Below are 96752 nucleotides of genomic sequence, written 5' to 3' on the forward strand. Positions count from 1 at the left end.
CGGATCAACGTGCTGTTCGCGATGCTCCGCGACGGCACCTTCTACGAATCCAGAACCCCACGCCTCGCTTGACCAAAGACATAGAGGCACCCCCCGCTCTCGACCGCCCCGGCTCCGTCGCCGGGGCGTCCCGACAAGGAGTCAGAAGATGATCTGGTACGTCCTGGCCGTGGTGCTGGGGCTGGCGCTGATCGGGGCGGTGACCGCGCTGATCGTCACCGAGCGGCGGCCCCGCCCGCCGAAGCCCGTCGCCGCCTCGGCCGCCGTCGTGGGCCGGGAGGCACTGGACGTGGTCAACGCGGGCCTGCGCCGGCTGACGGGCGAATGCCTGCGCTCCGGCCGGTCGCTGCCCGACCTGTACGCCGTCGTCTACTCCGAGGAGCGGCTCGGACTGCTGCTGGCCAGGGCCGAGGAGGCCGCCCCCGCGCCCTGGAGCGCCGAGGCCGACGGCGAGCGCTGGACGATCTCGCCCGACGATCTGCACCGCCCCGGCCCGGAGGGCGAACCGGCCCTGCCGTACGCGCTGACGGTGACGGTGGGCCTGGACGGCCCCGACCGGGTGCTGGTCGACCTCTCCCGGGCGGCGGGGCCCGTCTCGGTGACGGGTCCGGACGAGGAGGTGCGCAGCCTGGCGCGGGCCGTCGTCGCCGAGGCGCTCGCCGGCCCGGTGGGGGCGCTCGCCGAGGTCACCCTGGTGGGATCCCTGGCCGACGGCGGACTCCTTTCCGGCGACGAGGCACGGACCTCGCGTCTGCACAGCGCGGCCACCCTGGAGGAGGCGTTCGCCAGGGCGGCGTCGGCGGGCACGGGAGCGAAGGAGCCGGGATCGCCCGAAGTCACCCAGATCTTCCGGATGATCGAGGGCAGCAGCCGGATCGCCGTCCAGGGCGAGGCGCCGCATCTGTTCGTCGTGGACACCTCGCAACTCCCGCGACGGGAGGGGGCACTGACCGGCCTGCGGCGCGGGGACGCGCTGCTGGTGCTCGGCGAGGTATCCACGGGGTGGCGCTGGCGTGCCGGTGCGGGCGGATCGCTCGACACCGGGCCGCTCGGCCTGGAGATCACCCGGCACGCGGGACGTCTGGCATGAGTGTCATCCGGTCGCGCGGTCCAGGCCGCCCGCGGACATCCCGCGGCTGCCCAGTGCCTCACGCAGGGCGCGGGCGGCGTAGTACGTCCGGGACTTGACCGTGCCCGGCGGTACGCCGAGGACCTTGGCCGTCTGGTTGACGCTGCGTCCCAGGTAGTGCACGTGCAGCAGGACCTCGCGCTGTGTCGGCCGCAAATCCCGCAACGCCTCGACGAGCACCTGGGAGGTGAGGATGTGGTCCGTGCCGTCGGACACCGGAAGGTGGGCGAGTTCGGGGTCACCGGTCTCCGGTGGTCTGGCCTGGCGGGCCCGGTGGCCGTCGATGACGAGATTGCGCAGCACGGTGAACAGCCAGGGCCGTACCGAATCCGCGGTCGGGTCGAGTTCCCCGGCGTGCCGCCAGGCGCGTATCGCGACTTCCTGGAGGGCGTCCTCGGCGCGGTGCCAGTCGCCCTCCATCCGCCGTGCGGCGAACTGCAGCAACGCGCTGCCGTGGAAGTGGTAGAGCGCTCTGAGGAACTCGTCGGGGTGAGGTTCCGCGGGGCGGGGGCCGGATATCAGGTCGTCGGTCGAAGCGCGGGACGACAAGGGCCTTTCCTCTCCGGTCGTCTGTGGGGGAGACGGGTTCAGCCGGCTGCGGGAGAACCGGCAGACGCCGCCGCGAGCCGCCGTGCGCCCGTGCGGCGCCCGTCAGCCTGCGGCGGCGAGTGAACTCGCCCCGTCAGCGCCGGTCAGCCCGGTTTGCGGGAGGAAAGCGAGCGTACCTCACGGGCCGTCAGCTCCCTGTCGTAGACATGTACGTCGGCGATGCCCCCGTTCCAGTAATCGGCCGCCTTCCCACCGAACTTGCCGCGTCCGATCACCACGGAGCCAGTGGGTTCCACGCTGCTGGAGGCCACCCTGGTTCCCGCGAGCCGGCCGTCCACATAGACCCGCATCCGGTGGTCCTTCTGGCTGTACGCGCCGGTCAGGTGGTACCAGCGGCCGGGCCGCGGCTTCTCGGGCGTCTCCGCGACCGTACGGGCACCGGGGAAACTGAAGGCGAAGTTCCCGTCCTGGCCGGAGTACTGGAGGAAGAACGTGCTGCTCTGACCGCCGTCCTGGGACAGGGCGGTGTGCATGCCGGTCATGTCCTGGGGGGTGAGGCGCACCCGCGCGGCGACCGAGTAGTCCTTGCCCGCGGTGTCGAGCCGGGTGCCGGTGTCCGCGTATCCGCTGGTGCCGTCCAGCTGTAGCGCGCCGCCCTCGGGGCCGTCGGTCCACTGCGTGCCGCCGCTGACCACGGCGTCGTGCTCGCCGGCCTTCGCGGTGCCGGACCGGTGCAGGGGCCACCATCCGAGGCCCTGCAGCGACTCGGCGCCGTTACCCGGGCTCGCCGCGGCCGGTTTCGCCTCGGCCTGCTCCTTCCCGGAGTCCTGGCCGAGCGCCAGATGGACGACGACGAAGGCCAGCGCGGCGGTCAATACGGCGATCGCGGCGATGAGCGACCATCTGCGCGTCATGAATCTCCCCAGGATGTGCGGCGTAAACGTCTCACTGGTGATCACGCGTCCGGTCCGGAAGTGGTTCAGTGCACATGCAAATGGTGACAACCCCGGTTTTCTTGCCGATGAGGCAGATTGGGGTCGGTTCGAGACACCTCGGTGGTCCCGAACGGCGCCATCGCAGCCACCTCAGGTGCCTGTGCCCTCGCCCGCCCACAGGTTCTCCACGGTCTGCGCCGGGCCGCCCACCCCGCGGACCTGATCCATGGCCACCCGGACGAAGGCCCGCAGCAGGGCCGTCTCGTGGCCGGTGGGCCATACGAAGGCGTAATCGATGCCCGGGGCGTCCGTGAACGGTTTGAAGACCAGGCTGGGACGGCTGTAGTAGTGCGCGCCGGCGGCCGCCACCGGTGTCACGCCCTTGCCCGCGAGAACCAGGGAGAGCGCGTCCTCCCAGTGCGTCATGGCCTGCCCGTGCGGGATGGGCCGCGCCGACGGCGTCTGCCGCGGGAAGTGGTGGTCCAGCCAGTACGTCGGCACGTTCCCGCCGACCGTCAGCAGCGTCGCCTCCGCCAGATCCTCCACGCTCACCGAGTCGCGCCGCGCGAACGGGTGCGCGGACGACATCAGCAGCACCCTCGGCTGTGACACCAGCACCGGACCCAGCGTCAGATCCGGCTCGGCCAACGGAGGTTCGGTGACCTGGAGGTCGATGTCCCCCGCGCGCAGCGGACCGTAGGGGTCCGAGATCTGCACCTGCCGTATCTGCACGTCCACGCCCGGGTGCCGGCGCCCGAACACCTCGGCGATGCTGTGCAGCAGATGGCCCGTGAACGCGCCGGAGAAACCGATCCGCAGCGGCGGCCTGGTGCTGCTGGCGGCGTTCCTGCTGGTCGAGCGGCGCCACTCGGAGCCGCTGGTGCCGCTGTCCGTGCTGAACCGGCCGTCCGTGAAGTGGCCGGGGCTGTTCGGTGTCATCACCTTCGGCATGTGTGCCGGCACGACTGTGCTGCTGAGCCTGTACATGCAGGACGTGCTCGGCTTCACCGCCCTGCAGGCCGGTCTCAGCTATCTCGGCGAGGGCGCGGCCGCGACCCTCGGCGGCATGTACGTCGCGAAGCTGCTGGTCCGGTTCGGCGGGGTGAAGGTGCTGGGCGCGGGCCTGGCCATCCAGGGCGTCGGCACGGTGGCCATGTTCGCCCTGCCGGTCCATGCCGACCTGGCCGCCCTGCTGATCACCTCCTCGGTCATGGGCCTCGGCCACGTCTTCAGCGTGGTGTCCTTCATCACCGTGATGACCACGGGTGTCACCGGGGAGGACCAGGGTGTCGTCGGCGGTCTGTCGCAGCTGCCGCAGTACGTGGCCGCGATCGGCGTCTCAGGGCTCAGCGCGATCGCCGCGGCCCGTACCAACGCCCTGGCGTCGGGCGCCGCTCCGTCCCGCGCCGACATCCTGGGCGGGCTGCACGCGGGCATGGTCACGGCCGGTGTCGTCGTCCTCGCCGGTGCCCTGTTCGTCGGCGCCGTACTGCGCAAGCGGACCACGGCGTGGGCCGTCCCGTGTCCGGCATACGGCACCGCCCGCCGACACCGTCCGCGCCGCCCCCCGTGCAGCCACCGACGGTGACAGGCGAGCCACAGTCGCCAGCGACTGAAGCCCAGGTCACAGCCCCCGGACCCAACGGGTTTCCATCCAGGGCTAGCGGTCAGGCAAGATGGGGTGTATCTGCCCACTGCCAGATTTCAAGTTGCCGGACGGTTTCTCTTGGCTGAGTTCATTTACACCATGCGCAAGGCGCGCAAAGCGCACGGCGACAAGGTGATCCTCGACGACGTCACCCTGAGCTTCCTGCCGGGAGCGAAGATCGGTGTCGTCGGCCCGAACGGTGCCGGTAAGTCGACCGTCCTGCAGATCATGGCCGGTCTCCAGCAGCCGTCCAACGGTGACGCCTTCATCTCCCCGGGCTACAGCGTCGGCATCCTGCTCCAGGAGCCGCCGCTCAACGAGGGCAAGACCGTCCTGGAGAACGTCCAGGAGGGTGTTGCCGACGTCAAGGGCAAGCTCGACCGGTTCAACGAGATCGCCGAGCTCATGGCGACCGACTACTCCGACGCGCTGCTCGACGAGATGGGCAAGCTCCAGGAGGAGCTCGACCACGCCAACGCCTGGGACCTCGACGCCCAGCTCGAGCAGGCCATGGACGCCCTGGGCTGCCCGCCCGGCGACTGGCCCGTCACCACCCTCTCCGGTGGCGAGAAGCGCCGCGTCGCGCTCTGCAAGCTCCTCCTCGAGCAGCCCGACCTGCTGCTCCTCGACGAGCCCACCAACCACCTCGACGCCGAGTCCGTGAACTGGCTGGAGCAACACCTGGCCAAGTACCCGGGCACCGTCGTGGCCATCACCCACGACCGGTACTTCCTGGACAACGTGGCCGAGTGGATCCTCGAGCTCGACCGCGGCCGCGCGTACCCGTACGAGGGCAACTACTCCACCTACCTGGAGACCAAGCAGACCCGTCTGAAGGTCGAGGGTGCGAAGGACGCCAAGCGGCAGAAGCGCCTCAAGGAAGAGCTGGAGTGGGTGCGGTCGAACGCCAAGGGGCGCCAGGCCAAGTCCAAGGCCCGTCTCGCTCGCTACGAGGAGATGGCCGCCGAGGCCGAGAAGATGCGGAAGCTGGACTTCGAGGAGATCCAGATCCCGCCGGGCCCGCGCCTGGGCAACGTCGTGGTCGAGGTCGACAAGCTCAACAAGGCCTTCGGCGAGAAGATCCTCGTCGACGGGCTGAGCTTCACCCTCCCGCGTAACGGCATCGTCGGCGTCATCGGCCCGAACGGCGCCGGCAAGACCACGCTGTTCAAGATGATCCAGGGCCTGGAGAACCCGGACTCCGGTGACATCAAGGTCGGCGAGACCGTCAAGATCTCGTACGTCGACCAGTCCCGCGCCAACATCGACCCGAAGAAGACGCTGTGGGAGGTCGTGTCCGACGGACTCGACTACATCAACGTCGGCCAGGTCGAGATGCCGTCCCGCGCCTACGTGTCCGCCTTCGGCTTCAAGGGGCCGGACCAGCAGAAGCCGGCCGGTGTGCTCTCCGGTGGTGAGCGCAACCGCCTCAACCTGGCGCTCACCCTGAAGCAGGGCGGCAACCTGCTGCTCCTCGACGAGCCGACCAACGACCTGGACGTCGAGACCCTCTCCAGCCTGGAGAACGCGCTGCTCGACTTCCCCGGCTGCGCCGTGGTCGTCTCCCACGACCGCTGGTTCCTCGACCGAGTGGCCACGCACATCCTCGCCTACGAGGGTGACTCCAAGTGGTTCTGGTTCGAGGGCAACTTCGAGTCGTACGAGAAGAACAAGATCGAGCGGCTCGGCGCGGACGCCGCCCGTCCGCACCGCGCCACCTACAAGAAGCTGACCCGGGGCTGATCGACTCTTGCGCCACATCTACCGCTGCCCGCTGCGCTGGGCGGACATGGACGCGTACGGCCACGTCAACAACGTGGTGTTCCTGCGCTACCTGGAGGAAGCCCGTATCGACTTCCTCTTCCGCCCGGACAAGGATTTCCAGCAGGGGTCCGTGGTGGCGCGTCATGAGATCGACTACAAGCGGCAGCTCGTCCACCGGCACCACCCGGTGGACATCGAGCTGTGGATCACCGAGATCCGGGCGGCGTCCTTCACCATCACCTACGAGGTGAAGGACGACGAGGTCGTGTACGTACGGGCCTCCACCGTCGTCGTGCCGTTCGACTTCGAGGCGCAGCGGCCGCGCCGGATCACCGCGGAGGAGCGGGAGTTCCTCCAGGAGTACACGGACGACGCCGCCGCCGAAAAGGGCGCCGGCGCCGAGGAGGAGGCCGTCGCCGCATGACGGTGCTGCACCTTGCCGACGAGGGGGAGGCTGCGGACCTCGCGGCCTTCCTCTCCCGGCTGCTCCACTACGACCGTGGAGCGGCGGTGCGCCTCCAGGCGGCGGGCACCGCGCTCGCCGTGTTCGGGCAACCGCCGTCCTTCGAGGTGCTGGCGATCCGCACGGTGCGGCTGGCCAAGCCGTACGAGAACGGGCTCGACATCACCCTCGACGTGACCGTTTCCGCCGGTGAGCTGCTGGAGACCGTGGACGAGGCGGGGGCCACGGCCGTCGTCCCGGCCGCGGTCACCGGGCCGCCGTGGGCGGGCGTGCTGCCGCCGCGCAGCGGCTGGCAGGCGGAACCGGGCCTGCCGGGGCCCAAGGCGCTGCGGGAGCTGGTGGCCGCGGCGGTCACCGAATTCCGTTCCCGCACGCAGGAGTTGACGCCGGAGCAGCGCTCGCGCACCGAGCTCGACCGGATCGGGCGGGACATCTGGTCCCGGACGGTCGGGGAGACCCGGCTGCCGGTGCGGGCCGTGCACGCGGCGCAGTCGCTGGGCTTCCTGCGGCCCGAGGACGCCGGGGACGTCGCACTGTTCTCGTCGGGGTCCTGGCTGAGGCTGCGGACCGCCTACGGGTCGGTCGCCGTCCGGCGTGACGGGCTGAAGACGTTGGGCGTCAGCGTGCGCTGACCGGTGCCTCGCCCGTTCACCGCTCCCCAGCCCACTGTCTGACCCCTCTCACTCCCCTCCAGCCCTACCGCTCCTCGCTGTCGTCCGGCCATACACCGATGTGGTCGGGCTCCAGTTCCAGGGCGACCCGGTCGCGCATGCCCAGGGCCTCGGTGTACTCGGCGGGCAGCTGGAGGCGGCCGGCCCGGTCGAGCATGGCGTACTCGCGGGCCACCACCGTCTCGTGGCCGGTCGCGGCGTCGACCTGGCTGCGGCGCAGCACCTCGGTCGACGTACGGCCGTCGCGGATGGCGACCGTACGGCGGACCTCGCCCGCCACCGCCTGGTCGTGCGTGACGATCACGATGGTGGTGCCCAGCCGCTCGTTCGCCGTACGGAAGGCGTCGAAGACCTGCGCGGCGGTGTGGGAGTCGAGCTCACCGGTGGGCTCGTCGGCCAGCAGGACCGCGGGCGCGTTGGCGAGGGCCACCGCGACGGCGACGCGCTGCTGCTGACCGCCGGACATCTCCTGCGGGCGGCGTCCCCGGCAGTCGGCTACCTCCAGCAACTCCAGTAGTTCCAGGACGCGTTCGGCTTTGGCGCGGCGGCGTGCGCGGGTGCCGGACAGCTGCATGGGGAGGGCGACGTTCTGGGCCGCCGTCAGGTAGGGGAGGAGGTTGCGGGAGGTCTGCTGCCAGGCGAAGCCGACGACCTTGCGGCGGTAGGCGAGGCGGTCCTTGGCGGTCATGGCGAGCAGGTCGCGGCCGGCGACGCGGGCCGCTCCCGCGGTGGGGGTGTCGAGCCCGGCGAGGATGTTCATGAGCGTCGACTTGCCGCTGCCGGAGGCGCCGACCAGAGCCATCAACTCGCCCTCGCGGACCAGCAGGTCGAGCCCCTGGAGCGCCTGGACCTCCACACCGTCGGTGGAGAAGATGCGGACCAGGCGGTCACAGGTGATCAGGGCGTCGTGGCCGTAGGCGGGCCGTTCGCGGGCCTCGGCGACCCGGTCGGCGAGGTCGGCGAGCGTCGTGGGGTTGGTGGTCATCGCGTCTCCCATGTCTCGCGCGTCTGCCGCGTCAGCCGAGGCTCCCTAATCTCCCGCGTCATCGGGCATCCCCCGCCCGGAGCTCCCGCACCGCACTCCGCCGTCCCGTCCACCATGCCTGTATCCCCGCGACGCCCACCGCCACCGCCACCACCGTGAGCGCCGGTACGGTCAGCGACAGGGGGTCCGTATGCAACTCGGCTCTGCCGACCGGTGTTTGGGCCGAGGCCAGGGCGACGGTCGTCAGGTCGACGCCGGGGGAGAGGAGCCGGATGGTGGACCAGCCCGTCAGCGCGCCGCCGGTCGCGGCGAGCAGAGCCTGCGGCAGGGACTCCAGGACGAGGAGGCGGCGGCCCTCGGCCCGGCTCAGCCCCATCGTGCGGAGGCGGGCGAGAAGAGCGGTGCGTTCGGGGGCGGCGCGCAGCAGGGCGAGGAGCAGGGCCAGGACGGCGTAGCCGGCACCGGCGGCCACCGCGGCGGCGTAGACGCGCTCGGCGCCGGACTGGAGCGGCGAGTCGGCGTAGCGCGCCCGTTCCTCGGCCCGTACCCGGACGGCGGCCGAGGCTCCCGCCGCCTTCCGCAGCGCGCCCGCGTCCAGGTGGTCGCCCGTCACCAGGAGCGCCGTCGGACGGGCGGCGGTGGAGCCGAGCCCGGCGCGGTCGACGATCAGGAAGTCGGCGCCGCGCACGGCCGGGGTCCGCTCCCGTACGACGGCGATCCGGACGGTGACCGAGCTGCCGTCCTCCAGACGTACGAGGAAGGGGCGCCGGGTGCCGTACGCCTTCGCGACCGAAGGAGAGGCCAGGGCGGGGAGGGGGGCGTCGCCCGCAGGGCGCTTCAGTCGCCCTTGCGGGAAGGCGCCCAGCCCTGCCGCCCTCGCCGCGGCCTCGTACCCACCCGGCTCCGCGCCCACCAGCGGCACGGAAACCTCGCCATCGTCCGGCTTCGCCTGGTAGGCGATGCCCACAGCGGTCAGCGCCCGCACCCCGGACATGGCGCGGACCTGTGCGGGCAGGCGCGAGGGCAGCGGGGCGTCGGAGTCCACGCGGGCGTCGGCGCCGACGGACAGCAGGGCCGCCCGGTCGCGGGCGTCGTTCACCCCAGCCAGGACCGAACCGCCGAACGCCGCGGTGGTGAGCGCGGTCAGCAGGGCCAGCAGGGGAAGCACCGCGGAGACGGAGGTGCGGCCCGCGCGCGCGAGCGACAGGGGGCCGACCGCTCCACGCATCCGGCCGGCCGGGCGCGCCAGCCGGCGCAGCAGCAGCGGATAGAGGCGCACCAGCACCAGGGCCGCGATCAGCCCCACCAACACGGGGGCGACGGACACCAGTTGGTCCCCGGACGAGCCCGTCGAGGGGCCGGAGGAGTCGGAGGAGCCGGGCGAGCCGGACGCGGCCGCCACGCCCCGCATCCGCAGCGCCCCCACCGCCGCGGCCGCCAGCACGAGCAGCGTCGACTCAGCGACCGTACGGCGTCGGGAGGGACGTACGGACGCCACGTCCTCGCGCGGACCGGTCACCTGTACCGGCCGGTGGGTGAGCACGGCGCGCAGCGGGAGGGCGGCGCAGGCGGTGACGACGACCGCGAGGGCGGCGCCGAAGGCGTACGAGAGGCGGCCCTCGGGGAACGCGAGCAGCGCGATCGTGAGCCCGACGGCACCCGCGGGCACGGCGACGATGGCCGTCTCGGCGCCCAGTCGCCCGGCGAGGCCGCGCAGGGAGGCTCCGCGGGCGCGCAGCAGGGCGAGTTCGGTGCGGCGCCGGTCGGCGGCGAGGCCGGCCGCCATGACGAGGACGACGGCGGCGACCGTGCCGGTGCCGAGGGCGGCCACGGCGACCAGCGGGGTGATGCCCGAGCGCAGCCGGGAGAAGGAGGCGAGGACGTCGTCGAGGTCGGTGTTCACGTCGGCGGCGGGGTCGGTGAGGACCCGGGCGCGTTCCAGGGCCGGGCCGGATTCCAGGGCGGCGACGGCGGACTTCAGGCGGTCGAGGTCGTGGGCGCGGAGGCCGCCGAGGTCGGGGGCCAGGAGCCAGTAGCGCACGGGGACTCCGTTGGTGCCCATGACGGCGGGGGCGGCCTGCCCGGGCAGCAGCAGGGCGCCGAGCCAGTACTCCTGGGGGTCCGGGCCCGGCGCGGGCAGGCGGGCCAGTTCGGGGGTGCGCAGCAGGGGCTGCGTCGACCAGTAGGCACCGGACGGGTGGCGCGGGGTGAGGATGCCGGTGACGCGGACGGCGAGCGGGGCGCGGGCCATGCCGGGGACGTGGATCACCGAGCCCACCTTGATGTGCATGCTTCTGGCCGTGGCGGTGGTGACGGCGGCCTCCACCTCGGCGGTCAGCTCGTCCACATGGCCCGGGGCGCGCGGCAGCCGTCCCTCCCGCACCGCCGCATGGTCGGCGAGACCGCTCTGCGCCACGAGCGAGACACGGGCGGGCAGTCCGCTGGGCCGGGGTATCCAGCGGTCGGGCACCGCGGGGCTGCGGGTGGTGCTCACGCCGTACGCCGACTCGGCGCGGTCCATGACCAGCGGCCGGGGCGCGGTGGTGAGGAGTCGTCCGTACGATCCGCCCAGCTCGTCGGGGCGCATGGCCGCCGCCCGCAGGTCCGGCGGGAGGCCGGGGTCCGGCTGCGGGGCGACGACCTGCACGGTGGTGCGGTCGGGCCGGCCCTGCCGGAGGGTCCGCAGCAGTCCGGCGTCCTCGTATCGGTCGACGGCGCGCGGCAAGGCGGAGGCCAGGCACGCGGTCAGCGCCACCAGCAGGGCGAGCGCGACGCCGGCGAGGGGCGCGGCGCGCAGCCTGGTGCGGACCCAGGGAGCGACGACGGAGCGCGTGCCGCGTACGCGGCCCACGTCACGCGAGGGTCTCCCCTCACCCGAGGTGCCGATCCCGCCCGATGGGTTCACCTCACTCACCTCCCTGGTCCCGTAGCGCGCCGACCGGGTCCGCCCGCCGCAGGGCCAGGGCCGCCGTGACGATCAGCGGCGTCGCCGCGACCGCCGCCAGCAGCAACGCCACGCGCCCGGGCGGGAGTTCGACCAGCAGCTTCGGTACGGGCCGGGTGGCCTCGGCGGTCAGGACGATCAGCGGAAGCACGGCCCGGGTCAGCACGGTGCCCAGGCCGACGCCGACGAGCAGCGCGAGGCCCACCAGAACGCCCTGCTCGGTGGCGATCGTCCGGGCCAGCCGGCGGCGCGGGGCGCCCAGGGCCCGCAGCACCGCGAACTCGGCGCGCCGCTCGCGCAGCGACCCGGCCGCGCTCACCGCGAAGCCGACCGCGGCGAGCGCCGCCGCCACCACGGCCGCCGCGGCGAACGCGGCCTCGGGACCGGCGCCGAAGGGGTCGTCGCGCAGCTCGGCGGCGATCTCGTCCCGCACAACGACCTGCCCAGGACCGACATCGGGCAGCGCCCGCACGGCCGCGGCCACCGCCGACGCGTCGCCCGGTGCAGTGTCCAGCCACCACTCGGTGGGCGTCGCGCTCGCGTCGTACCGCGCCTGGAGCGCACGGTTCACCGCGCGCAGATCCACCAGGACGGCCCCGCCGTCGTCCTCGCCCGCGTCTTCGCCGGATCCGGCCGGGGCCGCGGTGGTGGGCAGCGCCGGTACGGACCGTACGATCCGCACCGGGAGGCTCTCGCCGTCGTACGTCACCTCCACGCGCTGTCCCGTGTGCGCGCCCGCCGAGGCCAGGAAGCGGTCGGTGGCCACGGCGGTGACCTCGGGCGCCGCGGGCTGCACCACCTTCAGCGCGACCGCCACGGACGCGACCGTCCAGACGTCCTTGGCGGGGAGGTATCCCGTGCCGTAGTCGACGGTCAGCGGCCCGGACGTGCTCAACCGCGGCCGGGTCGGGTTCGTGGCCGCGTTGGGAGAGACGGTGCCGCTGGCGCGTGCCGCGGCGGCCCAGGAGACCGGAGCCGCCAGGGATATCCGCCGCACCGTGCCGTCCGCACCGGTGGCGGTCAGCTCCGAGACGGTGAAGCGGTGCCGCTCGGCACGGTACGCGGGCTGGGGCATGTCGAGCTGGAGCCCGGTGAGCAGGGACGGTCCGGGCGGGGAGGCGAGGTCGAGGGTCAGGGCGTGCGGGCGTCCGTCGGTGGGCAGTTGGCCGAGGGACATCTGGTACGGCACCCCGTACTGGTCCTGAAGGGTGACCGTCACGTCGATCGTCGTCCCCGGACCGGTGGAGCTGCGCACGGCCGCCGTCAGCCGCAGCCGGGCGGTACCGGCGGGCACGCGGGCCCCGGCCGGAGACGGGCGGGGCGTGAGCCCGGCCAGCAGCGGCCGCACCGGCGCCAGGTCCGGGCGCATCAGCACCGCGTCCGCCGCGTGCGCGGTGTCCAGCGCCAGCACCGTCGCCGTACGGTCGCCGGACAGGGGCTGCGCGGTGCGTACGGCGGGGACGGCCTCCCGTACGTGCGGGAGGGCGGCGTAGGTCTCGGTGCGGCCGAGTCCGCCGTCCCCGGCGGCCAGCACGCGCACCGGCGCCCCCGCCCGGAAGTCGGCCTGGTCGTCCTGCGAACGGTCCCAGGAGGCGCCCTGCCCGATCGCCAGCATGCCGAGCGCCACGGCCAGGACGAGCAGCAGGACGGGGCCCGCGCCGCGCATCGGGCGACGGCTGAACTGCCAGCCCGCCAGCGCCATCGGCAGCCCCCGACCGGCCGCCGCGCGCCGCTCCGCCAGCCGCGCCACCGGCGGCAGCAGCCGCAGCGTCAGCACCGTCCCGGCGAGCAGCGCCAGCGCGGGGGCCGCGACCAGCAGGGGGTCGATGCCGAGGACGGCGCCGCCCGCGTCGGCGGAGCCGGGGGCCTGGGGGAGACCGGCGCGGACGGCCCCGGAGGTCTGCCGGTTCAACTGCCAGTACGCGACCCCGGCCACCACCAGCAGCCCGACGTCCGCTCCGGCGCGCACGGGGCCGGGGAGGGTGCCGGCCCGGCCGGCCCCGGAGCCGACGGTGAACCGGCCTCGGGGGCGCGCCGGTGGGGAGCCGCGGCCGGATCTCGCCCGGGCCGGCCTGACGCCCGGGCCGTCGGCGGACCGCGTCCGGACCTTCCCGGACCGGTCCCTCCCGGATCGCGCCCTCCCGTCGCCCGCCCCGGCTCCTGCGCCGTCCGTCAACGCCGGCACCGTCACCGCGAGCGCACATCCCAGGGCCACGCCCGCCGCCACCGCCCACACCGTCGTATGCCCGCTCCGCGACACGTCCAGGTGGAGCCCGATCCTGGCCAGGGCTCCCTGCTCGGCCAGCAGGCCGGTGAGCGGTCCGGCCAGCAGGGGTGCGCAGAGTGCCGCGGGCAGGGCGAGCAGCAGGGCCTCTGCGGCGGCGAGGCCCGCGATCCGGGCGCGCGAACCTCCGCGCGCCCGCAACAGCCGCGTCTCGCCCGCGCGTTCGGCGCTCAGCAACCGGGCCACGAGCAGCAGGGCGTACCCGGCGAGCAGCACGAGCTGGAGCGCGATGATCAGGATCGTGGAGCGGGAGACGAGCAGGGCGCGGTCGAGGCGGTCCAGGACGTCGGGCAGGGACGTGGCCGACGTGGTCACGCCGCTCAGGGCGGCCGGCTTGCGCAGCGCCGCGCTTCCCTCCCGTGCCGCCGAGCGCAGGGCGCCGATCCGGCCGGTCGTCACCGTGGCGAAGTCGGCCGACGCCAGCCACGCCGACGCCCCTGCGCTCACCGTGTGGCCGGCGAGGACGGAAGGAGCGGTGAGCAGCGGCCCGTACGTCGTGAAGCCGGACGTCTTGACCCCGCGGCCGAGCAGGTCGTCCAGCTGCCAGTAGGGCGCGGTCGGCGAGGCGGGGCGGTACAACCCGGTGACCCGGATGCGTACCGGCGGGCCGTCGAGCCGGTCGGTCAGGGTGAGCGCGGCGCCCGGCTTCAGCCGGAGTGGCTGGGCGGCGGCCTGGGGCAGCGCCACCTCGACCCCGTGCGCGGTGCGCCGAGGGAGCCGCCCGGAGACCAGCCGTACCTGTGTCGTGTCCAGGGCCGCGAAGTACGTCAGGTCGGGATCCCCGGAGGAGGCGCTCGGACCGTCCCCGGCCGCCCGGCTCTGCCGGGGCAGCGCGTACGGGCCCGAGCGCACCAGTGTCCGTACGGTCACCGGCAGCCTGGGGAAGGTCGCCTCGGCCCCCTTCCGTACGGCGGTGTCGGCGGCCGTGCGCCCGCCGGCGGGCGCCTCGGCCTTGACGATCAGCGCGGTGTCGGCGGCGTTGCGGGGGTCGTTCAGGGAGTGGCGTAACGCCGCGTCCCCGATCGCGCCGGAGTAGGCCGCGAGCGTCGCCAGCACTGCCGTGGTCAGCAGCACCGTGAGCAGCGCGGCGGCGAGCAGCAGGCGATGCGCTCGCGCACGTGCGACGACCAACCCCGTCACCCGACCCCCCCGGTGGAACCCCCGCCACCCGGTCGAAGCCGGGTTGTCCAGACCTCCGGGCGATGCTGTCAGAGGAGACCGGTCACGGGTAAGCGCTCGTGGACCGGACTTGACCGGATCGTGACCGGAATCCGGCGTCCGCGGAACCGGAAGCCGGAACTCAGCAGGCGCTGTTCACGTCGGGCCCGTCAGCCGGGCCGCTCACTCGGGGGTGTTCACCATCGAGGCCGCCGCGTACGTCAGGTAGTTCCACAGCGTGTGCTCGTGCTCGTCGGAGAGGCCGAGCTCCTCGACGGCCACCCGCATGTGCCTCAGCCAGGCGTCGTGCGCCGCCCGGTCGACGGTGAAGGGGGCGTGGCGCATGCGCAGGCGCGGGTGGCCGCGGTTCTCGCTGTACGTCGTCGGGCCGCCCCAGTACTGGATCAGGAACAGGGTCAGCCGCTCCTCGGCCGGGCCCAGGTCCTCCTCCGGGTACATGGGCCGCAGCAGCGGGTCGTCCGCGACGCCCTCGTAGAAACGGTGGACCAGCCGGCGGAAGGTCTCCTCCCCGCCGACCTGCTCGTAAAAGGTCTTCTCCTGAAGCGTGCCGCGCCGAATCTCTCTCACCCGTCCATCGTCTCAGAAGGGATGACCCAGGACTCAAGGCCTAGGACCACGCGACCGGGAATGCGACGCGGGGCACACGACCGGTGCTCGCCTCGGGGCGCCCGGCGCCGCACAGTGGACCCATGGGCGTGCACCCTCCCGACACGGACGACCAGGACCTCGCCGGCCTGGCCGCGCAGGCGCGGGCGGCGCTGGTGCGGCAGATCGACGAGAGCGGGGCCTGGGACGAGGACCCGGTCTGGCGGGAGGCGTTCGCACAGGTACCGCGGCACCTGTTCGTGCCCTTCTACTACGTCGGTGTCCTGGGCGGCTACGAACGGTGCTGGAACCAGAGTCCCGACCCGGCCGAGCGCGAGCGCTGGGTGCGCGGCGCGTACGCCGACGCCCCGCTGGCCACCCGGGTGCGCGACGGAGAGCTGGTCTCCTCCAGCAGCCAGCCCTCGTTGATGGCGACGATGCTCGTCGCGCTCGGCGTGCGCGACGGCGACCGGGTCCTGGAGATCGGCGCGGGCACCGGCTACAACGCGGCCCTGCTCGCGCACCGGCTGGGCGACGACGACCTCGTCACGACCATCGACCTGGAGCCGGAGATCACCGAGGCGGCCCGGCAGCACCTGGCCGCCGCCGGGTACCACCCGGCCGTGGTCACCGGCGACGGCACGCGCGGGGTGCCCGAACGCGCCCCCTTCGACCGGATCATCGCCACCTGCACCCTGCCGTCGGTCCCGCGCGCGTGGCTCGCCCAGTGCCGCCCCGGCGGTCGCATCCTGACGCCGCTGGCCACCGGCCTGGTCGCGCTGACCGTGCGGGACGCCGAGCATGCCGAGGGCCGCTTCCTGCACACTCCGGCCTACTTCGTGCCGCTGCGCGGCGTGCGCCGCCGGGCCGAGGCGGAGGCGGCGCCGCTCGCCGGAGTGCCGCGCCCGGCCCGCGAGCACGAATTGCTTCGCTTCCTGCTGGCCCTGACCCGCGGCAGCCTCGATCCGCAGGAGGCCTACCTGCTCTGGGAGTGCGCGGGCGTGCCGACGCGCGAGCGGTACGGCGTCACGATCGACGGCGAGCACGAACGCGCCTGGCTGGACGACCCGCAGGGGCCGTACTCCTGGCCCCTGCGCTGAAACCCCTGTCGGTCCTAGCCCTTACGGATCGTGATCGTCGTCCAGGCGCCCACGTGGACCCGGTCGCCGTCCTGCAGCGGGATCGGGACGAAGGGCTGGATCGGTTCCTCCGAGCCGTTGACGGTCGTACCGTTCGTCGAGTTCTGGTCGACGACCGCCCAGTCGCCGTTCGGCTGCTTGACCAGCATCGCGTGCTGGTGCGAGACGCCCGGGTCCTCCGGCGGCACCGACAGGTCGATGTGCGGGGTGTCGCCGGTGGAGTGGCGGCGGCGGCCGATGGTCACCTGGTCGCCGGAGAGCGGGCGCTGCTGCTCGGGCGAGTACGCGGGCAGGTTCAGGCCCGCGGCCTCGGGGCCGGAGCGCTGCATCATCGACATGAAGTACACCCGGTCCGGACCGATCGTGGCCGTCCAGGTCGCCGGGGCCTGCGGCGGAGCTGGCGAGAAGACGGGTCCGGGCGGAGCCTGGGTGCCACCGGACGGCCCGGAGCCGAAACCACCCGGGCCCCCGAAACCACCCGGGCCGCCGGCATCCGGGGCGGAGGGAGCGGCGGGGCCGGACGGGTCCGTGGACGACGGCGGGGAGATCACCCAGTCGTCGTCACCGCCGCCGAAGGACGGGCCGCCGGCCGGCGGCCGCCCCGTCTCGCTCGGGAAGGCGGGCGGTGCGGACGCCCCGGACTGCAGGAACCCCGACGGAAGACCGCCGGACGCGCCACCGGGACCGGCGGACGGCGTCGGCCCCGACGAGGACGGCCCGGTCTGCGACGGAACCGACCGCGCCGGATCGCCGCCGAACGGCGTCGGCCCGGACGGCTCGCTGCCGAAGGGCGGCTCGGGGATCGGCTCGGCGGGACGGTTCACCTGCGACGGGCGCGAGCCCTGGTACTCGAACGTGTCACCGCCGCCGCCGTAGGACTGGCCGGGCGGGTGGAAACGGGAGGACGGGTTGGACGGCGCCCGTCCCGTGGTCGGGGGCGGCGACGCGGGCGGGGGCGGCGTGTACGACGTGGCCGTGTTCATGAGGAAGTTCCACCGGCACTCCTCGCAGAAGGGCGCCCCGCCCTCGCGCGGGGTGCGGCACTGCGGGCAGAGCTCCGGGTCCGCTCCGGAGGGCGCGTGCGGGCCTCCGGAGGGGCCGGCGGGACCGCCCGCGGGCGGCGGGAAGCCGTACCCGCCGCCCGGGGGCGGCGGCGGAGGGGGCGGAGGTACGGCACCGGCCATGCGGTGACCGCAGACCTCGCACCAGTCGTCGGAACCCGACTGGTGTCCGTTCGGGCAGGTCGGCATGTCGGCGCTTCACCCTCTCTGTCAGGGTCTACCTGAGGTCGTGCCGGGTCACTTCTTTACGCGAACAGTCTTCGTGGACCGGGTCTCGAGGGTCATCTCGTCGGCCTCCGCGACCTTCGCCTTCAGTCGCACAGTACCCGTCGCGGTGTCGACGACGTCCACCACCTTCGCGAGCAGTTTCGCCGTATCCGCGTTGCCGGAGGCGCCGGCGAGCTGAACCGCCCGGCCGAGCTTGGCCGTTGCGCCGTCGAGATCGCCCGCTTTGCGCAGATCGAGCCCCTGTTGGATGACGTGTGCGAGTTCCGCCTGGCCGGTGTAGTGGGCGACCTGCGGGTTGATCGAGGTGGAGGCGGTCATGTCGTCGGTCCACACGGCCCGTACGAGGCCCTGGGCGCCCAGGTTCCGCGCGCTGCCGTCGGGTTGCGGGACGACCAGGGAGACCCGGGCGGCCAGCATCTCCTGGCCGATGCCCGCCGCGGGGACCTCGACGCAGACGTGGTAGTCACGGGACTCGTCCCCCCAGGAGCCGATGGGGTAGTCCCCGGCGCGCGGACCCGCCTCCGTGCGGCGCTCGGTCAACTCCTCGACCGTCGGCGCCACTTGCTTGACGAACCTGACGGTCGTACCGACCGGTGTCCACAGCCGGAGGGCGACGTCCGCGACCTCCTTGCCCATCGCCGTCTCCATCATCCGCGTGAAGTCGGCGGCCAGGCCCGCCGGATCGGCCACGATGTCGGCGGTGCCGAGCAGGGCCGAGGCGATCCCTGTGACTTCTTTCACTTCCCAGTCGGTGCCCACGCCCCGCGCGTCACAGGTGAAGCGCCCGGCGCACGCGTCGAGCGCCGCGCGCAGCTCCTGCGGCGACTCGTGCTCGTTGCGGCCGTCGGTGAGCAGGATGCCGTGCCGGATGGCGACGTCCGCCGAGGACAGCAACCGGTCGGCGAGCCGCAGCCAGGTCCCGACGGCCGTACCGCCGCCCGCGCCGAGCCTGCGCAGCGCCTGCTTGGCCTGGTCGCGGGTGGTGGCGTCGGCGACGGCGAGCCGGCCGCCGCCGGGGTAGACCTCCGTGGCGACGTGGGTGCCGCCGATCACCGCGAAGTGCACGCCGTCGCGCAGGGTGTCGACGGCGGCGGCCGTGGCGTCGCGGGCGCCCCGCATCTTGGTCGGCGGGTAGTCCATCGAGCCCGAGCAGTCGAGCATGATCGCCACGGCGGCCGAGGGGCTCTGACCGGGGGAGTACAGGTGGGGCGCCGCGACCGCGCTTCCGACGGTGCCGCCGCCGGTCGCCGTCACCGTCACGATCGCGTTGACCTCGCGGCCGCCCTCCGGCAGATACTCGTTCTGGTAGACGTCCACCGAGAACTGGGGCACGTTCGACTTCGAGAAATTGGCCATGGCTGCTCTGCTCCCCCTCTGAGCCCACGGGCTGCCGTGGGTGACGACCGGATGCGGACCGGTCCCCTCCGGCCCGCTGAAGCTTCCCCGTCCGCGGCCGTGCGCGGCCTCAGTCCGATCCTGCCCCCGGGGACGGGACCGGGAACGGCAGGACGGCCACTGTTACGTTGTCGTGGCCCCCGCCGTCCAGGGCGTGCCCGACCAGGACCCGGGCGCTGTGCAGCGGGCGGGCGGCGGCGTCGGAGGGCAGGGCCTCGGACATCTCCTCGGCGCTCTCCGCGTAGTTCCACAGGCCGTCCGTGCACACCACCAGCACACCGGGCCGGTCCGGCTTGAAGGAAGCGGTGTGCGGCTCCAGTTCGTAGGCGTCCGCGCCGAGCCAGCCGGTGATCGCATGGGCGCGCTCGTCGGCGTAGGCCTCCGCCTCGTTCATCAGCCCCGCGGCGACCATCTGCGCGGCCCACGAGTCGTCCTCGGTGAGCCGGGCCGGGGGCGAACCCCGGTCCACCGGCACCCAGTAGACGCGGCTGTCGCCGACCCAGCCGACGGCCAGCAGGCCGGGGGTGACGACCGCGCTGACGATCGTGCACGCCGGGGCGTTCTGGTGCGGGGCGTGCTCGCGGGCCGTGGCGGGCTCCTCCGCCAGCGCGTTGACGGCGTGCGAGGCGGCGACGATCGCCTCGTGCAGGGCCTGCTGCGGGTGGGTGCCGCGCGGCAGGGCCGCGAGCAGTGCCTCGTTCGCCGCCCGCGACGCGGCGAGCGAGGCGTCGTCGGGGCGGGTCGCCGAGGACACGCCGTCGCAGACGACGGCCACGGCCGCGGGCGAGCCGTCGGGCAGCGTGACCCGGCCGATCGCGAAGGCGTCCTCGTTGCGGTGGTGGCGCAGCCCGCGATCGCTGACCGCGGCGATGGGGCCCGACTCCTGCTCCAGGTGGTCGCGTTCGCGCGGCTGGGCGTGCCCGCAGTTCTCGCAGTAGCCGTCGCCGTCGACCCGACCCGCCCGGCACGCCACGCACACCGGCGCGGCCTCGATGCCCTCGGCCGGCGCGACGGGCTCGGCGGTCACCCGCGGGTCCGGCGCCTGCAGCGGGTACTCCTCCGGCTGCGCCGGCCGGTCCAGCCGTACGCCGGAGGCCGGGGACTCGGGGGAGGCCGAGGGCGCGGGCACGGGGGCGCCCGGCGGCGCGTGGAGGGGGGAGCCGTGCGCGTCGATGCCCCGGAGGTCCGACGGCAGGTGCGCCTGCGCCGGTGTGCCGGGGCCGTCCGGTTCGGGGGCGACGGGCCAGGCCACGTCGTCCGCACCGGAGGCGCCCGAACCGTTCACGGCCAGCGTCGGCGGATCCTTCGGCCGTGGCGGCACCACGGACAGGTCGTATCCGCACGCACCGCAGAAACGGTCATCCGACTCGAGCGGCTCCGCGCAGCTCGGGCACTTCGACAGCGCTGCCTGCCGGGGCATCTGCGACATCAACTACACCCACGTCCGGGGGCGGTAACGGTTGGCCCGTTCCACCAGGTCGATCCTCTGCTCGCCGCCGGGCGCGAGCCGGGCCAGCGTGCGGTACGAGCGCTCCAGGCCGAAGCGGAGTCCCCGCTCGTCCAGACCGCTGCCGAGCAGTCTCCGTCCGCCGTCGCCGTCGACGGCCGGCCGGGTGCCCTGGCCCCCGGAGAGTATCCAGTCGAGGGCGCTGCCGAGCACCTCCGCCGCCAACTGCTCGCGGCGTGCCGGATCCAGACCATACGCGTCCAGGGCCTCCACCTGCCCGGCGGCCGCGGTCAGATCGTCCAGGAACGGTACGTCCGCGGCGGTCGCCGTGCGCTGCCGCAGCCTCGCCCGTACGGCGGCCACCCGCGCGGCCGTGAAGTGGATCGAGGACTCCGCAACCGACTCCAGCGTCCGTACGGCACCGCGCCTGTCCCCGGCCGCGAGCTGTACGCGCGCCAGCCCGAACGCGGCGCTCACGAAGCTCGGGTCGGTCGCCCACACCAGGCGGTAGTACTCGGCGGCGTTGTCCAGCTGGCCCAGCACCTCCGCGCACAGGCCGAGCGCCAGCTTGGGCGCGGCCTCGCCGGGGAAGGCGTCGTAGATGGCGTCGAACGCGGCCGCGGCGCCTGCGAAGTCGTCGGTGACCAGCGCGGCCACGCCCCGGTACCACACCACCCGCCAGTCGTCGGGGCGTTCGTCCTCCAGCTCGGCCAGGGACACGAGCGCCGCCTCGGCACAGCCGCTCTCCAGCCGGGCGCGGATCATCCTGAGCCGCGTCTCGACGCTCTGCGCGGGCGCCGCGGCCAGCGCGCTGATCAGCTCGCCCGGCGCGGAGGCCATCAGGCCCGCCAGGAAACCGGCGTTGGGGTCGGCCGGGTCCACATGCGGGACGGGCAGCGCGAGGGCGGCGGCGGGCGCGGCGACGGGCTTGACGATGCCGGGGCTGCCGCCCTGCCCGGCGAGGGCGGGGGCGTGCTGCGCGGGGCTGGCGGGGGAGCCCTGCCCGTGGCCGCCGCTTCCCGGGGCGCCGGAGACCGCGGAGTTCCGCCCCGCGGCGCGCACCGTGCGCGCGCCCAGCCGCGACACGTCGCCGTCCAGCCTCGGGAACAACTCCGTGTCCGTGACCCTCGGTTCGGGACCGAACAGGGTCGACAGGGCCGGGCGCGCGCGGCCCGTCTGCAGGGACACGACCTCCCGCAGCACGCCGGTCAGCTGCTCGGACATCTCCTGCGCGGAGGCGAACCGGCGGGCCGGGTCCGGGTCGGTCGCGCGGACCAGGAGCCGGTAGAAGGACTCGTACCGGCTGAACACCTCGATGTGGTCGGGGTCGGGCAGGGAGTCCGCGAAGACGTTCGTGTAGCCCTGGAAGTCGAAGGTCAGGACGGCCAGCGTCCGGCCGACCGTGTAGAGGTCGCTGGCCACCGACGGGCCGGACTCGGCGACCTCCGGCGCCTGGTAGCCGACCGTGCCGTAGATGGCCGACTCGTCGTCGTCCATCCTGCGTACGGCGCCCATGTCGATCAGCTTGAGCTGGTCCTCGGTCTGGATCGCGTTGTCGACCTTGAAGTCGCAGTAGAGCAGGTTGCGGCTGTGCAGGTGGCCGAGCGCCTCCAGCGCCTCGATGCCGTAGGCGCACGCCTGCTCCACCGGCAGCGGGTCGCGCCTGCCGTCCGCCGCCCGCCGGGCATTGGCGATCTCCTTGAGCGACTTGCCGCCGACGTACTCCATGACGATGTAGCCGTCGAGCGAGCCGGTGCGCTGGTCGAGGTGCTCCACGAAGTTGTAGATCCGCACGATGTTGGCGTGCTCGATCTCCGCGAGGAAGCGCCGCTCGGAGATCGCGGCGGCCATCGCGTCCTGGTCTCCGGTGTCCAGCAGGCCCTTCAGCACGACCCACCGGTCCGACACCGCGCGGTCCACGGCCAGGTAGATCCAGCCCAGGCCGCCGTGCGCCAGGCAGCCCACGACCTCGTACTGGCCGTGCACGATGTCGCCGGCCCGCAGCTTCGGCACGAATGAGTACGGGTGACCGCACTTGGTGCAGAAGCCCTCCGTGCGCCCCGGCCGGTCACCGCGGGCGCGGCCCACCGGCGCCCCGCAGTCGGAGCGCGAGCAGAACCGCTTGCGCTCGGGCACCTCGGCGTGCTCCAGCACCATCGCGCGCGGGTCGGGCCGCGGCACCTGCGGCACCGACACCAGTCCGGCGCCGAGCCGGCCGCGCCCCGACGACCCGGTCGTGGAACCGGCGCTGCGCACCGACACCGAGCGGCCCGAGGACCGCCCCGACAGGGAGCGCGAGAGCCGTCCCGACACCGAGCGCCGCGACTTCGACGACTGCGACGACGTACGCGCACTGCGGCCGCTGGAGCGCGAACCGGCGCCGCCCGCCGAACCCGAGCCTCGGCCCTCGCCCGTGACCCCCGTGGGCGGCGAACCGACCGGCCCGGACGCGGAGACGACCGGCGCCAGACCGCAGGTGTCGCAGTACAGCTCACCGCCGCCCATGTCCTCGTACGCCCCGTCGCAGCCCGGCCGCTGACACGTCTGACCCGTCCGACTCATGGCTGGCTACTCCCCCTTCCGTCCTGAGGACCGCCCTGCTGCGGCACCCGCGGGGTGCCGAGCAGTTCGGCGGCCGCCTGCTGGTAGCGCAGCACGGCCTGTTCGGCGACGCGCAGGTCGCAGGGCGCGCTCCACAGCATGCGGCGCGCCGCGTCGTACCGCTCGACCAGCAACGAGTCCTCCGCGAGACCGTGCCGGGCGACCTTCGCCTTGTACGCGTCGAGGCGGCCGCGCAGCTCCGCGCGGACCGCCAGCGGCGCGGTGACCGCGGTCAACGACTCGCGGGCGCGCAGCAGTTCGTCGTCCGCCTGCCGCTCCAGGGACTCCAGGAGCGGCGAGAGGCGGTGCCACTGGGCCTGTCTGCGGTACTCGGCGGCGGTCGCCAGCCGCTCCTGCAGCACGGTCGGCGGCCCGCCGACCACCGGCACCTCCGTCGCGGCGATCTTCGCGAGCACCTCCCCGCGCGCGGTGCGCGCCTCGGCGAGCGTGCGGTCCGCGCGGGAGAGCACGTCCCGCAGCCTGACCAGCCGCTGCTCGGCGTCCTGGCGGACCGTCAGCACGGCGTCGATCTCCCGGCGTACGTCCTCCAGGGCGCGCGCCTCCCGGTCGTACACCGTGGTGTCCGGCCGGCCGCCGCCCGGAGCCGAACTGCCCGCCGCCGGAACCCAGAAGGCCAGCGGGTCGGAGATCACGCGCTCGCGCAGCCTCGTCAGCGTGTGCGTGATGCGCTCCAGGTCGTCGCCCGCCGGGTGCTCGCCGGGGCGCACGCCGACGGAGTGCGCGAGCTTGCGCGTGCGCTGGAGCTCCGCGGCCAGTAAATCGATGCGGGCGGGCAGGGCCGACCACACCGTGTCGGCGGCGACCACCAGGTCCAGCGAGCCGGCGTACAGCTCGTTCATCCGCTCCACCAGCGCGGCCAGCGTGAACCGCTCGCTGAGCCGGCCCGCGGCGGACAGCAGCGTCGGCGCGTTCGCGGTGGCCGCGGCCGTCGCGCCGCCCGCCACCGTGACGGACTCGCCGCGCAGCAGCTCGGTCAGCTCCACCAGGTCGTCGCGGCTGGACCAGCGGCGTCGGGCGCGGATCTCCCGGGCGGAGCGCAGCGCGCCCGCGTACGCGTCGAAGTACGCCCACAGCAGCGTGATCGACGCCTCCGCGGCCGTCCAGCGCTCCTTGGTGGTGCCGGTGAGTTCGGCGCCTTCGAGGAGTCTGCGGCCCGCGTGGTCCTGCAGGGCGAGGAGCGAGGTCTCGATGGCCTCGTGCTCCGCGCCGAGCCGCGCCAGCGCACGGTCCACCTCGTCCCGGTCCATCACCGGCCCGGCGGGGTCCGTGACGCCCATCGATCACCTCTCGCTGCGTTGTAGGGCTGGGTCGGCCGTGTCGTTCAGCTCTTGCGCAGGTACTGCGGCGGGGGCGGCTCGGACGGCGTCGAGCTCTTGCCCAGCGTTGCCGACAGCCACTTGTCGTACGACGCCTGCCAGCCGTCCGCCCGGTAGTCCACCAGGATGTGATTGACCCGGCGTACCAGATCGCCGGCGTCCTTCTTCATCGCCACGCCGTAGTACTCGGTCGTGAACGCGGCGCCCTTCAGTTCGACCGTCGGGTCCTGGGCGGCCTGGCTCGCGGCGAGCGCCGCGTCGGTCACCACCGCGTCGGCCTGGCCGAGTTGGAGCCGCACCAGGCAGTCGAGCTGGTTGGGCACCGTGCGGGAGATGTCGGCGGAGGCCGCGAGCCGGCCCTCCTTGCGGTCCTCCTCCAGCTTGGTGTACGCCGTCGAACCGGCCGCCGTGCATATCCTCTTGTGCGCCAGCGAGCCGTTGTAGCCCGTGATCGACGACGACTTGGGTGCCAGCACCTGCTGGCCCGTCTTGAAGTACGGGGCGGAGAAGGCGACATCGGCCAGCCGGTCGCAGGTGATGGTCATCGCGCGCACGACCATGTCGACCCGGCCGTCCTTGATCGCCGGGATGCGCCGGCTGGTGGGGATGGCCTTGAACTGGACGGCGTCCGGGTCGCCGAGGATCTCCCGGGCGATCCGGTGGGCCAGGTCGATGTCGAAGCCCTCCAGCTCCGCGCCCTTGGCGTTCGGATTGCGATAGCCCCAGCGGTAGCTGTTCTGGTCGATGCCGACGATCAGCTTCCGCTTCCCGTCCGGGCGGGCCTTGATGGCGTCGATCGTGGACCCGTCCGCGCCCGAGGGCGACAGCGTCTGCTTCTGCGCCTCCGACTCCTTGCAGTGGTCGGCCCGCGCCTGCTCGGCCGTGGCGACGCGTCCGGTGCCCGCTCCCGCGCCGCCCCCGTTCCCGCCGCCGGGCGGCCGGACCGACGGCAGCAGCAGGACGAAGACCAGCGCCACCGCGCAGGCGACCGCCATCGCCCCCACCCCGCCCCAGCCGCGCAGGGAGACCCGCACGCGCCGTACGTTCATCGTCAAGTCCCCTTTCTCCGCTGTGCCGTTCATCGGTACTCCGACAGCCTGCGCCCGATGCCGAGCACGGCGCCCGCCGCGCCGAGGACGGCGAGGACGGCGGCGCCGGCGGTCAGCCCGGTCATCGCGTCCCTGCCGTCGCCCGCCGACCGCCGGAACTCGCTCTGCTCGTGCGCGAGCGCGTGCCTGAGGTTCTCGTCCACGTTGTCGAAGCACTCACCGGTCGCGTCCTTGGCGCCGATCACCTTGTCGAGGGCCTGCTGGTAGTTGCCGTTCTCGTCCTCCGTGCGGGCCGACGCGTGGCGCTTCTTCCACACCGCCATGTTGCCCTCGGCCGCCACCACCGGCCTGCCGCCCGCCGGGTCGTCGGCGAGCTTCCGCGCCTCGGTCAGGCCCTTGCCGAGGACGTCCATGTCCGTGTCGAAGTCGTAGTAGTAGGCGTCGTACGTCGTGTCGCCCACCTTGACCGTGTCGGCGCCGCGGGCCACCAGGCTCAGGTTCTCGTTGCCCCGGGCCTTGAGGGAGGCGATGCGGGCGTCGTGCAGGACGTTCAGCGAGCGGACGCCGTGGTCGTAGGAGCTGTTCAGGTCCGCGCGGGCGACGGTGTGGCCCACGACGAGCCAGAGCAGCACCACCGTGGCGGTGGCCGTGGCGGCGACCAGGCCGTGGTTCAGCACGCGGTTCGTGCGCCGGTACTCGCGGTGCTGGGCCCAGCCGAGCGCGCCGAGGGCGACGACACCGAGCGCGATGGCGGCCCACGGGTACGGCGTCGCGTCGCCGTAGTCCGAGCGCAGCCGCTGGTTCTCCTTCTTGTACAGCTCCTCGGCCGCCGGGAGCATCTGCTTCTGCATCCTGTTGTTGGCGTACCGCAGATAGGCGCCGCCCACCGGATAGCCCTGCCGGTTGTAGGTCCGGGCCCGCTCGATCAGGCCCTTGTACTCCGGGAGCAGCTTGTTCAGCTTCGATATGGCCGCGGCGGAGGGCGAGTTCGGCTCGGAGCTGGCGGCGGCCGTGACGAGTTTGGCGGCCGCCGTACGGATGTCGTTCTCGTACCGGTCGCGGGAGGCGGGCGTCTCCTGCCCGCCCGCCAGAAAGCCGCTGGAGGCGGCCGTGTTGGCGTCGGCGAGGGAGCGGTAGATGTCGGCCGCGTCCGAGCTGAGCGGCTGGCTGCTGTGCAGCACGTCGTCGGCGGCGGCCGCGCGGTCGGTCGTCTGCCAGGCGGTGACGGTGCCGAACGCGACGACCAGGAGGGCGAGTAACGCTCCGATGACGCGCAGCCGGCCCGGTTCGGTGGTCGCGGCGGCACGCAGGCGGTCGACACCCTCGGCGAAGGCGGTCCGCCGCGCCTCGGCCGGCGCCGATGTGCCCGCGGGAGCCACGGTCGCGGGAGTCGCGGAGGCGGGAGTCACGGGCGGCCCGGGCCGCGGCGGGACGGCGGGCATGGTCGGCAGGCCGGCTCCGGACCCCGTCCCCGAGCCGGTGCTTGACCCCGTACCCGGCCCCGCACCCGCCCTCGATCCTGCCCCTGACCCTGATCCCGGCGGTGCCGTGCTGTTCTTCGGCGGGTGTGCCACTGCTGACCTCCCCCATGGTCATCCGTCGCCGCCAAGTATCGCCGCCGGGACTGACATCCGCACCGGCGTTCCACCCCCTGCCCATGAATACGTCGCACGAATCTGTCCGGTTCCCCGGCGTGTGCGACGGTCCTCCGCAAACGCCGAGAGGCGGCACCGGAAGCTCCGGTGCCGCCTCTCGCCGCAGGCCTGTTCTCGTGCCGCTACGGCTGCTTCCCCGCCGTCCGCTGCGGAGCCATCGGAGCCACCGGGGCCGCGGACGCGATCGGCGACGCCTCCCGCGACTCCGGGGACGTGGGGTTGGAGAACGCCGACGGGGCCGCGACGTCCGCCACGGAGGCGGTGTCCAGGTCCGGAGCCACCGTGGACTCGCCCACGATCGGGATGCGGGCCGCGTCGAAGGCACGCTTGACCCGCCAGCGCAGCTCGCGCTCGACGGTCACCGCCTTGCCCGGCATCGTCTTGGCCGCCACGCGGACCGTCATCGAGTCGATCTGGACGCTGTCCAGGCCGAGCACCTCGATCGGACCCCACAGGATCTCGTTCCAGGGCTCTTCCTTGGTCATCTTCTCGGCGACCTCGTCGAGGGTGGTCTTCACCTTGTCCAGGTCCTCCGAGGACCTGACCGTCACGTCGACGTCCGCGGTCGCCCAGCCCTGCGAGAGGTTGCCGATCCGCTTGACCTCGCCGTTGCGGACGTACCAGATCTCGCCGTTCTCGCCGCGCAGCTTGGTCACGCGCAGGCCGACCTCGATGACCTCACCGGAGGCCACGCCCGCGTCGATCTGGTCGCCGACGCCGTACTGGTCCTCGATGATCATGAAGACACCGGAGAGGAAGTCCGTCACCAGGTTGCGGGCGCCGAAACCGATCGCGACACCGGCGACACCGGCGGAGGCAAGCAGCGGAGCCAGGTTGATCTTGAACGCGGACAGCACCATCAGGCCCGCCGTGCCGAGGATCAGGAAGCTCGCCACCGAGCGCAGCACCGAGCCGATCGCCTGCGAGCGCTGGCGGCGGCGCTCGGCGTGGATCAGCAGGCCGCCCAGCGCCGTGTTGTCGACCGCCTGGACAGTGCGGTTCATACGGTCGATCATCTTGGTGATCGCCCGCCGCACCACGATGCGCAGTACCGCCGCGATCACCAGGATCAGTACGATCCGCAGACCGGTCTCCAGCCACGTGGACCAGTTCTGCTCGATCCAGCCGGCGGCGTGCGTCGCGCTCTGCTGGGCGTCCTGGAACGTGGGCACCGCCGGAGTCGACGCCCCGGGGGACGGCGACGGCGACGGCGGCGAACCGGCGGCCGACAGGACGGCGGACAAGGACACGGCAGGTACCTCCAGGTGCTGCGCCGCCCCTCCGGTGTGGTGGGCATGGTAGATGGGCCTCGGTCGGCGTCGACCAAGGTCACGGAAGGGTCACCGGACAGGGGCAGAACCACCACACTAACGGGGCATTGCGCCTGGGGTGTGTGATGTGTTCGGGAGAGACCTCGGTCACGTGGGCTTGAACAGGCCATGCTCCGGGGGATGAATCCCGGTGTGGTCGAAAACACTCTCAGCCCGTTACCGGGACATGGTGGCGCTACCACCAGGCATGAGGGGAAACTGGCTGCAGATCGTCCCGGCGCGAGCCACGCGCCGCCGGCGTACAAGGAGGCATCCGTGCCGCATGTCCTGGTCCTCAACGCGTCGTACGAGCCGCTCGGCGTCGTACCGCTCCGCCGCGCGCTCGTCCTCGTCCTCGAGAACAAGGCAGTCTGCCTCGAGGAATCCGGCGCCTATCTGCACAGCGCAACCGTCACGATCCCCGCACCCAGCGTGGTCCGGCTCAAGCGATTCGTCCGGGTTCCCTATCGGGGGCCCGTTCCTCTGACCCGACGGGCCCTGTTCGCCCGCGACGGGGGCCGGTGCATGTACTGCGGTAGCGTCGCAACCAGCGTCGACCACGTCATCCCGCGCAGCCGCGGGGGTCAGCACGTCTGGGACAACGTGGTGGCGTCCTGCCGCCGCTGCAACCACGTCAAGGCCGACCGCCACCTCTTCGAGATCGGCTGGCGGCTGCGCCACAAACCCGCTCCCCCCACCGGCCTGGCCTGGCGCATCATCGGCACCGGCCATAGGGACCCGCGCTGGCTGCCCTACTTGCAGCCGTACGGCGCGGACGACGCCATGGCCCGGATCGACGGCATATCCGCCTGACGATCCGGGCCTTCGCATTGCGTCGTACGACGGTGTACGGCGCAATGCACGGCGGGTGACAGGGGCGGGCGACGCAACCGGCCGCGCCGGTCGCCCCGGCGCGTCACACGTAGCGCAGCTCCGCCGCGCGCGCCGAGCGGCGCAGCGTGAGCGTGCTTACTCGCTAGATGTACTGAGTGAATAGTCATCGCGGAAAAAATTTTCCGTCCGCGCACCGCAGTTTCCGCAGGCTCTGCGGACGTTTCCGCACGCTCCCCGGAACGTTGTTCCTTGGAGGCACGTCTGCCATCCCATCCACGGGGTAGGCCTCGTGTAACACGCCAGACGCCGTACTCGTCGTACGACGTGCCGCACGTACCGCCAAGGAGACCCCCGTGGCCACACCGGCTCATCTGTCACTCCCGGCCCAGTCCAAACCCGTGCCGGGGCCGTCCGTCGAACCGGAGGAGCCCCACTTCTGCGTGTTCAGCGCGGAGGGCGCCTGCATCGAGGTGCCGCTGACCAGCGAGCCTCCGTTGCCCGAGACCGCCCCCCTGACCAGCGAGCCGCCTCTCGCCGAGGCCGCTCCGCTGACCAGTGAGTCCCTCGCGACCGCGGGTATCTCGGGCCCGGGGTTGTAGGTGGCGGCACCCGGGCCGGCCGACCCCGCCGACGCGGACCTGTCCCGGCTGGCCGAGCTGTACGGCGTCGCCACCTCCTACAGCCCCTCCCCGGACCGTACGGTCGCGGTCCCCGCCGGCGCCGTCGCCGCCGCCCTGGCCGCCCTCGGCGTCGACACGAGCACCCCGCGGGCCGCCCGGGCCGCGCTCGCGGACCGCGAACGGGAGGTGCGCGAGCGACTGCTGCCGCCGACGGTCGTCCACTGGACCGGCTCCCGGGAAAACCCCCTCGCCGCGCTGCCACCCGGCACCCGTCTGCGCATCGAGACCGAGGAGGAGGGGGAGGTTCGCGCGGCCGTCGACGAGCTTCCGGTCGGCGTCCATCGCGTGACCGCCGTCGCCCCCGACGGGCGGACCGCCGAGGCCCGTCTGATCATCGCCCCGGACCGGCTCCCCACGCCCGCCGGGCGCTCGTACGGACTCCTCGTCCAGCTGTACTCCCTCCTGTCCCGGCGCTCCTGGGGCATGGGGGACCTCGGCGACCTCGCCGAGCTCGCCACCTGGGCCGGATGCACCGCGGGCGCCGGTTTCGTGCAGGTCAACCCGCTGCACGCGGCCGTACCCGGCACCGCCGCCGCCCCCACCGACCCCTCCCCGTACCGGCCCTCCTCCCGCCGCTTCCCCGACCCGGTGCACCTGCGGGTGGAGAACATCCCCGAGTTCGTCCACGTCGAGGACCGCGAGCGCCTCCGCGCGCTGCTGGAGCGGGCCGAACGGCTGCGCGCCGCCGTGCTCGACAAGGGCGCCCTGATCGACCGGGACGCGGTGTGGGAACTCAAGCGCGAGGCGCTCGGGCTGGTCTGCGACGTCCCCCTCGGGCCGGGCCGGCAGGCCGCCTACGCCGACTTCCTCGCCGAGGAGGGCCGGGGGCTGGAGGACCATGCCACCTGGTGCGCGCTCGCCGAGGTGCACGGCTCGGACTGGCGCCGCTGGCCCGCGGGGCTCCGCGACCCCCGCTCGCTCGAAACCGCCCGCGCCCGCGCCGAGTTGGCGGACCGCGTCGACTTCCACTCCCGCCTCGCCTGGCTCACCGACGGCCAGCTCGGCGCGGCCCAGCGTGCCGCACACGAGGCGGGGATGCCGGTCGGGATCGTCCACGACCTCGCGGTCGGGGTGCATCCGCAAGGCGCCGACGCCTGGGCGCAGCAGGAGCACTTCGCCGCCGGAATGTCGGTCGGCGCCCCGCCCGACGCCTTCAACGCCCGCGGCCAGGACTGGGGCCTGCCGCCCTGGCGCCCCGACCGCCTGGCCGAGTCCGGCTACACGCCGTACCGCGGCCTGCTCCGCGCCCTGTTCCGCTACGCCGGCGCCCTGCGCATCGACCACGTCATGGGTCTGTTCCGGCTGTGGTGGGTGCCCCAGGGGCAGCCGCCCACCGAAGGCACGTACGTCCACTACGACGCGGAGGCCATGCTCGCCCTCCTCGCCCTGGAGGCCACCCGCGCCGGAGCCGTGGTGATCGGCGAGGACCTGGGGACCGTGGCGCCGGGGGTGCGCGAGGCACTGCAGCGGCGCGGGGTGCTCGGCACCTCGGTGCTGTGGTTCGAACGGGACTGGGCCGGTGACGGCCGCCCGCTCCCGCCGGACCACTGGCGCGCCGACTGCCTGGCCACCGCCACCACCCACGACCTCCCGCCCACCGCCGCCCGCCTCACCGGCGAACACGTCGAACTCCGCGACCGCCTAGGGCTGTTGACCCGGCCGCCGGCGGAGGAACGGGCCGCGGCCGCCGCGGACACGGGGGAGTGGCTGGCCCTGCTGACCCGCCTCGGCCTGCTCCGGGGTACGGCCGGAGGGCGCTCGTCGGCCGCCGAGGAGGAGCAGATCCAGGCCGTCCACCGCTTCCTGCTGCGCACCCCCGCCCGGATGATCGGCGTCTGGCTCCCGGACGGCACCGGCGACCGCCGCCCGCAGAACCTCCCGGGCACCTGGGACCAGTACCCCAACTGGCGGTTGCCCGTCGCCGACGCCGACGGCCGCCCGCTCACCCTGGAGGAACTCGCCGCGTCGCCGCGCCTGCACGCACTGCTCGCGGTGCTGCGGGACGGAACCGGGCGGTGACCGTGCGGCGCGGACGGTGAACACGTCTGTGGACGGTGAACGCGTATGCAGAGCGGGGGTGAACGCGTATACGGCACCCCGGGCGCGCGCCTCGTTCGGGCGTTCGCTACTTTTGCACCGTGGACAAGAAGAACGCCCTGCGCGCCGGCGCCCTGGCTGCCGGTACGACGCTGATGATGCTGCTCATGTCGTCCCCCGCGCTCGCGCTCACCCGCGACGACGGCGACGACCCCGGCCAGAGCTTGAGCGCCATCGAGACGCTGGGCCTCTACGTCGCTCTCCCCCTGGTCCTGTTCGCGGTCATCGCCGGCCTGGTGATGGTCCTCGACAAGTCCAAGATCCGCGTGACCAAGCCCGCCGCGGCCAAGTCCAAGGCCTGAGCGGACCCTGACCTGCGCGCCGAGGGCGCCGGCCTCCCGTTTCGTACGTCTGTCGTACGACGAGGGTGAGGCCGGCGCCCTCGGCGCGTTCGGGCTCGGTTTCCGGGCCGCCCCTCAGGGATTCGGCGCCGTCAGATAACGCTGCACGGTGGGCGCCAACCACGCCACGATCTCCTCGCGGGCCAGCGCCACGACGGACGGCAGCCGCAGCACGTAGCGCGTGAGGGCCAGCCCGAGCATCTGCGAGGCGCAGAGCGCGGCCCGCGCCGGTACCTGCTCGGGGTCCGGGCACGCCTGCCGGGCGACGGGCAGCAACTGATCGCGGAAGATGCCCTGGACGCGCTCGGCGCCCGCCTGGTTGGTGACGCCGACCCGCAGTACGGCAGTCAGCTCCCCGTTCTCCTCCCACAGGTCGAGGAAGTGCGATACGAGGGCCCGGCCGATCTCCTCCCGCGGCAGCGCGGCCAGCTCCGGAAGCCGCAGGTCGACCGCGACGGCCGCCGCGAACAGGCCCTCCTTGCTGCCGTAGTAGCGCATCACCATCGACGGATCGATGCGCGCGTCCTTGGCGATCGCGCGGATGGTGGCCCGCTCGTAGCCGTCGGCGGCGAAGCGCTCGCGGGCTGCGGCGAGGATGGAGTTGCGGGTGGCGTCGGAACGGCGGGCCGAGTTCCCGTTCCCGCTGGTGTGGCCGGTCATGCCAACGAGCGTAGGCCAACCAGCGTGGGCCCACAAGCGTTGGCCCACGTGTGTTGGCCAACAACTGTTGACTCGCGTCCATCCGCGGCGTACGTTTGCCAACGAGCGTTGACCAACGGGCGTTGGCACTCCAGGAGGCCACCATGAACGGCACGGCTCACACCCCGAACGGGACGAACGGCACGTCGGAATCGCCCCGCACCCCGCTCCCCGTGATCGTCGTCGGCTCCGGTCCCACCGGTCTCCTGCTCGCCGGTGACCTGGCCGCCGCCGGTGTCCCGGTCACCCTCGTCGAGAAGCGCCCGCACAAGATCAGCAACCTCTCCCGCGCCTTCGTCCTGCACGCCCGTACCCTCGAACAGCTCGACGCCCGCGCGCTCGCCGACGACGTGGAGGCCGCCGGCCGGCCCATCGAGCGGCTGCGCCTCTTCGGCGGCCTCGTCATCGGGCTCGACGCCCTCCCCTCCCGCTTCAACCACGCCCTCGTCCTCCCGCAGTACGAGGTGGAGAAGGTGCTGGAGCGCCGGGCGGTGGAGGCAGGGGTGGACTTCCGGTACGAGACCGAGGTGACGGGGCTGACCCAGGACGCGGACGGGGTGACGGTCGAGGTCCGCGCCACGGGTGAGAGCTCCGGCAACGGCTACCGCCACGGCGACGGCGACGGCCCCGACAAGGCCCCCGACGGTGTCACCGCCGCTCGCACCGAGCGCCTGCGGGCCGCATACGTCGTCGGCGCCGACGGGATGCGGAGCGCCGTGCGGGAGGCGATCGGGCTGCCGTTCCCCGGGCGTTCCGTCATCCGTTCCGTCGTCCTCGCCGACGTCCTGCTCGCCGAGAAGCCGGAGAACCTGCTCACCGCCGCCGCCGTCGGCGACGCCTTCGCCTTCATCGCCCCCTTCGGCGACGGCTACTACCGCGTCATCGGCTGGCACCGCGGCCGCGACGTCCCCGACAGCGAGCCCCTCGACCTCGAAGAGGTCAGGGAGATCACCCGCCTCGCCCTCGGCCGGGACTTCGGGATGCACGACGCCCGCTGGATGTCCCGCTTCCACAGCGACGAACGGCAGGCGCCCGCCTACCGGGTGGGCCGTGTCTTCCTGGCCGGCGACGCCGCGCACGTCCACAGCCCGGCCGGCGGCCAGGGGATGAACACCGGGATGCAGGACGCGGCCAACCTGAGCTGGAAGCTGGCCGCGGTGGCGAACGGGCACGCGGACGCGTCGCTGCTCGACACCTACCAGGCCGAGCGCCACCCCGTCGGCAAGGCGGTGCTCCGCAGCAGCGGCGCGCTCGTCCGCCTCGCCATGGCCAAGCGCCCCTGGACGCTGGCGCTGCGCACGGCCCTCGCCACCTTCCTCGGCGCCGTCGGGCCGGCCCGCCGCAAGGCGGTCGGCCAGATCACCGGCATCGGCTACAAGTACCCGGCTCCGCGCGGCGCCCACCGCCTCACCGGCACCCGCGTCCCGGACATCGCCCTCGCCGACGGCGCCCGCCTCTACGAGGCCCTGCGCGGCACCCGGTTCGTGCTGATCACTCCGGAGCCGTACGAGGAGCAGGACGCCCGCAAGGACCGGCTGACGGTGACTCACTGGGCAAGCGACCGCCGTACGACCGTGCTGGTACGCCCCGACGGATACGTCGCCTGGGCAGCCGACTCCGCCACCCCGGCGGTGATCGACGCGGCGGTGGCCGCCCACGTGGGCTGATCCGGACAGCGCGAAGGGGCGCCCGGTGCGACACCGGACGCCCCCGTCGACGTACGAACGACTACGCGGCCGCCGCGTCCGCCGCCTGTGCCTTCAGTGCGCGCTCGATGCCCGCGCGCGACTCCGAGACCAGGCGGCGCAGGGCCGCGTTGGGCTCGGCCGAGGTGAGCCAGGTGTCCGTCTTGGTGAGGGTGTCCTGCGACACCTGGAGGGACGGGTAGAGGCCGACCGCGATCTGCTGGGCGATCTCGTGGGAGCGGGAGTCCCAGATGCCCTTGACGACCTCGAAGTACCGGTCCGTGTACGAGGCGAGCAGCTCGCGCTGGTCGGTCTGGACGAAGCCGCCGATCACGGCCTCCTGGACGGCGTTCGGCAGCTTGTCGGACTCGATGACCGACGCCCATGCCTCCGCCTTGGCCTCCGGCGTCGGGCGGGCGGCGCGGGCGGTGGCCGCGTGGCGCTCACCGGCGGCCGTCTTGTCCCGCTCGTACTCGGCCGCGATCTCCGCCTCGTCGAAGCGGCCGACCGCCGCGAGCCGCTCCACGAACGCCCAGCGCAGCTCCGTGTCGACGACCAGGCCCTCGAGCGTCTGGGTGCCGTCCAGCAGGCTGTCCAGGAGGTCCAGCTGCTCCGGCGTACGAGCCGTCGCCGCGAACGCGCGCGCCCAGGCCAGCTGGTGGTCGCTGCCCGGCTCGGCCGTGCGCAGGTGGGCCAGCGTGGCCTCGGTCCAGCGAGTGAGCAGGGCCTCGCGGGCGGCCGGGTCGGCGTACAGGTCGATCGCCAGCTTCACCTGGCGCTGCAGCGACTGCACGACACCGATGTCGGACTCCTTGCCGATGCCGGACAGCACCAGGGACAGGTAGTCGCGGGTGGCAAGTTCGGCGTCGCGGGTCATGTCCCAGGCCGACGCCCAGCACAGGGCGCGCGGAAGAGACGCCTCGAAGTCGCCGAGGTGCTCGGTGACGAAGGCCAGGGACTGCTCGTCCAGGCGGACCTTCGCGTACGACAGGTCGTCGTCGTTGAGGAGGACGACCGCCGGGCGGCGGGTGCCCGCCAGCTGCGGCACGGCCGTCAACTCGCCGTCCACGTCCAGCTCGACGCGCTCCACCCGCACCAGCTTGCCGCTCGCCTCGTCGAGGTCGTACAGGCCGACCGCGATGCGGTGCGGGCGCAGCGTGGCCTCGCCCTTCGCGCCGGCGGGCAGGGCCGGGGCCTCCTGGCGGATCGCGAAGGACGTGATGACGCCGTCGGCGTCGGTGTCGATCTCCGGGCGGAGGATGTTGATGCCCGCCGTCTGCAGCCACTTCTTCGACCAGGTCTTCAGATCGCGGCCGGAGGTCTCCTCCAGGGCGCCCAGCAGGTCGGACAGGCGCGTGTTGCCGTACGCGTGCCGCTTGAAGTACGCCTGCACGCCCTTGAAGAACTCGTCCTCGCCGACGTACGCGACGAGCTGCTTGAGCACGCTCGCGCCCTTGGCGTAGGTGATGCCGTCGAAGTTGACCAGCACGTCGTCGAGGTCGCGGATCTCGGCCATGATCGGGTGCGTGGACGGCAGCTGGTCCTGGCGGTACGCCCACGTCTTCATCGAGTTGGCGAACGTGGTCCAGGCGTGCGGCCAGCGCGAGGCGGGCGCGGAGGCCTGGCAGGCGATGGAGGTGAAGGTGGCGAACGACTCGTTCAGCCACAGGTCGTTCCACCACTCCATGGTGACCAGGTCGCCGAACCACATGTGGGCCAGCTCGTGCAGGATGGTCTCCGCGCGCACCTCGTACGCCGCGTCGGTCACCTTGGATCGGAAGACGTACTGGTCGCGGATGGTCACCGCGCCCGCGTTCTCCATCGCGCCCGCGTTGAACTCCGGCACGAAGAGCTGGTCGTACTTCTTGAACGGGTACGCGTAGTCGAACTTCTCCTGGAGCCAGTCGAAGCCCTGCCGGGTCACCTCGAAGATGGCGTCCGAGTCGAGGAACTCGGCGAGGGACGGGCGGCAGTAGATGCCGAGCGGCACGCTCTGCCCGTCCTTCTCGTACACGCTGTGCACCGAGTGGTACGGGCCCACGATGAGCGCCGTGATGTACGAGGAGATGCGCGGGGTCGGCTCGAAGGCCCAGACGTTGTCCGTGGGCTCCGGAGTCGGCGAGTTGGAGATGACCGTCCAGCCCTCGGGCGCCTTCACGGTGAACCGGAAGGTCGCCTTCAGGTCGGGCTGCTCGAACGAGGCGAAGACCCGGCGGGCGTCCGGGACCTCGAACTGGGTGTAGAGGTAGGCCTGCTCGTCGACCGGGTCGACGAAGCGGTGCAGGCCCTCGCCGGTGTTGGTGTAGGCGCAGTCGGCGACGACCCGCAGGATGTTGCGCCCCTCCAGCAGCCCCGGCAGGGCGATCCGCGAGTCCTTGAAGACCTCGGCGGGGTCGAGCGCGTCCCCGTTGAGCGTCACCTCGTGCACGGTCGGGGCCACCAGGTCGATGAACGACTCGGCCCCTCCCTCGGCGACGTCGAAGCGCACCGTGGTCGCGGACCGGTAGGTGCCGCCCTCCTGCGCGCCGGAGAGGTCGAGATCGATCTCGTACGAGTCGACGGTGAGCAGCTCGGCCCGCGCTTGCGCCTCTTCGCGGGTCAGGTTTGTGCCAGGCACGCGGTCATCTCCTCGGTATGTGTGGGTTGCGCCATCCTTCCACGGAGCTGGGCGGAAGGCGATGTCCGTCTTCCGCCGGTGGGAGGAGCCGTCAGGCACGACTCGGGAGACGCTCTGTCAAATCCCGGCGGACCCGGGAGCGCTGGCGCGCGTCCGATGTCGTGATCTATGCCACCGGCCTGCACCCGGGGGTCCGTCACCGGAACTGGGCGAAGTGTCCGGGTGACGCACATTGTGATCACGGAACTCGCCGGTAGGGCAGCGCGCGGTGCATGACGGTTGATCATGGTCTGAAAATATGTGCGTTTCTCCAAAGTTCTGTGACCAAGCGGAGTGTTAGCGTCCACGGCCTTGAAGTTCCCAAGGAAAGGAAGGGCTTGTGGCACACCTGCATCACTTCGGCGCAGGATGGCTCTCACCTGTCCTCTCGTATGTGATGGCCTCCATCGGCGCGGCGCTCGGACTGCACTGCACCCTGCGGGCCCTGGCGACGGACGGACGCTCCCGGCGCAACTGGCTGGTGACGGCCTCGGTCGCGATCGGCTCGGGCATCTGGACGATGCACTTCATCGCCATGCTCGGCTTCGGAGTCGACGGAACCCCGATCCGCTACGACGTCCCGCTCACGCTTCTCAGCCTGGTGATGGCCGTGGCGGTCGTCGGGGCGGGCATCTTCACCGTCGGCTACGGCACGTCGCGTTGGCGCTCGCTCCTGCTGGGCGGTCTGGGCACCGGCCTCGGTGTCGGCGCCATGCACTACCTCGGCATGGCGGCCCTGCGGCTGTACGGCAACGTTGACTTCGACCTGCCGCTCGTCGTCCTCTCGCTGGTCATCGCCGTCGTCTCGGCGACGGTCGCGCTGTGGGCCTCCGTCACGGTGCGCGGTGCCGCGGGCGTGACGGTCGCGGCCCTCGTCATGGGGTTCGCCGTGTGCAGCATGCACTACACCGGCATGGCCGCCGTGAGCATCGAACTCGCCCCGCACACGGGGGTCCTGGGCGGCGCCACGTCCACCGAGTTCATCTTCCCCCTCGCGGTGCTCCTCGGTTCCTTCCTCTTCCTCGCGTCGGCCTTCGTCGCCCTGTCGCCCACGGCGCGCGAGCGGGCCGAGAGCGCCGACGCCGCGACCGCACTGCTCGACGAGGCATGACGTGATGAACACACTCCCCGTGCCACGGTCGATCCGGGCGAAGATCGTCTGTCTGCTGATGGTCCCGGCCGTCTCCCTGATGGCACTGTGGGCCTTCGCCACCGTCACCACGGCGCGCAGCGTCTCGGGACTGAGCCAGTACAAAGAGGCCAACGCCACCCTCCAGAAACCCCTGGACACGCTCGTCGACGCCGTGCAGTCCGAACGCTCCGCCGCGCTCCGCCGGCTCGCCGCGCCCAGCGCGGAACGGGCCGCGAACGAGGCGGACCGGGAGAAGGCCACCGACGCGGCCGTCGCCGCGCTCCGCACCGGGATCCGGTCGAGCAGCCTGGACGGCGAGTCCGTGGGCGCCGACCTCGCGGGCCGCGCCGACCGGTTGACGACCGGCCTCGACCACCTCGGCACGCTGCGCGCGCGACTGCACGGACGCGACGCCGGATGGCAGGACGCCTACGCCGGCTACGACGACACCCTCGCCCGCGCCTTCGCCCTCCAGGGCTCCCTGGCCGCCCTGCACACCCCCGACACGGCCTCGACGGCACGCGTCGTCCTCGAACTGGCACAGGCCCGGGAGATGATCGCCCGCGAGGACGCGCTGATGGGCGCCGCGCAGGCGTCGGGCCGGATGAGCACGGGCCAGTACCTGGAGTTCACCGGCGCCGCCCACACCGAGCGGCAGCTCCTGTCCGCCTCCGTGGACGATCTGCGGCCCGCCGACGCGGCCGCGTACCGGAAGGTCCTCGCCGGGACCGCGATGCGCGACGTGCGCGGCGTCGAGGACGCCCTGCGCGAGGCCGGCTATGCCGGGCGCGCGGGACAGATCGCCGCCTCCGCCCGCTGGAGCACACCCGCCGAGGACGTCCTTCAGCAGCTCGCCGCGGCGCAGAAGCAGGCGAGCACCGGCGCCGCCGACAGCGCGGACCCGTTCTCGTTCGACACCTACGGCGGCTCGGGCATCGCCGTGCTCCTCGGCCTCGTGGGCGTGGTGCTCTCGCTGGTGATCTCGGTCAGGATCGGCCGCGGCCTCGTCGTCGAGCTCGTCGACCTGCGCAACTCCGCGCTCCGGCTGGCCGGTCGCGAACTGCCGCGGACGATCGCGCGGCTGCACGCGGGAAAGCCCGTCGACCTCGACGCCGTGGCGCCCGTGCGCACCCACCACGACGACGAGATGGGCCAGGTCGGCGCCGCGCTCGACGCCGTCCACCGGGCCGCGATCAAGGCGGCCGCCGACCGTGCCGAGGTCCTGCACGGCGTCTCCGGCGTCTACGTGAACCTGGCGCGCCGCAGCCAGACCCTGCTGCACCGTCAGCTCGCCCTGCTCGACACGATGGAACGCCGCAACGAGGACCCGGTCGAGCTGGAGGACCTGTTCCGGCTCGACCACCTCACCACCCGGATGCGCCGCCACGCGGAGAGCCTCATCATCCTCTCCGGCGCCGCTCCCGGGCGCGGCTGGCGGCATCCCGTACCGCTCATGGACGTCGTCCGGGCGGCCGTGGCCGAGGTCGAGGACTACGACCGGGTGCTGATCGCGGACATCCCGGCCGTCCGGCTGCCCGGCGCGGCGGTCGCGGACCTCACGCACCTGCTCGCCGAACTCGTCGAGAACGCCACGGTGTTCTCCCCTCCGCACACCAAGGTGCGCGTGTCCGCCGAGCGCGTCGGCGCGGGCATCGCCCTGGAGATCGAGGACCGCGGACTGGGCATGGAGGCCTCCGCGCTCGGCGAGGCCAACCGGCGCATCACCGACACCGAAGAGATCGACCTGCTCGACGGCGGCCAGCTCGGCCTGTACGTGGTGAACCGGCTCGCGCACCGCCTGGACCTGCGCGTGGCGCTGCGCCCGTCGGTGTACGGCGGCATCGTCGCCGTGGTCCTGCTGCCCGGCCACGTGGCGGGCGAGCCGATCGAGGACGCCGGTGAGTCGCCGGAGGCCCGGGAGGGGGCCGCGGACGGCGACGCGGCGATCGCCGGGCTGCCCCGCCGCCGGTCTGCAAGGCCGGACGCCGCCGCTCGGACCCAAGCCGGCCGAGGGGAAGCGGCGCCGGCCGCCCCCGCCTCGGTCGTCCCGCTGCCCGTGCGGGGGAGGCCGGCCCGTCCCGCGGCCGTGCCGGCGGAGGAGCCCGTGCTCCCCACGTCTGCGTCCGTTCCGGCCCAGCGACGGTCGCCGACCGCCGCCGAAGACCTCGCGCCGCCCGCGGGCCGGCCCGAACTGCCCCGCCGCGTACGCCAGGCGGGCCCCGCGCCCGAGTCTCCCGCCGAGGCCGCACCGCAGGAGCGGTCACGAAGCCGGTCCGGGAGAACACCCGACCAGGCCCGCGCCACCATGGCGTCCTTCCGGGCGGGCTGGGTCCGCGGCCAGGTGGGCAGCACGACGCCGCGCACCCGGGGCGAGAGCGACCACCACATCGAGAACGGCGAAGGAGAAGGCCGATGAACGGCACCGCCCACCGCTCCAGTGAACTCGACTGGCTTCTGGAGGACCTCGCCACCCGGGTGGAGGAGATCAGACACGCGGTCGTCCTCTCCGGCGACGGACTGCCGATCGGCACGACGCAGAACCTCAGCCGGGACGACGGAGAGCGGTTCGCCGCGATCGCCTCCGGCTTCCACAGCCTCGCCAAGGGCGCCGGACACCACTTCACGGCCGGCGGTGTCGTCCAGACCCTGGTCGAGCTGGAGGACGGGTTCCTGTTCGTCGTCGCCGCGGGCGAGGGCTCCTGCCTGGCGGTGTTCAGCGACGCCGGCGCCGACATCGGCCTGGTCGCCTACGAGATGGCCCAGCTGGTCAAGCGGGTCGGCGCCCACCTCGGCGTTCCGACGCGCGCCGAGGCCGGTGACACCGCCCCGCTCGATGTCTGACTCCGATCAGCGCTGGTACGACGCCGAGGCGGGACCCCTGGTGCGCCTCTATGCCGTGACGGCCGGGCGGGCACGCGTCGCCGGCGAGCAGCAGCTCGACCTGATGACCGTCATCCACGCCGACCCGGACGCGCCCGACGCATCCGAAGCCGGTCACGAACCGCCACTCTCGCCGGAGCAGCAGGCGATCCTCCGCCTGTGCAGCCCACGACCGCACCCGGTGGCCGACATCGCCTCCGACTCCGGGCTGCCGCTGACGGTCGTCCGCGTGCTCCTCGGCGATCTGCTGGCACTGCGGCTGATCCGTGCCACGCCGCCCGTCCCGCCGGCCCAGCTCCCCGACGCACGCATTCTCAGGAGAGTGATCGATGGACTCCGAGCGCTCTGACGCGCCTGCGCCCTTTCTGGCGCTCAAGATCCTCGTGGCCGGGGGCTTCGGGGTCGGCAAGACCACGTTCGTCGGCGCGGTCAGCGAGATCCGTCCGCTCAGCACGGAGGAGCCCCTGACCGAGGCCGGCCGGATGGACGACAGCCTGGACGGGGTCGCCGGCAAGCGCACCACCACCGTGGCCCTGGACTTCGGCCGGATCACCCTCGGCGACGACCTCGCGCTGTATCTGTTCGGCACCCCGGGCCAGGACCGGTTCTGGTTCCTGTGGGACGAGCTCGCCAAGGGCGCGCTGGGCGCGGTGGTCCTCGCGGACACCCGCAGGCTGCGGGACTGCTTCCCGGCCGTCGACTACTTCGAGCGGCGCGGGCTGCCGTTCGTCGTGGCCGTCAACTGCTTCGACGGCGCCCGCGACTACAGCGCGGAGGAAGTGGCGACGGCGCTCGACCTGGACGAGGGGACGCCGGTGGTGCTGTGTGACGCACGGCAGCTGGGATCCGGCAAGGAGGTGCTGATCACCCTGGTCGAGCTGGCGGGCGCGGCCGCCACCGCGGCACAGGCGTGACGGGTGATGGGTGACGCGGGCCCGGGACCCGGACCGGGAGCACCATGTCCGATTCCCGCCGGTGGACGGGGCGGGCGCGCGCGAGCCTGAAGCCATGACGACGCCGTACACCGCACGCCCCATCGAACCGCCCGTCCTGAAGGACCTGCGCACCGCCGACGACGCGGGGCGCCCCATGACCGCGACGACCGACGACGAGGGCGGCTCCCCGCTGCGCTGCTGTCTGCGCCACAGCGAACCGGGAGAGCGCATCGCCCTGGTCGCCTACGCCCCGCTGCGCCGGTGGGCCGTCGAGACGGGCGCGGAGCCGGGGGCCTACGACGAGCAGGGCCCCGTCTTCATCCACGCCCGGCAGTGCCCGGGCCCGGACGGCGACGCCCTTCCCTTCGCCGGCGCCCGCCGGACCTTCCGCCGTTACTCCGCCGACGGGCACATCCTCGGCGGCCGGCTGGTCGAGGCCACCGACAGCTTCGAGACGGCCCTGCGCAACGCGTTCGACGACCCGGCCGTGGCACTCGTCCACGTCCGGGCCGTCGAGTACGGCTGCTTCCTCTACGAGGTGCGCAGGCCTTAAGGCCCGCAGGCGCAGGAGGTGCGCGGGCCTCAGCCGCGCAGCTCCGCCGCGACCAGCTCCGCGATCTGTACGGCGTTCAAGGCCGCGCCCTTGCGGAGGTTGTCGCTGGAGACGAACAGGGACAGGCCGTTGTCCACCGTCTCGTCACCGCGGACACGGCCGACGTACGACGTGTCCTGGCCGGCCGCCTGGAGGGGGGTCGGGATGTCGGTGACGACGACACCCGGGGCGCCGGCCAGCAGCTCCAGCGCGCGCTCCGGGCTGATCGGCCGGGCGAAACGGGCGTTGACCTGGAGGGAGTGGCCGGAGAAGACCGGGACGCGCACGCAGGTGCCGGAGACCTTCAGGCCGGGGATCTCCAGGATCTTGCGGGACTCGTTGCGGAGCTTCTGCTCCTCGTCGGTCTCGTTCAGGCCGTCGTCGACGAGGTTGCCGGCGAAGGGCAGCACGTTGAACGCGATCGGCCGCTTGTAGACCTGCGGCTCGGGGAAGTCGACGGCCTCGCCGTCGTGGGTGAGCTTGTCGGCGTCGGCGATCACCTTCTGCGCCTGTCCGTGCAGCTCCGCGACGCCCGCGAGGCCCGAGCCGGACACCGCCTGGTAAGTGGCGACGACCAGCGCCTCCAGGCCCGCCTCCGCGTGCAGCGGCTTCAGGACCGGCATCGCGGCCATCGTCGTGCAGTTCGGGTTGGCGATGATGCCCTTGGGGCGGTCCGCGATCGCGTGCGGGTTCACCTCGGAGACGACCAGCGGCACGCCGGGGTCCCTGCGCCAGGCCGAGGAGTTGTCGATCACGACCGCGCCCTGCGAGGCGACCTTCTCGGCCAGGGCCTTCGAGGTCGCGCCGCCCGCCGAGAACAGCACGATGTCCAGACCGGTGTAGTCGGCCGTCGCCGCGTCCTCCACGGTCACGCCGTCCAGCACGGTCCCGGCCGAGCGGGCCGAGGCGAACAGGCGCAGCTCGTCCACGGGGAAGTCGCGCTCCGCGAGGATCCTGCGCATGACCGTGCCGACCTGACCGGTGGCTCCGACGATTCCGACCCTCACGGTGACTCCCTCTGTCCGTTGTTCACATGCTGCCTGTTGTTCACGTGCGTCTGCCTGGCCGACAGTTCCATCATGCGGCCGATCCGGGCCCGCCTGTCCAATTCTTTGCCCCGCCGACCCGAGGACTGGGACGACAGGGCGCCGAAACCGGTTGCGGACGTCCGGTGTCCAACCCGCTGAGCTGCAGATATTCATTCTGCGCGGGTCCCGCGCCGCAAGCTCGCCTGCCCGTCGCCCGCCACGGCCACACAGGGTGTGACGTACGCCTCTGGCCGACGCGCCGAGGCTCTAGTGTCCCTCCGGTGCGACAGAAACTGAGGGTGGCGGCCTACGCCGTGTGCGTCCGCGACGGACAGATCCTCCTCGCCCGCTCGCCGGCCCCGGGAGGCGGCCATGAATGGGTGCTGCCCGGCGGCGGCATGGAGCACGGCGAGGACCCCTACGACACCGTCCGCCGCGAGGTGACCGAGGAGACCGGCTACCGCATCGAGGTGATCGGCCTGCTCGGCGTGGACTCCCTGCGCCTGACGCGCCCGCGCCGCCTCGGCCGCGCCGTCGACCACCACGGCGTACGCCTCGTCTACGAGGGCCGTGTCACCGGCGGTGCGCTGCGCCACGAGGTGAACGGTTCCACGGACCTGGCCGCCTGGCAGGACCTGGACGCCGTGCCCGGCCTGATCCGAGTGGGCCTCGTCGACGTCGCCCTGCGGCTGTGGCGTGAGCGACCGGTCGGCGGACGGGTGCAATCCGGAGAAGCCGGGGAATCCGGGGAATCCGTGGAATACGCAGAATCCGGGGAATCGGGAGAATCCGGGTCCTGAACGCTCCGCCTACCCCCGGAGATGAACACCGCGTGACCCCGCTCCGGCGGGTCGGAATCCGTTCCATGAGCGCCCTCCGTACACCATGATCCACGTACGAAGATCGGCGCTGCGCGTTGCTGTTGCGTTCACGCGCAGGTCATCCCCGGTGCCAACGATCCAGAGCGAGCGGGATGTTCGCGACAGCGACCGCCCGCGACCACTGCAGACGCGTTCGCACCCGGGGAGATCGCGCCATGTCGCGCATACGCTCAGTCGCCACCTCCGCGCTGGGGGTCAACCGCCGTACCGTCCTCGCCGCCGCCGGGGCGGTGTCACTCTCCGCGGGCGTCGGATACGCCCTGCGCCCGACCGAGAGCCAGGCCGCCACCGCCGCCACCACGACGACGGCGTCCGAAGCCCCTGTCGCTTCCTCCCGCAAGGCCCCCGCCGCACCCCTCGCCCCCTACACCAAGGGCACGACCCTCGCCTCGGTCGCCGCCCCCCGCAACAGCTCCGGCTACCGCCGCCTCGGCGACGGCCCCGGCTGGCAGCGCGTCGTGCGCGGCGACCTGGCCGCCCCCAAGTCCGGCCGGGCGAGCCGCCGTACGGCACTCGCGTCGTTCGTGCAGTTCACCGACCTGCATCTGATGGACGTCCAGCACCCGCTGCGCCTGGAGTACCTGCGCGCCGCCGACCCGCACGCCTGGCGCCCGCACGAGGCGCTGACCGTGCAGGGCGCCATCTCGCTCGTCGAGCGGGTCAACGCGCTGCGCGGCGCCCCCGTCACCGGGTCCCCACTGCACTTCGTCATGACCACCGGCGACAACACCGACAACAACGCCCACTCCGAGCTGGAGTGGTTCATGAAGGTGATGAGCGGCGGCCGCATCACCCCCAACTCCGGTGACCCGCGGCACTACGAGGGCGTCCAGAGCAGCGGCCTGAAGCTGTACTGGCAGCCCGACTCCGCCCTCCGTGACGGCGACAAAGCGCTCGGATTCCCGCAGCTGGAGGGCTACTTGGCAGCCGCGATCCGCGAGGCCCGCAGCCCCGGCCTCAACCTGCCGTGGTACTCCACCGTCGGCAACCACGATGCCCTCCCGCTCGGCTGCTACGGCTCCCACGGTGACCCCTACCTCACCGAGCTGGCCATCGGCGGCAAGAAGCTGATGACGCTCCCCGAGGCCGAGGCCCACAAGCTCCAGGACGCCATCAAGGCCGGCAGCGACCCCAAGGGCGTCGGCTTCCGCGACCTGCTCAAGGCGCACGCCCGTGACATGCGTTCCGTCACGCCCGACGAGAGGCGCGCCCCCTACACCTCCTCCGACTACCTGAAGGCCCACCTGAACCCGGCCTACCAGGGCCTGGGTCCGGTCGGCCACGGCTACTCGTCGGCCAACCTGGACGCGGGCACGCAGTACTACATGTTCCGCATCGCCGACGACGTGATCGGCATCAGCCTGGACACCACCGACGCGGGCGGTCACTACGAAGGGTCCATCGGCACCGCCCAGTTGAGGTGGCTGGAGAAGACCCTGAGCGACAACAAGGACGCGCACGCCATCGTCTTCAGCCACCACACCAGCAAGACGATGACCAACACCCACCCCGACCCGGCCCGCCCCGACGAACACCGGCACAACGGCTCCGAGGTCGTCTCGGTCCTCGCGAGCCACGCCAACGTGCTGGCCTGGGTGAACGGCCACATCCACAAGAACGTCATCACCCCGCACACCGGCTCGGCCGGCCACTCCTTCTGGGAGATCTCCACCGCCTCCCACGTGGACTACCCCCAACTCGCCCGTGTGATCGAGCTGGTGGACAACAAGGACGGGACGCTCTCGCTCTTCACCACGCTCGTCGAGTCCGCCGCCCCCCACCGCACGGACTACACCGACCTCACCCAGCCGGGCCTGGCGGCCCTCTACCGCGAGCTCTCCTACAACGCCCCCGGCGCCAAGTCCCTCACGGGCGACCCGGAGGACCGGAACACGGAGCTGGTGCTGAAGAAGGGTTGAGGCGTGGGCACTTGGGAGGGGCCACGAGGAGGGGACGCCGGGCATCGGGCGCGCCCGGCGTCCCCTCCTCTCCCCTCCTGGTGCGCACCCGGTCCATCACTACCGGGGCAACACCACGACATACGCGGCGGGTTCCCGGTCCCCGGAGGTCATCAACGCCGTCCGCACGACCGCCGCCTGCAGTTCCATCGCGTCCCTCAGCTTCGTCGGGGTCACGTGCACTACCGTGATACCCAGCCGTTCCAAGTGTTCCCGCTTGCGCGCGTATTCCGACCACAGCGCGTCCTCGCCTTGCCGGGGCGCCCGCGTGTCCAGCTCCAGGGCCACCGCCTGCTCCGGCCAGTACGCGTCCAGGCCGCCGAGGTGCGGGCCGCCGGGAAGCCTCACGTCCACGTTCCACACCGGGTCCGGCAGGCCGAACTCCCGCACCATCTCGTACAGCCGGTGCTCCGCGACCGCCCTTCCCTCGGCCACGAGCGAGTCCACCGCGTCCGCCACATGCGGGCGCGACATCAGCTTCGCCCGGTCCAACTCCCGTACCACCTGTGCCGGTTCGCAGTACTCGAACCGCACCGCCTCCGTCAGCAGCCGCCGTACGGCCTCCGCGTCCGCCAGCTCCCGCACCGCGTCGGCCAGCGCACGCGGGACCGGGGCCACCGGAAGGCCCGTCACCTGGCGCGGAGTGGGCATGGCCGGGGTGCGGACGACGCGCACGGCGGGGGTCGAACGCAGGCGGCGGTCGCGGGGAACCAGGACGTCGATACGGTCCAGCGCCAGCAGGGAGGGGGACGAGGTGAAGCCGTGCAGGGCCAGGGCCGCCAGGCCGGTGATCATCGCCTCCGGGTACGCCGGTCGGTGCGGGCGCTCCGGGCTCGGCTGGGCCGGCACGCACGGCGCCGGTTCGCGCGCCGCGTACAGCAGTGCCGCGTGCAGGCGTTCCTCGCTGGTCGGCGGGCCGGGGTGGAGCAGGATCACACCGGGGAGCACCTGCTGCCAGGGTCCGCCGGGACGGCACTGGGCGTCGAGGTCGGCCGCCGGGACGCCATGGGACTCGAGCTGGGCCGCCGTCAGGACGCGGCGACGGACCCCGGGGAGGTGGGGACGGGGGGAGAGCGGGGTGTTGTGGGTCATGACCCCCCGATTCCCACCGCCGAATCGGTCCTTAACCGCTGTTACACGCTCGTCGACGAATGCGGACAAGGAGGGGCTAAAGGACGCATGTTCGGATGCCGAGTAGGCACGGAAAACCCCTGGTCCGTTCCGGTGAGGACCAGGGGTTACGGCTCCTATTGCCTGAATTCCGTAACGGTCACCTGGCGCCCAAGCCTTGGCCAAGGGTGCCGGGTGTCATCGGTTCATCCGGCCGTCGCGTCGCACTCCTGTGCCCGGAGCGCACGTGCCAGGTCGTCCCGCGCCTCCAGCACCAGCCGGCGCAGCGCCGGAGCCGCGTCCTCATGGGTACTCAGCCACGCGTCCGTCGCGTCCAGCGTCTCCTGGTCGTCCTGGAGGGAGGGGAACAGGCCGCGCACCACGTCCATGCCGATCTGGATCGAGCGCTCCGCCCACACCCGCTCGATCGCGGCGAAGTACTTCTCGGCGTACGGCGCCGTCAACTCCCGCTGCGACGGCTGCTGGAAGCCCGCGATCGTCGCCTCGACCAGGGCGTTGGACAGCGCGTCCGACTCCACCACCTGCGCCCACGCCTGCGCCTTCACCGCCGCCGAGGGGCGGGCGGCCAGGCAGCGCACCTGGTGGCGCTTGCCGGAGGCCGTGTCGTCGCGGGCCAGCTCCGCGGCCAGCACCTGCTCGTCCGCGACGCCGTGGGCGGCCAGCGGCTCCAGGAGCGCCCAGCGCAGCTCCTGGTCCACCTCCAGGCCGTCGATCTTGGCCGTGCCCTCCAGCAGGCCCTTGAGCAGCTGGAAGTCCGCCTCGCTCGACGCCACCACCGCGAAGAAGCGGGCCCACGCCAGCTGGTGTTCGCTGCCCGGCTCGGCCTCCCGCAGCTCGCGCAGCGCGCCCTCCGCCAGCAGCCGCTCGCCCGTCGGCCGCCAGTTCGGTGCCGCGTAGTGGACCAGCGCCGAGTTCGTCCACGCGTGCAGCATCTGCAGCACGCCGATCTCCGACTCGCGGCCCGCGAACCGCAGCACCAGGTCGACGAAGTCCCGCGCCGGCAGCAGCGCGTCGCGCGTCATGTTCCACAGCGCCGACCAGCACAGGGCGCGCGCCAGGGGGTCGGTCAGCGCGCCCAGGTGGTCCCGCAGCGTGGCGAGCGAGGCCTCGTCGAAGCGGATCTTGCAGTACGTCAGGTCGTCGTCGTTGACCAGCACCAGCTCGGGCGCCTCGGCGCCGGCCAGTTCGGCGACGACCGTACGCGGACCCTCGATGTCGGTCTCCACGCGCGCGTACCGCTCCAGGTCCCCGTCCGCGTTACGGCGGTACAGGCCCACCGCCACCCGGTGCGGACGCAGCTCGGGGTACGACTCCGGCGCCTCCTGGAGCACGGCCAGCTCGGTCACCCGGCCCTCGGAGTTCAGCAGCACCTGCGGCGTCAGGGAGTTCACGCCCGCCGTCTGCAGCCAGGACCGCGCCCACGCCGCCAGATCCCGGCCGCTGGTCTCCTCCAGCGCCGAGAGCAGGTCACCGAGGCGCGTGTTGCCGTACGCGTTCCGCTTGAAGTAGCGCCGGGCGCCCTCCAGGAACGCGTCCTGGCCGACGTACGCCACCAGCTGCTTGAGGACCGAGGCCCCCTTGGCGTACGTGATGCCGTCGAAGTTGAGCTTGGCGTCCTGCAGGTCCCGGATGTCCGCCGTGATGGGGTGCGTGGAGGGCAGCTGGTCCGCTCGGTACGCCCACGCCTTGCGGCGGTTGGCGAAGGTGATCCAGGCGTTGGTGAAGCGGGTCGCGCCGACGTTCGCGAACGTGCCCATGAAGTCCGCGAAGGACTCCTTCAGCCACAGGTCGTCCCACCACTCCATGGTGACCAGGTCGCCGAACCACATGTGCGCCATCTCGTGCAGGATGACGTTGGCCCGGCCCTCGTACGACGCCTGCGTGACCTTCCCGCGGAAGATGTACTCCTCGCGGAAGGTCACCAGACCCGGGTTCTCCATCGCGCCCAGGTTGTACTCCGGCACGAACGCCTGGTCGTACTTCCCGAACGGGTACGGGTAGTCGAAGTGGTCGTGGAAGAAGTCCAGGCCCTGCTTCGTGATCAGGAAGATGTCGTCCGCGTCGAAGTAGGGCGCCAGACCCTTGCGGCACATCGCGCCGAGCGGGATCTCCAGCGTCGTCCCGTCCTCGAAGGTGCGCGTGTAGGTGTCCGTCACGTAGTGGTACGGCCCCGCCACGACACACGTGATGTACGTCGAGATCGGCTTCGTCTCCGCGAACCGCCAGACCCCGTCGACGAGTTCACCGGCGCCATTGCTCCACACCGTCCAGTCGTCCGGCGCCTGCACCTCGAAGCGGTAGGGCGCCTTCAGGTCCGGCTGCTCGAAGTTCGCGAAGACGCGGCGGGCGTCGGCCGGCTCGTACTGCGTGTAGAGGTAGACCTCGCCGTCCTCGGGGTCGACGAAGCGGTGCATGCCCTCGCCGGTACGGGAGTAGGCGCACTGGGCGTCGACGATCAGCTCGTTCTCCGCGGCCAGGTCCTCCAGGGCGATCCGGGAACCGTCGAAGACCTCGCTCGGGTCGAGATCCCTGCCGTTGAGGGAGACGGCGGTCACGCTCGGTGCGATCAGGTCCGCGAACGCGGACGCGCCCGGCTCGTTGCAGCGGAAGCGGATCGTGGTGACCGAGCGGAAGGTGCGCGGCTCGCTGTCCGCGTCCCCCACGGCGGACCGCAGGTCCAGGGACACGTCGTACCCGTCGACGGACAGCAGGGCGGCCCGCTCCCGGGCCTCGTCGCGGGACAGATTCTCACCGGGCACGGGCGGCACTCCTCATCGATGCGATACCACTGGGCTGGTCCTGAACGGGACCATCGAGCTGGTTCTGAACAGGCCAGATCCTGCCACGCGCCCCTGATCCGGGACAGCAGGGGAATGACCGAGCGAGTGGTGGCGTTTCCTCCGGAAACGCTGACTCGGTGTTCCCCCTGAGGAGAGACATGTCGGAGAAGACCCCCGTCGACTTCTGGTTCGACCCGCTGTGCCCCTGGGCCTGGATGACCTCCCGCTGGGTGCTGGAGGTGGAGAAGGTCCGGGACATCGAGGTGCGCTGGCATCTGATGAGCCTCGCCGTCCTCAACGAGGACAAGCTCGACCAGCTCCCCGATGAGTACCGCGAGATGCTCGAGACCAAGGCGTGGGGGCCCGTCCGGGTCGTCATCGCCGCGCAGCAGGAGCACGGCCCCGAGGTGCTCGGCGACCTCTACACCGCCCTCGGCACGCGCATCCACAACCAGGGCGCGGGGGCGGAGAAGTCCGCCGTGGCCGCCGCCCTGAAGGACGTCGGCCTGCCCGAGTCCCTCATGGACCACTGGGACTCCACCCCGTACGAGGCCGAGCTGCGCGCCTCCCACAAGGAGGGCATCGAAAAGGTCGGCCAGGAGGTCGGCACCCCGGTGATCGCGGTTCCCGGCCCCGGCGGCGAGGAGATCGCGTTCTTCGGCCCCGTCGTGACCCCCGCCCCCAAGGGCGACGAGGCGGCCAGGCTGTGGGACGGCACCCTCGCGGTCGCCTCCGTGCCGGGCTTCTACGAGATCAAGCGGACTCGGACGGTCGGGCCGGACTTCAGTAATTTGTGATCGCGGGGCGGGGGCTGCGGGTGCGTCGGTCCGGGCGGGCGTGTCTAGGTCCTCGGCTGAAGCACGACGTTCACGGTCGGGTTCACTTCCGGGTTCGCGCCCTTGCCTCCTCCAGGCGCGCCAAGTGCTCCTCGTACCCCTTCGTGTAGGACGCCGCCCTGGTCGCATCCGGCTCTATCACCGTCGTCGGGCGCGTCCAGGCGGCCCGGTCCAGTGCTATCCCGTGCCGCTCCGCCGCCGCCAGCACCGCGCCCCGCGCGCCCACCTCGCCCTCGACCACGCGCAGGGGGCGGCCCAGGACGTCGGCCAGCAGACGCATCCAGGCGGGACTGCGGGTGCCGCCGCCGCACACCGCGAGTGTCCCCGTCAGACCCGCCGCCGCCAGGCAGTGCCGGGCGGCGTAGCCGATGCCCTCGCAGGTCGCGCGGATCAGGTCGGCGGGCGTCGACTCCAGGGAGACCCCGGCCAGTTCGGCGCGCAGCCGCGGCTCGACGAAGGGGGCACGTTCGCCGGAGGGCGCGAAGTACGGCAGGACACGCACGCCGTGCGCCCCGGGCGGCGTCTCTGCCAGCAGCCCGTCCACCTGGTCGTGGCGGACGCCGGTCGTGGTCAGCACCCAGTCCAGGGCGGCGGTGCCGACCATCGCGGGCATCGCGCGCAGCCACTGGCCCGGGCGGTCGGTGGAGATGTACAGGCCCGCCGGCTCGCCGGTCAGGTCCAGCTCCGTGGTGGCCACCAGGCTGGCCAGGCACGTGCCCACGATCAGCAGACCGTCACCGGGCTCCGTGACCCCCGCGCCCAGTGCGCAGGCCGGCAGGTCGTACGGGCCGTTCGTGATCCGGGTACCGGGCGGCAGGCCCTCACCGGTCGCTTCCGCCGTGGCGATCCGGTCGCTGATCGCGGGCAGCAGGCGGCGGCGGTGGGCCAGGCCCAGGAGTTCGACCACCCCGTTGTCGTACGACCGTGCGCGTGGGTCGAGGAACGGCATCGACGCGTCCGAGACGTCGGTTACGGCCCGTGATCCGTCGGTCAGCCGCTGGAAGACCATGTCCTTGCAGTAGACGGCCGCGGTCGCCGCGTCCAGAGATCTCGGCTCGTAGCGGTCCAGCCATGCGAGAAGCGGGCCCGGGCAGCCCGGGAACATGGCGCTGCCCGTGCGTCGGAACACCGTCTCGAAGGTGCCGTCCGCCAGCCACTGGTCCAGGAGCTCGTGGGCCCGGCCGTCCATCCAGGACGCGGCCGGGCGTATGGGGCGGCCCTGGGCGTCCACCAGCCATACGCCGTCGCCTTGGCCTGTCAGGCCTGCCAGGTCTATGGGTTCTTTCGGGATGCGGGCCGTGAGTTCTTCCAGTACGGCGACCACCGCGGCGTACACCTCTGTCATGTCCTGCTCCACCGCGCCGTCGCGCAGGGTCAGGTTCACCGGGCGTGCTTCTACGGCCAGTTGATCGCCTGTGGTGGTGAAAGCTGCTGCTTTTACCGTGGACGTTCCTACATCGATACCGACGTACATGACCCTCCGTCCCCTTTTTTTGGCTCTTTCGCCTTCGCGGCCGACGCGTTGGGTTGCTCGGCCTTGGACGGCCCGCACCGTCGGCTCAGGCTGTTTGGTGCCGTCAGGTGAGGCAGTGGGCCAACGGTTCGCCCCTGATCCAGCGGCCCACCTCTGCTGCCGCTATGCGTGCCGCCTTCTCTGCCACCTCCCTGCTGGCGCCTCCCAGGTGTGGGGTCATGACGACGCGATCGGCCAGAGCCGGTTGTCGGAGCCGGGAAGTTGGGGGGAGTGGCTCGTGTGCGTATGTGTCCAGGGCCGCTGCCGACAGGCCGCCGTTCTCCAGGGCGTCGCACAGGGCCTCCTCGTCCAGCAAGGGGCCTCGTGCCGCGTTCACCACCACCGCGCCGGGTGGTAGGAGGGAGAGTTCTCTGGCGCCGATCAGGCCGTGTGTTTCTGGGGTGAGGCGGGCGTGCAGGGTGATCACGCGGGAGTTGCGGAGGAGTTCGTCCAGGGAGGACATGCGCAGGCCCAGGACCTCGCCCCGTATGTACGGGTCGTAGACCATCACGCGTGCCCCGAACGCGCCCAGGGCGCGCGCTACGCGGCTGCCCACGGCGCCGTAGCCGACCAGGCCGACCGGGAGGTCCTCCAGTTCCAGGCCGCTGTGTTCGTAGGTGTAGTAGGAGGAGCCGGCCCAACTGCCCTCGCGGGCCAGTCGGTCGTGGGCCTGGGGGATGCGGCGGAGGGCGGACAGAAGGAGGCCCATGGTGAACTCGGCGGTGGCGGCGGCGTTGCGGCCGGGGGCGAAGCACACGCGTACGTCGTGCCGCTTGGCCGCGTCCAGGTTGACGTTCACCGGGCCGCCCCGGCAGACGACCACGAGCCGCAGGTCGGGGCAGGCGTCCAGGACGCGTTCGGTCACCGGGGCCATCTGGGTGACCAGCACCCGGGCGCCGGCCAGTGCGTCGATCAGTTCGTCCTCGGCGTCGCTCGCCTCCGTCACCTCGGCCACCGGGCCGAAGGGCTCCAGGGGCCAGGGGAGCATCAATTCCCTTACGGTGCATGGGCATTCGTGGGTCAGGGCCGATGCGATCAGCGACGGCAGGACGAAGTGGTCGCCTGCGGCCACGACACGCTCGCTGGGGGCGGAGGTCATCGCAGGGAGTCTCCTGTCTCGGCGTCGAAGACATGGGTGCGTCCGGGCGTCGGCTTCACACGGACCTGTTCGTCGTGTTCCAGGCGGATGTCGGGGTCGGTGAGGGCGACCACGGGGCGTTCCACGCCGTCCAGGGAGAGGGTGGCGATGCCCGACTCCAGGAGGGGTTCGTGGGCCACCACTCGGGCCGGCAGGCCGTCCTCGCCGGTCAACTCCAGGTCCTCGGGGCGGATGCCCACGGTCAGTTTCCGGCCTGCCTGCACGGAGAGGGGGAGGGGGAGCCGGAGGGAGTCGGAGAGGCGGGCCTGGTTGTCGTCCGTCGCGGTCGCGGGGAGGAGGTTGATCGCGGGTTCGCCGACGAAGTCCGCCACGAAGGTGTTGGCCGGGCTGTCGTAGATCTCGTACGGGGTGCCCAGTTGCTGGATCATGCCGTCGCGCATGACGGCGATCCGGTCGGCGAGGGAGAGGGCTTCCTCCTGGTCGTGGGTGACGAGGATGGTGGTGTGGCCCAAGTCCCTTTGGATGCGCTTGAGTTCGCGGCGGGTGGTGTCGCGTTGGGCCGCGTCCAGGTGGGAGAGGGGCTCGTCGAGGAGGAGGACGTCCGGTTCGCGGATCAGGGCGCGGGCCAGGGAGACGCGTTGCTTCTGGCCGCTGGACAGGGTCGCCGGGTGGGCGTCCAGGATGTCCGTGAGGTCCACTCGCTCGGCGATCTCGGCCACCTTGCGGGCCACGTCCCCGCGGGCCGCCCGCCTGCGGGCCCGCAGGCCGAAGGCCAGGTTCTCCTCGACCGTGAGGGGTGGGTACAGGGCGTAGTTCTCGAACGCGACGCCGATGTTCCGGTCCTGCGCGGGGCTGTCGATCACCGACGTGCCGGCCACCAGGATGTCCCCGGCCGTCACCGTCTCCAGGCCCGCGATCATCCGCAGGGTGGTGGACTTGCCGCAGCCCGAGGGGCCGAGGAGGCCGAGCAGCTCACCCGCGTCGAGGCGCAGGTCGATGCCCCGCACCGCGTCCACCGCCGGCCGGCCCCGTGACCGGTAGGTCTTGCGCAGCTCACGTAGCTCCAGTGCGGTCATCGCCCTCCTTCGTGGCGTTGGTCGCGCACACCTCGTAGCGCACCTTGTGCTCGTCCAGGTCGCGCAGTTCCTCGGGGGTCGCTCCGTCGTCGACCAGGAGGAGGTCGAAACGGGAGAGCGGGACGACCCGGTGCAGGGCGGTCCGGCTCAGCTTGGTGTGGTCGAGCAGCAGGACGTTGCGGGCGGCCGAGTCGAGCATCGCCCGCTTCACGGAGACGATGTGCTGCTCCTGGTGGTAGGCGTAGCCGCCGTGTACGGCCGACGTCGAGGCGAAACAGACGTCCACCCGCAGCTGCTGCACCGCCTCCACGCAGGACACGCCGAGGAAGGAGGAGTGCAGGGGGTCGTAGTCGCCGCCGAGGGCCATGAGGTGGATGCCCCGCTGGTCGGCGAGGAGGTTGATCGCCTCCAGGAAGTTGGTGACGACCGTGAGCGGGGTGACCTCGCCGAGGCGGAGTCTGCGGGCTATCTCCAGGGTGGAGGTGGAGTCGTCCAGGAGGATCGCCGTGCCCGGCTCGATCGACCGCAGGGCGTGTTCGGCCACGGCGGCCTTCTGCGGCCGCATCGTCTTCAGCCGGTACTGGACGTTCGACTCGAACACCCCGGAGGGCTGGGCCGTTACACCGCCCCTGAATTTACGGACGATTCCCTGCCGTTCCAGTTCGTCCAGGTCCCGGTGGATGGTCATCAGGCTCACCCCGAAGCGTTCGGCGAGCTCGGCCGCCGTCGCCGAGCCGTCGGCCAGGACGCGTTCGGCCATGGCCGACTGGCGGGCCGCGGGGCCCTGTGGTGTGCCGCTGCCGCCGCCGGTCATGGCGCGCCGCTCTTCCCGATGAGCCGTCCCGGGCGTCCTGGCCGGTCGGCCTCGAAGAGGAGGAGGCTCTCCGGGCGGACGGTCAGGCGCACAGGGTCGTCCGGGCGCAGGGCCGTCGTCGCGTCGCGCGTCGCTACGAGGGAGAGGTGCTGGTCGCCTATGCGGACCGTGATCTCCACGGACCGTCCGAGCACCTCGGTGACGTAGACGGTGCCGGTGAGCTCGTGGCCTGCTCCGCCACCCAGCGTGATGTCGCGGGGGCGAACGCCCACGAGGACGTCGGTGCCGGCGGGGGCGTGGGCCGGGAGCGGCAGTTCCAGCTTGCCGTCCGCCGACCTGAAGCCGCCGTCGGCGGTCGCCGTTCCCGGCAGCAGGTTGATCCGCGGGCGGCCGAAGGCACGGGCCACCTCGGTGTCGTACGGCCGGTACCAGATGTCCTCCCGCGTGCCCGTCTGCGCGATCCGGCCGTCCCGGATGACCCCGATCCGGTCGCCGAGCGCCAGCGCCTCGACGGAGTCGTGGGTGACGTACAGGGTCGTCGTGCGCCGGACCGCGCCGATCGCCTTCAGCTCGGCCCGCATCTGCTGGCGCAGCTTGGCGTCCAGGTGGGAGAGGGGCTCGTCGAGGAGGAAGGCGCGGGCGGGGCGTACCAGCACGCGGCCCAGCGCGATCCGCTGCCGCTGGCCGTTGGAGAGCCGGCCCACCTCGCGGTCCAGCAGGGCGCTGATGCCGAGGAGTTCGGCGATGGTGCCGATGCGCTCGCGGGCCTCGGCGGCGGGCAGGCGGTGGCGGGGTGAGCGGAGCGGGGAGGCGAGGTTGTCGTAGGCCGAGCGGTGCGGGTAGAGGGCGTAGCTCTCGAAGCACATGGCCACGCCCCGGTCGTACGGCTCGACCCCGCGCATGTCCCTGCCGTCGATCTCCACCGTGCCGGCGTCCGGCTGTTCCAGGCCGGCGACGGTCTTGAGGGTCGTCGTCTTGCCTGCCCCGGACGGGCCGAGCAGGCAGAGGAACTCGCCCTCGGCCACGTCCAGTTCGAGATCGTCGAGGGCCGTGGTCCTTCCGTACGTCTTGCGGATGCCGTGCAGTCTGATCATGACTTCACCGCCCCGAAGGACAGGCCCCGCACCAGGTATCGCTGGATGGTGAGGGCGAGCAGCAGGGGTGGCACCACGGAGACGAGCGCCGCCGCGGCCGTGAGGTTGTACTTGGGGCGGTCGCCGCCCAGGAAGGACAGCGCGCCCACGGTCACGGTCTGGGCCTCGTTCGAGGTGAGGATGAGGGGGAAGACGAAGTTGTTCCAGGCGAAGATGAAGGCCAGCAGCGACACGGCGGCGATCCCGGGCTTGACCAGGGGGAGGGCCACCTTGAAGAAGGCCTGCTTGCGGGTGTAGCCGTCGAGCAGCGCCGCCTGCTCCAGCTCCGGTGTCAGATCGGCGAAGTACGACCGCATGATCCACACGATCAGCGGGAGGGTGACCAACTGCAGGACCCAGATCATGCCGACGTAGGTGTCGAACAGGCCGAGCTTCTGGTAGAGCACGAACAGCGGGATGATCACGGTGAGTTCGGGTGCGAACCGGAACGACAGCAGCGTGAACATCAGGTTCTCCGAGCCCTTGAACCGCCAGCGGGCCGAGGCGTACGCAGCCGGCAGCCCGACGACGAGGGACAGGGCCACCGCGCCCACGGACACGACGAGGCTGTTCACGAAGAAGCGGACGAAGGGGATGCCCTCGCTGTCGCCCAGCACCGTCCGGTAGGAGTCGAGGGTCGGGGTGAAGGAGAAGTACGTGCTGAAGAGCTGGTCGGCGGGTTTCAGGGACAGGATCACCATCCAGGCGATCGGGAAGAGCGCGAAGACGAAGTAGAGGGCCAGGGCGGCGTCCGCCAGCCAGCCCGACAGTCGGTTGCGTCCGGTCACTTGGCGCTCACCTCCGCCGCTCGTCGCTGGATCCGGCCGAGATGGCGTACGAGCACCATGGCGGCCAGGTACACCACGGCCCACAGCACGATCGTGTAGCTGATCCCGAAGCTGTAGCGCTGGAAGCGGATCGCCTCCAGGTACGCCCGGATCTGCAGGACGACCGTGGAGTCGCCGGGGCCGCCCTCGGTGAGGGCGTAGATGATGTCGAACACCTTCAGCGAGTCCATGAACCGGAAGATCACGGCCACGAGGACGTACGGCCACAGCATGGGCAGCGTCAGCCGCCGGAACGTGTACCACCAGCCCGCGCCGTCCACGGCCGCCGCCTCGAAGGGCGACACGGGCAGCGACCGCAGCCCGGCCAGCGCGAGGATCGCCACGAAGGGCGTGTAGACCCAGACGTCCACGGCGATGGACGACAGCAGCGCGCCGGCCGGGGTGTCCGTCCACTGGACTCCGCCGAGGCCGAAGGGCTCCAGCAGGTGGTTGACCACTCCCACCGACGGCTGGAGCATCAGCTTCCAAATGATCGCCGCGATCACCGGCGCGATCATCAGCGGCAGGATCAGGATCTTCTCCAGGACCCGGCCGACCATCGACGAACGGTGCAGCAGCAGGGCCACGGCGACACCGAGCACCGTCTCGACGGCGGCCGCGCCCACCGCGTACAGCACCGTCACCCAGGCCGAACTCCAGAAGGCGTCCTGGGTGAAGACGGTCGCGTAGTTCTGCAGCCGCACCATGTCCGGCTGCGGCTTGCTCGCCGAGAAGTCGAACAGGGTGTAGTACAGGCCCAGCCCGAAGGGGTAGAGAATCCCGCAGGTCAGCAAGAGGGCGGGGACGATCAGGACGTACGGGCGGAGAGCGAGCCGCCAGCCCATGCCCGGTCAGCCCACCTTCGGGGCCAGGTCGGCCGCCAGGGCGTCGAGGGCCGACTTGGCGTTCTTGCCGCCGTAGATCTCCTGGAGGGCGGCTGCCCAGCTGGTGGTGGCGTCGAAGAACTGGGCCTGCGGGGTGAACTGGATCTTCGTCTGGTCGACGACGGTCTCGAAGGTCTCGATGAAGCCGGGCAGGTGCCTCATCTTGTCCTTGTAGGCGCCGTCCTGGCTGATCGACTTCCGTACCGGGTCGATGTGGTTGTTGGTGATCGCGGCCTTGCGCAGGTGCTCCTTGCCCGTGGCCCACTGCAGGAACAGCCAACTGGCGTCCTTCTTCTTGCTCTTGGCGTTCATGCCGAGCGACCAGATCCACATGTTGGTGGCCAGCGAGCCGTCCGGCCCCTTGGGCCCGGGGTGGAAGGCGATCTTCCCGGAGGCGGGGCTCGCACCCTGCACCGCCTGGAAGTACGCGGCGGTGTCGGCGTCGAAGAGCATCCCCGCCTTCTTCGCCCCGAGGTCGCTGGAGCACTGGTACCAGCTGTACGACGTCCAGGACGGCGGCCCGCCCTGCTTGACCATGCCCGCCCAGTCCCGGGTGAAGGCGACGGCCTCCGGGGTGTTCATGGCGGGCTTGAGCTTCCCGCCACCCGAGACAGTGAAGTCGTGCAGGCCGTTGCGCGCGTACATGGTCATGAAGCCGGGATGAATGGTGGCCCAGCTGCGCGACCCGCGCACGGCGATCCCGTACATCCCGTCGTACCCGGCGCCGGGCGCCTTCCGCTTGATGGTCCCGGCCAGCTCGCGCAGCTCGTCGAAGGTCTCGGCCGGTTTGAGGCCCAGCTTGCGGAACACCTCGGTGTTGTAGGCGACGACGTTCGTCTCCCAGCCCCAGGGCAGCGCGTACTGACCGCCCTGCCCCAGCGGCGCGCCCGCCTTCAGGGACCACTGGTCGGACTGGATGAGGTTGGGGAAGAAGTCCTCCCGGTCCCACTCGTCCCCGGTGGCCGAGGAGTTGCGCATCCAGGGCCCGAGGTCCTCCAGCCATCCCGGTGGGCCGTACTGCCACACCATGTACGCGCCGAGCATGAAGACGTCGTACGAGGCGCGCCCGCTGGAGAGGTCGACGGTGAGCTTGTCGAAGTAGTTGTCCTCGGGGAAGACGTCGTACTCGACCTTGATGCCGGTCTTGGCGGTGAACGACTTCAGGTCGGCGATCAGCGCGTCCGCGTAGGGGTGCTTGTTGAGCAGCGCCTTGACGGTCGTGCCCTTCGCCCGCTTCCAGTCGAACGAGCCGGTGACGTCGTCCGCGGCCGAGCCGCCACCCTTCTTGTCGCTGCCGCCGAACCCGGCACCGCAGGCCGAGAGCAGCGGCGCCGCGGCGGTGGCGGCGGTGAGAGCGAGAAAGCGTCGGCGGTCGTGCACGTGCCTGTCCATCCGTGACCTCCGTCGGGGGAGCGGCCGGGTTAACACGTCGAGTCGACTCGTTAACAGAGGGTGGAGTGGCGGAAGTTGGCCGTCAATCCCTCGTGCACGGGTAAATCTCGTCGCAGAGTGGGAAGTTCACAACCGGGGGCGCGAACTGCCACGGCAAGACCTCCCCCGACCGACACATCCCGACGGCGGAGGTGGGAGCGAAGAATGCGGGCCGTCCAAGGGGGCGCATCCCAACGCGCCGGCCGCGAGAGAGCCGTAGGGGCGCGCCGGTGTCGAGGCGGCATGGGGGTACCTCCCTGCTCGAGCGAAGCCGAGAGTTTGGGGGAGCGCGGAGGCCCGAAGGGCTGAGCACGATCGCTGTCTCGACACCGGCTTGGGCGCCTCGGAGGCGAACGAGCAAAAAAGACGGAGGTCAGCATGAGGTCTGACGCCGACACGTGGCTGGGCATAGACCTGGGCACGCAAAGCGTCCGGGCGCTGGTAGTCACGGCTGACGGCCGAGTCCTGGGCACCGGCACAGCCGCTCTGCGCGGCCGCCGGCAAGGGACCCGGCACGAGCAGAACCCGGAAGACTGGTGGAAGGCGGTATGCGCAGCCACCCGCACGGCCCTGAAGAACCGCCCGCCGGTGCGCGCGCTGGCGGTCTGCGGAACATCCGGCACCGTACTGCTGACGGACAAGGACGGGCGCCCGCTCGGCCCCGGGCTGATGTACGACGACGGCCGGGCGGCGGAGCAGGCGGCGCGGCTGCGGGCGGCGGGGGTCGCGGTGCAGGACACATGGGCGCTGCCCAAGGTGCGGTGGCTGCTGGAGGCCGGCGGCCGTGGGCGGGTCACCCATCAGCCGGACGTGATCACCGCACGACTGGTCGGGCATCCGGTCCCCACCGACTCCAGTCACGCGCTGAAGACGGCGTACGACGTGGAGCGCGAGGCGTGGCCGGACGGTCTCGGCGTGCCGCCCGACCTGCTGCCCGACGTCGTACGGCCGGGCGCCCTCCTGGGCGAGGTGTGCCCGGCCGCCGCCGACGCCACCGGTATCCCGGCCGGGACCCCCGTGATCGCCGGCATGACCGACGGCTGCGCGGCGCAGATCGCGTCCGGCGCGCTCCGGGACGGTGCCTGGAACTCGGTGCTCGGTACGACGCTCGTGCTGAAGGGCGCCTCGGCCGTGCCCGTCCGGGACGCCACCGGCGTGGTCTACAACCACCGTGCGCCGGACGGGAGTTGGCTGCCGGGCGGGGCGTCCAGCGTGGGGGCGGGGGCGCTCGCGGCCCGTTTCCCCGATGCCGATCCCGCCGTGCTGGACGCCGAGGCGGCCGCCTTCGAGCCGTCGAGCGCGGTCGCGTACCCCCTGGTGTCACCCGGCGAACGCTTCCCCTTCCGCGCGCCCTCCGCCACCTCCCTCCTCCTCGGGACGCCCGCTTCGGACGCCGATCTGTGGGCCGCCCTGCTCCAGGGCGTCGGCCTGGCGGAACGCCTCTGCCTCGACTACCTCCACCACCTGGGCGCCCCGCTCGACGGCCCCCTCACCTTCACCGGCGGAGCCGCCCGCAGCGCCTACTGGAACCAACTGCGCGCCGACATCCTTGGCCGCCCGGCCCGTGTCCCCGAACAGACCGAACCCGCCCTGGGCATGGCCGCGTTGGCCGCCTACGGCACCGGCGCGGCGCCCGCTCTGGCCGATGTCGCCGACGGCATGGTCCGCGTCCGTACCGTCGTCGCCCCGCGCCCCGGCCACACCGCCCGCTTCGCCGAGCCGTACGGCCGCCTCCTCGACGCGCTGGAGTCGCGCGGCTGGCTGCCGGCGGACGTGGCCGCCCACGCGCGCGCCCGGCTGGACCGGGATACTGCTGGCCCATGAGCACGACGAGCACCCGGCCGGTGAGCCCGGCCGCGAGCGGCAGGTCCGTGAGTCCGGCGAGCACCACCCTGCTCCTGGCCCGGCACGGGCAGACCGTCTGGCATGCCGAGAACCGTTACGCCGGGGTGAGCGACGTCGCCCTCACCGACACCGGGCGGGAGCAGGCCGAGGCGCTGGGGCGGTGGGTCGCGGCGCATCCCGTCGACGCGGTCTGGACGTCGACCGTGTCCCGGGCGATCCTCAGTGCCGAGCCCGCCTGCCGCACCCTTGGTCTCACTCCCCACCGCGAGCCGGACCTGCGCGAATGCGACTTCGGGACGATGGAGGGCCGTACCCTCGCCGAACTCGCGGCCCGTGACCCGCAGGCCGCGGCGGCCTTCCGTGCCGACCCGGTGGCCCACCACTTCCCGGGCGCCGAGGACCCGCGCGCCGCGGCGGCCCGGGGCACCGCTGCCCTGCGCCGCATCGCGGCGGCCCACCCGGGCGAACGCGTTCTCGTCGTCGCCCACAGCACCCTGCTGCGGCTGGTGCTGTGTTCTCTGCTGTCCATCCCGGTGAGCGAATACCGGCGCGTCTTCCCGAAGTTGCGCAACGTCGCCGTGAGCGAGATCCGGCTCGACGGGGAATCCGCGGCGCTGCTGTCGCTCAACGTCCCTTGCTCCTGAGACCTGTTGAGGCGTGAGATGCGCTGAGACGGGCCGAGACGGGCCGAGACCTACGGGGATTCGTCAGGGCATGGAACGGCGTCGGCCCCCGCGCTTCACGTTCGCGCGGGGGCCGGGCCGGTGTCCTACCGGGAGGGGTGGGTCAGCCGCGGGCGCGGCGCCGCTGCCAGGCGTAGCCGACCGCGGCCAGGAGCAGCGTCATGGCGCCGGTCGAGTACAGCTGCACGCGGGTCTCCGGCTCGCGGGCCATCAGGAAGAGGATCGCCGCCATGCCGGCCAGCGCGACCCAGGTCAGCACCGGGAACGCCCACATGCGCACGACGAGCTTCTCCGGGTTCTCCCGCTCCAGGCGGCGGCGCAGCCGCAGCTGGGAGACGGCGATGATGATCCAGACGACGAGGATGACCGCGCCGATCATGTTCAGCAGCCAGGGGAAGACGTCGTCCGGCCGCCAGTAGCTGAGCAGCACGCACACGAACCCGACGACGCAGGAGACCAGCACGGCGACGCGCGGGATGCCGCCGGACACCCTGCCCAGCGCCTTCGGGCCCTGGCCGCGCTGGACCAGGGAGTAGGCGATGCGCGAGGAGCCGTAGATGTTGGCGTTCATGGCCGACAGGAGCGCGACCAGGACGACGACGTTCATGAGCTGGCCGGCGCCCGGGATGCCCAGGTGGTCGAGGGCGGCGACGTACGGGCCCTTCTCGACGACCTCCTTCGCGTTCCACGGGACGAGCGTCACGACGACCGCCATCGAGCCGATGTAGAACACCGCGATGCGCCACATCGCGGTGCGGACCGCGCTCGCCACACCCTTCACCGGGTTCTGCGACTCCGCGGCCGCGATGGTGACCGTCTCCAGGCCGCCGTAGGCGAAGACCGAGGCGAGCAGGCCGGTGACCAGGCCCTCGCTGCCGTTGGGCAGGAAGTCGGTCAGGTTCGACGTGCCGGGCGCGTCCGTGTTCGGCAGGACGCCGGCGATGGCCAGCACGCCCAGGATCAGGAACAGCGAGATCGCGCCCACCTTCAGCGCGGCGAACCAGAACTCGAACTCGCCGAAGTTCTTCACCGCGGCCAGGTTCGCGCCGCAGAAGACGACCACGAACAGGCCGACCCAGGCCCACTCGGGCGTGCCGGGCAGCCAGCCGCTGACGATGTGCGCCGCGCCGATGCCCTCCAGGCCGACGGCCGTGCACAGCAGGACCCAGAAGGACCAGCCCGCGGCGAATCCCGCCCACGGACCGATCGCCCGCTCGGCGTGCGCGGAGAAGGAGCCCGACGAGGGGTACGCGGCGGACATCTCGCCGAGCATCCGCATCACCAGCATCACCAGGAGGCCGGAGACGGCGTAGGCGATGACGATCGACGGACCGGCGGCGGCGATGCCCGCGCCGGAGCCGACGAACAGGCCCGCGCCGATCACACCACCGAGGGCGATCATCGACAGGTGGCGCTGCTTGAGGCCGTGGGAGAGGGGGGCGCCGCCTTGCTGTTCCTGCGGCGGCGTCTCTACGTCTGCGGTGGTGCTGGGCATGGGCGCGGCTCGTCCAGTGCGGTAGGCGGACAAAATCGCCCACAGTCTGGGCGATCTCACCCCTCGGACGAAGCGGACGCCCGCCATCCGGACGCCTGCCGTACACACGGTGAGGGGGCGGTGACGCGGTGGCCGGAGATCCGGGAGGTCGTTTCCGGCTCGTCCGGTCTCGGTCCTGGCGTCTGTCCGGGCTGGGTCCCGGCTCGTTTCCAGGCTCGTTCCGGGGCCGTCCGGGCTCGTATCCGGCCCTTTTTGGAGGGAAGCTACAGGCGGTGGCAGGGGCGGCGGCGTGAGGAAGGCGTCACTGCCGCAGTGACCGGTGTCACGTCGTACTCGGTGTAATCGGCATCCTTTGTATGGAGCCGACCAAACCGCCGCTCCCGCCTTTGTCGAGCACTGACGGTGATCGGTCCGAACGCGTCGGTATAGCGTCACGTTGTCCCACTGTGCCCACACCCGCGGAGTCCCCATGAGCACCGCCACCGCCACCTCCACCGCTCGCCCCGGTGAAGTCCTCGCCGACCTCCTGCCCGCGTCCCGCGTGCGCGAGGTCGCCCTCGTGCTCGGCGGTGCCGCCCTCACCGGTCTCGCGGCCCAGCTCTCGATCCCGGTGCCCGGCTCCCCGGTGCCGGTGACCGGCCAGACCTTCGCCGCCCTGCTCGTCGGCACCGCGCTCGGCGCTCGCCGCGGCTTCCTCTCCCTCGCCCTGTACGCGCTCGCGGGCATCGCCGGCATGCCGTGGTTCGCGGGCGGCACCTCCGGCGTGGCCGGGGCGTCCTTCGGCTACATCCTCGGCATGCTGGTCGCCTCCACCGTCGTCGGCGCGCTCGCCCGCCGCGGCGCCGACCGCTCCGTGCTGCGCATGGCGGGCACGATGCTGCTGGGCGAGGCGATCATCTACGCCGTGGGCGTTCCCTACCTGGCCGTCGCCACCGGCATGTCCGCGTCCGCCGCGATCGCGGCCGGCCTGACCCCGTTCCTGATCGGCGACGCCCTGAAGGCCGCCCTGGCGATGGGCGTGCTGCCGACGGCCTGGAAGCTCGTCGGCAAGCGCTGACACGACGCGAGACGGACAGTTGGGGCGGACGCCGGACAGGGCGTCCGCCCCACTCGTATGTCCACCTCACTTGTACGTCCGCCGCAGTGACGCGTGTCCGGTCCACCTGTGCGTGTACCTGCCGTGGATGCCCACCAAGAAGACGAAGGTGCAGGCCATGCTGGGCCCTTTGGTGGTCGGCGTGCAGGTCTCGGGCTTCTACGCCGGCGAGGGCCTTACCGTCTCGGAGTGCCTGGCCGTGTTCACAGCGATGATGCTCGCCGTGCCGCTGGCCGTCGTCGGTCAGCACCAGGGCCTGGCCCGGCGCGTGGTCGCCCGGGAGGCAGGTGTGCCGGCGAGCGACCTTCCGCCGCTTCCCGCGGGACTGGCGATCAGGATCCTCCTCACGCTGCCGGCCATGGCCTTCCTCGGCTTCTGGCTCGGCTGAGCCCCCGCGTCGCGGCGAGACGTGCGGGAGCGATGAGACGTGCGAGAGGGGAGGGAGCCCGCGACGGGCTCCCTCCCCTCTCTCCTCGTCAGCTGACGGCTCAGCCGACGGACACCTTGTCCGCCTCTGCCTCCGCCTCGGGCTCGGCCGTCACGGCAGTGGCCTCGCGCTTGCCGCCGAGCTTCTGCCTCACCAGGGCGATCGCGATCACGAGCGCCGCGACCGCGAGCGAGAGCTCCACGGTGATACGCCCGCTGCTCTCGCCCTCGGTGTCGGTCAGCATGTAGCCGAGGACGAAGACGATCAGCCCGGCCGTGGCCCAGGTCAGGTACGGGTACAGCCACATCTTCACGACGAGCTTCTCCGGCGCCTCACGCTGGATGATCTTCCGCATCCGCAGCTGCGAGAAGCAGATCGCCAGCCAGACGAACAGGGCGACCGCACCGCTGGAGTTGACCAGGAACAGGAAGACCGAGTCCGGGAACTTGTAGTTGAAGAAGACGGCGACGAAGCCGAAGAGGACGGAGGCGAGGATCGCCGCCATCGGCACACCACGCGAGGTGGTCTTCGCGAACGCCTTCGGGGCGTCGCCGCGCTGGCCCAGCGAGAAGGCCATGCGGGAGGCCGTGTAGAGGCCGGAGTTGAGGCAGGACAGCACCGAGGTCAGCACGATGAAGTTCATGATCTGACCGGCGTGCGGGATGCCGAGGGACTCCAGGGCGGCGACGTACGAGCCGTCCTTCATGATGGACGGGCTGTTCCACGGCAGCAGCGAGACGACCACGAGGATCGAGCCGAGGTAGAAGACGCCGATCCGCCAGATGATGCTGTTGGTCGACTTGGTGACCGCGCGCTGCGGGTCCTCCGACTCACCGGCTGCCAGCGTCGCGATCTCGCTGCCCATGAAGGAGAAGACGACCAGCAGCACACCGGTGAGGATCGCGCCGGGCCCGTGCGGCAGGAAGCCGCCGTGGGCGGTGAGGTTGCTCAGGCCCGCCTGGTCGTTGTGCACGCCCGGCAGCACGCCGAAGACGGCCAGGACGCCGATGACGATGAACGCGCCGATCGCCACGACCTTGATCCCGGCGAACCAGAACTCGAACTCGCCGTAGGAGCCGACGGAGATGAGGTTGGTGGCCGTGAGGACGGCCATCACGATGAGCGCCCAGCCCCACTGCGGGACCGCGGGTATCCACCCCGCGAGGATCTTGGCACCCGCGGTCGCCTCGACGGCGAGCACGACGACCCAGAAGAACCAGTACAGCCAGCCGATGGAGAACCCGGCCCAGCGGCCGAGCGCCCGGTCCGCGTGCGCGGAGAACGAGCCGGAGGTCGGATTGGCGGCCGACATCTCACCGAGCATGCGCATCACCAGCACGACGAGCGTGCCGACGAGGGCGTACGACAGGAGGATGCCGGGGCCGGCGGTGGCGATGCCGGAGCTGGAACCAACGAAGAGTCCCGCACCGATCACACCACCGATGGCGATCATCGATAGATGTCGGTTCTTGAGTCCTGCCTGAAGTCCGGAACCAGGGGTCATGGGCGGATTTCCTTTGCGCCAGGGGGTGCGGTCCCCCGTACGAGCGGGGCGCCGTTGTACGACGGTGTACGGGGCCTCGAACGGGAAAGGGCAGGTGCCCTGCGTACGAGGTGGTTCAGTGAATCCGAGGCCAACGGATACGGGAACCTTTGATTCCGGATTGTTACTTGAGGTTCCTTTGGGGTTCTATGGCAGAGCTCACATTTCGGTAAATGAATGTCGCCTTCACGGACACCCGAGGCTGCTGCCCTGATATCGCCGTGTCACACTCGGAACCATGCGCGTGTACCTCGGCTCCGACCATGCGGGCTTCGAACTCAAGAACCACCTCGTCGAATGGCTCAAGGCAGCAGGCCACGAGCCCGTCGACTGCGGCCCCCACATCTACGACGCCCAGGACGACTACCCGCCCTTCTGCCTCCGCGCCGCGGAGCGGACGGCCGCGGACCCCGACTCCCTCGGCATCGTGATCGGCGGCTCCGGCAACGGCGAGCAGATCGCGGCGAACAAGGTCAAGGGCGTCCGCGCCGCTCTCGCCTGGAGCGAGGAGACCGCGTCGCTGGGCCGCCGGCACAACAACGCCAACGTCGTGGCCGTGGGTTCGCGCATGCACACCACGGAGGAGGCGACCAAGTTCGTCGAGACCTTCCTCGGCACCCCCTTCTCCGGCGACGAGCGTCACATCCGCCGCATCGACATGCTCTCGGAGTACGAGACGACGGGCGAGCTGCCCCCGATCCCGGCGCACCACCCGCAGCAGGACTGAACCCACCCCGGGGACCGGAAGGAACGACCGCCGTGCCAGAGGGGCACACCATCCACCGGCTGGCGTCGGACTACGCCGCACGCTTCGCCGGCGGGGTCACGCACGTCTCCAGTCCCCAGGGCAAGTTCTCCGACGCGGCCGGGCTGCTCAGCGGCGCGGAGCTGACCCGTACCGAGGCGCATGGCAAGCACCTTTTCCTGGGCTTCCGGGACGACGAGTGGGTGCACGTCCACCTCGGCCTCTTCGGCAAGGTCGCCTTCGGTGACGCTCCGGCCCCGCCACCCACCGACACCGTGCGGCTGCGGCTGGCCAACGCCACGTCGTACGTCGATCTGCGCGGCCCCACCACCTGTGCGCTGATCACGGACGCCGAGAAGCGGGCGATCCACGACCGCCTCGGCCCCGACCCCCTGCGGCCCGACCCCGACGGGGCGGACGCGTACGCCCGTGTCCGCCGTAGCCGTACGACGATCGCCGCCCTGCTCATGGACCAGAAGGTCATCGCGGGCGTCGGCAACGTCTACCGCGCCGAGGTCCTCTTCCGGCACGGCATCGACCCCTACCGCGCGGGCCGGGACATCACGCCCGCCGAATGGGACGGGATCTGGGCCGACCTGGTCGCGCTGATGCGTGAGGGCGTCCGCACCAACCGCATCGACACCGTGCGCCCGGAGCACATGCCGGAGGCGATGGGGCGTCCGCCGCGCGTCGACGACCACGGCGGCGAGGTGTACGTGTACCGCCGGGCCACGCTGCCCTGCCACATCTGCACCACCGAGATCCGCACAGCGGGCCTCGCCGCCCGCAACCTCTTCTGGTGTCCCGGCTGCCAGACGCGCTGACGTCCTAGAAGCCGTGCGGCAGCCAGGGCGCCACCGGTGAGCCGAACGCCACCGACGCCTCGGCCAGCGCGCCCTGCCGCAGTTCCCGCACCCGTCCGGCCGCCGCGAGCGACAGCAGCGACACGCCGCCGAGGTACGCCGCGCCCAACTCCCGTACGGACAGGGCCAGATCGGCCTTGTCCTCGGTGCGCCGGCACGTCGCCCCCTTGGTGTCCCCGGTCAGCCGCCAACGCCCGGCGTTCCAGGGGCAGAAGGCGTCCTCGACCTCGAACACGACGTCCATCGGGGTCTGGTAGGTGCGCGCCGCCAGTGCCGCGCCGACCTCGACGAGGCGCAGGTAGCAGATGTCCCGCAGCCGCGGCTCGCAGTGCCGGATGTCCGAGACCAGATGCTGCCAGGCGTCGTCGGTCGCTCGCCCCCGCATCGTCAGCGTCGTCATCAGGTCGATGCCGAACAGGAACCGCCACAGCGCGGCCTCCGTCGCCGGGTCGAGCGCGGCCAGTTCCCTGAGCCGCACCGTGCCCTCGGCACCGCGCGTTCCCCAGGCGAGCTTGGTGTGGAAGCGGGCGTAGCCGGTGACCTCTCCGTCTCGCTCGGCGAGCACGAGCTGCAGCGGTGACGCCCCGTCCCTGCGGCTCTCCGGGTCGAACAGACCCACCTGCTCCCAGCCGGGCTGCCGGGCCAGCATCCCGGGCCGGTGGGGCACCAGGGCCGCGTACACCGTCTCGCACGCGGCGAGTTCGTCGGCGGGCGCCGCATACCTGAGCCGTACCTCGTCGGTGCCGGGCGGCAGTGCCAGGGTGACCCGGCTCGTGTCGATCTCGGCGTCGAGCTGGTAGGTCGCGGTGCCGTATCCGAAGCGTCCGTAGATCGCGGGCTCGGAGGCCGTAAGCGCCGCCAGCGGCTCGCCCCAGGCGCGTATGTCGTCCAGCTGGCGCCGCATCATCGAGGTGAGCACGCCGCGGCGGCGGTGCGTGGCGGCGACGCCGACCCTCGTGACGCCGGCCGTGGGCACCGAGGCCCCGCCCGGCACGGTCATCCGGAAGCGGAAGGCCCCCGCCGTCCCCACGCACGCGTCCCCGTCCCAGACTCCCAGAAAACGGTCGAACTCGGTGAGGGAGCGGTCCAGTTCGCGCTCATCGGCCAACCTCGCCCCGGCACCGAAGGTCCGCAACAGGGTGTCGTACGACCGGTCCCACTCGTCCTGTCGCAGCACCTTCGGTCGGGTCGCACGGTCAGTCGCCATGAGCCATGCGTACCAGGGGGACGCGGGGCGGGCCAGCGAATTTCGTCCGGACGGCAGCGGGACGGCGCCGCGTGAAGTTCACTGTGAAGTTCAGCCTCGGACGGGGGACAACTGGGACCTCCCGTGCCAAGCGGCTGGTCCGATGGATAGGGTCCCGAACTAATGACAGCAGGACGAGAACGGCGGGCGAAGGCCGACACGTTCACGGCACGGTGGAAGATGCAGTGGCACCGGGCCCGCGTCGGCGTGCGCAAAAGCGCCGTGGACTACTTCCGCGGCGACGGCTCGGACTGGATCGCGCTGGCCGGTCTGATGCTGACCGTCCCCGTGCTCGCGGCCATGACGCTCGCCGACTCGGTGTGGTGCTCACCGGCCACGCTGGTGCTCCCGATCGTCGCGGGCGGCCTGCTGCTGCGCCCGGCCAGCCTGCTCGGTCTGTACGCGACGGCGGCGACGGCGCTGATCGTGGAGTCGGTGCAGCTCGGGCCGTACACCGAGGGTCCCTCGCGGGTGACGCCGGGCGTGGTCCTGGTCGTCGCCGCCTGTGGCTTCTTCGGGCTGCTCACCGCCCAGTTCCGCAGCCGGGTGGGCGTGCCGTGGCGGCGCGGCGGGACCATGCTCTTCGACCTGCGCGAGCGGATCCGGGTGCAGAGCGAGCTGCCGGCGCTGCCGCAGGGCTGGCACCGGGAGATGGCGCTGCGGCCCGCGGGCGGTCAGTCCTTCTCGGGCGACTTCGTCGTCGCGGCCCGTACGAACGGCGGCCGCACGCTGGAGGTCGTGCTCACCGACGTGTCCGGCAAGGGCATGGACGCGGGGTCGCGGGCGCTGCTGCTGTCGGGCGCGTTCGGCGGCCTGCTGGGATCGCTGGCCCCGCACGCGTTCCTTCCGGCCGCGAACGGCTACCTGCTCCGCCAGGACTGGGACGAGGGCTTCGCCACCTCCATCCACCTGGTCCTGGACCTCGACTCCGGGGACTACGAGCTGTACTCGGCCGGACATCCGCCGGGACTGCAGCTCAACGCGGGCACGGGCCGCTGGGAGGAGAAGGTCGCCGAGGGGCCGCTGCTGGGTGTGTACGACGGTGCCCAGTTCGACTCCGTGAAGGGCTCGCTCCGTCCCGGAGACGTGTTGATGCTGTTCACAGACGGTCTGGTGGAGACCTCCGAACGCGACATCGTGGAGGGCATGGACCGCCTCACCGGCGAGGCCGACCGCTATGTCGCCGGCGGTTTCCACGGCGCCGCCTGGCATCTCATCGAGGCGGTGGCCAAGGACGTCAACGACGACCGGGCGCTGCTGCTGATCTGCCGTGAGGCCGCACCGTCGCCGTCGCCGCGCTGATATCGCCGACGTCGCGCTGATGCCGCTGATGTCGCAGTCCCGCACGCGGACATGAGGAGCGAGAACGTGGCCCCCCAGCACCTGCTCAGCCTGGCCGAGGTCGAGGCCGTGGCGCGTGCCGCCCACGACGGGCAGACGGACAAGGCCGGGCGGCCGTACGCCGAGCACCTGCGGGCCGTCGCGGAGGGCGTCCGCGCCCGCGGCGGCGACGCGGCGCAGATCGCCGCGGCCTGGCTGCACGACTCCGTCGAGGACGACGCGCTGACCCGGGAGTGGCTGTCCGAGGCCCCGCTGAGCCGGCGTACGAAGGACATCGTCCTGGCCGTCACCAAGCGGCCGGGGGAGGAGCCGGAGGCGTACGCCCGGCGCATCCTCGCCACCCCCGGTGCGCTGCTGGTGAAGGAGGCCGATCTGGCCCACAACGCCGACCCCGAGCGTCTCGCGCTCCTCGGCGAACCGGTCCGGAAACGACTGACCGAGAAGTACGCACGGATGCGCGTACTTCTCGGTCTCGGTGCCCCCGGCGGTCTCGCCGACTGAGCTGAGGTCAGACGCCGACCTTCTCGCGGGCGCGTTCCTTCTTCTCGCGCTTCTCGCGTTCGCGGGCCAGTTCGGCCGCGTCCTGCTTGAACGCCCACGCCATCTTCGGCTCCATCGCGAAGCGAAACACCCGCTGGACGGGGCTCGTGCACAGCAGCGTGACGCCGGTGGCCGCCACGACGGTCACGAAGATCTCGCCGAGCGGGTGGTGCAGCCAGGAGGCGTCGAACCAGCCGCGGTACTCACCGGCCTTCACCAGGAAGCCGTGCAGCAGGTAGCCGTACAGCGTGCCGGCGCCCAGCGCCGTGAACCACATCTTGCGGCGCGGCACCCAGGCGAAGAAGCAGGCGGTCAGCAGCAGCGAGGCGCCGAACATCGCGAGCACCATGACCGGACCGGTCCACCAGGGCGCGCCCAGCTCCTGCGCCGACGCGCGGTGGTAGAACCAGCCGGTGCTCATGCGCGGCACCGACCACCAGCCGACGACCAGCGCGGCCGCGAACACCGGCACCGAGGCGATCCGCACCCAGCGGCGGCGCACCATGTGGAAGTGCTCGGGCTTCATGATCAGGCCCAGCACGAAGTACGGCAGGAACTGCAGGACGCGCTGCAGGTCCAGGTCGTCGCCGATGCTGGAGGAGATGGTCGCCAGCATGGCGATGCCGAGCGCCACCGGGAGCGGGTAGCGGATCAGCTTCCAGATGGGCGTGGTCATCCGCCAGATGAACAGCGCGCACAGGAACCAGGTGAGGTACCAGGGGTCCAGGAGGCTGATGTCCTGGTGCGGGTCGTGGTCGATGACCCGCTTGAAGAGGGGGTACGCCGTCTCGAACAGGACGTACGGCACGACGACGCCGGTGATCAGGCGCTTCAGCCGGTCCGGGCGCATGTCGAAGCTGCGCGAGAAGAAGCCGGAGATGATGATGAACGCCGGCATGTGGAACGTGTACACGACCGTGTACGCGGCCTCCAGGATCCGGCTGTCACCCTTCAGTGGCTCCCACGAGTGCCCTATGGCGACGAGCACGATCGCCAGGTACTTGGCGTTGTCGAAGAACGCGTCACGCTGCTTGGCCGGTCTGCCCGCCTGCTGCGGCTCGGCCCCCTTCTGCGTACTCACCGGGGTACGCGGGCCGGTCACTCCGTCGTCCGGCTGCTGGGCCGGAGGGAGTGGCGTGCGGTTCTGGCCGGGGGGCGAGGCGGCGTCAAACATCTTCGGCACCCTAGCGTCGTCTGCTTGATTTCGTAAAACTCCCTAGGTCATTCCTGGTTATGGGCTTCGAGTGCCCGGGTATTCGAGGAACGACGCCTCTCTGCTCACGTGACGATGGGCACATCACACGTCGCCGAATGCCCTTGATGTACCGATTCTTCCGGACTAAATGGTGCATAGGGTCGCGCCTGTGTCGACAATTCGAATTCCCCGCGAACGTGATGTGTGGGCATGGAAACGATGGCGCGTAATTCCCCCGCGCTCCGCGCGCGGGTGGGTCCTCGAATTACTGTGCGGGGCGGCCGGGCCGTGTCGGGCCCGGCCGCCCCGTGTCCAACGATGCGTCACACGCCGCATAGGGCGGCCTTGTTGGTGGCACGATGGTTCTGGCGGGGGTGCGGGCCGTACCTCCGGGCCGGGAGAGCGGACCGACCGAGGGTGTGATCAGTGTGGCCATTTCACTGTCCGTGGTGCTGCTGTTGGCGATCATCCTTGTGGTGCTGATCCGAGGGGGGAGCATCAAGGCCGGGCCGGCGATAGTCGCCATGCTCTTCGGCTTCTTCCTCGCCTCGACGGGTATGGCCCCGTCGATCAACAGGTTCCTCGACTCGATAGCCGAGACGATCAATTCGATCAGCTTCTGACGGAAAAGACCGAGGGGCCCGGTTCGTTGAGAACCGGGCCCCTGGGCCGTACAGAGCGGGCGACGGGAATCGAACCCGCGTAGCTAGTTTGGAAGACTAGGGCTCTACCATTGAGCTACGCCCGCATGCCACGCGCCGCAGGTCCGAGGACCACGGCACTGGACGCATCGTAGCGGGTCGTACGCCGTGGACGCACACCCGGTTTCCCGGCCCCGCAACCGGGCCCCGGCCGCCTGGTCGATACGGCGGCCGTACTGCCTGCGGGCATGTACCCTACGTGTCGCACCAGACGGGGTGTGGCGCAGCTTGGTAGCGCGTCCGCTTTGGGAGCGGAAGGCCGTGGGTTCAAATCCCGCCACCCCGACCATCGGCTGACGTCGTCCCACATGCTCCCCTTTTGGGGCGCTGACCCGCTCCGGTTACTATGCAGGTTGCGCGCCCGTGTGTCCTGGCCCACTCGGCCTACGAACTCCCCACGGGCGGCATGATCCGCCGGACCTGTCTGGCTCCGGCGAAACCAAAGCAGTCAGCCACAAGGAGACCGAACCGTGAAGAGCGCCGTGGAGACCCTGAACCCGACCCGGGTTCGGCTCACTGTCGAGGTGCCCTTCGAGGAGCTCAAGGACAGCCTCGACGCGGCGTACAAGAAGATCAACCAGCAGGTCACGGTGAAGGGCTTCCGTAAGGGCAAGATCCCGGCCCGCGTCATCGACCAGCGGTTCGGCCGCGGCGCCGTGCTGGAGGAGGCCGTCAACGACGCGCTCCCGAAGTTCTACACCGAGGCGGTCAACGAGGCCGACCTCAACCCGCTGGGCCAGCCCGACGTCGACATCACGGAGCTGAAGGACGGCGAGACGCTGGCCTTCACCGCCGAGGTCGACATCCGCCCGGCCCTGGAGATCCCGGACTACTCCGGCATCGAGGTCGAGGTCGACGCCGTCGAGGTCACCGACGAGGACCTCGAGAAGTCGGTCGAGCAGCTGCGCGAGCGCTTCGCCTCGACCTCCCCGGTCGAGCGCGCCGCCCAGGACGGCGACGTGGTCACCATCGACCTGCAGGCCAAGGTCGACGGCGAGGTCCTCGAGGACGGCGTCGCCGAGGGCGTCACCTACACCATCGGTTCCGGTGAGCTGCTCGACGGCATCGACGAGGCCGTGACGGGCCTGGAGGCCGGCGCCGAGGCCACCTTCACCTCCGAGCTCAAGGGCGGCTCGGCCGCCGGCCAGGAGGCCGAGGTCACCGTCAAGGTCACCCAGGTCGCCGCGCGCGAACTGCCGGAGCTGGACGACGACTTCGCGCAGCTCGCCTCCGAGTTCGACACCCTCGACGAGCTGAAGGCCGACAGCCGCAAGCGCCTGGAGAACATGAAGCAGTTCGACCAGGCCACGCAGGCCCAGGAGCGCGTCCTGGACAAGCTGCTCGAGCTGGTCGAGGTCCCCGTCCCCGAGAAGCTCCTCGAGGACGAGGTCAACACCCGTAAGCACAACCTCGAGCACCACCAGCTCGGCCAGATGGGCCTGAACCTCGACAAGTACCTGGAGCTCCAGGGCAAGACCGCCGAGGAGTTCGACGCCGAGACCCGCGAGGCCGCGGTCAAGGGCATCAAGACCCAGTTCGTGCTCGACGAGCTCGTCAAGCTGGAGAAGCTGGGCGTCAACCAGGAGGAGCTCACCGAGCACCTCATGCGCCGCGCCGCCTCCTCCGGCATGTCCCCCGACCAGTTCGCCCAGGCCGTCGTCGAGGGTGGCCAGGTGCCGCTCCTCGTCGGCGAGGTCGCCCGCGGCAAGGCCCTGGCCGTCGTGGTCGAGGCCGCCACGGTGAAGGACACCAACGGCGAGATCGTGGACCTCGGCGACGAGGACGAGGTCGAGGCCGCCACCGAGACGGTCGAGGCCACCGAGGCCACCGAGGTCGAGGCCCCGGCCGAGGAGAAGCCGGAGGCCTGAGCCGCACGGCACCTCTGAAACACGCAGGACGGGCCCCGGGTACGTTGATCACCCGGGGCCCGTTCGCCTACCTGGAGGAGCGCGGGGAACCGCGCGAGCACCCACACGCGACCCGCTGCCGCCCACCGGCCGACGCCGTCGCGGCGGGCAGTACCGGGGCTCGACCGCCGCAGGCACCCGCTACGCCCCCGGCGAACACCCGGCTTCCCGGGATTCCCCGGAGGGACCCGCGCGTTAGGGTCCATGAATACGGGGGCAGGGGAGTCCTCTGAAGCCCCCGGCAGGACCCCGCAGGGAAACCTAAGACGGCTCCGCGCCGTCGTAAGACGAGCAGGTGGATACGTGACGAATCTGATGCCCTCCGCCGCCGGCGAGACTGCCATCGGTGGTGGCCTCGGCGACCAGGTCTACAACCGGCTGCTCAACGAGCGGATCATCTTCCTCGGCCAGCAGGTTGACGACGACATCGCCAACAAGATCACCGCACAGCTGCTGCTGCTCGCCGCGGACCCCGAAAAGGACATCTTCCTCTACATCAACAGCCCCGGCGGCTCGGTGACGGCGGGCATGGCGATCTACGACACCATGCAGTACATCCCGAACGACGTGGTCACCATCGGCATGGGCATGGCGGCCTCGATGGGCCAGTTCCTGCTCACCGGCGGCGCCGCCGGCAAGCGCTTCGCGCTGCCGCACGCGGACATCATGATGCACCAGGGCTCCGCGGGTCTGGGCGGTACGGTCTCGGACATCAAGATCCAGGCCGAGTACCTGATGCGCACCAAGAAGCGCATGTCCGAGCTGACCGCGCTGCACTCCGGCCAGACCGTCGAGACGATCATCCGCGACGGCGACCGCGACCGCTGGTTCACCCCGGAAGAGGCCAAGGAGTACGGTCTCATTGACGAGATCATCACGCACGCCTCGGGTGTTCCGGGAGGCGGCGGCACCGGTGCCTGACCGGCCCGGCCACGCCATGCACCGCCACGCCCCCAGCCCCCCGAACGCCACCAGGACGGTGAACACGCACATGAGTAACTTCCCCGGCGCCGCCAGCGGCATGTACGACGGGCCCCGCCCCGACAGCCGCTACGTCATCCCGCGCTTCGTCGAGCGCACCTCCCAGGGTGTCCGCGAGTACGACCCGTACGCGAAGCTCTTCGAGGAGCGCGTGATCTTCCTGGGCGTCCAGATCGACGACGCCTCCGCCAACGACGTCATGGCGCAGCTGCTGTGCCTGGAGTCGATGGACCCCGACCGGGACATCTCGATCTACATCAACAGCCCGGGCGGCGACATGACCGCCCTCACGGCGATCTACGACACGATGCAGTTCGTGAAGCCCGACATCCAGACGGTGTGCATGGGCCAGGCGGCCTCCGCCGCGGCCATCCTGCTCGCCGCCGGTACGCCCGGCAAGCGCATGGCGCTGCCGAACTCCCGCATCCTCATCCACCAGCCGGCCGGCAGCACGGGCCGCGGGCAGCTCTCCGACCTGGAGATCATCGCCAACGAGTTCACGCGGATGCGTACGCAGCTGGAGGAGATGCTGTCCAAGCACTCCAACCAGCCGATCGAGAAGATCCGCGAGGACATCGAGCGCGACAAGATCCTCACGGCCGAGGAGGCCCTGCAGTACGGCCTCGTCGACCAGATCATCTCCACCCGGAAGATGAACAACGAATCCGTCCGCTGACGGTGGCGGTCCCGCTGCTCGAGCTTCGCCGGGAGCTCGGGGGAGGGATGAGTCCTCTGCCGCCCTTGGCACGGTTTGACCCCGTGGACGGCATCGTTCACGTCGAAGTGAACCGTGCCAAGGGGGGCCCGAACGGGGGGCCCGGCAAGGTACCGTCGGACATAAGGCAGCACCAGGAGCCGCTGGACCCGTAACGTCCAGGCGTCTCCCAGGCGAAGGGGAAGCACACCGTGGCACGCATCGGTGACGGCGGCGATCTGCTCAAGTGCTCGTTCTGCGGCAAGAGCCAGAAGCAGGTCAAGAAGCTCATCGCAGGGCCCGGTGTGTATATCTGCGACGAGTGCATCGACCTCTGCAACGAGATCATCGAGGAGGAGCTCGCCGAGACGAGCGAGGTGCGCTGGGAGGAACTTCCCAAGCCCCGCGAGATCTACGAGTTCCTCGAGGGCTACGTGGTCGGCCAGGAGGCCGCCAAGAAGGCCCTGTCGGTCGCGGTGTACAACCACTACAAGCGGGTCCAGGCCGGCGAGAACGGCGGCGCCCAAGGTCGCGACGACGCCATCGAGTTGGCGAAGTCCAACATCCTCCTGCTCGGCCCCACGGGCTCCGGCAAGACCCTCCTCGCCCAGACCCTCGCGCGCATGCTGAACGTGCCCTTCGCCATCGCCGACGCGACGGCGCTGACGGAGGCGGGCTACGTCGGCGAGGACGTCGAGAACATCCTCCTGAAACTGATCCAGGCGGCTGACTACGACGTCAAGAAGGCCGAGACCGGGATCATCTACATCGATGAGATCGACAAGGTCGCGAGGAAGAGCGAGAACCCCTCGATCACCCGCGATGTCTCGGGCGAGGGCGTCCAGCAGGCCCTGCTGAAGATCCTCGAGGGCACCACCGCGTCGGTCCCGCCCCAGGGCGGACGCAAGCACCCGCACCAGGAGTTCATCCAGATCGACACGACGAACGTCCTGTTCATCGTGGGCGGCGCCTTCTCCGGGCTGGAGAAGATCATCGAGACCCGGGCCGGCGCCAAGGGCATCGGCTTCGGCGCGACGATCCGCTCCAAGCGCGAGCTGGAGGCCAAGGACCAGTTCGAGGACGTCATGCCCGAGGACCTGGTCAAGTTCGGCATGATCCCCGAGTTCATCGGCCGCCTCCCCGTCATCACGTCGGTGCACAACCTCGACCGCGAGGCGCTCCTCCAGATCCTGGTCGAGCCGCGCAACGCGCTCGTGAAGCAGTACCAGCGCCTCTTCGAACTCGACGGCGTGGAGCTGGACTTCGAGCGCGAGGCCCTGGAGGCCATCGCCGACCAGGCCATCCTCCGCCAGACCGGCGCCCGCGGCCTGCGCGCCATCATGGAAGAGGTCCTGATGTCGGTGATGTACGAGGTGCCGTCCCGCAAGGACGTGGCCCGCGTCGTCATCACGGCGGACGTCGTCCACTCGAACGTGAACCCGACGCTCATCCCGCGCGACGCGCGCGGACGCGGCACCGGGGAGCAGAAGACGGCGTAAGCGCCCTCAACGCCCAGGAGGTGCCCGGCACTTGAGAAGAGTGCCGGGCACCTCGGCGTATCTCCGCTGCGGGGCGTCAGGCCTTGACGCGCACGTCGTCGCGCAGCTTGGCCGCGAGGTCCGCCGTCTCGTCGACCGAGCTGCCGTGGCCTCCGAGCAGCGCGGAGACGCTGAACCCGGTGACATAGGCGACGGTGCTGTGGTCGCCCCAGACGCAGAAGGGGATCTTCGCGTTCCGGGGGCCGCCGCCGGAGGTGGACGTGGGGCTCTCGAACTGGGCCAGCTGGCACTTCATGACGCCGTCGGCGAAGCCGGAGGGGGTGACCTTCTCGGGGCTGCCGAGCAGCCCGCCCTTGGCGCCGGAGCCGCCCTGATCCTTCTGGGACGTCGCCTTGATCTTGGCGAACATGGCGTCCACCACGGCCTCCGGGTCGTCGACGGTGCCGTACACCCCGGCGAAGGACACGCTCTTCGACGTCAGCCCCTTGCCGCTCTCGTACCGGGCGCCGAGCACCTTCGGGTCCTTCACGCCCCATCTCTCGAAGTCCGCGCGGTCGGAGTCGGTGAGGTGGTCCGACGGGGCGACGCCCTGCACCTTCTTGTACGTCCCGTCGATCACGGTCGCAGGCGTCGTCAGCTTGTGCGGCCCGTCGTCGGCGACATCGGCCGAGGCCCCTCTACGGCCACCGCCACCGCCGAGCACGAGCGACGCCCCCACCGCGATCGCCGCCACCACGGCCACCGCCCCGACGATCAGGACGGCCTTCTTCGCACCACCGCCGGGCGCGGGCGGGTGCGGAGGGTAGGGCTGCTGCCCGTACGCGTCGTACGGGCCGTACGGGTTCGGCTGGGGCGGAACGCCCTGCTGGGGGTAGCCGTAGCCCGGCTGCGGGGCCTGCGGGGTCTGTGGCGGCGGGCCGTAGGGGCCCGGTGGTCCGTACGGTCCCGGCTGCGGCGGCTGCCCGCCGTACGGCCCTGGCTGCTGGTGACTCATCGCTGGTTCCCCTCCCGATGCCGGCACGCCTGATGCCGACGCCTTCCCGGCATCCTCGCGCAGGCGCGGAGGACCCATGCCGTCAGGGGGCGCACCGTTACAGAGGAAACGCGTTTCGGGACACGGTCGGGACACCTCTAAACTGACCCCCGTGACCGAGAACGCTCAGCAGCAGCCATCAGCGCCCGACACCGAACTGCCGACCCAGTACGCGCCGGCCGACGTAGAGGGGCCGCTGTACGAGCGCTGGGTAGAGCGGGGTTACTTCGACGCCGACGAGAAGAGCGACAAGCCGCCGTTCACCGTCGTCATCCCGCCGCCGAACGTCACCGGCAGCCTCCACCTGGGCCACGCCTTCGAGCACACGCTCATCGACGCCCTCACCCGCCGCAAGCGCATGCAGGGCTACGAGACGCTGTGGCAGCCGGGCATGGACCACGCCGGCATCGCGACGCAGAACGTCGTCGAGCGCGAGCTCGGCAAGGAGGGCAAGTCCCGCCACGACCTCGGCCGCGAGGCCTTCGTCGAGCGTGTCTGGCAGTGGAAGGGTGAGTCCGGCGGCCAGATCAGCGGCCAGATGCGCCGCCTCGGCGACGGTGTCGCCTGGTCCCGCGAGCGCTTCACCATGGACGAGGGCCTCTCCCAGGCCGTCCAGACCATCTTCAAGCGCCTCTACGACGACGAGCTGATCTACCGCGCCGAGCGCATCATCAACTGGTGCCCGCGCTGTCTGACGGCCATCTCGGACATCGAGGTCGAGTACCAGGACGACGACGGCGAGCTCGTCTCCATGACGTACGGCGAGGGGGACGACACCATCGTCGTCGCCACCACGCGCGCCGAGACGATGCTCGGTGACACGGCCGTCGCGGTCCACCCCGAGGACGAGCGCTACAAGCACCTGATCGGCAAGCTCATCAAGCTGCCGCTGACCGACCGCTCCATCCCGGTCGTCGCCGACGAGCACGTCGACCCCGAGTTCGGCACGGGCGCGGTCAAGGTGACCCCGGCCCACGACCCGAACGACTTCGAGATCGGCCAGCGCCACGACCTGCCGTCCATCACCGTCATGGACGAGCACGCCGTCATCACGGCCCACGGCCCCTTCCAGGGCCTGGACCGCCTGGAGGCCCGCTCGGCGATCGTCGCCGCGCTGCGCGCCGAGGGCCGGATCGTCGCCGAGAAGCGGCCGTACGTCCACTCCGTCGGCCACTGCTCGCGCTGCAAGACCACCATCGAGCCGCGCCTGTCGATGCAGTGGTGGGTCAAGGTCGGCCCGCTCGCGAAGGCCGCCGGTGACGCGGTCCGCGACGGCAAGGTCAAGATCCACCCGCAGGAGATGGAGAAGCGGTACTTCGACTGGGTGGACAACCTCCACGACTGGTGCATCTCGCGGCAGTTGTGGTGGGGCCACCGCATCCCGGTCTGGTACGGCCCCGAGGGTGAAGTCGTCTGCGTCGGCCCCGGCGAGGAGCCGCCGGCCGGCGAGGGCTGGCACCAGGACACCGACGTCCTCGACACCTGGTTCTCCTCGGGCCTGTGGCCGTTCTCCACGCTCGGCTGGCCCGAACAGACCGAGTCGCTGGCGAAGTTCTACCCGAACTCCGTCCTGGTCACCGGCTACGACATCCTCTTCTTCTGGGTCGCCCGGATGATGATGTTCGGCCTGTACGCGATGGACGGCACCCCGCCGTTCCACACCATCGCCCTGCACGGCATGGTCCGCGACCAGTTCGGCAAGAAGATGTCGAAGTCCTTCGGCAACGCGGTCAACCCGCTGGACTGGATGGACAAGTACGGCAGCGACGCCCTGCGCTTCACCCTGGCCCGCGGCGCCAACCCGGGCGTCGACGTGCCGATCGGCGAGGACTGGGTCCAGGGCTCGCGCAACTTCGCCAACAAGATCTGGAACGCCACGCGCTTCGCGCTGATGAACGGCGCGACGGTCGAGGGCCCGCTGCCGGACGCGTCGAAGATGTCGGCGACCGACCGCTGGATCCTCTCCCGCCTGAACTCGGTCGTCGCCGAAGTCGACGCGTACTACGAGGACTTCCAGTTCGCGAAGCTCTCCGACGCCCTGTTCCACTTCGCGTGGGACGAGGTCTTCGACTGGTACGTCGAGCTGTCCAAGACCACGTTCCAGGCGGGCGGCGAGCCGGCCGAGGTCTCCAAGCGCGTCCTCGGCGAGGTCCTCGACGTCACGCTGAAGCTGCTGCACCCGGTGGTCCCGTTCGTCACGGAGACCCTGTGGACCACGCTCACGGGCGGCGAGTCCCTGGTCATCGCGGACTGGCCGACCGACAGCGGCTTCCGTGACGCCGCCGCCGAGCAGGAGATCGAGTCCCTCCAGTCCGTCATCACCGAGGTCCGCCGCTTCCGCGCCGACCAGGGCCTCCAGCCCGGCCAGCGCGTCCCGGCCCGCCTGACGCTGGAGGGCACGGCGCTCGCCCCGCACGAGGCCGCCATCCGCCAGCTGCTGCGCCTGCAGCCGGAGGGCGACTCCTTCACGGCGACGGCCACCCTCCCGGTCGCCGGCGCCGAGGTCGCCCTCGACCTCTCCGGCACGATCGACGTGGCGGCGGAGCGCAAGCGCCTGGCCAAGGACCTGGCCGCGGCGGAGAAGGAGAAGGCCCAGGCCACGGCCAAGCTCGGCAACGAGGCCTTCCTCGCGAAGGCCCCGGACCACGTGGTCGAGAAGATCCGCACCCGCCTCGCCAAGGCGGGCGAGGACATCGCCCGCATCCAGGCCCAGCTGGACAAGCTGCCGCAGGCGTAAGGGCTCGTACGGCATGGAAGGCCCCCGGAGCCGTGAGGTTCCGGGGGCCTTCGGCTGTCGGCCGTCGGTGGCGCGGGTGTCGGTGGTGCTCCGTAGACTGGTCCCCGTGAGCGACCTCCCCTCTGACAGCAGCGATGACGAACGCAGCGACGACAGCCTCGGGCCCGAGCCCCTCGACGTCTTCGACGAGATCATCGAGGCCGAGACCGACCGCGACCCCGACCTCGCGGTGATCGAGGCCGGCAGCCGCACCCTGCGCACGCAGGGCGGCCCGCCGCAGGCCGACGTGCCCACGCGGCCGGCGGACCCGGAGGTCGACAGAGCGCTGCGCGAGGTCGAGACGGACCTGGCCACGCGCTGGGGCGAGACCAAGCTGGAGCCCTCCGTCGGCCGTATCTCCGCGCTGATGGACGTGCTGGGGGACCCGCAGCGGTCGTACCCCTCGATCCACATCACGGGGACCAACGGCAAGACCTCCACGGCCCGCATGATCGAGGCCCTCCTCGGCGGCTTCGAACTGCGCACCGGCCGCTACACGAGCCCCCACGTCCAGTCGGTCACCGAGCGGATCAGTCTCGACGGCGCCCCGATCTCCGCCGAGCGCTTCATCGAGACGTACCAGGACATCAAGCCGTACGTCGAGATGGTCGACTCCCAGCAGGACTTCCGGCTCTCCTTCTTCGAGGTGCTCACCGGCATGGCGTACGCGGCCTTCGCGGACGCGCCGGTCGACGTGGCCGTCGTCGAGGTCGGCATGGGCGGCAGCTGGGACGCGACGAACGTGATCGACGGGGAAGTCGCCGTCATCATGCCCATCGACCTGGACCACACGGACCGGCTCGGTGAGACGCACGCCGAGATCGCCACCGAGAAGGCCGGCATCATCAAGCGGGACGCCACGGTCATCATGGCGCAGCAGCCGGTGGACGCGGCGCAGGTGCTGCTGAAGAAGGCCGTCGAGGAGAACGCCACCGTGGCCCGCGAGGGCCTGGAGTTCGGCGTGGTGGACCGCCAGATCGCCGTCGGCGGCCAGCTGCTGACCCTGCGCGGGCTGGGCGGCGAGTACCCCGACGTGTACCTTCCGCTGTACGGCGCGCACCAGGCGCACAACGCGGCCGTCGCGCTGGCCGCCGTCGAGGCGTTCTTCGGCGTCGGCAAGGAGCGCGCGGAGCCGCTGGACATCGAGGCGGTCCGCCAGGCCTTCGCGTCCGTCGCCTCGCCGGGCCGGCTGGAGGTGGTGCGCAGTTCGCCGACGGTCGTCCTGGACGCCGCGCACAATCCGTCGGGGGCACGGGCCACGGCCGAAGCCGTGCAGGAGGCCTTCGACTTCAGCCGGCTGATCGGTGTGGTCGGGGTCAGCGCCGACAAGAACGTCCGCGGGCTGCTGGAGGCCTTCGAGCCGATCCTCGCGGAGGTCGTCGTCACGCAGAACACCAGCCACCGTGCGATGGACGCGGACGAACTGGCCGGGATCGCCGTCGAGGTGTTCGGCGAGGACCGGGTCCAGGTCGAGCCGCGGCTGCCGGACGCCCTGGAGGCCGCGATCACGCTGGCCGAGGAGGAGGGCGAGTTCGCGGGCGGCGGCGTGCTGGTCACGGGGTCCGTCATCACGGTGGGCGAGGCCCGGCTGCTGCTGGGGAAGGGCTGAGGTTTTCCGATGCGTACGCTCTGTTCGTCGACGCTGATCGGCGAGTTCTTCATCATCGGCTTCGCCGGTCTGGTCGCGATGAAGGATCCGCACCTGTCGATGACGACGGTGTGGACGGTCAGCGGGATCGCGATGCTGCTGTGCGTGCTGCTGTGCGGCATGGTGACCCGGCCGGGCGGCACAGCCCTCGGCTGGGCCCTCCAGATCGCTCTCATCGCCTCCGGCTTCGCCGTCCCGACGATGTACTTCCTGGGAGCGGTCTTCGCGGCCCTGTGGTGGGCGTCGGTCCACTACGGGCGCAAGATCGACGTGGCGAAGGCCCGATTCGCGGCGCAGGAAGAGTCCGCCCCTTCGGTTGACGCTGTGTAACGGGCGCCCCGACACGCCCTGTAACCTCGTCCCACCGCACTTGCCCCAAGAAGGAGCCCACTCGTGACCCAGCGCACCCTCGTCCTGCTCAAGCCCGACGCCGTCCGTCGCGGTCTCGTCGGCGAGATCATCAGCCGTATCGAGCGCAAGGCCGACTGGCGGATCACGGCGCTGGACATGCGCACGCTGGAGCAGGAGACGCTGGAGCAGCACTACGGCGAGCACAAGGGCAAGCCCTTCTACGAGCCGCTGGTGGAGTTCATGGCGTCGGGCCCGGTCGTCGCGATGATCGTCGAGGGCGAGCGGGTCATCGAGGGCCTGCGCACCCTGGCCGGCCCGACCGACCCGATCGCGGCGGCCCCCGGCTCCATCCGCGGCGACTACGGCACCATCGTCCGCGAGAACCTGATCCACGCCTCCGACTCCGAGGAGTCCGCCGAGCGTGAGGTGAAGATCTTCTTCCCCGGACGTGGCTGACTCTCGGACTTCACGTCAGAGCCGCCTAGAGAATTTTTCGCGGATTTTTCTGAGGGATCGTCAGTTCGATCTAGACGTCTGACCTGGGACGGCCGTACGTTTTTGGTCGTCCCTTGGCATATGCGTGCCGATCGGGGGAACGAGTGCCCCCGTTGGGCCGTCTCCGGAAGCGAGATGCCCGCGCACATGCTGACAATGGCGAAGACCCTCGCGCGGTGTTCGTGTTGGCGCGTCTACGATGTAAGCCATCACGTCACAGCACCCACTTCGCCGACCTGAAAAGCCCTCAAAAGCTCCCGGGAAGGCCAGACGAATCCTGATGGGGAACTCAATGTCGTTCATCGGCCGTGACATGGCTGTCGACCTCGGGACCGCCAACACGCTGGTGTACGTCAGGGGGCGGGGGATCGTACTCAACGAGCCGTCCGTCGTCGCGATCAACACCAACACCGGCGGTATCCTCGCGGTCGGTGCCGAAGCGAAGAAGATGATCGGGCGGACGCCGGGCAACATCGTCGCCGTGCGGCCGCTGAAGGACGGCGTGATCGCCGACTTCGAGATCACCGAGCGGATGCTCCGCTACTTCATCCTGAAGATCCACAAGCGGCGGTATCTGGCCCGGCCCCGTGTCGTCGTCTGTGTGCCCTCGGGCATCACGGGCGTCGAGCGCCGCGCCGTCATCGAGGCGTCGTCCCAGGCGGGCGCGCGCCAGGTGCACATCATCGAGGAGCCCATGGCCGCGGCCATCGGCTCCGGCCTGCCGGTCCACGAGGCCACGGGCAACATGGTGGTGGACATCGGCGGCGGCACCACGGAGGTCGCGGTCATCTCGCTCGGTGGCATCGTCACCGCCCAGTCCATCCGCGTCGCGGGCGACGAACTGGACAACGCGATCATCCAGCACATCAAGAAGGAGTACAGCCTTCTCCTTGGTGAGCGGACGGCCGAGCAGATCAAGATCACGATCGGCTCCGCGTACGACCTCGACTCCGACGAGCACACCGAAATCCGCGGCCGGGACCTCGTCTCCGGGCTGCCCAAGACGGTGGTCGTCTCGACCGCCGAAGTACGCAAGGCGATGGAGGAACCCGTCAACGCGATCGTCGACGCGGTCAAGACCACCCTCGACAAGTGCCCCCCGGAACTCTCCGGCGACATCATGGACCGGGGGATCGTCCTGACCGGCGGCGGTGCGCTGCTGCGCGGCCTCGACGAAAGGCTGCGGCGCGAGACCGGCATGCCGATCCACATTGCCGAGGACCCGCTGGACAGCGTGGCGCTCGGGTCCGGCAAGTGCGTCGAGGAATTCGAGGCACTCCAGCAGGTCCTGGACGCCCAGCCGCGCAGATGACATAACTCTTCGATTCCGCCGTACGAGACGTTCTCCTCTCGTGCGGCGGATCGTTGATATAGAGGCATGAGCTCCCACAATTGGGCCCCCAGGGTTTGCGCTTGGGTTTGCGCTGCTGCCCGTCGAAGGGGCCTCCCGAATTCCTACGAGGAAGGGCACGGCCGCCGCACGTGAGGGACACGAAAGAGAGCCGGCTGCTTCTGGTACTGCTGATCGCCATCGCGTTCGCTCTGATCACGGTGGATATCAGAGGCGGTCAGAACTCCCCGGTCGACGGTGCCCGGCAGGCCGCGGCAGCGGTCTTCGGTCCGATCGAGAACGGAGTGTCGTCGGCGGTCAGTCCCGTCGGCAATGCCGTCTCCGCCGTCCGTGACTCGGGTGAACGCCACGACCGGCTCGCCCGGTTGGAGACGGAGAACGCCGCCCTCAAGGCGAAGCTCGGCAGCAACGACCGTGACCGCAGCCGGCTGCAGCAGCTCGACAAGATGCTGAAGGTCGCGGGCGAGGGGCAGTACGGCATCAAGGGCGCCGAGGTCATCGCCATAGGCGCGGCCCAGGGCTTCTCCTGGACCATCACCATCGACGTCGGCGCCAACGACGGCATCAAGCGGGACATGACCGTCCTGAACGGCGACGGCCTCGTCGGCCGCGTCACCACCGTCGGCCCGCACACCGCCACCGTCCTGCTCGCCAACGACCCCGACTTCACCGTCGGCACACGCATGGAGGCCAGCGACGAACTCGGCTTCTCCTCCGGGCAGGGCGACCGCGCGCTGCGCGTCGAACTCCTCAACGGCAAGGCCGAGGTGAAGAAGGGCGACCGGCTCGTCACCTTCGGCTCCCAGGCCGACAGGCCCTTCGTGCCAGGCGTCCCGGTCGGCACCGTCTCCCGCGTCGACCCCTCCGGCGGCGGCCTGACCCGCACCCTCTACGTCAAGCCGTTCGTCTCCTTCACCAAGCTCGACATCGTCGGCGTCGTCGTCGAGGCCCCGAAGAAGGACCCGCGCGACGAGGTGCTCCCGGCCAAGCCCAAGCCGACCCCGACCCCGACGGTGACCGTGACGGTGACCCCGTCCTCCGACGCGAGCGCCTCGGACCAGCAGGCCTCCGACGGGAACACCTCGAACGACACGTCATCGGACCAGCCGACCACCTCCGAGACACCCACGGACGAGTCCACCCCTGACGACCAGCAGCAGTAGGAGCTCAATCTCCATGCGTGTCAACCGGATCCTGCTCTCCACCGCCCTGATCGTCGTCGCCCTGGTGATCCAGGTGAGTGTCCTCGCCCGCCTCCATCTCCCCGGCGCCGTCCCCGATCTGCTGCTGCTCACCGTCCTGGGCCTCGCCCTGGTGTACGGCCATGTCGGCGGCGCCCTCGTCGGCTTCGGCGCCGGCCTGCTCGCCGACGTCGCCCCGCCCGCCGACCACGCCGCCGGCCGCTACGCCCTGGTGCTGTGCGTCATCGGCTATCTCGCCGGGCTCGTCAAACCCGAGACCGGCCGGATCAAGTCGGCCACCACCCCCATGTTCGTGGTGTTCGCCGCCGCGATCGGCTCGACGCTGCTGTACGCCCTCGTCGGCGCCCTCGTCGGCGACACCGCCGCCCGTCATGTCGGCCTCGGCAGCCTGCTGTTCACCGCCGCCCTGTACGACCTGCTGCTGGCGCCGTTCATCGTCCCCGGGATCATGGCCCTGGCCCGCCGCGCCGACAACGACCCGCTCGCGGACGCGGGCTCCGGGGCGCCGGCCACGGACATCTCCTCCGGCTGGCTCTCGGCCGGCACGGGCCTGCGCATCGGCGGCCAGCGCGGCGGCCTCGGCGGCCTCAAGAGCAAGGCCCGCAGCCGCGTCACCCGCGTCGGCCGCATCAAGGGGGTCAAGAGGCTGTGAGCACACGGAAGCCGGCCGCACCCCGGCCGCACAGCTTCGCCGTATATGACTCGTACACGCACTGAGAGGGGGAGGAAGCCACAGTGACCAACATTCCCGCGACGGGACGGACCCCCAGAGTCCAGATCCGCCTCGTCGTCATCCAGATCCTCGTCCTCTCCCTGCTCGGCACCCTGGGCGGCCGCCTGTGGTACCTGCAGGTCCGGCAGGGCGCCGAGTACCAGAAGGAGGCCTCCGGCAACCACGTCCAGCAGGTCGTCGACCCCGCACCCCGCGGCTCCATCCTGGACGCCCGCGGTGTGGCGCTCGCCGACAACGAGGCGCGGCTCGTCGTCTCGGCCTCCCGCACCGACCTGCTGAAGCAGAAGGACGACGGCAAGGCGGTCCTCGCCAAGCTGGCCGGTGTCCTCGGCATGAAGCCCAAGGAGGTCCAGCAGAAGGTCCGGCTGTGCGACTCCGAGACCCCGCAGCCCTGCTGGAACGGCTCGCCGTTCCAGCCGATCCCGATCACCGACAAGGCCACCGCCAAGCAGGCCATGCAGATCCGCGAGCGCTCCGAGGACTTCCCCGGCATCAGCGCCGAGCCGGAGGCCGTGCGCCGCTACGCGGCCCCCGGCAAGTCCAACACGGCCCAGGTGCTCGGCTACCTCTCGCCGGTCACCGACGAGGAGATCACCGAGGCCAAGGACACCGACTCGCCCTTCCTGCGCTCCGATATGGTCGGCCGCAGCGGCCTGGAGCGCCAGTACGACAAGGAACTGCGCGGCAAGGCCGGCGTCACCCGCTACGAGGTCGACAACCTCGGCCGCGTCATCGGCAAGGCCGAGGCCGACCCGGCCCAGCCCGGCTCCAACCTCGTCACCAGCATCGACTCCCGCGTCCAACGCGTCGCCGAGTACGAGCTGGACCACGCGATGAAGGTCGCCCGCCAGCAGGACGACAAGGTCACCGGCGAGAAGTACAAGGCCGACTCCGGCGCCGTCATCGTGATGGAGGCCAAGACCGGCCGCATCGTCGCCATGGCGTCCAACCCGACCTACGACCCCAACGTCTGGGTGGGCGGCATCTCCGCCAAGAACTACAAGGCCCTCACCGGCAAGAAGTCCGACTACCCGCTGCTCAACCGCGCCATCCAGGGCCAGGCCGCGCCCGGTTCGACCTTCAAGGTGGTCTCCACGGCCGCCGCGGTCCAGGCCGGCTACCCCTTCGACGGCCGCTACCCCTGCACCAGTTCGTACTCGGTCGGCGGCCAGGTCTTCAAGAACTTCGAGGGCGAGAGCTTCGGCCCCATCCCGCTCGGCCGCGCCCTCGAGGTCTCCTGCGACACCGTCTTCTACGGCCTCGCGGACCGCGAGTGGAAGCGCGACGGCGGCATCAACCCGAAGAAGGGCCAGCCCAAGGACTACTTCTTCAAGACCGCCCACCAGTTCGGCCTCGGCAAGGAGACCGGCGTCGACCTGCCCAACGAGGTCACCGGCCGCGTCCCCGACCGCCAGTGGAAGCTGGACTACTGGAAGGCCAACAAGGACGCCTGGTGCAAGTCCGGTAAGAAGGACGGCAGTTACGTCGAGAAGATCGCGTACGAGAACTGCCTCGAAGGCAACAAGATGCGCGAGGGCGACGAGATCAACTACTCGATCGGCCAGGGCGACACCCTCGTCACCCCGATCCAGGAGGCCGTGATGTACGGCGCCGTCGCCAACGGCGGCACCATGTACACCCCGACCATCGGCAAGGCGGTCATCAGCCCCGACGGCCGGAGCGTCCAGGAGATCAAGCCGCAGTCGCACGGCAAGCTGCCGGTCAGCAAGGCCACGCTCAAGGGCATGCACGACGCCTTCGCGGGCGTCGTCACCCGCGGTACCGCCGCCTGGAAGTTCAACGGCTGGCCGCAGAACAAGATCCCGCTGCACGCCAAGACCGGTACCGCCGAGGTCTACGGCAAGCAGACCACGTCCTGGCTGGCCACGTTCTCCAAGGACTACTCGGTCGTCATGACCATCGCCCAGGCCGGTACGGGTTCCGGCGCCTCCGGTGAGGCCGTGCGCAACATCTACAGCGCGATGTACGGCGTCCAGCCCGACGGCAAGATCGACCCGAAGAAGGCACTGCTGCCCACCCCGGAGAAGAGCCTGCCGAAGGTCCGCCCCGACGGCACGATCAAGTCCCCGAAGGTCGCCGACGACCCGGCCAAGGACGTCCACGCCGCCCCGTCGGGCTCGCCCTCCCCGGACGACGGCTCGCAGCCGCCCGCGACCGCCCCCTCGCCCGGCACGGGCAACCGCGACACCCGTAGGCGACCGCGCAGGCGGGGAAGCCGGAGGAAGCTCACATGACCGGCGCGAACAGCTTCTCCGTCTCCGGATACGGCCCCGAACGGGCCGGCTGGACGCGGGTCTTCGCCCGCGACTCGGTGGCCCGCCGCATGGACTGGCCGATGCTGGTGGCGGCCCTCCTGCTGTCGCTGATCGGCTCGCTGCTGGTCTTCTCCGCGACCCGCAACCGCACCGAGATCAACCAGGGCGACCCGTACTACTTCCTGATCCGGCACGTCATGAACACCGGCATCGGGCTCACTCTGATGATCGGCACGCTCTGGCTCGGCCACCGCGCCCTGCGCAACGCCGTGCCCATCCTCTACGGCATCTCGCTCGTCGGCATCCTGCTGGTGCTGACCCCGCTCGGCGCCACCATCAACGGCAGCCGCAACTGGATCGTGTTCGGCGGCGGCTTCTCGCTCCAGCCCGCCGAGTTCGTGAAGGTCACGATCATCCTGGGCATGGCGATGCTGCTCGCCGCCAGGGTCGACGCCGGCGACAGGACATACCCCGACCACCGCACGGTGGTGCAGGCCCTCGGCCTGGCGGCCGTACCGATCCTGATCGTGCTGCTCATGCCCGACCTCGGCACGGTGCTGGCCATGGTGGCCATCATCCTGGGCGTGCTGCTCGCCTCCGGCGCCTCCAACCGCTGGATCTTCGGTCTGATCACCGCCGGGGTGCTCGGCTGCATCGCCATCTGGCAGCTGCACGTCCTGGACGAGTACCAGATCAACCGCTTCGCGGCCTTCGCCAACCCCAAGCTCGACCCCGCCGGCGTCGGCTACAACACCAACCAGGCCCGCATCGCCATCGGTTCGGGCGGCCTCACCGGCGCCGGCCTGTTCCACGGCTCGCAGACCACCGGCCAGTTCGTCCCCGAGCAGCAGACCGACTTCGTCTTCACGGTCGCCGGCGAGGAACTCGGCTTCCTGGGCGCGGGCCTGATAATCCTCCTCCTCGGCGTCATCCTGTGGCGCGCCTGCCGTATCGCCCGCGAGACGAGCGAGCTGTACGGCACGATCGTCGCCGCCGGAATCGTCGCCTGGTTCGCCTTCCAGTCGTTCGAGAACATCGGCATGACCCTCGGCATCATGCCGGTCACCGGCCTGCCCCTGCCGTTCGTCTCGTACGGCGGCTCGTCGATGTTCGCGGTGTGGGTGGCGGTGGGCCTGCTGCAGTCGATCAGGGTGCAGCGCCCGATGTCCGCGTAGCGGTCCTCACCAGCGGTTGTACCACCGAGGTCGCCCGGGTGGGCGGCGGGATTTTTCTCGCAGTCCACCCGGGCGACCTCTGCCGTCCCGGCTCATCTGGAACTAGATTCAATTCATGGCGGAGACGAAACGCGAGGTAGAGCGCAAGTACGAATCCGACGAGAGCGGGCTGCCCGACCTGACCGGCGTCGGCAAGGTGGCCGCCGTCCTGGACCGGGGCGTGGCCGAACTCGACGCCACCTACTACGACACCGCTGACGAACGACTGGCCGCCCACTCCATCACCCTGCGCCGGCGCACCGGCGGCCCCGACGCCGGCTGGCACCTCAAACTCCCGGTCGCCCCCGGCGTCCGCGACGAGATCCGCGCCCCGCTCTCCGACACCGTGCCGGGCGACCTCGCCGCGCTGGTCCGCTCCCGCGTCCGCGACGCCCCCCTGCTCCCCGTGGTCCGGCTCCGCTCCGCCCGCGACCTGCGCCACCTCGTCGACGCCGACGGCAAGCTGCTCGCCGAGGTCAGCGAGGACGCCGTGACGGCGGAGCGGCTCGGCGAGGGCGGCAGCGCGGTGCAGTGGACCGAGATCGAGGTGGAACTCGGCGAAGGCGTCGACCCGGCCTTCCTCGACAAGGTGGAGAAACGACTGCGCAAGGCGGACGTACGGCCCTCCCGCGCGGAGTCGAAGCTGGCCCGGGCACTCGCCGAGACGGCCCCGCCCGGGAGACCGGGGGATGAGGAGCGGCACGGGGCACCCGCCGAGCCCGTGACCGCCGGCGACCACGTCCTCGCCTACCTCCGCGCCCAGCGCGACGCGATCGTCGAGCTCGACACCGCCGTACGACGCGACGAGTACGACTCCGTCCACCGCATGCGCGTCGCCACCCGCCGCATGCGCAGCGCCTTCCGCTCGTACCGCAAGGTCCTCGACCGCGCCGTCACCGACCCGATCGGCGATGAACTCAAGTGGCTGGCGGCCGAGTTGGGCGTGGACCGCGACCGCGAGGTGCTCACCGAGCGCATCACGACGGCCCTCGGCGAGCTGCCCCGCACGCTGGTCGAAGGGCCGGTCCGCACCCGGCTGCACACCTGGGCCGGGTCCCGCCGCGGCGGAGCCCGCCGCCGCCTGATCGGCGTCCTGGACTCCCGCCGCCATCTGACCCTCCTCGACACCCTGGACGCCCTGATCGCCGACCCGCCCCTGCTGAAGGCGGCCACGCGGAAGCCGAAGAAGGTGATCTCCAAGGCCGTACGCAAGGACTTCGCGAAGCTCTCCGCGCTCGTCGAGCACGCCTTCGAGCTGCCGCCCGGTCACGACCGCGACCTCGCCCTGCACGAGGCCCGCAAGAAGGCCAAGCGCACCCGGTACGCGGCGGAGGCCGCCACCCCGGCCCTCGGCGACCCGGCCGCCGACCTGACCAAGGCGATGAAGTCCCTGCAGAACCTGCTCGGCGACCACCAGGACAGCGTCATGGCCCGCGCGACCCTGTGCGAGCTGGCGGCCGTGGCGCATGCGGCGGGGGAGAGCTCGTTCACGTACGGAGTGCTGTACGGGCGCGAGGAGCAGCGGGCGGCGGCGGACGAGGCCGAGCTGCCCGGGACCTGGACGGAGATCAAGTCGGAGGCGGCCGTCTGAGCGTACGGGGGAGGCCTGCGAGCGGGTTACGCTTGATGGTCACCCCTGTCCTCAGCTCACGAAGGTTCGCGAGATGCCTGCCGAAGCCGCCGAGTCCGCGGAGTCTGTGTTCCCGCAGCTCGAAGCTCTGCTCCCGCATGTGCAGAAGCCGATCCAGTACGTCGGCGGAGAGCTCAACTCCACGGTCAAGTCCTGGAACGACTGCGACGTCCGCTGGGCGCTCATGTACCCGGACGCGTACGAGGTCGGTCTGCCCAACCAGGGCGTCATGATCCTCTACGAGGTACTGAACGAGCAGGAGGGTGTCCTCGCCGAGCGCACGTACAGCGTGTGGCCGGACCTGGAGGCACTGATGCGCGAGCACGGCGTGCCCCAGTTCACGGTGGACAGTCACCGCCCGGTGAAGTCCTTCGACGTGTTCGGCCTGTCCTTCTCCACGGAGCTGGGCTACACCAACATGCTCACGGCCCTGGACCTGGCCGGCATCCCGCTGGAGTCCAAGGACCGCACGATCGACGACCCGATCGTCCTGGCCGGCGGTCATGCGGCCTTCAACCCGGAGCCGATCGCCGACTTCATCGACGCGGCGATCATCGGCGACGGCGAGCAGGCCGTGCTCGACATGACGCGGATCATCAAGGAGTGGAAGGCGGAGGGCCGCCCCGGCGGCCGCGAGGAGGTCCTCTTCCGCCTGGCGAAGACCGGTGGCGTGTACATCCCGGCGTTCTACGACGTCGAGTACCTGCCGGACGGCCGTATCGCCCGCGTCGTCCCCAACAAGTCGGGCGTCCCGTGGCGCGTGTCCAAGCACACGGTCATGGACCTCGACGAGTGGCCCTACCCCAAGCAGCCCCTCGTCCCGCTGGCCGAGACCGTCCACGAGCGCATGTCGGTCGAGATCTTCCGCGGCTGCACCCGCGGCTGCCGCTTCTGCCAGGCGGGCATGATCACCCGCCCGGTGCGTGAGCGCTCGATCACCGGCATCGGCGACATGGTCGACAAGGGCCTCAAGGCAACGGGCTTCGAGGAGGTGGGTCTCCTTTCCCTCTCCTCGGCGGACCACAGCGAGATCGGCGACATCGCCAAGGGCCTCGCCGACCGCTACGAGGACGACAAGATCGGCCTCTCCCTCCCCTCCACCCGCGTCGACGCCTTCAACGTAGACCTGGCGAACGAGCTGACGAGGAACGGCCGCCGCTCCGGCCTCACCTTCGCCCCCGAGGGCGGCTCCGAGCGCATGCGCAAGGTCATCAACAAGATGGTCTCGGAGGAGGACCTGATCCGTACGGTCTCCACGGCCTACGGCAACGGCTGGCGCCAGGTGAAGCTGTACTTCATGTGCGGCCTGCCGACGGAGACCGACGAGGACGTCCTCCAGATCGCCGACATGGCGACCCACGTGATCCAGAAGGGCCGCGAGGTCTCCGGCTCCGGCGACATCCGCTGCACGGTGTCGATCGGCGGCTTCGTCCCCAAGCCGCACACTCCCTTCCAGTGGGCCCCGCAGCTCTCGGCGCAGGAGACGGACGCCCGCCTGGAGAAGCTCCGGGACAAGATCCGCGGCGACAAGAAGTACGGCCGTTCGATCGGCTTCCGCTACCACGACGGCAAGCCCGGCATCGTCGAGGGCCTCCTCTCCCGCGGCGACCGCCGCATCGGCGCCGTCATCCGCGCCGTCTACGACGACGGCGGCCGCTTCGACGGCTGGCGCGAGCACTTCTCCTACGACCGCTGGATGGCCTGCGCCGACAAGGCCCTGGTCCCCTTCGGCGTCGACGTCGACTGGTACACGACGCGCGAGCGCACGTACGAGGAGGTCCTCCCGTGGGACCACCTCGACTCGGGCCTCGACAAGGACTGGCTCTGGGAGGACTGGCAGGACGCCCTCGACGAGACGGAGGTCGAGGACTGCCGCTGGACGCCGTGCTTCGATTGCGGCGTTTGCCCGCAGATGGATACGGCCATACAAATTGGCCCGACCGGCAAGAAGTTGCTCCCGCTGACGGTCAAGAATGCAGGTCCGACGCCGGCTTCGAGTAGTCACGCGCACTGAGGTGGGCGAGGCACTCGATCGGGTGGTTGAGGTGCTGGCGGGGGTGAGCGAGGAGGAGGTAGCCGCTGCGTTGGCTGCGGTCGGTGCTTCGCGCGCTCGTCCGCTGGCGTCGCCGGTGTCCCTCCGGACGCCGCTACCGAGCCCTGGAGACGCCCGACAGATCGTCTCCGAGGTGGAGTGGGTCTGAGGGGTGCTTCCAGGCCTGTAGGCGGCTGCCTGACTGATTGAGCCCCCTTCCTTGTCAGGGAGGGGGCTCGTTGGTATCTGATGTTGTCTCCGCACCGCAGGTCGGTAGGCGGAGTGACCGGCTCGCGGCGTTCGCGTAGTCGCTGGCTCGTCACACGAGACGTGGCCGGCGACCTATGACATGTCGGTCATCAACTGGCGAAGGTACCCGAGGCGGAGGGCGGTGGTGGGGTGGTCGGGGCCGAGGGCGGTCTCGGTGATGTGCAGGGCCCGCTCTGCCAGTGGGAGGGCGTCGGTGTGGCGTCCGAGGTCGCCGTACGTGCTCGCGAGGTTGCCGAGGCGGATGGCGGTGGTGGGGTGGTCGGGGCCGAGGGTGGTCTCGGTGATGTGCAGGGCGCGTTCCTCCAGTGGGAGGGCGTCGGTGTGGCGTCCGAGGTCGCCGTACGTGCTCGCGAGGTTGCCGAGGCGGAGGGCGGTGTCGGGGTGGTCGGGGCCGAGGGTGGTCTCGGTGATGTGCAGGGCGCGTTCCTCCATTGGGAGGGCGTCGGTGTGGCGTCCGAGGGCGCTGAAGGTGCGGGCGAGGTTGCCGAGGCAGACGGCGGTGTCGGGGTGGTCGGGGCCGAGAGTGGTCTCGGTGATGTGCAGGGCGCGTTCCTCCAGTGGGAGGGCGTCGGTGTGGCGTCCGAGGTCGCCGTACGTGCTCGCGAGGTTGCCGAGGCGGAGGGCGGTGGTGGGGTGGTCGGGGCCGAGGGCGGTCTCGGT

At 71.4% G+C, this 96752-nt stretch carries 78 protein-coding genes and 2 tRNA genes; 45 read left to right on the top strand and 35 right to left on the bottom strand.

Translation table 11 applies throughout. The features are described 5' to 3' along the window. The first annotated feature begins 148 nt into the window (after window positions 1–148). Window positions 149–1090 carry a hypothetical protein gene (locus tag ABZ910_RS08825; RefSeq protein ID WP_361361050.1) on the top strand — a complete coding sequence of 314 codons (942 nt, stop codon included), beginning with the start codon at window positions 149–151 and terminating at the stop codon, window positions 1088–1090. A 3-nt stretch (window positions 1091–1093) separates the two neighbouring features. On the opposite strand, the gene ABZ910_RS08830 is transcribed toward ABZ910_RS08825, so the two are convergent. The 3 genes from ABZ910_RS08830 to ABZ910_RS08840 all read right to left on the bottom strand — a co-directional run bounded on the left by ABZ910_RS08830 (window position 1094) and on the right by ABZ910_RS08840 (window position 3432). Beyond that, on the bottom strand, window positions 1094–1678 hold the full coding sequence (locus tag ABZ910_RS08830) for a sigma-70 family RNA polymerase sigma factor (RefSeq protein WP_361361052.1): 585 nt from the start codon (window positions 1676–1678) through the stop codon (window positions 1094–1096). A gap of 143 nt (window positions 1679–1821) precedes the next feature. After that, window positions 1822–2592, bottom strand: coding sequence for a LamG domain-containing protein (locus ABZ910_RS08835; protein WP_361361054.1), 771 nt, complete (start codon window positions 2590–2592; stop codon window positions 1822–1824). 171 nt (window positions 2593–2763) lie between these two features. Then, on the bottom strand, window positions 2764–3432 hold the full coding sequence (locus ABZ910_RS08840; protein ID WP_361361424.1) for a LysR family substrate-binding domain-containing protein: 669 nt from the start codon (window positions 3430–3432) through the stop codon (window positions 2764–2766). Here ABZ910_RS08840 and ABZ910_RS08845 point away from each other — a divergent pair. The 4 genes from ABZ910_RS08845 (at window position 3404) to ABZ910_RS08860 (ending at window position 7120) form a co-directional block, all read left to right on the top strand. Beyond that, complete coding sequence (locus tag ABZ910_RS08845; RefSeq protein WP_361361056.1) at window positions 3404–4201, top strand: MFS transporter; 798 nt, start codon at window positions 3404–3406, stop codon at window positions 4199–4201. The two genes, ABZ910_RS08840 and ABZ910_RS08845, sit on opposite strands and share 29 nt — an antisense overlap. Before the next feature lie 138 nt (window positions 4202–4339). Continuing rightward, complete coding sequence (ettA, locus tag ABZ910_RS08850) at window positions 4340–6004, top strand: energy-dependent translational throttle protein EttA (protein ID WP_361361058.1); 1665 nt, start codon at window positions 4340–4342, stop codon at window positions 6002–6004. A 7-nt stretch (window positions 6005–6011) separates the two neighbouring features. Further along, window positions 6012–6449 (top strand): thioesterase family protein, encoded by a 438-nt coding sequence (locus tag ABZ910_RS08855; RefSeq protein WP_361361060.1) that lies wholly within the window; start codon window positions 6012–6014, stop codon window positions 6447–6449. Further along, window positions 6446–7120, top strand: coding sequence for a hypothetical protein (locus tag ABZ910_RS08860; RefSeq protein ID WP_361361062.1), 675 nt, complete (start codon window positions 6446–6448; stop codon window positions 7118–7120). Before ABZ910_RS08855 ends, ABZ910_RS08860 begins: the two co-directional genes overlap by 4 nt. A 64-nt stretch (window positions 7121–7184) precedes the next feature. Here the strand turns inward: ABZ910_RS08860 and ABZ910_RS08865 are convergent, their stop codons facing one another. From ABZ910_RS08865 to ABZ910_RS08880, 4 genes are all read right to left on the bottom strand, one after another. After that, a complete protein-coding gene (locus ABZ910_RS08865) occupies window positions 7185–8144 on the bottom strand; it encodes an ATP-binding cassette domain-containing protein (protein ID WP_361361064.1) in 960 nt (319 codons plus the stop codon). Between the two features lie 58 nt (window positions 8145–8202). Beyond that, the gene (locus tag ABZ910_RS08870) at window positions 8203–10995 is read right to left on the bottom strand and encodes an FtsX-like permease family protein (RefSeq protein ID WP_361361066.1); all 2793 of its coding nucleotides are present in this window, start codon (window positions 10993–10995) and stop codon (window positions 8203–8205) included. Between the two features lie 55 nt (window positions 10996–11050). Further along, a complete protein-coding gene (locus tag ABZ910_RS08875; RefSeq protein WP_361361068.1) occupies window positions 11051–14512 on the bottom strand; it encodes an ABC transporter permease in 3462 nt (1153 codons plus the stop codon). 201 nt (window positions 14513–14713) lie between these two features. Then, window positions 14714–15118, bottom strand: a complete 405-nt coding sequence (locus tag ABZ910_RS08880) for a globin (RefSeq protein ID WP_361361070.1) — start codon at window positions 15116–15118, stop codon at window positions 14714–14716. Window positions 15119–15240: 122 nt separating this feature from the next. On the opposite strand from ABZ910_RS08880, the gene ABZ910_RS08885 reads away from it, so the two are divergent. Further along, on the top strand, window positions 15241–16236 hold the full coding sequence (locus ABZ910_RS08885; RefSeq protein ID WP_361361072.1) for a methyltransferase domain-containing protein: 996 nt from the start codon (window positions 15241–15243) through the stop codon (window positions 16234–16236). Window positions 16237–16250: 14 nt separating this feature from the next. On the opposite strand, the gene ABZ910_RS08890 is transcribed toward ABZ910_RS08885, so the two are convergent. The 8 genes from ABZ910_RS08890 to ABZ910_RS08925 all read right to left on the bottom strand — a co-directional run bounded on the left by ABZ910_RS08890 (window position 16251) and on the right by ABZ910_RS08925 (window position 28298). Further along, window positions 16251–17525, bottom strand: a complete 1275-nt coding sequence (locus tag ABZ910_RS08890) for an FHA domain-containing protein (RefSeq protein WP_361361074.1) — start codon at window positions 17523–17525, stop codon at window positions 16251–16253. Between the two features lie 48 nt (window positions 17526–17573). After that, entirely contained in the window at window positions 17574–18920 is a 1347-nt protein-coding gene (locus ABZ910_RS08895; RefSeq protein WP_361361076.1) for a VWA domain-containing protein, read from the bottom strand. 109 nt (window positions 18921–19029) lie between these two features. Further along, complete coding sequence (locus ABZ910_RS08900; RefSeq protein ID WP_361361078.1) at window positions 19030–20388, bottom strand: protein phosphatase 2C domain-containing protein; 1359 nt, start codon at window positions 20386–20388, stop codon at window positions 19030–19032. 3 nt (window positions 20389–20391) lie between these two features. Continuing rightward, on the bottom strand, window positions 20392–22968 hold the full coding sequence (locus ABZ910_RS08905; RefSeq protein WP_361361080.1) for a tetratricopeptide repeat protein: 2577 nt from the start codon (window positions 22966–22968) through the stop codon (window positions 20392–20394). After that, window positions 22965–24305 (bottom strand): hypothetical protein, encoded by a 1341-nt coding sequence (locus ABZ910_RS08910; RefSeq protein WP_361361085.1) that lies wholly within the window; start codon window positions 24303–24305, stop codon window positions 22965–22967. The genes ABZ910_RS08905 and ABZ910_RS08910 overlap by 4 nt, the downstream gene beginning before the upstream one ends. Before the next feature lie 44 nt (window positions 24306–24349). Next, entirely contained in the window at window positions 24350–25393 is a 1044-nt protein-coding gene (locus tag ABZ910_RS08915) for a glutamate ABC transporter substrate-binding protein (RefSeq protein WP_361361087.1), read from the bottom strand. Window positions 25394–25422: 29 nt separating this feature from the next. Beyond that, a complete protein-coding gene (locus ABZ910_RS08920) occupies window positions 25423–26835 on the bottom strand; it encodes a hypothetical protein (RefSeq protein WP_361361089.1) in 1413 nt (470 codons plus the stop codon). 335 nt (window positions 26836–27170) lie between these two features. Beyond that, window positions 27171–28298 carry a mechanosensitive ion channel family protein gene (locus ABZ910_RS08925; protein WP_361361091.1) on the bottom strand — a complete coding sequence of 376 codons (1128 nt, stop codon included), beginning with the start codon at window positions 28296–28298 and terminating at the stop codon, window positions 27171–27173. A gap of 336 nt (window positions 28299–28634) precedes the next feature. On the opposite strand from ABZ910_RS08925, the gene ABZ910_RS08930 reads away from it, so the two are divergent. The 4 genes from ABZ910_RS08930 (at window position 28635) to ABZ910_RS08945 (ending at window position 32271) form a co-directional block, all read left to right on the top strand. Next, window positions 28635–29171, top strand: coding sequence for an HNH endonuclease (locus ABZ910_RS08930; protein ID WP_361361093.1), 537 nt, complete (start codon window positions 28635–28637; stop codon window positions 29169–29171). Between the two features lie 374 nt (window positions 29172–29545). Further along, window positions 29546–29791, top strand: a complete 246-nt coding sequence (locus ABZ910_RS08935; RefSeq protein ID WP_361361095.1) for a hypothetical protein — start codon at window positions 29546–29548, stop codon at window positions 29789–29791. Next, the gene (malQ, locus tag ABZ910_RS08940) at window positions 29792–31891 is read left to right on the top strand and encodes a 4-alpha-glucanotransferase (RefSeq protein WP_361361097.1); all 2100 of its coding nucleotides are present in this window, start codon (window positions 29792–29794) and stop codon (window positions 31889–31891) included. A 119-nt stretch (window positions 31892–32010) separates the two neighbouring features. After that, complete coding sequence (locus ABZ910_RS08945; protein ID WP_361361099.1) at window positions 32011–32271, top strand: hypothetical protein; 261 nt, start codon at window positions 32011–32013, stop codon at window positions 32269–32271. Window positions 32272–32385: 114 nt separating this feature from the next. Here the strand turns inward: ABZ910_RS08945 and ABZ910_RS08950 are convergent, their stop codons facing one another. Beyond that, window positions 32386–32970: a TetR family transcriptional regulator gene (locus ABZ910_RS08950; protein ID WP_361361101.1), complete on the bottom strand. Its 585-nt coding sequence runs from the start codon at window positions 32968–32970 to the stop codon at window positions 32386–32388. A 143-nt stretch (window positions 32971–33113) separates the two neighbouring features. Between ABZ910_RS08950 and ABZ910_RS08955 the strand changes: the two genes are divergently transcribed. Further along, window positions 33114–34676, top strand: coding sequence for an FAD-dependent monooxygenase (locus tag ABZ910_RS08955; RefSeq protein WP_361361103.1), 1563 nt, complete (start codon window positions 33114–33116; stop codon window positions 34674–34676). Window positions 34677–34737: 61 nt separating this feature from the next. On the opposite strand, the gene pepN (ABZ910_RS08960) is transcribed toward ABZ910_RS08955, so the two are convergent. Beyond that, the gene (gene pepN / locus ABZ910_RS08960) at window positions 34738–37311 is read right to left on the bottom strand and encodes an aminopeptidase N (protein ID WP_361361105.1); all 2574 of its coding nucleotides are present in this window, start codon (window positions 37309–37311) and stop codon (window positions 34738–34740) included. Between the two features lie 379 nt (window positions 37312–37690). Here pepN (ABZ910_RS08960) and ABZ910_RS08965 point away from each other — a divergent pair, with 379 nt between their 5' ends. The 6 genes from ABZ910_RS08965 to ABZ910_RS08990 all read left to right on the top strand — a co-directional run bounded on the left by ABZ910_RS08965 (window position 37691) and on the right by ABZ910_RS08990 (window position 42850). After that, window positions 37691–38461, top strand: a complete 771-nt coding sequence (locus tag ABZ910_RS08965) for an MHYT domain-containing protein (protein ID WP_361361107.1) — start codon at window positions 37691–37693, stop codon at window positions 38459–38461. A gap of 4 nt (window positions 38462–38465) precedes the next feature. Continuing rightward, on the top strand, window positions 38466–40898 hold the full coding sequence (locus ABZ910_RS08970) for a nitrate- and nitrite sensing domain-containing protein (protein WP_361361109.1): 2433 nt from the start codon (window positions 38466–38468) through the stop codon (window positions 40896–40898). After that, window positions 40895–41323, top strand: a complete 429-nt coding sequence (locus ABZ910_RS08975) for a roadblock/LC7 domain-containing protein (RefSeq protein WP_361361111.1) — start codon at window positions 40895–40897, stop codon at window positions 41321–41323. The genes ABZ910_RS08970 and ABZ910_RS08975 overlap by 4 nt, the downstream gene beginning before the upstream one ends. Continuing rightward, the gene (locus ABZ910_RS08980; RefSeq protein WP_361361113.1) at window positions 41316–41711 is read left to right on the top strand and encodes a DUF742 domain-containing protein; all 396 of its coding nucleotides are present in this window, start codon (window positions 41316–41318) and stop codon (window positions 41709–41711) included. The genes ABZ910_RS08975 and ABZ910_RS08980 overlap by 8 nt, the downstream gene beginning before the upstream one ends. Further along, window positions 41692–42276: an ATP/GTP-binding protein gene (locus tag ABZ910_RS08985; protein WP_361361115.1), complete on the top strand. Its 585-nt coding sequence runs from the start codon at window positions 41692–41694 to the stop codon at window positions 42274–42276. Before ABZ910_RS08980 ends, ABZ910_RS08985 begins: the two co-directional genes overlap by 20 nt. 94 nt (window positions 42277–42370) lie before the next feature. Continuing rightward, window positions 42371–42850 carry a DUF1203 domain-containing protein gene (locus ABZ910_RS08990; RefSeq protein WP_361361117.1) on the top strand — a complete coding sequence of 160 codons (480 nt, stop codon included), beginning with the start codon at window positions 42371–42373 and terminating at the stop codon, window positions 42848–42850. A gap of 29 nt (window positions 42851–42879) precedes the next feature. On the opposite strand, the gene ABZ910_RS08995 is transcribed toward ABZ910_RS08990, so the two are convergent. Then, window positions 42880–43896: an aspartate-semialdehyde dehydrogenase gene (locus tag ABZ910_RS08995; protein ID WP_361361119.1), complete on the bottom strand. Its 1017-nt coding sequence runs from the start codon at window positions 43894–43896 to the stop codon at window positions 42880–42882. Between the two features lie 302 nt (window positions 43897–44198). Here ABZ910_RS08995 and ABZ910_RS09000 point away from each other — a divergent pair, with 302 nt between their 5' ends. After that, window positions 44199–44717 carry an NUDIX hydrolase gene (locus ABZ910_RS09000; protein WP_361361121.1) on the top strand — a complete coding sequence of 173 codons (519 nt, stop codon included), beginning with the start codon at window positions 44199–44201 and terminating at the stop codon, window positions 44715–44717. 236 nt (window positions 44718–44953) lie between these two features. Continuing rightward, window positions 44954–46717, top strand: coding sequence for a TIGR03767 family metallophosphoesterase (locus ABZ910_RS09005; RefSeq protein WP_361361123.1), 1764 nt, complete (start codon window positions 44954–44956; stop codon window positions 46715–46717). A 99-nt stretch (window positions 46718–46816) separates the two neighbouring features. Here the strand turns inward: ABZ910_RS09005 and ABZ910_RS09010 are convergent, their stop codons facing one another. Continuing rightward, window positions 46817–47848 (bottom strand): hypothetical protein, encoded by a 1032-nt coding sequence (locus ABZ910_RS09010; protein ID WP_361361125.1) that lies wholly within the window; start codon window positions 47846–47848, stop codon window positions 46817–46819. A 224-nt stretch (window positions 47849–48072) separates the two neighbouring features. Beyond that, entirely contained in the window at window positions 48073–50646 is a 2574-nt protein-coding gene (gene pepN, locus ABZ910_RS09015; protein WP_361361127.1) for an aminopeptidase N, read from the bottom strand. Between the two features lie 179 nt (window positions 50647–50825). Here pepN (ABZ910_RS09015) and ABZ910_RS09020 point away from each other — a divergent pair, with 179 nt between their 5' ends. Then, window positions 50826–51464, top strand: coding sequence for a DsbA family protein (locus ABZ910_RS09020; protein ID WP_361361129.1), 639 nt, complete (start codon window positions 50826–50828; stop codon window positions 51462–51464). Window positions 51465–51546: 82 nt separating this feature from the next. Here the strand turns inward: ABZ910_RS09020 and ABZ910_RS09025 are convergent, their stop codons facing one another. The 8 genes from ABZ910_RS09025 to ABZ910_RS09060 all read right to left on the bottom strand — a co-directional run bounded on the left by ABZ910_RS09025 (window position 51547) and on the right by ABZ910_RS09060 (window position 60241). Further along, window positions 51547–52977, bottom strand: a complete 1431-nt coding sequence (locus ABZ910_RS09025) for an FGGY-family carbohydrate kinase (protein ID WP_361361131.1) — start codon at window positions 52975–52977, stop codon at window positions 51547–51549. A gap of 103 nt (window positions 52978–53080) precedes the next feature. Then, window positions 53081–54115 carry a 2-hydroxyacid dehydrogenase gene (locus ABZ910_RS09030; protein WP_361361133.1) on the bottom strand — a complete coding sequence of 345 codons (1035 nt, stop codon included), beginning with the start codon at window positions 54113–54115 and terminating at the stop codon, window positions 53081–53083. Further along, window positions 54112–55191, bottom strand: coding sequence for an ABC transporter ATP-binding protein (locus tag ABZ910_RS09035; protein WP_361361135.1), 1080 nt, complete (start codon window positions 55189–55191; stop codon window positions 54112–54114). The genes ABZ910_RS09030 and ABZ910_RS09035 overlap by 4 nt, the downstream gene beginning before the upstream one ends. Then, on the bottom strand, window positions 55169–56005 hold the full coding sequence (locus ABZ910_RS09040) for a DeoR/GlpR family DNA-binding transcription regulator (protein WP_361361137.1): 837 nt from the start codon (window positions 56003–56005) through the stop codon (window positions 55169–55171). The genes ABZ910_RS09035 and ABZ910_RS09040 overlap by 23 nt, the downstream gene beginning before the upstream one ends. Continuing rightward, entirely contained in the window at window positions 56002–57099 is a 1098-nt protein-coding gene (locus tag ABZ910_RS09045; protein WP_361361139.1) for an ABC transporter ATP-binding protein, read from the bottom strand. The genes ABZ910_RS09040 and ABZ910_RS09045 overlap by 4 nt, the downstream gene beginning before the upstream one ends. Next, entirely contained in the window at window positions 57096–57926 is an 831-nt protein-coding gene (locus ABZ910_RS09050; RefSeq protein WP_361361141.1) for a carbohydrate ABC transporter permease, read from the bottom strand. Before ABZ910_RS09050 ends, ABZ910_RS09045 begins: the two co-directional genes overlap by 4 nt. Further along, window positions 57923–58810 carry a sugar ABC transporter permease gene (locus ABZ910_RS09055; RefSeq protein WP_361361143.1) on the bottom strand — a complete coding sequence of 296 codons (888 nt, stop codon included), beginning with the start codon at window positions 58808–58810 and terminating at the stop codon, window positions 57923–57925. The genes ABZ910_RS09050 and ABZ910_RS09055 overlap by 4 nt, the downstream gene beginning before the upstream one ends. Before the next feature lie 6 nt (window positions 58811–58816). Beyond that, entirely contained in the window at window positions 58817–60241 is a 1425-nt protein-coding gene (locus ABZ910_RS09060) for a sugar ABC transporter substrate-binding protein (protein WP_361361145.1), read from the bottom strand. 417 nt (window positions 60242–60658) lie between these two features. On the opposite strand from ABZ910_RS09060, the gene ABZ910_RS09065 reads away from it, so the two are divergent. Next, entirely contained in the window at window positions 60659–62104 is a 1446-nt protein-coding gene (locus ABZ910_RS09065) for an FGGY family carbohydrate kinase (protein ID WP_361361147.1), read from the top strand. Then, window positions 62101–62769, top strand: coding sequence for a histidine phosphatase family protein (locus tag ABZ910_RS09070; RefSeq protein ID WP_361361149.1), 669 nt, complete (start codon window positions 62101–62103; stop codon window positions 62767–62769). Before ABZ910_RS09065 ends, ABZ910_RS09070 begins: the two co-directional genes overlap by 4 nt. 142 nt (window positions 62770–62911) lie before the next feature. Here the strand turns inward: ABZ910_RS09070 and ABZ910_RS09075 are convergent, their stop codons facing one another. Then, window positions 62912–64303, bottom strand: a complete 1392-nt coding sequence (locus tag ABZ910_RS09075) for an amino acid permease (RefSeq protein ID WP_361361151.1) — start codon at window positions 64301–64303, stop codon at window positions 62912–62914. 469 nt (window positions 64304–64772) lie between these two features. On the opposite strand from ABZ910_RS09075, the gene ABZ910_RS09080 reads away from it, so the two are divergent. Both ABZ910_RS09080 and ABZ910_RS09085 read left to right on the top strand, forming a co-directional pair. Next, window positions 64773–65360, top strand: coding sequence for a biotin transporter BioY (locus tag ABZ910_RS09080; RefSeq protein ID WP_361361153.1), 588 nt, complete (start codon window positions 64773–64775; stop codon window positions 65358–65360). Between the two features lie 127 nt (window positions 65361–65487). After that, window positions 65488–65787, top strand: coding sequence for a hypothetical protein (locus ABZ910_RS09085; protein ID WP_361361155.1), 300 nt, complete (start codon window positions 65488–65490; stop codon window positions 65785–65787). Between the two features lie 100 nt (window positions 65788–65887). Here ABZ910_RS09085 and ABZ910_RS09090 read toward each other — a convergent pair whose 3' ends face one another. Further along, window positions 65888–67330, bottom strand: a complete 1443-nt coding sequence (locus ABZ910_RS09090; RefSeq protein ID WP_361361157.1) for an amino acid permease — start codon at window positions 67328–67330, stop codon at window positions 65888–65890. A gap of 277 nt (window positions 67331–67607) precedes the next feature. On the opposite strand from ABZ910_RS09090, the gene ABZ910_RS09095 reads away from it, so the two are divergent. Beyond that, window positions 67608–68096 carry a ribose-5-phosphate isomerase gene (locus tag ABZ910_RS09095; protein ID WP_361361159.1) on the top strand — a complete coding sequence of 163 codons (489 nt, stop codon included), beginning with the start codon at window positions 67608–67610 and terminating at the stop codon, window positions 68094–68096. A gap of 32 nt (window positions 68097–68128) precedes the next feature. Beyond that, window positions 68129–68938 carry a DNA-formamidopyrimidine glycosylase family protein gene (locus tag ABZ910_RS09100; RefSeq protein ID WP_361361161.1) on the top strand — a complete coding sequence of 270 codons (810 nt, stop codon included), beginning with the start codon at window positions 68129–68131 and terminating at the stop codon, window positions 68936–68938. Window positions 68939–68942: 4 nt separating this feature from the next. On the opposite strand, the gene ABZ910_RS09105 is transcribed toward ABZ910_RS09100, so the two are convergent. Next, window positions 68943–70184, bottom strand: coding sequence for a GNAT family N-acetyltransferase (locus tag ABZ910_RS09105; protein WP_361361162.1), 1242 nt, complete (start codon window positions 70182–70184; stop codon window positions 68943–68945). Window positions 70185–70346: 162 nt separating this feature from the next. Here ABZ910_RS09105 and ABZ910_RS09110 point away from each other — a divergent pair, with 162 nt between their 5' ends. Next, on the top strand, window positions 70347–71525 hold the full coding sequence (locus tag ABZ910_RS09110) for a PP2C family protein-serine/threonine phosphatase (RefSeq protein WP_361361164.1): 1179 nt from the start codon (window positions 70347–70349) through the stop codon (window positions 71523–71525). A 66-nt stretch (window positions 71526–71591) separates the two neighbouring features. Continuing rightward, entirely contained in the window at window positions 71592–72065 is a 474-nt protein-coding gene (locus tag ABZ910_RS09115; RefSeq protein ID WP_361361166.1) for an HD domain-containing protein, read from the top strand. 7 nt (window positions 72066–72072) lie between these two features. On the opposite strand, the gene ABZ910_RS09120 is transcribed toward ABZ910_RS09115, so the two are convergent. Further along, window positions 72073–73278 (bottom strand): acyltransferase family protein, encoded by a 1206-nt coding sequence (locus ABZ910_RS09120; RefSeq protein WP_361361168.1) that lies wholly within the window; start codon window positions 73276–73278, stop codon window positions 72073–72075. A 449-nt stretch (window positions 73279–73727) separates the two neighbouring features. Between ABZ910_RS09120 and ABZ910_RS09125 the strand changes: the two genes are divergently transcribed. After that, a complete protein-coding gene (locus tag ABZ910_RS09125) occupies window positions 73728–73922 on the top strand; it encodes a hypothetical protein (protein ID WP_361361170.1) in 195 nt (64 codons plus the stop codon). Between the two features lie 54 nt (window positions 73923–73976). On the opposite strand, the gene ABZ910_RS09130 is transcribed toward ABZ910_RS09125, so the two are convergent. Further along, window positions 73977–74047 (bottom strand) — tRNA-Gly (locus tag ABZ910_RS09130). Window positions 74048–74212: 165 nt separating this feature from the next. Here ABZ910_RS09130 and ABZ910_RS09135 point away from each other — a divergent pair. From ABZ910_RS09135 to clpX, 5 genes are all read left to right on the top strand, one after another. Then, window positions 74213–74289 (top strand) — tRNA-Pro (locus ABZ910_RS09135). Window positions 74290–74470: 181 nt separating this feature from the next. After that, window positions 74471–75868, top strand: a complete 1398-nt coding sequence (gene tig, locus ABZ910_RS09140; RefSeq protein WP_361361172.1) for a trigger factor — start codon at window positions 74471–74473, stop codon at window positions 75866–75868. A gap of 354 nt (window positions 75869–76222) precedes the next feature. Continuing rightward, complete coding sequence (locus ABZ910_RS09145) at window positions 76223–76828, top strand: ATP-dependent Clp protease proteolytic subunit (protein ID WP_361361426.1); 606 nt, start codon at window positions 76223–76225, stop codon at window positions 76826–76828. A 70-nt stretch (window positions 76829–76898) separates the two neighbouring features. Beyond that, on the top strand, window positions 76899–77564 hold the full coding sequence (locus ABZ910_RS09150; RefSeq protein WP_361361174.1) for an ATP-dependent Clp protease proteolytic subunit: 666 nt from the start codon (window positions 76899–76901) through the stop codon (window positions 77562–77564). A gap of 230 nt (window positions 77565–77794) precedes the next feature. Continuing rightward, window positions 77795–79081: an ATP-dependent Clp protease ATP-binding subunit ClpX gene (gene clpX / locus ABZ910_RS09155; protein WP_361361176.1), complete on the top strand. Its 1287-nt coding sequence runs from the start codon at window positions 77795–77797 to the stop codon at window positions 79079–79081. A gap of 76 nt (window positions 79082–79157) precedes the next feature. Here the strand turns inward: clpX and ABZ910_RS09160 are convergent, their stop codons facing one another. Beyond that, the gene (locus tag ABZ910_RS09160) at window positions 79158–80075 is read right to left on the bottom strand and encodes a hypothetical protein (protein WP_361361178.1); all 918 of its coding nucleotides are present in this window, start codon (window positions 80073–80075) and stop codon (window positions 79158–79160) included. Between the two features lie 151 nt (window positions 80076–80226). Between ABZ910_RS09160 and ABZ910_RS09165 the strand changes: the two genes are divergently transcribed. From ABZ910_RS09165 to ABZ910_RS09215, 11 genes are all read left to right on the top strand, one after another. Continuing rightward, on the top strand, window positions 80227–82851 hold the full coding sequence (locus tag ABZ910_RS09165) for a valine--tRNA ligase (protein WP_361361180.1): 2625 nt from the start codon (window positions 80227–80229) through the stop codon (window positions 82849–82851). Window positions 82852–82957: 106 nt separating this feature from the next. Then, on the top strand, window positions 82958–84499 hold the full coding sequence (locus ABZ910_RS09170) for a folylpolyglutamate synthase/dihydrofolate synthase family protein (RefSeq protein WP_361361182.1): 1542 nt from the start codon (window positions 82958–82960) through the stop codon (window positions 84497–84499). A gap of 9 nt (window positions 84500–84508) precedes the next feature. Then, entirely contained in the window at window positions 84509–84868 is a 360-nt protein-coding gene (locus ABZ910_RS09175) for a DUF4233 domain-containing protein (protein ID WP_361361183.1), read from the top strand. A 63-nt stretch (window positions 84869–84931) separates the two neighbouring features. Further along, complete coding sequence (ndk, locus tag ABZ910_RS09180) at window positions 84932–85345, top strand: nucleoside-diphosphate kinase (RefSeq protein WP_361361185.1); 414 nt, start codon at window positions 84932–84934, stop codon at window positions 85343–85345. 331 nt (window positions 85346–85676) lie between these two features. Then, complete coding sequence (locus tag ABZ910_RS09185) at window positions 85677–86696, top strand: rod shape-determining protein (RefSeq protein ID WP_361361187.1); 1020 nt, start codon at window positions 85677–85679, stop codon at window positions 86694–86696. 170 nt (window positions 86697–86866) lie between these two features. After that, a complete protein-coding gene (gene mreC, locus ABZ910_RS09190; RefSeq protein WP_361361189.1) occupies window positions 86867–87898 on the top strand; it encodes a rod shape-determining protein MreC in 1032 nt (343 codons plus the stop codon). A 13-nt stretch (window positions 87899–87911) separates the two neighbouring features. Continuing rightward, window positions 87912–88589 (top strand): rod shape-determining protein MreD, encoded by a 678-nt coding sequence (mreD, locus tag ABZ910_RS09195; protein WP_361361191.1) that lies wholly within the window; start codon window positions 87912–87914, stop codon window positions 88587–88589. An 83-nt stretch (window positions 88590–88672) separates the two neighbouring features. Then, complete coding sequence (gene mrdA, locus ABZ910_RS09200) at window positions 88673–90925, top strand: penicillin-binding protein 2 (protein WP_361361193.1); 2253 nt, start codon at window positions 88673–88675, stop codon at window positions 90923–90925. Continuing rightward, a complete protein-coding gene (gene rodA, locus ABZ910_RS09205; protein ID WP_361361194.1) occupies window positions 90922–92121 on the top strand; it encodes a rod shape-determining protein RodA in 1200 nt (399 codons plus the stop codon). Before mrdA ends, rodA begins: the two co-directional genes overlap by 4 nt. 115 nt (window positions 92122–92236) lie before the next feature. Then, window positions 92237–93751 (top strand): CYTH and CHAD domain-containing protein, encoded by a 1515-nt coding sequence (locus ABZ910_RS09210; protein WP_361361196.1) that lies wholly within the window; start codon window positions 92237–92239, stop codon window positions 93749–93751. A 73-nt stretch (window positions 93752–93824) separates the two neighbouring features. After that, a complete protein-coding gene (locus ABZ910_RS09215; RefSeq protein ID WP_361361198.1) occupies window positions 93825–95804 on the top strand; it encodes a TIGR03960 family B12-binding radical SAM protein in 1980 nt (659 codons plus the stop codon). 360 nt (window positions 95805–96164) lie between these two features. On the opposite strand, the gene ABZ910_RS09220 is transcribed toward ABZ910_RS09215, so the two are convergent. Then, window positions 96165–96752 (bottom strand): tetratricopeptide repeat protein (locus ABZ910_RS09220; RefSeq protein WP_361361200.1); only part of this gene is annotated, 588 nt, incomplete at its 5' end.

Source organism: Streptomyces sp. NPDC046805, from assembly GCF_040645355.1.
GTDB lineage: Bacteria > Actinomycetota > Actinomycetes > Streptomycetales > Streptomycetaceae > Streptomyces.

Bases quoted from the DNA above. Each gene is read 5' to 3' on its own strand.
- ABZ910_RS09055 (WP_361361143.1), bottom strand. From the start codon at position 58,810: ATGGGCTGGCGGCTCGCTCTCCGCCCGTACGTCCTGATCGTCCCCGCC.
- ABZ910_RS08900 (WP_361361078.1), bottom strand. From the start codon at position 20,388: ATGTCGCAGATGCCCCGGCAGGCAGCGCTGTCGAAGTGCCCGAGCTGC.
- ABZ910_RS09005 (WP_361361123.1), top strand. From the start codon at position 44,954: ATGTCGCGCATACGCTCAGTCGCCACCTCCGCGCTGGGGGTCAACCGC.
- ABZ910_RS08865 (WP_361361064.1), bottom strand. From the start codon at position 8,144: ATGACCACCAACCCCACGACGCTCGCCGACCTCGCCGACCGGGTCGCC.
- ABZ910_RS08835 (WP_361361054.1), bottom strand. From the start codon at position 2,592: ATGACGCGCAGATGGTCGCTCATCGCCGCGATCGCCGTATTGACCGCC.
- ABZ910_RS09105 (WP_361361162.1), bottom strand. From the start codon at position 70,184: ATGGCGACTGACCGTGCGACCCGACCGAAGGTGCTGCGACAGGACGAG.
- ABZ910_RS09215 (WP_361361198.1), top strand. From the start codon at position 93,825: ATGCCTGCCGAAGCCGCCGAGTCCGCGGAGTCTGTGTTCCCGCAGCTC.
- ABZ910_RS08920 (WP_361361089.1), bottom strand. From the start codon at position 26,835: ATGCCCGCCGTCCCGCCGCGGCCCGGGCCGCCCGTGACTCCCGCCTCC.
- ABZ910_RS09145 (WP_361361426.1), top strand. From the start codon at position 76,223: ATGCCCTCCGCCGCCGGCGAGACTGCCATCGGTGGTGGCCTCGGCGAC.
- ABZ910_RS08915 (WP_361361087.1), bottom strand. From the start codon at position 25,393: ATGAACGTACGGCGCGTGCGGGTCTCCCTGCGCGGCTGGGGCGGGGTG.
- ABZ910_RS09020 (WP_361361129.1), top strand. From the start codon at position 50,826: ATGTCGGAGAAGACCCCCGTCGACTTCTGGTTCGACCCGCTGTGCCCC.
- ABZ910_RS09080 (WP_361361153.1), top strand. From the start codon at position 64,773: ATGAGCACCGCCACCGCCACCTCCACCGCTCGCCCCGGTGAAGTCCTC.
- ABZ910_RS08905 (WP_361361080.1), bottom strand. From the start codon at position 22,968: ATGAGTCGGACGGGTCAGACGTGTCAGCGGCCGGGCTGCGACGGGGCG.
- ABZ910_RS08990 (WP_361361117.1), top strand. From the start codon at position 42,371: ATGACGACGCCGTACACCGCACGCCCCATCGAACCGCCCGTCCTGAAG.
- ABZ910_RS09095 (WP_361361159.1), top strand. From the start codon at position 67,608: ATGCGCGTGTACCTCGGCTCCGACCATGCGGGCTTCGAACTCAAGAAC.
- ABZ910_RS09175 (WP_361361183.1), top strand. From the start codon at position 84,509: ATGCGTACGCTCTGTTCGTCGACGCTGATCGGCGAGTTCTTCATCATC.
- ABZ910_RS09120 (WP_361361168.1), bottom strand. From the start codon at position 73,278: ATGTTTGACGCCGCCTCGCCCCCCGGCCAGAACCGCACGCCACTCCCT.
- ABZ910_RS09150 (WP_361361174.1), top strand. From the start codon at position 76,899: ATGAGTAACTTCCCCGGCGCCGCCAGCGGCATGTACGACGGGCCCCGC.
- ABZ910_RS08825 (WP_361361050.1), top strand. From the start codon at position 149: ATGATCTGGTACGTCCTGGCCGTGGTGCTGGGGCTGGCGCTGATCGGG.
- ABZ910_RS08970 (WP_361361109.1), top strand. From the start codon at position 38,466: ATGAACACACTCCCCGTGCCACGGTCGATCCGGGCGAAGATCGTCTGT.
- ABZ910_RS08885 (WP_361361072.1), top strand. From the start codon at position 15,241: ATGGGCGTGCACCCTCCCGACACGGACGACCAGGACCTCGCCGGCCTG.
- ABZ910_RS09185 (WP_361361187.1), top strand. From the start codon at position 85,677: ATGTCGTTCATCGGCCGTGACATGGCTGTCGACCTCGGGACCGCCAAC.
- ABZ910_RS08975 (WP_361361111.1), top strand. From the start codon at position 40,895: ATGAACGGCACCGCCCACCGCTCCAGTGAACTCGACTGGCTTCTGGAG.
- ABZ910_RS09060 (WP_361361145.1), bottom strand. From the start codon at position 60,241: ATGGACAGGCACGTGCACGACCGCCGACGCTTTCTCGCTCTCACCGCC.
- ABZ910_RS09010 (WP_361361125.1), bottom strand. From the start codon at position 47,848: ATGACCCACAACACCCCGCTCTCCCCCCGTCCCCACCTCCCCGGGGTC.
- ABZ910_RS09085 (WP_361361155.1), top strand. From the start codon at position 65,488: ATGCCCACCAAGAAGACGAAGGTGCAGGCCATGCTGGGCCCTTTGGTG.
- ABZ910_RS09035 (WP_361361135.1), bottom strand. From the start codon at position 55,191: ATGACCGCACTGGAGCTACGTGAGCTGCGCAAGACCTACCGGTCACGG.
- ABZ910_RS09160 (WP_361361178.1), bottom strand. From the start codon at position 80,075: ATGAGTCACCAGCAGCCAGGGCCGTACGGCGGGCAGCCGCCGCAGCCG.
- ABZ910_RS08910 (WP_361361085.1), bottom strand. From the start codon at position 24,305: ATGGGCGTCACGGACCCCGCCGGGCCGGTGATGGACCGGGACGAGGTG.
- ABZ910_RS09065 (WP_361361147.1), top strand. From the start codon at position 60,659: ATGAGGTCTGACGCCGACACGTGGCTGGGCATAGACCTGGGCACGCAA.
- ABZ910_RS09045 (WP_361361139.1), bottom strand. From the start codon at position 57,099: ATGATCAGACTGCACGGCATCCGCAAGACGTACGGAAGGACCACGGCC.
- ABZ910_RS09025 (WP_361361131.1), bottom strand. From the start codon at position 52,977: ATGTACGTCGGTATCGATGTAGGAACGTCCACGGTAAAAGCAGCAGCT.
- ABZ910_RS09090 (WP_361361157.1), bottom strand. From the start codon at position 67,330: ATGACCCCTGGTTCCGGACTTCAGGCAGGACTCAAGAACCGACATCTA.
- ABZ910_RS08985 (WP_361361115.1), top strand. From the start codon at position 41,692: ATGGACTCCGAGCGCTCTGACGCGCCTGCGCCCTTTCTGGCGCTCAAG.
- ABZ910_RS08955 (WP_361361103.1), top strand. From the start codon at position 33,114: ATGAACGGCACGGCTCACACCCCGAACGGGACGAACGGCACGTCGGAA.
- ABZ910_RS08950 (WP_361361101.1), bottom strand. From the start codon at position 32,970: ATGACCGGCCACACCAGCGGGAACGGGAACTCGGCCCGCCGTTCCGAC.
- ABZ910_RS09075 (WP_361361151.1), bottom strand. From the start codon at position 64,303: ATGCCCAGCACCACCGCAGACGTAGAGACGCCGCCGCAGGAACAGCAA.
- ABZ910_RS09030 (WP_361361133.1), bottom strand. From the start codon at position 54,115: ATGACCTCCGCCCCCAGCGAGCGTGTCGTGGCCGCAGGCGACCACTTC.
- ABZ910_RS08890 (WP_361361074.1), bottom strand. From the start codon at position 17,525: ATGCCGACCTGCCCGAACGGACACCAGTCGGGTTCCGACGACTGGTGC.
- ABZ910_RS08895 (WP_361361076.1), bottom strand. From the start codon at position 18,920: ATGGCCAATTTCTCGAAGTCGAACGTGCCCCAGTTCTCGGTGGACGTC.
- ABZ910_RS09110 (WP_361361164.1), top strand. From the start codon at position 70,347: ATGACAGCAGGACGAGAACGGCGGGCGAAGGCCGACACGTTCACGGCA.
- ABZ910_RS09070 (WP_361361149.1), top strand. From the start codon at position 62,101: ATGAGCACGACGAGCACCCGGCCGGTGAGCCCGGCCGCGAGCGGCAGG.
- rodA (WP_361361194.1), top strand. From the start codon at position 90,922: ATGACCGGCGCGAACAGCTTCTCCGTCTCCGGATACGGCCCCGAACGG.
- ABZ910_RS09210 (WP_361361196.1), top strand. From the start codon at position 92,237: ATGGCGGAGACGAAACGCGAGGTAGAGCGCAAGTACGAATCCGACGAG.
- ABZ910_RS08860 (WP_361361062.1), top strand. From the start codon at position 6,446: ATGACGGTGCTGCACCTTGCCGACGAGGGGGAGGCTGCGGACCTCGCG.
- ABZ910_RS08980 (WP_361361113.1), top strand. From the start codon at position 41,316: ATGTCTGACTCCGATCAGCGCTGGTACGACGCCGAGGCGGGACCCCTG.
- mreD (WP_361361191.1), top strand. From the start codon at position 87,912: ATGCGTGTCAACCGGATCCTGCTCTCCACCGCCCTGATCGTCGTCGCC.
- ABZ910_RS09040 (WP_361361137.1), bottom strand. From the start codon at position 56,005: ATGACCGGCGGCGGCAGCGGCACACCACAGGGCCCCGCGGCCCGCCAG.